Here is a 115,343-nt window from a genome sequence, read left to right on the forward strand (position 1 = left end):
GTATTCAGAAAACGGTAGTGAAAAAATCCATTATATGGTAGGTCAGAGGATCTTAGAAAAACGTCGGGAGTTAGGCTATACAGGCTTTCAGTTAGCTCAATTGTTAGGTGTCAGTCAGCAGCAGATCTCTCGCTATGAAAGAGGTAAAATTAAGATTGATTTATTTCATTTGTTTAAACTTTCATTTTTAATGAGGACACCCATTGATTGGTTTCTTGAAGATATCAGTTCTCAGCTCACTGAAAATGGTCAATTAGATGATATACAATAATGAGCATTTTAATGCTCGTTAATAGTAAATAGGTTGAAGTTGAGGTTTATGTGGTCTGCTGTAATCGAAATAGTTAAGCAACTACAGTCGAAAATTCAACCTATTTATTTTTATTTAATCATAAAAATCAATCTGTTATTAACTTAAACTTCCTCTGTAATATTTACCCTCGTGGACTTATTCTCTTCTTTTATGTGCAAAAAATATTGAAACAGTCAAATTGATGTTTTTGTGCGTTCTGACAATTTTTTAGTGAATGCAAATGCAAACTAATATCATTTGCGCTTGATTGTGTGTAATATACTTCCCATCTTTAAATCACCGAATTTTATCATCAGTATTTTTATAGACGGATGGAGAAAATCAGATGTTTGCAAAATCATTAGTTTCAGGTATTGCCTTGTTATCTGCTTTAGTATTAGTTGGTTGCGATAACGCTAAAGAAAAGACAGAAACAACTCAGGTTGCAGAACAACAAACTATCACAATTGAACATGCCCAAGGCAAAACTGAAATTCCTCGTCATCCGCAAAAAGTCATGGTGATGAACATGGAAACATTGGACATTATGGATGCACTCGGGGCACCAGTTGCCGGTGTTCCACAAACCAATGTTCATTTCCCAGATTTCCTAACCAAATATAGCGGTTCTGAGTTTGTTAATGGGGGAACATTATTTGAACCTGCCTATGAAACACTCAGTAATGCGAAACCTGACCTAATCTTAGGCGGTAGCCGTGCACGAGATGCGTATGACAAACTCAGCGGTGTAGCGCCAACTATTTCATTAGATATTGATAACAAAAACTTTATTGGTAGCTTAACTGAGCGTACTAATGAACTTGGTATGTTATTTGGTAAAGAAGATAAAGCCAAAGAACTGATTGCTAATTTCAATAATAAGATAGAGGGTATTAAAACTAAAGCACCAACAGCGGGTAAAGCGATGGTGATCTTGGTTAGCGGCGGTAAAATTTCTGCTTATGGTCCAGGTTCACGCTTTGGTTTTATCTTTGATGTGCTAGGTTTTGAACCTGCGTATGTGTTTACAGAAAATACGGGCCGCCATGGTAATATTGTGAATGCGGAATTACTGGTGAAACTAAACCCTGATTGGTTGTTTGTTATCGACCGTGATAGCGCGATTGGTAAAACAGACGCCCAACCTGCTGCTGAAGTATTAGATAACGCTTTAGTGAGAAAAACAGCAGCATGGCAAAAAGGCCAAATTACTTACCTTGACCCAACAGCGGTGTATATTTCAGGCGGAATTCAGACTTATTCTAAGTTAATGGATGACATCAATAACGCGTTAGAGAAGAGCCAAGCAAAATAACCCATGAAAACGCTTTATCTTTTTTGTGGAATTATCGCGTTATTGGTTTTAGCGGTATTAAGCTTGTTTATTGGAGCGGGTGACGTGTCACCCGTTTCGCTTTTCACCGACCCAGAGATGCAAGACATCTTTTTTATTAGCCGAATTCCTCGAACTCTCTCTTTAATTTTAGCGGGCAGTGCAATGAGTGTTGCAGGCCTCATCATGCAGTTACTCACACAAAACCGTTTTGTCGAGCCTTCTTTAGCCGGAACAACACAGTCAGCGAGCTTAGGTCTGTTGGTCGTGATGGTGTTATTTCCTGCTGCAAGTATTATGACCAAAATGGTGGTTGCTAGTGGGTTTGCGTTGATGGGGACGATGCTGTTTATGGTACTTTTACGCAGAATTATTTTAAAATCTGCATTAATTGTGCCGCTTGTCGGGATTATGCTTGGTGCAGTCATTAGTGCATTAACTATTTTTACGGCTTATTACTTTGATTTGTTGCAATCACTAGGCGCATGGATGAGCGGGGACTTCTCTAGCATTATCCAAGGTCGTTATGAATTGCTGTGGCTAGTAGGAATTCTTACGCTAATTGCTTGCTGGATTGCCGATAGTTTTACCGTTGCAGGTATGGGGCGTGAGTTTTCGATTAATGTTGGGTTAAATTATCGCAAAGTAATGACAATTGGCTTATCCATCATCGCATTAATTAGTGGTGTGGTTGTCGTCGTCGTTGGGGCTTTACCTTTCCTTGGTTTAATTATTCCAAATCTTGTCAGCTTAGTGATGGGGGATAACATTCGCAAAACTATCCCGTGGATCTGTATTGCGGGTGGGGGCTTAGTGCTACTGTGCGACATTATTGGGCGCTTAATTCGCTACCCATTTGAAATCCCCGCGAGTGTGATTTTAGGTGTTGTGGGTGCGGTGATTTTCTTATATTTATTGTTGAAGCAGCAACGTTATGCAAAAAGTTAACTCATCAATGGCATTACCCAAAAAAGGGATAACACCATTGCAAAGAATATGGATATTACTGGCATTGTCGCTGTTATCTATCATTCTTTATATGACGGTAAATCTCGGCAGTAATCTTGCTTATATTTTACCGCACCGTGGGTATATTGTTCTAACCATGGTTGTGGTTGCTTTTGCCGCAGGGGTTTCGACGGTTCTGTTCCAAACCGTTGCAAACAATAAGATACTTACGCCCTCTATCATGGGGTTAGAGGCCTTATTTGTTTTATTACAAACCATTTTTATCTTTTATACAGATAGCTTTCCTGCCTCTTGGCTACTGAATATCGGTAAGTTTTTATTAGAGTCAACATTATTAGTGTTGTTCTCCGTCCTGCTTTATCGCTGGTTATTCGTGTCTGTTAAAATGAATATCAACCTAGTTTTAATGGTGGGTATTATCTTAGGGACTTTATTCCGTAGCGTGGCTACCTTGCTACAACGTTTGATGGACCCTAATGAATTCTCTATTTTACAGAGTCGTATGTTTGCAACCTTTACTAAAGGGACGCCGGAGCTGATTTTATTCACATTACTGATTACAGTCGTGGTGGGTATCTTACTATGGCGGATGCGCTATTGTTTTGATGTTATTGCATTAGGGCAAGCTAATGCGGTGAACCTTGGTATTAATTATCGTCAGCAAGTAACGGTTATTTTATTGCTAATCTCAATATTAGTTGCAGTTTCGACCGCACTGGTTGGGCCCCTGACCTTTTTAGGGTTAATGGTAGCAAACTTAGCTTACTTGGTGAGTGGTAGCAGCCAACATCGTTATTTACTTCCTGTTTCGTTTTTACTTGGGGTAATAGCGCTGATTGGTGGGCAATTAATCCTAGAGTATGGCCTTAATATGGCAGGGACATTATCGGTTGTTATCGAGTTTGTCGGTGGGATATTCTTTATTTATATGGTGTTAAGAAGGTTTTAGTATGATTGAAATTAGTCAGATATCGAAAAGTTATCAGGGTACTAAAGTCTTAGATGACGTGACAACATCAATTAAAAATAGCGGCATTACCTCAATTATCGGCCCTAATGGCGCGGGTAAATCAACACTATTATCGATTATTGGGCGCTTATTGGTGCCAGACGATGGTGGCTATGTCAAAGTCAATGAGTTAGACGTATCGACAACGCCAAGTGATCAGCTAGCTAAATGTTTGTCAGTACTGCGCCAAGAAAATCAATTTGCCAGTCGGTTAACTGTTGAAGAGTTAGTTGGCTTTGGGCGCTATCCTTACACTAAAGGTCGTTTAAATATTGAGGATAAAAAGAAAATTGATGAGTCACTCTCTTTTCTTAATTTATCGAATTTACGCCATCGTTATTTAGATGAGTTATCGGGGGGCCAGCGCCAACGGGCTTATGTGGCAATGGTTTTATGTCAGGATACTGAATATGTTTTACTTGATGAGCCTTTAAATAACCTCGATATGAAACATGCGGTAATTATGATGAAGTTGCTGCGCAAAGCGGCTGATGAGCTGGGGAAAACTATTATTTTAGTTATCCACGATATTAACTTCGCTTCGGTATATTCTGACTATATTGTTGCCTTAAGAGACGGAAAACTGTCTTATCATGGTAAACCTGAGGATATTATGAAATCAGATATTATTGAGGATATTTTTGATACCCCAGTGGATATAAAGCGAGTTGATGATCAGTTCATTGCGCTGTACTACTAAATATTCGTCCTCATTTAGGCGGTAGTGGTTTAGCTACTCGGGTCACATACTGACCCGAGATATCGTCGCTATCCGCCTTGCTACAATCTCAATTGGTTACAATATTCGCAGTGAAAATTACTGTGGTGTGATTTCAATATCTTCATCAGTCGCTAATAAATCCAAAGACTGTAATACTTCCAAGCGTTTAATCCCATCAGCATTTACTACCAAACGCGCCAGCTCATTGTAAGTTTTCTTGTTAATGGTGACGCGGCGGCAGAGATAAATATGGTAAACCTTTTCACCAATAATAGCGGGTTCATCTTCATTAACGGTTAATTCTTCATAGCTAATATCAATGTATTTCAAAAAGTCAGAAATATTAAAGCGGGTGATATCAGCAATAGAAGACTGGTTTTTCTCAAAAACAGAATGGCGGTTATGGAGTAATACGTCCTTTCGATAATATAGAATATCTTCCATACGCTGTACATTGACCAAATTCACCCAGTGAGATTGCTGGCGCATTTCACGAATATCTGGCGATAGCATGTTTTCGCTGATAAACCGAAAGGATTCCTTACATACCCCAACAGGGGCTTTAACGCCTTCGCGATAAATACGTAATTGCCTGTCAGGTATCCATTTTTGGAAGAGCCGGTACAATTGCTCCCTACCGATTTCTTTTAGCCTATCTTTAAAAATATAACCGATGACCATAGCCAAAAATAAGTTTGCACTTAATGCACCGTATTTGCCCTGCCAAAGAAAGGCAATTAGCGTGGCAAAAATCATCGAAATAGCCGCAGCAATACCATAAATAGAATGCAACAGTAGCGGTAAACCGCGCTTATGGCGGATTTCTAAGTAGAGATAGCGATTAATATATTTTTTTAATAGGTTGCGTCGGTAGGTAACCAATTCAGCATCTGTTTCGTCACTGGGAAAGCAATCAGGGTAGTGCTTCTTCAAGTAACGCATTTCTTGATACCAAAAATGGTGTATTTCTTCACGTATCGGTATTTGTTTATCAGCCAATAAACCACGTAAGTAATTGATGGTGTAATAAGTCATAAACTCATCGCAATAGGAAAATGCATTGGAGTGAATGGCTTCTTCTATATGAGCTGCAAGCGGTAACAAGGCACGGTAAGCGTTTAGGCATTTCCCAATATCAGCAACTAGCTCGGTTAGATATTCGGGAGTTTGTCGCTGCGGGTTTTTGCTGACCATTTTGATATTGAGACGCACGGTTTTCTTGATGGTGAGCGCATAGCGTTTTAGTTTATTTTCATACTCATCTAGCGATGGGGGATCCAGCGGGTCACATTGTTCTAACCAGCGCTTTAAATCGTTTAGCTCCCCGTTTTCATCTGGTGAGGCAGACAGTTTAATCGCAGGAGGGCTGAGGCGAATATAATTTTTGAGGCTACGTTGAAGGTTTGACGGTGTGTATAAGTCAGGGTTAACTTGCAATGAAGAAGGCAGAAAGAAAAATGTTTCAACTTGGTAGCGGATCTCTTTAGATTTGCGTGGAAATAAAACTTTTTGTTTTATTTCAAATTGCTTTTTCCCGTGGATCTTAAGAGACTCTCTGATCATATTGCGCCTTTATAAGTAACTTTTTATATTTTTTATTTTTCTATCAATCAGTGAAGCATAACATGGTTTGTCAAAACCCTAAAATAGCGGAAATTACGATGACAATCTGTGAAAGATAGTGAAAAAGTATGATGAAAGGAAAGGGGAAGGAACAAGAAAATATAACGAGGCATAAATAAGTTATGCCCCATTATCGTGTTGTTACTCGTTAGAATAACTTATTTTTTTGCAGCTGGACGAACTGCGGTAACTTCAATTTCAACTCTCCAAGCTGGGTTTGCTAGCTTAGCGACTTGGAAAGTAGAACGAGCTGGCAGATTAGTAATTTTCTCAGACTCATAGAACTTGTTATAACCCGCCATGAAACCAGCGAAGTCCATAGTGCCTTGAGTTTCTTCACCACCAACTAAGAATACTTGCATTTTAACAACATCATTCATTGTCAAACCCATGTCAGCTAGGTTTGCTTGAATTTGTTTTAGCACGTTGATTGTCTGTGCTTCGGTATTACCATAAGACTCTAAAACGCCTTCTTTAGCATCTGCAGAGATTTTTGAAGGGACTTTTCCGCTTAGGAAAATAAGGCTATTGCCCGCGCTGATTTCTACTGATTCAGAGATAGGAAATCCTTTCACTGGAACGCGTTTAACATCTTCAGCTGCATTTGCACTCGCTACACCTAAAATTAACGGTAGAGAAAGCAATAAAGTTTTATAGCGCATGTAAACTCCTTAACATTATCAAAGTAAAAAGGATCTGTTAGTGTTATTTAAAACTAAATTTAAGTTTAGCTTAATTCCATTGACTCGCAGATCCCAGTAAAAAAAAGCGTATTCTCGGTTATTAATTAAAACGAGAAAGTTTATACGGCGTTGGGTCGATAAATGGTGTTTCGCCCATTAATAGTTCTGCCGTTAATCGACCAGATGCTGGGCTTTCAGTCATACCCCAACCTGTTGCGGTGTTGATGACCAGACCTGGGTACTGTTCGATTGTTGAAATAATTGGAATTTCATCATCCGTTGGTGCCACCGTACCACCCCAACGTTCAACCACTTTAGATTCTTTAAATACTGGGAATTCTTTTCTCAGTCTTTCTAGGACGCCATCTAAGTGATCATTGTTTGGTGTATTGGTCGCGGTACGGAATTCTTCAAATGGTGTTTTCTCATCTAAATTCCAAGACGTTGCCATCATGAACGAGTTAAATAAGTCTTTACCGATAGAGAATTCTAATGGTAATTCACCACCTTGCAACAGGTGCATAAATTTAGGACCTAACAGGAAGCTGTCTTTAACGATAGAGCTGGTAAAGATACGTGGTGCAACGGCATAGGTGCCATCAGCTTGTTCACGGAAGTGAATACCATTAGGTAAGTGGACGTTGCCTTTCGGTGCGCCCGGAACGCCGGTAATGCGTTGTTGTGACAGGTAAACGTTCAGCGTTGGAACGTCGATACCTAAGTTGCCCATAAATAGACGAGACCAAATACCACCAGTTAGAACTACACGAGAGGTTTTGATTGCGCCTTTTTCAGTGACAACATCAGAAATTTTGCCGCCTGCGGTTTCAATACCGCGTACTGCGCAGTTGGTATAGATGCGAATACCAATTGATTTAGCGTAGTTAGCCATGGTTGGGGTGACAACCTCAGGGTCTAGACTACCTGAGTCTTCTTCAAACCCACCAATTTTCCATGGTGTTTGAGCGTCGACTAGACGATTAGCTAACTCAGTACCTTCGATCATTCGGGTACGTAATGGCGTATCAAAACCTGGGTTTTCAGAAGCAGATTTAATCCATGCTCTTGAAATTTCTAAATCTTCTTCGCTTGAAGGAACTTCAACACGGCCTTGAACACGGTAGCTGGTATCAGCACCAATTTTTTCGTTCATACCGAGCCATTGAATTTTCCCATAGTGGTGTAAAGGGAAAATTGCTGGAGAGGTTTTGTAACTGATAATTTGGCTGTATGCGCGGCCTGATTGCTCACCACCGACAACACCTTTTTCACAGATAACAACATTAAGACCTTTTTCCGCAAGGTTTATTGCCGTCATGATCCCTTGAAGACCAGCACCGATAATAACTGCATCAGCAGATTCCGGTAGTTTGCCTTCGGTACCTGCAACCGCAGGTACTCGTGATTTAGTCGATTCGAAACGACCTTCACGATTGATCATAGGAACAACCGCAGCACCCCCTGCTAGAACCCCAGCAGCACCAACCCCTAATAATAGCTTTCTTCTCGAGATTTTCATCTATAACCTCAATAACAATCTTGTTTTTTATATAGTAAATAATTTCAAATTGAGATAATGATCTTATCATATATTTTGAAATTGTTAAGTAGGGTTAGCATTTGTTAATAATTGTCGATTAAATGAAAAGTGAAGTAAATTGATATAGTCAGTGCTGTAAAGGGTTTGTCGCGAGTAGCTCTATTTTATCTATACATCAATTCTTATTTTAAAAATGTAAATGTCATTAAAAGTGTACAGGTGTAAATATTGGTATTTTGCTTAAGTTGAATAATTAGTAATTAATTATCAGCGAGAGGTTAATTATTAATCGTAGATGAAAATGCTAAATATCATTTAAGTCCTAATAATCAAATATGATGTAAAAAAAGGCTTAGTTAAAAAGAATGAGCTATTTTTTGTTCAGTTGATTATTAATTAGTCTTTATGGTTACCTTTCAATCAATATATAGCTTTGTGGGACTGTTTTGTTTTTAAGTTTTAGTTAATTAATTGATATTTATGATTTTATTTTATGATGGGCGTGGTGAGTCTAATTTAATTTATTGTTGGTTTTTCTAAATGGAGAATAATATTTCATTTTAATAAGATAAAATTATTTTATAGATTAGACATTACCTTGTCGTATAAGTCAGATAGGCTAGTTAATAAAATATAATTCTAAATGTAGACAATAATTTATTTTAACTGGTTGATAAAAATAAACATATAATTGTACTAAATAATAATTGGCGATAATTTTGATGTCGTTGGGGGATTTATATTACGATGCAGATGTAATTAGAATATTAAATATACATTTAATTACTGGGTGTATATTATTAAGAATATTTACATTATTAGTTAATATACACCATCGTGATGTTAATTTTCAGTTTTATATTCATTCCCAGTTGGGATTTGAGCAAAGAAATTAGCATAATCCTCGGAACGAACCTGTTGAAGGACCAAATAAAGCTCAGTTAACGGGGTTTCTGACCAGTCACAGCGAATATCAATATCTGCATATTGCCGGTTATTCCATATTTTTAATGCAGCAGAGCGTATCCCACGGTAATCACCACCTTCATTCGCCCCTGCTTGCATGGCGAGTAATAGCCTGTCTGCAAGCTCAAGATGTGAGTTTTGCTGATAACTTTGGTGTATTGCTTGAAGAACCTGCTCACCGGTTAGCATATTCCCTGCTGTAGCGAAGTTTTTTTCAGACAAACTACCACACCAAGGTAAGCATTTACTTCCTGTCCAGTCTGCACTTTCCCCATATTTATCAATAATGATCAGTTGCCGTAATTCACTGTTGGTATCTTCCATCAGAAGGAAATCTAAGCTCTGTTTGGCGTGGTCACTAAGCCGTAAATGTTCAATACCTTTTAAACCTGCTATCGGGTTGGTCATGGCTTGGGTTGCGATAGCTCCCACTTGGCTTGCACCATGCAAAACAAGGGCACCGACAGCGGGCCCGCCTGTTGCTGTTGCTGCGCCAATTTTCCCTGTTTGCGGACAGTGAGCCACAATTGAAAATGTCATTTCACACCTCATAAATTAGACATCGATCAAATTTATCATTATAAATTGTTGCGTGAAACATAATTTATCATCATAAATAGGATAAAAGATAAAATAATTAACAAAATTGACACAAATCACATTTAAAAATCACATAGCAATGTCAACGCTCGGGGAGGGCCGTATGAGGATGCGTTTATGCAGGTGGATAGCCAGTTTTTGGTTTTTCTGCTTTATTTCTACACCGACATTGGCGGCAAACCATAGTGATGTACTATTGCTTGGGCAGGTTGCGGAGCCGCAATCACTCGACCCGCAAGTGGCGACTGCGGCCAATGATTCTCGGATACTCGTGAATATATACGAAGGGTTAGTTCGCAATGCCGATGGTACATTGACACTTGAACCTGCATTGGCAAAGTCATGGTCAGTCAGCGATGACGGTTTGACTTACACATTTCATTTACGTGAAAACATCAAGTTCCATGATGGTAGTGCGTTTGATGCGCAGGCAGTTAAATTTACGTTTGACCGCATGCTAGATAGCCAACATCCTTACTATCATACTGGTCCATTTCCTTTATCATTTTTTTTCTCTGCGATAGATAAAATTACCACCCCAGATAATTTAACGGTGGTATTTACCTTAAAAGAGCCATTTGCACCGTTCTTATCAAATTTAGCTACCCCCGCAGGGCTGATTGTGTCACCGGCAGCCGTCAAGCAATATGACAAGGACTTTAGTCGTCATCCAAGCGGGACAGGGCCGTTTAAATTTGACGAATGGACGGCAAACCAGCGCGTTGTGGTCTCGGCAAATGAGCAGTATTGGGATGGAAAACCACACTTAAAAAATGTGGTTTTCCGACCAATAACTGACGCCAATACACGGGTAGCAGAAATGCTATCAGGTGGGATTGACGCGATGGTTGAAGTGCCCGCGGATAACGTCCCTTTATTTATCAAGGATGAGCGTTTTAAGGTTTATGAAGCCGTAGGGCCACATGTGTGGTACGTGATGCTAAATGCATCACAACCTCCTTTTGATGATGTGCGTGTAAGGCAAGCGGTAAATTATGCGGTTAATAAGCAAAATATCGTTAAGTATATTCTCCAAGACTCAGCTGGTGTGGCTGAAGGGCCTATTCCATCTGCTTTTGACTGGGCGTTTGACCAAGAAACAGAGGCTTACCCTTATGACCCTGAAAAAGCGCGGCAATTAATTGCAGAAGCGGGAACACAAGGGCAAAAAATTGTTTTTTATGTTACGGAAGGGGGCTCAGGTATGTTAGACCCTATCCCGATGGCAACCGCAATCCAAGCAGACCTCAAAGCTGTTGGGTTATCTGTTGAAATTCAAACCTTTGAGTGGAATACCTATTTATCTAAAGTTAATTCAGGCTTACAGCAAGCCCACATGGCTGAAATGGCATGGATGACGAATGACCCTGATACCTTGCCGTTCCTAACCTTACATTCTGCATCTTGGCCCGATAAAGGCGGCTTTAATTCCGGTTATTACAGTAATCAACAACTCGATAGGTTGTTAGATAAAGCGCGAGTCACGAATGACCTTGAAGAACGCGCTCAACTGTATAAACAAGTACAAAAAATTGTTCACCGAGATGCACCTTGGCTGTTTGTTGCTAATTGGAAGCAAAATGCAGTCGCGAATGAGCATGTTAAACATTTTAAATTGCAGCCGAATTTTAATTTATTACTTAAAGATGTTCGCAAAGATTAATTAACGTGAATATTTTCAGTTGGTTAATAGATTTTATGGGGAAAAACTATGTGGTTATACTGCTTTAAACGCCTGTTAGCGACGATACCCATACTGATTGGTCTAACATTAATTGTCTTTTTTATCATGGCAATGATCCCTGGGGAGCCAGCTCAAGCATTGCTTGGGCCTTGGGCAACACCAGAGAACGTGGCTCGAGTGAAAACTGAGCTTGGTTTAGATAAACCGTTATATCAGCAGTATTTTATTTGGATGAATAATTTGATTTCAGGGGACTTAGGGCGTTCTTTTGTGCTGAATCGTCCTGTGGTTGATGAGGTCCTTGAGCGTTTTTCTGCCACCCTAATTTTGGGGGGAAGTGCGTTATTGCTCAGCTCAGTGCTGGGGCTATTAGCTGGGATTATTTCTGCGATCCGTCAATTTAGTTGGAGTGATAGGACGATCACATTGGCGGTTTTACTCGGTATTTCAATGCCATCCTTTTGGATTGGGTTGTTGATGATCATGCTTTTTTCGGTACAGCTACAATGGTTCCCCGCATCAGGAATGTATGATATTTGGCAGGGTGGCGGCTTTCGCGACTTATTGCATCACCTTGTTTTACCCGCAATAACCCTTTCGCTAGTTGCGACAGGCGTGATAGCGCGTTTGACGCGAACAGCAATGTTAGAGGTTCTACGCCTTGATTTTATTCGTACTGCACGCGCAAAAGGGTTGAGTGAACGCAAAGTCATTTTCCGCCATGCATTTCGTATGGCATTGGTATCGGTGATCCCTGTTATTGGTATTCAGGCAGGGTTTGTGTTTGGTGGTGCGGTTTATATTGAAACGGTTTTTCAATGGCCGGGCTTAGGGGCAATGTTGGTCAAAGCGGTAGCTACCCGTGATTTATTTTTAGTGCAAGGGGGCGTGTTAATTGCTGCTGCGTCCTATGTGTTTATCAATTTGCTGGCTGATGTGGTGCAAGCAATGTTAGATCCGAGGTTGAAATCATGAGTCATAATACCGCCCCAGTTATTCAACATCGTCATCGTCAATCAATAGGTTCTTTATTGCTCGCTAATCGCCTTGCGACACTAGGGCTGTTTATTTTAACCGTTATTATGCTACTTGCCTTGCTTGCGCCTTGGTTGCCTTTGGCTAATCCAGATGAAACGGACTTAGTGAACCGCTTGCTCCCAGCTTTTTCACCGGGGCATATATTAGGCACTGACCATTTAGGGCGGGATATCTTGTCTCGATTATTGTGGGGAACTCGTGTTTCGCTGATGGTGGGTATTTCAGCGACGTTAATCGCTGCAATACTTGGAACCCTAATTGGTTTAATCGCCGGCTATGTGGGCCACCGAACTGATACCTTATTGATGCGCTGTATTGATATGTTGATGGCATTTCCATATATCCTATTAGCGTTAGCGATTGTAGCTGTACTTGGCCCCGGTTTATTAAATGCGCTATATGCTATCGCATTAGTGAATATTCCTTTTTTTGCGAGAAATATCCGTGGGTTAACGGTTGGGCTGCGAGATAGAGACTTTATTCAGGCCGCAAGGTTATCAGGTAAAAACCATTTACAGGTCTTACTGACTGAGGTTTTACCGAATGTATTGCCAATCATTGTTGTCACAATGTCGACGACCATCGGGTGGATGATTTTAGAAACCGCTGGCTTGTCATTTTTAGGATTAGGAACCCAGCCGCCGAATGCTGATTTAGGGTCGATGCTAGGTCAAGGGCGTGCTCAGATGTTTGTTGCACCACATGTTGCTCTGGTTCCTGGAATTATGATTTTCCTGATTGTGATTAGCTTTAACTTACTGGGGGATGGGGTACGTGACATCCTTGACCCTCGCCTAAAATCAGGTGCCTTACATCGTTCACAACCGATGACACAAACAGACCGTATAAATATTTCTGCCAAAACCGAGGGAAAACAGGCGATATTGGAAGTTAAAGACCTTTCTGTCGCCTTTCGTCAGGGGGGGCAATTACGGCCTACCGTTAAAGGTATTAGCTTTAATGTTGGTGCGGGGGAATGTTTGGGGTTAATTGGTGAAAGTGGTTCAGGGAAAAGTGTAACTGCATTATCTGTTATGGGGCTTTTGGCTTCGCCGCCCGCGGTGATCACCGCAGGTGGCATCTATGTTGAGCATGAAGAAATGTTGTCTTTACCTTTATCCGTTATGCAAAGACGCCGTGGTGCTAAGGTGTCATATATTTTCCAAGATCCTCTGACTACGTTACACCCCCAATTTACCGTGGGTGTACAGCTTCGTGAAGCGATCACGGCTCACCAAGCGTTATCGAGTTATGATGCCAAAATGAAAGCGATTGAACTACTTGATAGCGTCGGTATACCGGATGCAGCGGAGCGTTTTGATGCTTATCCTCATGAGTTATCCGGTGGGCAACGCCAACGAGTTGGTATTGCGATGGCATTAGCGAATGACCCTGTTTTGATTATTGCCGATGAACCGACAACCGCACTAGATGTCACCGTACAAGCGCGAATTTTAGAATTGCTCGATCAACTACGTCGTGAACGAGGGGTAGCATTGTTATTTATTACTCATGATTTTGCGGTGATTAACCAAATTTGTGACCGAGTGGCCGTTATGCAGCAGGGCGTTATCGTAGAAACCGGTAATACACAAGACGTGTTACAGCAACCTCAGCACCCTTATACACAGCGGCTGATAGCCAGTGTTCCAAAATTGGGAGAGGGCAGAGCGTTTTTGACTCAGGTTGAGCAGCTTTATGGAAATAATTCCGCACAGGAGGCCTAATGAACAAGGTTATTGACGTTAATCAACTGGTGAAAACCTTTGGTCACCCTCGCAGCTTATTTCATCCCCGAGGGAGAGAAGTTCAGGCGCTGAAAAATATTTCATTGTCATTGTACGAAGGGGAAACGTTAGCCGTCGTAGGGGAAAGCGGCTCAGGGAAAAGCACTTTAGCCCGTATTCTAGTTGGGTTAGAGAAAGAAACCTCAGGCGACATTACGGTACTCGGGCAAACTCGTGCTCAGTGGCAAAAACAGGGGGCTCGTGCTTTCGGTCAAGCTATTCAATATGTATTCCAAGACCCTGTTGCTTCTTTAAATCCACGCAAAACCATCGGTGAAACATTGTCGGTGCCTTTAAAATATTTAAAGCATATGAATCAAACACAAAGACACGGGCGGTTGGCTGAATTGCTTGAGGCTGTCCATATGCCAATGGATGCATTAGCCTGTTACCCTCACGAGTTTTCAGGGGGGCAAGCTCAGCGCTTAGCGATTGCGCGAGCGCTTGCCGCAGATGCGCGAATCTTAGTTCTTGATGAGCCTGTGAGCGCATTGGATGTGTCAGTACAAGCCCAAGTTTTGTTGTTACTCGAAGAACTAAAGCAACAGTTTTCACTGTCTTACTTATTTATTAGCCATGATCTGGCGGTGGTAGAGTCTATAGCAGATAGGGTGGCCGTACTCTATTTAGGGGATTTGCTAGAATGTCGTGATACTTGTGACTTATTTGCGGCACCAGAACACGACTACACTCGTAACTTACTGGCGAGTGCGCCGCGTATTCGCGTTGAAGCTTAGAAATATATTTAAAATCAGTTGGGGTCCTAATATGAGCACGGATAAGACAGCGGCTATCGAGCCAGTTCGCATTAAACGTACTGATGAAATTGTTAATGCGATAAAAGAAACGATTATGGCGGATAACCTGATACCGGGTGACCGCTTACCCCAAGAAAAAGAGCTAATTGAGCGTTATAGCGCGAGTAAAAGCACGGTAAGAGAAGCCTTAAAATCATTGGAAGTGCAGGGGTTAATTAAAACCAAAACGGGCCCAGGCGGGGGGGCGTTTATTGATTCAATGACCGAATCCCGTGCGATGAGCTTGTTATCAAACTATTTATTCACGCGAGATATTTCCATTAAAGATATCTATACATTGCGTAAATTATTAGAGCCAGTTGTTGCAGTGAGTGCCATTGATAATATCGATAATGCGGGAATTCAAAAACTGTATGACACCATTGCGATTTACGACCATGAGCCTGCTAATGAAGAGGAACGCTGGCAACAGCGAATGGCAGAGTTGGATTTCCATGCCGTCGTTGCCAGTTACTCTGATAATGTTCTCTTAGTGTTTATCTGCCATTTTTTACAGCGTTTACTTAAAGATTTAGCGGTTTGTAAAGACATTTACCTGAAACCCGAACCAGTAGATAGATGCCAAGGCATTGAATATCAGTATCAATTAATAGAGGCATTACGCCGTAAAGATGCCGCTAAGGTACAGGCGGTGATGGAAGAGCACATGAATTATGCCGAGCAGGCAATGTTGGCTCTACAAGCCACACTGCAAGAACGTTTTTTAAGTGAAGATAGGTAACATAATGATAGATAAAGCATATCTAACCTCAGTATTAAAGACACTTTTATGTACACCTAGCCCGGTGGGTATGACTGAGAAAGCGGTCGCACAAACGCACCAATGGTTGACTGAGTTGGGTTTTACACCGCAGTATACGCGCCGTGGAGTGTTATATATTACATTCGGTAATGATGAACCCAAACGGGCACTTGCAGCCCATTTGGATACCTTAGGGGCAATGGTTACTCAGCTCAAACCTAACGGGCGGTTAGCGTTACGTAATACGGGCACTTGGGCTGCGCGCTTTGCTGAAGGCGCTCGAGTCACCGTGTATGGTGATAATCACCAGTATCGCGGCACCATTCTACCGTTAAAAGCATCAGGTCACCGCTTTAATACCGAAGTGGATACTCAAGTGGCTGATTGGGATAACTTAGAAATTCGCCTTGATGCCCCATGTTATAGTGCGGAAGATCTACAATCTCATGGTCTGAATGTGGGGGATATGGTGGCAGTTGATGCCCAACCTGAATTTATTGACAATGGGTTTATTGTTTCTCGTCATTTAGATGACAAAGCAGGCTGTGCGGTGATGTTAGCGGCATTAAAATCGCTAGTGGACGATGGTGTGCTACCGGCTGTTTCTTGCCAATTGATGTTCACGATTTCTGAAGAGGTCGGGATTGGAGGGACTCATGGCTTTGGTGAGCAAGTTCAGGAATTATTAGCGATTGATAATTCTGTTTCAGCGCCTGATCAAACAACACGTGATGACGCATTAACATTGGCATTTCGTGATAGAACGGGGCCATTTGATTTAGCGATTACGCGCCACTTACTGCAATTATGCCAGCAATATAACATCCCTCATGTGCGCGATACATTTAAACATTACCGTTCTGATAGTGCGGCAGCTATTGATGCTGGGTGGGATATTCGGGCTGCATTAGCATGTTTTGCCTTAGATAGCTCCCATGGTTGGGAAAGAACGCATATTGATTCACTGGTTGCGTTAGCAACATTGGTACGACGTTATATTGAAAGTGATTTAGTGCCATTACCGGGGCAGTAATTTTAAAGCCATCTTCTGATAAAAAAAGAAGATGGCTTTAATCCTATGTATTACTAGCTTAGTTTGGCTTGCGATAAATATTTATCCATCTCATCTTGCGGTACCATACCGCCACCGGTCGCCCAGACAAGGTGGGTGGCATTGGCCATGACTTCTGGTGTCAGTGACTTAGACTGTAAATAGTCTGTGTTTTGGGTGACATGAACACTGCCGGTCATACCTGCTAGTGCGGAAGGCTCGAGCTTAATCGACTCCGTTTGATTAAGTAAGCTTAATAGGTTATACATCTCGGTATCATCAATCGTGTAATAACCATCAATTAAACGTTCCATTGCACGCCCCACAAACCCTGACGCGCGGCCCACTGCAAGGCCATCAGCGGCCGTGATGTTATCAATGCCGATTTCTTGTACTGAAATGGCATCATGGAGCCCTGTATGCACGCCAAGCAACATGCAAGGTGAATGTGTGGGTTCGGCAAATAAGCAATGTACCGCATCACCAAAGGCTAACTTCAAGCCAAAGGCAACGCCACCCGGGCCTCCGCCGACACCACAAGGCAGATAAACAAACAGCGGGTGTTGGTTATCAACAATAATGCCTTGCTCTACAAATTGTTTTTTCAAACGTAAACCTGCAACCGCATAGCCTAAAAATAGTGTGGTTGAGTTTTCGTCATCAATAAAGAAGCAGCGCGGGTCTTTTTCAGCTTCTTTGCGGCCTTGTTCGACCGCAATGCTATAATCCTGTTGATATTCAACAACATTTACGCCGTGAGAACGTAACTTATCTTTTTTCCACTGACGTGCATCCGCCGACATATGTACACTGACACTAAAGCCTAATTTTGCACTCATAATGCCAATAGACATGCCTAAATTGCCGGTTGAGCCAACGGCGATACTATATTGGCTAAAGAATTGTCGAAACTTATCTGAGGATAGAATTTCATAATTATCATCAATTGATAATAAACCGGCTTCTAAAGCGAGTTTTTCCGCATGGGTCAAAACTTCATAGATACCGCCTCGCGCTTTTATTGAGCCCGAAATAGGTAGGTGGCTATCTTTTTTGAGTAACATTTCCCCAGTAATTGGCGTTTTATAACGTGTTTCAAGAGCACTTTGCATATTGGGAATAGCAACCACGTCGGATTCTATGATCCCTTGTGTGGTTTGCGTTTCAGGAAACGCTTTCATTAAATATGGGGCGAAACGTGTTAAACGTGCCTCGGCGTCTTGCACATCCTCGAGGGTCAACCCCACATAGGGTAAACCCGCTTGTGTGGTGGTTGAGTTTGGGTTAAACCAAGTAACTTGCTTTAAATCGATTAAGTCCTGAACTAAAGGGGTGTCAGCAATTAACTTATCAATATTTATCTGAGTCATAATTACTCTCTTTTAAATCACAAATGAAAGTGCAAAGGTGCCTGCCAGCGCAACGAGGGATGCGATAAGTGTGGCGACACTGTAAAAACGAAATGTTTCAGCCAAGGTGGCATTACAATATTGTTTGACCAGCCAGAACAAGGAGTCCGTCACGATGGTACAGCCAATTGCGCCTGAGCCGATGGCTAATGTCATGATCTCAGGGCTGATATGCGGGTACATTGGCATTAATGGGGCAACAATTGCAGTGGCGCCCATCATGGCAACGGTCGCAGAGCCTACCGCAGCATGTAGAATGATAGCCACTAACCAAGCCAATAGGATTGGGTGCATATCAATGCCTGAAAGAACCAGCGCAAGGGAATCGCTTAACCCACTTCCTTTTAAGATGCCATTAAACGCCCCTCCCGCACCAATGATTAATAAAATATTGGCGATGGAACTAAAGCTTTCCTCCGTTTTACTGAGTAGCACGCTCATGCCCATATTACGGCGAATGCCCAGTACGTAATAAGCGACAAATGCGGCAATAAACATGGCAGTGATTGGGTTACCAATAAACTGTAAAAGGGTAAATAATTGATTGTCTTTGCTCATGTTCAAATCTGCTGCGGTTTTGATCAACATGAGAATAATTGGCAGTAAAACGGTAAATAAAGTGGCACCTAGCGAGGGTAAATCTTTTTCTTCACGGACTTCTAAGTCAGAAAAGGCTTCTGGTACCGTTTTAAAAGGTAAGCGCTCACCTAAGAACTTTAGGAATAATGGCCCGCCGACCAGTGAGGCGACTAAACCAACGGCTAAGCCCGCAACAATCACAGTGCCAATATCTGCCCCAAGTTCATTAGTGACAAATAGTGCAGCAGGGTGTGGCGGAACGATACAGTGTACGGCCATCAGCGCAGTACATAGCGGGATAGCCAGTTTTAATAAAGAGGTATTGGTTTTTTTGGCGATGGAAAATGCCAGTGGGATCAACAAAACAACCCCCACCTCAACAAATAGAGTGATACCACAGATTAAACCAATTAGTACCATGGTGACGTCTGGAGTTAACCAACGGCTTTTCTGTAGGGTGATCCCGATGCGCTCTGCTGCACCTGAAATCTCCATCATTTTCCCTAGTATGGTGCCTAGTCCAATAATAGCGGCTAAAAAACCGAGTGTACCGCCAATCCCATTTTCGATAGCATTCACCATCTCTAACGGGTTCATTTTCATTGCAATACCGACAAAAAAGCTGGCGAGTAACAGGGCTAAAAAAGGGTGAAACTTAAATTTAATAATTGAGACTATGATCAGCAAGATACTAATAACCAGAGTACCGAGCATCCACATTGTAGAGTCCATATCCTACCCCTAATCATTTTGTTGTTGTACTTCTATTGGATAATAAATATGCAAGGGTGACAAACGATGAAACCTAAGCTTTAGATGAATTCAATTAACTCAAGTGCGTGATATGGGTCATATAAAATACCAATATTAGGATTTGCATCATATAAATTCACCTTAAAGGCGCTATATTGTTGATAGCGACGAGCTGGGTCATTTCTCAAATAAGGGGGGAAGAGGTTGGTGTCATCGAATTTGAATCAATTTGAACAATCCGGTTTTATTCAATGGAATAAGCGGTTATCGAGCTATCAATTATCCCGCCTACATACCTTTGAAGCTGCGGCGCGACATAGCTCTTTTGCCCTAGCGGCGCAGGAGCTTTCCCTCACACCCAGTGCGGTAAGTCATCGTATTAATACCTTAGAGGGGGAACTGGGTTTTAAATTATTTGAGCGTTTTCATCGGCGTATTGAGTTAACTTCCGATGGTGAGCGTATTTATTGGGCGTTACGTAAAAATCTGGATGATATTAACCAAGAAATTATTGATATCAAAAACCAAGAAATTTCTGGGGAATTAACGGTTTACTCACGCCCATCGATTGCCCAGTGCTGGCTGATCCCGAAAATTGCAGATTTTGCTAATCAATACCCATCGATTCAATTAAATTTATTAACAGGGAACGATGATGTTAATTTTCGCGGCTATGGTATTGATGTGGCAATTTATTATGATGATATGACAAGGTCTAATCTCTATTGTGAAGACCTGATGTCAGAGTCGATGGTTCCAGTGTGTAGTCCGAAATATGCCCAGCAATATGATTTGCTGAATAATATTCATCAACTAAAAAACTGTACGTTACTGCATGACCGGCAAGCATGGAGCAGCAATTCCGACTATGATGAGTGGAAAGCATGGAGCGAATACTATCAGCTACCCTTGTTTCCCCACCGCCGAAACCTGTGTTTTGACCGTTCAGACTTAGCTATTGTAGCCGCAATGAACCACGCAGGTGTAGCAATGGGGCGCAAGCAGCTGGTGGAAAAGCGGATTAAAAGCCGTGAGCTCGTGATGCCTTTTGGCGATGCGCCATTAACCTGCCAACAGCGGTATTACTTTGCGATGCTTAATGATAAGCGGCACCCAAAAGCGGATATTTTTATTCAGTGGTTAAAACAGCAGGTTAGCTGAATATTGCAAGTAAAATAGCCTTTTTTCCGGTAAGATAACAGCAACAATTATTTCTTCGAGATGGGTAAACACTGGGTTATGGTTCCGAAAACACCAAAAGTTGCAACGATCAAAGATGTGGCTGCCAAAGCTCAGGCAGGGAAAACCAGCATCTCACGTTATTTGAATGGTGAATTTCATTTGCTTTCCGATAACCTTCGTCAACGTATTGAAACGGCGATTCGTGAATTAAATTATCGGCCTAATCAAATGGCGCGGAGCTTAAAACATGGTCGCACGGGGTTAATTGGTTTGATTATTGCGGATATCGGCAACCCGTTTTCTGTGGAAGTATTGAAAGGGGTTGAAGCTGAGTCCATCAAGCAAGGCTTTATGACAGTTGTCTGTAATGCGGATAATAGCATTGAGCGTGAATGCCAATTTATTCAGTTACTTAAAGGTTACCGTGTCGATGGGCTAATCATTAATTCAGCGGGTGTTAATGAACAATTCATTGATGTTCTTAAACAAACCACGTTGCCTTTTGTTTTATTAGATAGAAAAATTGATAACTTTCCCTGCGATATGGTGGGGTTAGACAATCCTGCTTCGGCTCAAATGGCTTTCAATCATTTACTTGAGCAAGGCTTTGAAGCGATTTGCTTTGTCACTGAACCCATCGTGTATAACAGCGCTCGCCAAGAACGCTTACAAACCTTTCAAGCGCTGTCACAGGATAACCCGCAAATCAAGAGTGAGTTCCATGAAGTCACGTTACCAAACCCTGAAAAATTAGCATCGATTGTTGCTGAGTTTTGTATTTCTCACCGAGGAATGCGTAAAGCCATTGTGGCAGCTAATGGGGTTTTAACTTTACAGTTAGCTTATGCGATGAATCAGCAAGGGTTGCGCTGGGGGGCAGATATCGGTTTTTTAAGTTTTGATAACCTTGAATGGGCTGCATTTGCTGGGCAGGGGGTGACGTCGGTTTCACAACCCACTGCCGAAATGGGGCATAAAGCAGTTACATGTTTACTTGAAAAACTCGAAAACCCAGAAAAAGAACCAACTCAGCATTTGTTTCATGGTGAGTTGATTATTCGAAATTCAACTACACTGTAGAAAGCTATTAGGGCTGTATGGCATTTAAATTAGCGCAGTTTTGGCTAAAATCGCCATTAAGACCTGCAATTAAATTATCGACGGCGCATTCCACCATAGCATAGCGAGTCTCATGGGTGGCAGAGCCGATATGCGGCAAGGCGACCACATTCGGTAATTTAAGTAACTTAGAGTCTACGGGTAAAGGCTCTACTTCAAAGACATCTAAACCTGCACCGCGGATCACGTGGTTTTCTAGTGCATCAATCAACGCTGCCTCATCGATAATTTTTCCTCTGGACCCATTAATCAAAAATGCACTGGGTTTCATTTTTTCGAGTTCATTTTTGCCAATTAGTTTTTCTGTTGATGGCACTAAGGGCAGCACGACACAAACAAAGTCAGACTCAGCAAGTATGGTATCTAAATCACAGCGACGAGCCTTGAGCAGGTTTTCCGCTTTAGAATGCGAATGGTTGCTGTAATAGAGAACAGACATCCCAAAACCAGCATAGGCTCGTGTTGCTACGGCATAACCAATTCGGCCCATACCTAAAATACCAATCGTTTTACCACTCACATTGCTACCGTACACATTTTCGCCAATACTTTTCGTCCACTGGCCATTTTTAACCATTTCAGCCATTTCAATAATGCGACGAGCGCTGCATAGCACTAAGGTAAAAATGGTATCTGCGGTAGTTTCGGTTAAGACATTCGGAGTGTGCATCAATGCAATTTTTCTTGCGTTCATTGCCTCCAGATCAAATTGATCGATACCCACAGAAATGGTGGAAGCTACCGTTAAATAAGGGGCGAGAGCAAGGTCGCTCGCAGTGATGGGGTAGCTGGCTCCGATAATACCGTTGGCCGTTGCAAGGGCTTGCCTAAAACTGGCGATATTGTCTGCTGTAATGCTATCAAATTGAGTGACGTTGAATTGCTGTTGTAAGCGCCCAAGTTGATCCGCAGGGATCGTTTTATACAAAATAATATTTTTTTTCATTATGTTCCCCATTATGCGTGTTTAGCGAGGGCAGTAGTGCCGTCTTGTTCTTGATTAGGTTTGACAATTAAGGTAAAGAAAACAGAAGCTAACAATGCGAGCCCCATAAACATATAGGATGCACTCGGGCTACCTGTTACACCATTTAAATAGCCTACAAACCATGACCCAAAGAACGAACCTAGTGCACCCATACTGTTGATTAATGCCATTGCACCTCCCGCAACGTTTTTGGGGAGCATCTCAGGGATGATGGCGAAGAATGGCCCATAAGGTGCATACATCGCGGCGCCGGCTATCACCAATAACATATAGGATAACCAGAAATTTGTACTACCTAACAGGTATGAACCAAGGAAACAAATAGCACCTAACAGAAGCATTGGCCAAACAAACAGTTTACGATTATGCATTTTATCCGATGCCCAAGATACCAACACCATCGCTAATGTCGCAGCAAGGTAAGGGACTGCAGAAAGCCAACCTGTCTCAACCATACCGAGATTTGATGCACCACGAATAATTGACGGTAACCACAGCACAAAGCCATATACCCCGATACTCCAGCAGAAATACTGTGCACACAGTAAAACTACATTACGTGATTTAAACGCTTCACGATAATTACGTATAGGTTTGATATTTTTCTGTTCGTCACTAAGAATTTTATCAAGGGTATCTTTTTCTTGTTGGCTTAACCAGTTTACTTGGTTAGGTTTATCACGTGCAGTTTTCCACCAGAAGAAAGCCCATAACACAGCGGGAACGCCTTCAATGATAAACATTTCGCGCCAACCAAATGCTTGAATTAGGTAGCCTGATAGTACAGACATCCATAGGACGGTCACCGGGTTACCTAAAATTAAGAAAGTATTCGCACGTGAACGCTCTGGTTGAGTGAACCAGTTACTGATGTAGATCAGCATTGCGGGCATGACTGCGGCTTCAACTACTCCTAAGCTGAAACGAATAATCACTAACATGGGAATATTGCTTACCATTCCCGTCAAGCTAGCGAATATTCCCCATAAGAAAATACAGGCAAAAACCAGTTTGCGAACGCTACGTTTTTCGGCATAGATAGCCCCAGGGATTTGGAAGAAAAAGTACCCTAAGAAAAACAACGAGCCCAACAGGGATGACATCCCTTTGGAAATACCTAAATCTGCGTTGATCCCTGCGGCAGCGGCAAAGCTATAGTTGGCTCTATCTAAGTAAGCAAGGCTGTATGTGATAAACACGATTGGCATAATGCGCCACCAACGTGACATTGCCGGAGTATTGATTGTCATAATATATTCCTTCTTAGCATGCCGCGTTGACGGTAGGTGAGGATAATAAAGCCATTTCTTGCTGTAATTGCACCTTAGTAGGCAAGCCTTCGCTATCACCAATGACTTGGATAGCCCTAGCACCAATAAAATTACCTCGTTTAATGGCTTGAGGGAGGGATTGCCCTTCTAATAATGCGCTGATCACCCCGACCGCGAAGCCATCACCTGCGCCGACGGTATCAACCACATTTTTGACAACTACTGCATCGACAACCCCTTGTTGATTAGTTGCTGTTTTATAGTAAGCCCCTTGTTCACCTGTTTTAATGATCACAGCATCGACACCATGGGCGAGATAAAAGTCAGCAATGGCTTCAGGTTTATCGAAACCAGTTAAAATCTTGCCTTCTTTTAAACCGGGTAATACCCAGTTTGCTTGGAATGCTAATTGGTTTAGCTGGGTGACCATCTGTTGTTCATTTTGCCAGAGTGAAGGGCGTAAATTTGGATCAAATGATAGGCTTTTCCCTGCATTTCGCATCCACTTTGCTGCGTATAGTGACAGTTGATAGCTGGTGGTAGAAAGCGCAGCAGCGACTCCGCTTAAATGTAAATGGCGAGCAGATAGAAAATAGTCTTCATTAAAATCAGTTAGGTCTAAATGACTTGCTGCTGACCCCTTACGGAAATATTCCACGATGGGATCGGTTCCATTTTGAGCTTTAGATTTTAACTGAAAACCAGTTGGGTAATTTGCATCAATAGTAACACATTGAGTATCCACCAATTCTTTATGTAAAGTCGATTGAATAAAGCGACCGAAGGAGTCATTACCAAGACGGCTAATCCAACCACTTTTTAAACCAAGACGAGCGAGGCCGATGGCTACGTTTAGCTCTGCTCCTGCCGCACGACGAATAAAACTTTCTACCTCGTGCAATGTCCCTGTTTGTGTTGCCACAAACATCATCATAGCTTCACCAAGGGTCACCACATCTAATTGATTTTTCATGATATTAAACCCCTTTTAATAGCGAAACATAGTGTTCAGTAATGGCACGTAAATCGTGACCTTCTAGTGGAAACTCAATGCCACGTGGTACATTATTAGGCAAAATCTGTAGCACTTCTTCCCATGAACCATCACTGTCATCAAGGGCGACCGCCACATGCTTATCAGTACGTAACTGACAGGCCTTGACGTGAATATAGGCCACTTGCTTAGTAAATATGTGGGCGGCTTTGAGAGGATCTTCGTGTTGCCAGTACCAGTTGGCCATATCGAAAGCCATCTTAATGGGGATGTTTTGTGCTGCAACACCCCTAAAAAAGCGCTCTAATGGGGCAATATGACCACCTGCTTCCGTCTGGTCATTCTCAATCACGAGTTGTGTTGTATATCGATTGATAACGTTAATGACTTCAGACAAGTCATAATTTTCAGGTGGTTCACCGAGTGACAGTTTTAAGAAACGTGCATTAAGTTGTTTGGCTTCGTCGAAATAACCTTGTAATTTGCTGATTATGATAGGTTCACGTTGCTGAAATAGGGTATCAGGAACGGAATAGACAGCGGTTAATTGCCTTGATTTCAGCTGATTGCTAATGTCAGCTAGCCTATCATTAGGCAGCAAAAGCTCTTGGCGGATCTCTACGCCATCAGCGCTAGCCCCTTGAATAATATTCAGCAAAGCTTGCTGCCCACCCAGCTGTTTTACTGCCTGTGTGCTATAGGCAGCAGTGACAACAATAATATCTTTGCTCATGATTTTCCTCTGCCTTATTTTAGGTAATGGTTTTAGTCTTTCTGAGAATAAATCATTATGGAACCGGTTCCATTTTGTTTTCTAGCAATGAAAGATAAAAATAAGAGCCACATCACTAATCAAACTCCGATGAATGCTTAATAACTGATCCCTATCACAGTTCATTATGTAAAGGATGTAACGTTTTTTAAGCTGTATCTGATGAAAATATATTGATATAACACTTTGTTTTTAAATACATTTATTTTTCACGGATAAGAAATTATAGGGAAGTATGAGATAACTGTGTGAATTCTCGTGTTTTATTATTGTTATCTGTATCCCAATTTCTTATTTATAGTCTTTCAATGAAATATTATTTCAATATATTAATATTTGAGTGAAATTTCAGTTCAATTATTAACTGATTTCACAAGCTCTGCCCTGACTACACCACAGCAACTCAAAAAATAATAAGTTATGAAGATGAGGTTCTGAACATGAAAGTAATTAAAATGACTGCACTTTATAGTGCACTTTTGTTAGCCAGCGTTTCGTTGGCTCAAGCGAATAACAGTGAAAACACAGGTGTGTATAAGAAAGCCTGTACTCCAGAATTAATACAAGGCGCAAAAACCAATGCGGACTTATGTTTTGGGGTGGAAACGGCTAGCGATATTCAGATCACCAAAAAAAATGACCCTAAATATAAAATCAAAGTGGTGATTATTGGCGAAAGTACCAATAAAAATTACATGAATACGTATGGCTACCCATTGGAAAATACGCCATTTTTATCTTCCGTGAATGGACGTTTCTTTAACAACTTTATCAGTGCAGCGTCCAATACGGTGCCCACATTAACCCGCGCTTTAGCGAAGAATGATTTAAATACCATTACAGAGCATCATGAAAAGCCTTACTACAATAATAATTCGATTGTCGATTTAGCCAATAAAGCGGGCTATGAAACTTATTATATTGGTAACAACGGTAGTTTTGGGGATGATGAGATAGGGTTTACTAACTATTTCTTAAAAGCTGACTATTTTTTACCTGTAAGAGACAATAAAACAGGGTTTGATAACCTATTTGTTCAAGAAAAATTTGTCGTTGATGATAGCGTAAATAAGCTGACCAATGATTTTAAAATGTTACCTGCATTTAAAGCTGCATTAAATAACCCTTCAGATAAAGAAAAAGTCATTTTTGTCCATATGTGGGGACCTCACCATGACGGCTGGCCAAAAGGAGCTTGCGAGCTAGTTAAAAATAACTACAACATTAATCCAGAACAATTCGATACAGGCTGGGGAAGTTTGGTGAATTGTTATGTTTCTGCCATCAAACTGAGCGATGATTTTATTGGCGATATTTATAAAACCTTGCAAGAAAATAATAAAAATGGCGAACATCCTTTCTCCATTCTTTATTTTGCCGACCATGGGCAAGGTTTGGTGAAAGCGAATAAGCAACACGTGGCTGCTCTAGAGGCGGAATATAACGGATTCATTAAAGAAGGGAACTTGTATTTGCGCCATGGCCAATTAGTCAAAGGAGCGTATCAAATTCCATTAGTGGTTATGAACTCTGATGATACTCAACGTGAGTTCCGTGATGAGACCTTGAGTGAATGGAATTTATTTGATTACTTCGCGTCTTGGTTAGGGGTTGAAACTAACCTGACATCCCCAGATAAAAGCATTGTAGCGGATACCATCACACCAGAAAAAGATATTGATGTATTTGTTTTTCCACGAGATGAATTTGTAAAATACGATAGCTTACCGCAGGACACAGTACTTTCCCCTGTAACCGTTAATACAAAAATTATTGCGGATTAACTAAACAAAAAAGACAGGGCCTAATGTCAGCACTGCCTTTTTATCGATATAAAACCTTAATTAGCGGCTCAGAGCATCCGCCACGGATTTAAAACGAGCAAATTTATCGCGTAATTGCTGATGCCCAACGGCATTGGGTTGGTAAGTTGTCATTTTCGCTGTACTGGCTGAAATGGCGACATCGAAGCCGGAATAATAACCTGTTCCAACGGCAGCACACAGCGCTGCCGCTTGGCAGCCAGACTGTTGTATGTTGACGACATCTAACGGTAAATTACTCGCATCACAGAACATTTGCATCCACAATGGGGAGTGGGTTGGGCCACCCGTAAAGCGAATGGACTCAGTGGTATTATCGAGCCCAACAATGCGGTCTTGATGCAGCAAGTGAGAGAACACAATACCTTGGTAAATCGCGTAAACAATATCTGCATCTGTATGGTGAGAACTTAAACCTAATAGGCCGCCATGCAGGTTACTATGGTAATTAGAGCCATATAGCCAAGGGAAAAATAGGATATCATTTTGCCTTGTTGCCCCTTCGGCTACGCAATGGTTAAGTACCTCATAGTCCTGTAAGCGTTGATTGAAGAAATGGCGCGTAAACCACGCGAGGTTACTGGCTGACGTTGGGCTTCCTTCATGGACAAAATAAGTACCTGGAATACAGTATTTGCTCCAAACATACGGGTAATCTGATGGGATAATTTCATCAAAAACACGGGTGGAGATTGTCCATGTCCCAGCAACTGCACTCAGTTTATCTTTTTGATTGACGCCCGAAGCCAAGGCTGCACCGACAACATCGAAGAAACCACCAAAGACAGGCGTCCCTTCTGTCAGGCCACATTCTGCTGCTGCTTTATGCGTTACAGTCCCCGCTAGTTGGGCTGAATTGATCACTGGTGCTAATTTGTCATTGACCTCGTCAATACCAAATAGTTTGCATAAGCTAGGGTCGTAACTTGATTTAGTTTGGTTAAATAACTGGCTACCTGAAATATTAGTTTCTTCACAGGCAATTTGGTCAGTAAGGCGATAGCGAATATAGTCATGTACCATTAAAACATGACCTGTACTCCGGTAGTTATCGGGTTCGTTTTCTTTTAACCAGCGTAGTAATGCGACAGGGTGAGAAGCCCAGAGCTGCTGTAAACTCAGCGGATAGGCTTTGTCTGCCGTGCCATTTTTATGCCATTCATCAACAATGGCCTGAGCGCGGGAATCCGAAGATACAATCCCATTTCTAACGGGTTTGCTGTGTTTATCGAGTAAATAGAGGCCCTTACCGTGCGAAGAAAAGCTAACGCCCGAAATTTGTGAAGCATTCAAGCGGCTATTTTTAATCGCTTCGCGGATCACGCTACAGGCTGCTTCCCATAGCACATCCATATTTCGTTCACTAAACCCTGCTTCAGGGCTCTCAGTGGGGAAAGGGTGCTCTGCAACAACAATTTCTTGGCCTTCAGGTGTGTAGACTCCCGCTTTAATAACAGTACCACCAAGGTCGACACCCATAAAAAATGCATTCATTGTGGGCTCCTTTAAGCGTTGTACCAACCAGCTTGTTGCATTTTATCTTCTATCCAATGGCGAGCCTTAATGATTTCAATCAATGGTTCTTCTGCTTTTTCTGTCCACATTTCAATCAAAAAGGTACCGCGATAATTTAAACGCTTTAATAGTTTGAATAAATTCACAAAATCGACACAACCTTCCCCAAAAGGGACATCACGGAATTGGCCTTGGCAGGTTTCTGTTACTGCGTAGGTATCTTTCAAGTGAATAGCCGTGACGTGCTCAATACCTTGTGTGAATTCCTGTTCGACATTATTCCCCCATGCGGTCAAGTTACCCACGTCAGGGTAAACAGAAAACCATGGAGAGCGAATTTTGTCAGATAGGGCTTGCCACTTAGTGATGGAATTCATAAATGGCGTATCCATGATCTCTACGGCACACATTACCTGAGCCGCTGCGGCAACTTCACTGACCCATTGCATCCCTTTTTCAAAATGGGCAATGGTCTGTGCATCTTGCTCTTCATAATAGACATCGTAACCTGCAAGTTGGATAGTCCGGATCCCAAGGTCTTGCGCTAATTTGATGGCTTTTTCCATCAAGGAATAAGCCATCATGCGAGTTGCTTCATCGTGGCTACCGAAAGGGAAACGGCGGTGACCAGATAAACACATTGTTGGAATACGCACGCCAGTTTGCTGGATGGCTTTGACAATGTCTAGGCGCTCAGCTTGGTTCCAGTCCAAGCGTGCAAGGCGTTCGTCGGTTTCATCCACTGACATTTCAACAAAATCAAATCCAGCGGCTTTAGCTAACGCTAATTTCTCTAACCAACTGCTATCTTTAGGTAATGCTTTTTCATAAATTCCAATTGGATGCTTGCGCATGGTGTTCTCCCTGAAAAATTTAACTTTGTGGTGATGTTTTATTAAGGCGCTGGTTGCGGGTCATGGCTCGTTTAGCACTCCATCTTTCTTTGAAGAATTTGAACGCCAGTGCCAAAATTAGGGTGATCCCCCAAACCGCAAGGTTAAAGTGCAGGCTGACTCCCAGTAGGCTTAAACCCGTTGCGATGACTTGTAAAACTAATAAAGCGCAGAATACACGGCTAACTTTCCCAACTCCGCCAAATGGGTTAGTCCCACCTAATACAATGGCAAGGATGGTGAGTAATAAATAAGAGTCACCATAGCCCATACGTGCAGAGTTAAAGCGTGCCATCATAATGAGGCCTGCAAGTACGCACAGAAGGCTAGAAATGGTATAGATGGCGATCATTACGCGGTCTGTACGAATACCGCTGAACCATGTGGCATTGATATTACTGCCACTCATGTAAATGTTTTTCCCTAAGCGTGTACAACCTAAAAATAGGGCTAACAATATAGCGGTGACAATAAAGATAATCATAGCAATAGGGACACCAAATACAGTGTCAGCACCAATAGCACGTACAATCGGTGGCATACCGCTGAGTGCGGCACCTTTAGTAAGGTAAACCCCAATACCACTGATAATGGTCATCGTACCAAGTGTGACTAGAATTGGGTGGGCACCGATATGGGAAATCATTAGCCCTGTGAGTGTGCCAATAATTACCGCGATGACCGTTGCACCGACTAATGCCAATAATAACCACATTAATTGCGTACCAGTTCCTGCCTCCACGGGTAGGTAATTAATAAAGACCCACGCCATAAATAAGCCCGTTAAGTTAGCGGTGCTGATAATCGCAAGGTTTAAACCACCGCTTAACATAGGGACAAACATGGCAAAAGTGAGTAAACCTAGCTCAGGTAATTGGAAGGTAATACTTAAAAAAGTATTTTGCGTAAAAAAATGCCCCGGCATAGCGATGCTGAATGCAGCTATCGCCAATAAGAAGATTGAAAGCAGTCCGATAACAGAGCCATCAATTTTAAAAAAAGCGTGTTTTTTCATGGTGATATTCCTGTTAAACAAAACCTACGTCCGTCTCTTTGCGTTTTTTGTAGTGAGTAATACAAATCGCAATGAGGATAACCATGCCGATGACGATATTGACGAAATAGTTAGAGACGCCAATCAAGTTGAGGCCATTCTTTAAGATACCGATCAGGAAAACCCCCATGAGCGTACCGATCACCGTACCGCGTCCCCCCGACAAACTTGCCCCTCCTAACACCGCCGCAGCAAGTACATCGAGTTCTCCTCCTACGAGGGCACTGGGTACCACTTCACTCATTCGGTAAGTTTGCAACATGCCACCAATGGCTGCCATAGCACCTAGATAGCCATAAGCGAACAAATAAATGACGGAAACTCGAATACCAATACGAGTCGCAGACTCTTGGCTGCCCCCAACCGCATATAACTGGCGGCCAATATGGGTTTTATTCATTAAAATCCAAGTCAGGAAGGCAATACCAAGCATCACTAAAAGAGGTAGGCCAACTTGGTAGTATTCCCCATCGACTTCGAACGGCAAGATAGTCACAGGGTCTACCCACCAATCGGGTAAATCATAAATACTATGGCCATTTGTTAACCACATCAGCATGCCAAATAACAATGATTGCATGCTGATGGTGATAATGATGGAAACCACATTGAGGGAGTAAATTAATATTGCATTGATTAAACCAAAAGCGATACCAATGACAATCGCCAATGTGATACTCAGGGCTGGGCTAGCAATAATTCCTTGTAATAACCATGTTGCTATGACGTATTGAACGACGGAAGCTACGGCCGCAAAAGAAATATCTATCCCACCAGTGACTAAGACGACAAATAACCCTAAAGCAAAGACACCTGTCACTGCATAGCTTTCACTTAGGTCGAGTAAGTTTTGAATAGTCAGAAATTGTGGGCTCATAGCAGTAAAGAAAACCACCATAATGATAATGACCCAAATTAACCAACCTTCAACTGATTGTGGTCGAAGTTTTTGCCAATTAGCCATTGATGATTTCCTCCAACTGTTGCTCATTGATGGAATCTGTCATGATTTCTTTGACGATAGTTCCTTGTTTCATATGTAAAATTCTGTCGCAGTTATAATAAGCTTCGGAGGCTTCATCGGTAATTAGAAGAATTGAAATACCCACACCAGATAAACGGTGAATTAATTTATAAATACTGTCTTTTGCACCAATATCGACACCCACAGTTGGGGAGTCTAAAATCAATACTTTTGGGCGAGTTAAAATCCATTTAGCAAGAACCACTTTTTGTTGGTTACCGCCAGATAGCGTGGAAAGGGGGTTATTGGGGTCAGTTACTTTAATATCTAAGTCAGCAATCCACTCTTGGACAATGTCTTGACATTGTTTTTCATCAATCAAATGCAATGGGGTTTTTAAACGATCAAGAATGGAAATGACCATATTATCGGCGATAGATTGCTGTAATATCGCACCTAACGTTAGGCGGTCTTCGGATACATAGCCAATACCGTGTTTAATCGCTTCGGTATTGTTCTTCAGCTTAACGGGTTTACCTTCAATACGTAACTCACCATTATCGGGGTGAGTAATACCAAATAAAGAGAGCGCTAGTTCAGTACGGCCGGAACCGAGCAAACCACATAAACCTAATACCTCACCGCGTTTTAAACTCAACGAAATATCTTGATATTGGCCTGAGCGGCTGAAGTTTTTAACTTCTAGAACCGTACGTCTATCTTCCGCATTGTTTGGGGGTTTGCGTTCATGAACGATGTCTAAACCGGTCATGAGTTCGGTAATTTTGCGGGTGGTTAAGCCTTCAGCAGGCCATGTGCCAATTTTTTGCCCATCACGGATCACCGTAATGCGGTCAGATATTTCCTTGACTTCTTCAAGTCGATGACTGACAAAAACGACGGTGATCCCTTTGTTTTTTAAGTAGTTCACTGTCGATAGTAATTGATTTACTTCGGTTCGAGTGAGGGACGCCGTTGGCTCATCCATAATTACTAGGCGAGCATCCGCGACTAAGGCACGGCAGATAGCGACTTGTTGGCGCTGAGCAATGGGTAAAAATTGAACTGGCGTATCTGGGTTAATGGAAAAAGCGAGTTCATTGAGTATTTCTAACGCTTTTTCGCGCAATTTCTTTTTTTGGAACCAACCAAAATACCCTTTGAGGTTCAGCTCAAAAGCGATATTTTCAGCCACCGTTAAGTTAGGGAATAGCGATAAGTCTTGATAGATAACCTGTACGCCTAATTCACGAGCTTTATCGGGTGTTAACCGGTGGTAACTTTTGCCATCAATCTCGATTTTACTGCCATTATCAGGAGCGTACACACCGCTGATAGTTTTGATCAGGGTACTTTTTCCACACCCATTGGTGCCTGCTAAACAGTGCACCTCACCTTTGTTTAGCGTCAAATCAATATTGCGTAATGCACGATGACCCCCAAAGCTTTTGGAAAGGTCTCGTAAGGTGATGAGTGGGTCGGATTTGTCAGCTTTTGAGGTGGTTGTCATAGGTATAATTCCTACTGCAAATAAATTGGTGTTGGCTTGTTTGTCATAGCGCAAGCTGTTGCGTTGTTGGCTACAACTCGCGCTATACAAAACAGTAAATTCAAAATGCTAATTAATATTGTATTTTTGTTTTAAATGTTATTTTGCTAGTGAAGAATTACAGGCCGACTTCAACCAATTTTTTGGTGTTTTCGATATTCAGATTGACAGGGTTATCACTTAAAATGGTATTGCCACTGACTTTAATTTCACCCATATCACCGATTGAAACGCCATCTTTAATTTCTTCACCGTTCATCATTGCAGTCGCAACTTGAACGAAGACTTGTCCTGCAACTTTAGGATTAGAAATGTAGCCACCATCAATAGCGCCTTTTTCTAGTAACTTAATGCCTTGGCCTGGGGTAAAGGTGCCGAATACACAGGTGGTATCATTTTTGCGGCGCTTATCAATAGCACGACCTGCACCGATAGGGCCTTGCGAGCCAAATGACATAATGCCTTTTAAGTCTTTGTGCTTAGATAACAGGTCATTAGCGGTACGCATTGAATCATCAACGGATTCTGCAACACCAAAACGGTCATCTACCATTTGCATTTTTGGGTAATTGGCTTTTTGATAAGCAATGGCAGCATCCGCCCACTCATTAACAAGAGGGACCGTTAAACTGCCGACGAACATGGCGTATTTACCTTCTTCACCCATACAAGCTGCCATATCTTTCATATGGTTAGCTCCCATGCTTTGGGTATCAAGTAATTCAAAGTCCCAGTCTGCGTTGGTTTGATTTGGAGATTCGTGAGTAATGACTTTAATACCAGCTTCTTGAGCGCGTTTTAATACAGGCTCAAGTACTTTTGCATCGTTAGGAACGACACCAATGACATCCACTTTTTTGGCGATTAAATCTTCGATGGCACGAACTTGTTCTGCTGGATCAGCCGTTGTAGGGCCAACTTGGAATGCGTTAACGCCCAGTTTTTTACCTTCTTCGGTGATCCCTTGTTCCATAACGTTAAACCAAGGAATACCACCGACTTTAACGACTACGCCCATCGTGAATGGCTTTTGTGCTTTTTGTGATTCGGCCATTGCGACATTGGAAAACAGTGCAACGCTCATTAAACAAGGTAAAACTAATTTTTTCATGTTCATAGTTGTATTCCTTAGTGTAGATGGATACTAAATCGAGATCTCTCATCAACATAGGGTCAATGTTATTATCTCATTTAGGTATGCCTATAATTAAGCGCTAAGGAATTATGGGTACATAATATCCCTGCACTTTTTAATACAGAAAATAAATGAATGATTATTATTTTACTTACATCACGGTTACGGACTTTTTATATTTTAATAAATTACTTATCACACTCGATAATATTTAAATTCGGGAATTGTTTTTGAAAATTAGTATCATTAAGCTTGTTAGTAATGAGTACGTTAATATCCTCAAAGGTACAAACTTGGCTAAAAGCATATTTTCCGAGTTTACTGTTGTCGGCGAGTAAAACTTTATTCTCTGAAACTTGCAACATAATATTTTTCAGCTTTGAATTTATTTCGCTACCATCACGAATACCATTTTCAATATTAAAACCTTGGCATGATAAAAATAAGGTTTTTATCTGAAAGCTACGAATAATACTTTCTGCAATAGGGCCATGAAAATCATCATGACGTTCTGAGTATTCACCACCAATCCCAATCACTCGTACACGATCACGGCAAGCCAGTGCTTGGATAATTTTGACCGAATTAGTGACAACAGTAATATCGATATCAGGTATTTGTCGTGCTAAAAACCAGCAAGTACTGCTGTTATCTAGCATAATACAGTCGCCGGGTTGGATAAACTTCAGTGCAGCCTTAGAAATTTTCATTTTCGCATCAGGGTGTTCTTCGGTTCTTTTGCGAAAGGATTCTGCACCATCGACCATTTGACTGAGTTTGACCGAAGAAGGTATTACATTGACCATTGGCATTTCTTCTTGGTCAATGGCAACGGCACCGCCGAAGCTACGAATAATTCGGTTTTCTCGCTCTAGTACTGTTAAATCACGCCGGATTGTTTCTTGGGAAACAAGACATAACTGAGCTAATTCACGCACTAACGCCGAACCATTTTGTGAAACATGAGAACAAATTAATTTATGGCGTTCGGCTTGTAACATGTTTAACTCCTATTTTTTCCACGATATTTATTCTGCCTGTGTTGCTTTTTTTTTGTCGTGATTAGATTCAAGTATTCCATTCTTGAAAAAAACAAAGCCGTTTAAAGTGATCTTGTATAGCTATATTTGAAAGCAATATGTAATCGTTACATTTTAGTTGTGATGTACGGCGCATTATTTGCAGTATCTTTCTGTGTTACTCATAAGAAACAAAAAAAAATGGGCTAACTCGGGCATATTTCCACGCCTAAATATTGACTTAATGTGACCGATTGTGACCGGTTATGACCGATTGACTGTGGTTTGTTGCGAGTTTGTAAATGTGACCGCTTTTTAAATCAGCAAAATCTGTTTACCTTAATAGGTAGAGACAGGTTATCAACACACAAAATATACCCAGAGAATAAATTTTTGTTGTTGATATTAAAGCAAATTTTATAGCTAGGGGATTATTATGTTAGAACAATTGAAGCAACAAGTCTTTGAAGCAAACCTCGCATTACCAAAACATAACCTAGTGACCTTTACTTGGGGAAATGTCAGTGGCATTGATCGCCAAGCAGGGTTAATGGTAATTAAGCCATCCGGTGTGGATTATGAAACCATGAAAGCAGAAGATATGGTGGTTGTCTCACTGGAAACGGGAAAAGTTGTTGAAGGTAATTTTCGACCATCTTCTGATACAGATACCCATCTGGCACTTTACAAGGCATTCCCTGAAATTGGCGGTATCGTGCATACTCATTCGCGTCATGCCACTATTTGGGCACAAGCGGGGCAGCCATTAAGTGCATTAGGCACCACACATGCAGATTATTTCTATGGTGAAATTCCGTGCACGCGTTTAATGACAGAAAATGAAATTGCTGGGGATTACGAAAGGGAAACGGGTAATGTCATCATTGAAACATTTAAAGAAAAAGGTATCACAGCCAAAGATGTTCCCGCAGTATTAGTTAACAGTCACGGCCCATTTGCATGGGGGACAAACCCTGATAATGCGGTGCATAATGCGGTTGTCTTAGAAGAAATCGCTTATATGAATTTATTTACTCGTCAATTACAGCCTGCTGTAGGGGCAATGCAGCAAGAACTGTTAGATAAACATTATTTACGTAAGCATGGTAAAAATGCCTATTATGGGCAAAAGTAAAGAATTAAATGTAGTGTAATTGACATAATAAATTGATTAAAAATAACAAATACTATTTCTTGATTTTTATTATAGTCAAGGAAGGAGTTATTATACAAATAACCACAAAGAAATTCAGTGTGGCTATTACTGTTATTAAAATAATACCCCTTAAAGAGATACCATCATAAAACTGTTCATTAAAGTTTAAACATAATGTTTATATACCCATATCCTAAAATAGAAAGTAGGCGGTAATTAATTATTATCTATAAGGAAATGAAATTAAGATAATAGAATAGGTTAGAAGCGCCCTTATTGTTTCCTAATAGCGAAAACAATAGGGGCAGTTTATTCTAAAGTGTGACGCCCATTTTAAAAATGGCTAATTCGCGGAAGTCATTCACTTCATTTTTGGTTTGCTCTCCATTTACGACCTTAACCACATGTTGAATAAAGTCAGCCAATAACTGATCCATGGATTTACCGGTTAATAAGGCACCTGCATTAAAATCAATCCAATGGGGTTTTTTGGCGGCCAGTTCATTATTAGTGGCAATTTTTAATGTTGGTACAAACCCACCATAAGGAGTTCCACGACCCGTAGTAAATAGCACTATATGGCAGCCTGCGGCACCTAATGCACTGGTTGCAATCGCATCGTTACCTGGAGCACTTAATAAGTTAAAGCCCGGTTTTGTTAGGCGCTCGCCGTATTTTAATACATCCATTACTTGGCTGGTTCCCGCTTTTTGAGTACAACCAAGGGATTTTTCTTCTAGCGTAGAGATACCGCCTGCTTTATTACCCGGAGAGGGGTTCTCATAGATAGGTTGATCATGAGCAATAAAATATTGTTTGAAGTCATTGATCATATTTACTGTTTTTTCGAAGGTTTGTTGGTCATGACAATGGTTCATTAAAATCTGCTCAGCACCAAACATTTCTGGCACTTCGGTTAAAACAGTCGTTCCATTATGGCTGACAAGGAAATCAGAAAAACAGCCTAATAGTGGGTTGGCGGTGATCCCTGATAACCCATCAGAGCCACCACACTCAAGGCCAAATTTCACTTCACTAAGCTTGCCTGACACACGTTTATCTTGTCTAACTAATTGATAAATTTCATTAAGGTGTTCAACGCCCGCTTCAATTTCATCTTCCAATTGTTGACATACCATAAATTTAACGCGATCAGTATCGAAATCACCTAATGTTGCTTTAAACTCAGCCACTTGGTTATTTTCACATCCCAACCCAATCACCAGAACGCCCCCTGCATTAGGGTGTTTTACCATATCTTGCAAAATAGTACGGGTGGTTAAGTGGTCATCGCCTAATTGAGAGCAGCCTAAGGTATGGTTGTAAAGATAGACCCCGTCAATATCAGTCGCTTCATTGTGCTGTTTATTGAAGCGTTCGATCATTTTTCTTGCAAGGGCATTGACGCATCCAACCGTTGGGATCACCCAAATTTCATTACGGACAGCAATGTCACCGTTATTGCGGCGATAAATTTGTACTTCAGGGTCAGGGAGAGTTGCCGCAATTAGGTTACATTCTGGGTCATATTCATAGTCATTTAATGCACTTAAATTTGTTGCAATATTATGAGTATGCACATGCTCACCAGCACTAATTGCAGTGGTTGCATGACCAATTGGGGAACCGTATTTTAAGATATTGTGATCTTTTTCAATCGGCACTAATGCGATTTTATGACCGCGGGCGACATCCTGTTTTAGGGTGACGGAGTGGTTATCAATAGTGATAGTTTCTCCTACTTGCCTATCAGTTAGCGTAACAGCGACATTGTCATTGGCATGTATTTTAATTATATCTTTTATCATGTTTAGTTCCCTGGGCTGGAAATCGGATGTAATGGGATCAACCAATCATATCAAGGTGTGATCAATCATTTTATTGACTAAATTTCAGGCATTATACTATTTGGTTTATATCTTTTAAAGGTGTTATACCAATTTAACTGTAATTTCTTTTCTTAACATTTTCTATTTCACCCAGACATGGTAAATTTCGTTATACTTAGAGCGTTTAGATGCTGGTTACACAGGGTTGTATTGCGAAAGGAGAAAATGATGAGCTCACAAGAGAGTGAACCACGCTTATATCAGCAAGTTGCCGCTTTAGTTAAAGATAGAATTGAAAATGATGCGTACCCAATAGGGACAAAACTCCCCGCAGAACGCTTACTTGCAGACGAAATGAATGTCAGCCGTACGGTGATCCGTGAAGCCATTATTATGTTAGAAGTCGAAGGTTATGTGGATGTTCGCAAAGGCTCAGGTATACATGTTATTAGTAATCGGTCTAACAACTCGGTTAATACGGACAGCGGGCTCGAGTTTAGTCGTTGTGGCCCATTTGAATTACTACAAGCAAGGCAATTGATTGAAAGCCATATTGCAGAGTTTGCCGCGACTCAAGCAACTAAAGAAGATATTTTAAAACTGGTTGATATACAAAAAAATGCACGGAAAGAAGACCGCTTTCGTGATTCAACGTGGGATTTAGCATTCCATATGCAAATTGCAGCATCGACTCATAACAGCGCCATGGTAATTATTGTTGAGCAGATGTGGAGCCAGCGCTTGCGTAACCCATACTGGTTAAAACTTCATGAGCACATTGATAATAGGTCGATTGAAAGTTGGTGTGATGAACATGACCAAATTTTACAGGCACTTGCACGCCGTGATGCAAAGGGGGCAAGGCAAGCAATGTGGCAACACTTGGAAAACACTAAAAAAATGTTGTTTAATGCCACTAGTGATGACTTCGAATTTACCATGGATCGTTACTTTTTTGCGGATAGCCCAACCGTCGATCATAACGATTAGTTATTCCTCATCATCTTCAGAGATTTGCTTTAATGCGGGAAGATTCACTAAGATAATTTTCCCGTATTTTGCATCGATCCAACCTAATTTTTCCCAAGCAACCAAGCGCTTATTGATGGTTTGTCGAGTGGTATTAATGATCGTTGCTAGGTCATCTTGTGTTAGGTATAGGCTAAGTTGGATGCCTTTCTCATGGGGTTCTCCGTACCCTTCGGCTAAGCTAAGCAGCCGTTTAGCTAACCGAGCAGAAACTGACAATAAAGCGCTGTCATTGATAATGGTAAAAGCGTTGCGAATGACCTTACACAGTAAGATATTCAATGATTGATAAAAAACAGGGTATTTCTCTAAGATTGTAGCTAAGTCTTTTGGTGAAATCGTCAACAAAATTGTTGGGCTAATCGCTTTTGCATCGTGAGTACGGGCGGATTTATCTAACATGGCAATTTCGCCAAACCAGTTCCCGGGGGAAAGATAGCGGAATACACATTCACGCCCATCGGTAGAGATGGAACTCACTTTAACGGAGCCTTGAATGACGGCGTATAGCCCTCTAGCTGGGTCGCCTTGGTAGTGAACCATTTCGCCATCGTTATAAAAACGTAGCGTTGCGCATTCCATTAATATACTAATCAAATAGTCAGGTAAGTTATTAAACCAGCTATTGGTTTGTAAAATTTCAATAATGTTTGCATGGGGCAAAACTAACTGGCTATTTTGTACTGCAATGTTCATCTGAATGCTCCCTGCATGAAATAAGCTGACTTTATCATGACATTTGGTAGGGGTATGTTCAATCCTGAACCACCGCAATATTTGATTAAACCTCTTTGTGTAATAAATGAAAGCTAATGTTGCCATTAATTAAGTAAAAACGAGCCACCGATGGTGGCCCGGGAACAAAGATTTAATCTTCGAATCGTTTTTCAATACCTAATCGTTTTAATGTCAGTATTAAAAGGCCGCCAATAAAGGCAACGAGCGCGATAAAGTACAACCCAGCTCGCGCAGATTCAAACGTCGTTTCTGCCCAGACTCTTAAGTTTGGTGCCACAAAACCGCCTAAGTTGCCCACGGAGTTAATTAAGGCAATACCGGATGCCGCAGCGGTTCCACCTAAGTAAGCCGATGGGAAACTCCAGTACAGAGGTTGCATCGCTAAGTGACCTGCTGCTGCCACACACAGTGCAATAATGGCAATGACTGGAATGCTATCGAACAAGCCGGATACTGCAATCCCCGCAGCCCCTAACATAAAGGTAATCGCAGCCACTTTACGACGCTCTTTTAGGCGTTCAGAAATGCGCGGGACATAGTAAACTGCGATAGCCGCACACAGAGGTGGAATTGCCGTCACGAAGCCGACTAATATTCCAACTTTACTGCCTAATAGCGTCCCGATTTGGGTTGGCAGGAAGAAATAAATACCGTAACCACATACTTGAACAGTGAACCAAATTAAGCATAAATAGAGAACTCGCATATCTAATAGCGCACTTAAAGCGCCTTTTGGACTATGCCCTGCTTTGGCATTTTCTTCTGTGGCTAATTTAGCGGAAAGCGCACTTTTTTCTTCTGCTGTCAGCCATTTTGCTTTTTCTGGACGGTCATCAAGGTAGAAAAATACCCAAATCCCGACGAGAGAGGCGAGTAACCCCTCGACAACAAACATTAACTGCCAGCCATATAAACCGAATGCGAATGATGAGCCTTCTAGTGCGAGTAATGAACCGGATAATGGTCCTCCAATAATAAAGGCTAATGGTGCACCAAATAAAAAATAGCCAGTGACACGGGCACGAATATTTTGTGGGAACCAGAAAGTTAAATACAGAATAACCCCTGGAAAGAAGCCCGCTTCACTCACGCCTAATAAGAAACGCAAGACAATAAAGGTAGTTTCATCGTGAGCGAACATCATTGCCGCTGAAACTAACCCCCATGTGACCATAATGCGTGATAGCCATACACGTGCACCTATACGGTACAGTAAGATATTGCTTGGTACTTCAAATAGTGCATAACCAATAAAAAAGATCCCTGCACCGAATGCATAGGCGGCGTCACTTAACCCTGTTGTTAATTGAAATTCTTGCTTTGCAAAACCGATATTTGAACGGTCTAAATACGCTAATATGAACATTAATACCACCATGGGTATTATTTTTCGTATTGCTTTGCTGGTGGCCGATGATAAATGATCAGTATTGGTGGACATGGTTCACCCCAGTTTTGTAAGGTAATGATGTTATTTATTCATTTTTATTACGTGTTTAGCCCACCGCTGAGTTATCAGCAGGGTAGAGTATAGAGCTAATGAATAAGTAACTTAAAATGAATAATTCTTGTTATTTATTTCCCTTTCTCGTGGTGTTAGTGATGAAATAGCGAAAAAGGGAATTATTATTATTTCACGTTAAATTTAGCCAATGCTTCCGGTTTTAACGTCGTACCGGCTCCCGGAGCCGTTGGGGTGGTATAAACACCATCAATGACTTCAACTGGGTCAACAAAGCAATCCAATGTCCATGGAATAAATTCCAGTAATGAACAGGCTGGATGTGCCATGACTAAGTGCAATTGTGCTTGCATCATATCGCCATGGTGCGGTGTTACTGGTAAGTTAAATGCCATACCTAAATCCGCAATTTCCCATACTGCAGTTAAACCACCACAACGGGTTGCATCTGGTTGTAGGTAATCAACCGCGCCAGCAAGGACAAATTCTTTAAATGAATCATTGTGATACAGTAATTCACCTAACGCGATTGGTGTATCCATATAAGCTGCTAGCTGCTTGTGACTTGCCACGTCATCGTGCCACAGTGGCTCTTCAAACCATTTAATGTTGAAATCATTTAAACGGTGGCCATATTGTTTGGCGATGCTGATATCCCATTTACCGTTAGCATCGACCATTAGGTCAATATCATCGCCAATTGCATGGCGAACGGCTTCGATTCTTTGTAAATCTTCACGTGGATCTGGCTTGCCAATTTTCATTTTGATCGCTTTAAAACCTTCTTCGAAGATCATTTTTTTACAATCATCAACGAGATCGTCTTGGCTACGAACCAGCCAACCGCAGTCAGTATTATAAGCGTTCACTTTATTGTGTTTTGAACCGCCAAACAGTTGCCATAGTGGCTGATCGGCAGCTTTCGCTTTGAGATCCCACAAGGCAATATCAATGGCAGAGATAGCCATTTGCATCAAGCCACCACGGCCTACCCAAATATTGGTCGAACTACGAGTGAGCTTACGATGTAAATAACGTACTTCAGTTGGGTCTTCACCCAGCAGCATGGGGCCAAAAACATCTTCAATGATGGTGGTAATTAAACGATCTGTAGTGATATCCGCATGTGTTCCTGTATGACCATAACCGATTAACCCACATTCAGTTTTGATCATGACACCCGGCATTCCCCAATGGGTAATGCTATGCGTCGAATCACCAATTAGATCATTAGTGACCGGAACGTGCATGATAAAGGTACTAATTTCTTTTATTTTCATTGTTATTCCCAGGTGTTGAAAGGTGGTTGATTGCCAATCTAACAGTGGAAAATGGAATTAACTGTCAAATGATTTACAGATCGTACCTTGAAAACGTTTTTTACTGATAAACATGAGCTAGATCTCTTTATTTTGTATGATACATCAAGGTTAAACCACCTAATTGGTATAATAACTTTTGTAAGAAATAAACACTGATTAAAATGAGTATTGGGGCTAAGCTGTAAGGGGGGGTTAGCTGCTTGATAAAGAAAGTGAGGTAACAGGGGGGCGACCTCTCAATAAAAATTTTTCATGGGGTATAGGGTTAATTCTTGAGTAGGTTTAGAATAATTAATGCAAACTTTGTTGGTAATGGATAAAAAATGTGTAAACAATTACTTGTTTTATTTTTAGTCTTATTCATAAATTCTATTTCCCCATCTTTAGCCACAGTTGTTGAGCATAATACGCAGGATTGGCGGTTAGCCGATATTCCCCCTAAACTAATCCAAACCCAAAAAACAGAAATTATTTTTTCAAGGGTCGCGGGTGAAATGCGTGCGGTGGCTGAACTTAACCATAATCATGGGTTCTATGCTTATAACTCTTCAGGGGATTATAGCGCGATGCAATTTGGTAATGATTATGCGTTTGTAAAGGCAACAGCACTTGCGAATAAACCCCCTCGTTATATTCCAGATATTGATAGGTTAAATGACTTACAAAAACCCGTTTATGATTATCTAATCACACGGCAAAAAACGCCTGTTTATCAATCAGCTGATAGCAGTGGCCGGCAAATTGCCTCTTTATGGGCAAACTTACGTTATCCGGTCGTCGCTAGAATGATAAAAACCGATAAAATAGGTACAAAGACAGCTTGGCTGACAATTCGCTTAGGTGACAGACTAGGGTATGTTCATCTGGATGATGTTGCGTTGGATAAAGGTATTCCAATCTTAACTTATCACCATATTTTACAAGATAGTGAAAATAAACTGTTTCGTGAAACATCGACAGCCACTTCGGTGGAAGCATTCAGTGAACAAATGAATTACCTCAAGCAAGCGGGTTATCAAACCCTTTCTTTGCAGGATGTGGAAGATTATTTGAATAAATCAGCTAACTTGCCCGGCAAAGCCGTGGTATTGACGTTCGATGATGGTTTGAAATCCGTATACCGTTATGCGTTACCGATTTTAAGGCAAAATCATCAGCAAGCAACTTTGTTTGTTATTTCTTCAAGGGTCAAAACTCATCCAGAAAAGTGGTCTGCAGATTCGTTACAGTTTATGAGCAAACAAGAAATAAAAGATAGCCAAGATGTATTTAATATTCAATCGCATACGCACTTTTTACATCGTTTGGATAACCATAACTCACCGATTATTTTTAGCCGTAAACAACACACGGCCATGTTGGATTTTAAACGCTCAATGAGGCTACTTAGCCATTTTGAGCCAGAGCAGCGCTATTTAGCCTACCCCTTTGGTGGCTATAACCAATCTGCAATGGATGCCGCAAAAGAAGCAGGCTTACACCTAGCTTTGACGACAATTCAAGGGAAAGTGAAGCTAGGGGATAACCCATATGCCTTAAAACGCTTGTATGCATTTCGTACCGATCCCCTCGACAAATTTTCTCAGATGGTTGGGAATAGCGAACAGAATGTGGTTAATCAAAATATTATTATCGACAGGTGATATCCCGTTTAATGCACTGAATTCCTTTTTATCGGTATTCAGTGCATATCGGCTTGTTTGCCAGTTCCCATTTCCTTTAAGAACCGCTGCTGGTAGATAAACAGTTCTTTGGCATTGATACAGTGATATTCCATTGAGAACTGCTTTGCCGTTTGTTCGATGATCTTTGCAAGGGCAGGGTAGTGGCGGTGATTCCAGTTGGGAAACAAATGATGAGTTAAGTGCAAGTTTAAACCACCTAGCCAATAGGTGAGCCAACGAGGCGTGGTATGCCAATCATAAGTGGTTGAAAATGTATGTGTATAAAACCCGTGGGGCATATTACCTTCTTGGGGTGGGGTGTAGAAGGTTGCCTTTGCCCAGTGTGTGCCGAGTATCAAAACAACAAATATGAGTGATGCAAACATTTGGCTAAGCAAATAAGTGAGCAGCAATGTACCTAAGCTGATATCACTAACAACTAAGATAGGGATAATAATAGCGATAAACAGATGGAGAAATTTTGCCAATAAAAAGGTACTAAGCCCTTTCTGCCCTTGATGGCGCATATGTGGGGCGACTCTCGTGAAGTGAAACCTATCTAACCAATCAAAAAACCAGATCAACGCCGGAAATGTCATGGCTGCAACCAAGGGCCAGTACAGATGTTGCGCCCGCATAAAAGGGTACCAGCGTTGGTATGGGGTCTGCCGTAGCACAAAATTTTCTTCAATATCTAGGTCATAGTGACGAATATTCGTGTGGGCGTGATGAAAAATAATGTGTCTAACACGCCAACACTCAGGGTCTAGGCCAAGTGGGATAGTGACCCAGAAATTAAGCCAATAGTTGGCTTTCCCATGTTTAAAAATCGCATTATGGGAGGCATCGTGGACCAAATTAATCGCCAACAACAGGGCAAAACAGATAAAGAGCGGATAAAAAGTGAAAAAAGCCCATTGCGCATTCGCGCACAAGGCTACGATGTAACTGCCGAAACAGCACAATACTAAAACTAGGCTTTTTAAATAGAAGCGTAGATCTGCAAAACGGTGATCTGAACGGTCTTTTAAATACTGCATAGCAGCATTGTTTAATGCTTTTTGAAAAGCCTGATCATGGCGATGTTGATAACCTAATGGTCTTAGTGGCTTATTAGACATTGAGCACCTGCACTGGTTTACGACCAATGCCAATGAGCATCAGCAAACTATGTAACCACAGCGCACTGGTCGAAATTATCCAAAATGGGCTTGTCCATTGCCAAATAAATAGAATACAAATAAGTAATAAGCAGGCTATAAAAAACCAGCTTATTAAGCCACTTTTACGGCCATCTGATATCCCTGATAGGGCAATAGTTCCCAGTGCTAATAAAACAAATAAAATGACTTGTTGCAGTGTTGTACCTTGATAACCGTAGCCGTATAGGTAGACATAACCAATTACTAATATAAATAGCAGAAGTGTTCCTATCACAAGAGCAAATTGGTTGGTGCGAAATAACGGTGATGGTTTTTGGGTTGTCTGCCGGCGGCGATTAATAATTTTCCAAAAAGGTAAATTGCTATCAATAAATGGGTTCTCGGATGCTGGTGCACCCTTGATACCAAAATGGTGCTCTGTTTCTGGTAGCTTGGAAAAAGTGCCAAATAGCTTATCCCAAAAAATAAAACTACCTGCAAAATTACGGTTCGAGTAGTGCCCTTCCTTTACATGATGAACTCGGTGATGCTGTGGTGTCACCATAAACTTTTCTAACCAACCAAGGCGTGGGATCAACGCGCTATGGTTAAAAAATTGGATGGTATAGTGCAAAATGGAAACAGTAATAAAGACTTCTAAAGGCACCCCGATAAGAGCCAATAACATAAAAAATGGGATTGAGGTTAGAGATGAATACCATGAATTACGTACACCTAATGATAGGTTGTAGTGTTCTCCTTGGTGATGTACTACATGTACTGCCCATAATAGGCGGTAAGTATGGTGTAAGCGATGCAGCCAGTAAAAGCCAAAGTCCCACGCTAAAATAGCAAATATCCAAATTAAAGCTGTTGGCCAGTTTTCAACAAGGTTGAATGAGTAGTGTGTAACGACAAAGCCATAACAAAAAAGCTCTAACCCTCTAAATAGCCACAACATAATATGACCAGAGTTCAGGTTAAAAACCAATTCCTGCCAACTTACCGACCCCTTTTGTGTTTTGGCGATCACTAAGCCTTCAACAATGACGACCGCTAACATAAAAATAATCGGAAAGGTTAATTCATTCATGAGCGTTTTCTCTCTAAGCCGTATTTTGCCATGTGGACAACCAACAGCGCTCCACAAGCGGTTACTGCTCCAGTGATAACATCAATAAATAAGTGGCGTTTTAGTACCAACACAGACACACAAATGGCTGCGGCCCATAAAAAGTACAACAGTGTTCGAAATTTATATTTTACCGACCATAATGCATTCAGTACGACAAGAGTCAATGAGACATGTAGAGAAGGTAATAAATTTTGAGGGCTATCAATCTTGATTAAAGCGGATAAAGCGTGAGCCGAAAATGAGGTTAAATCATAATCGTAATATTGCATTGTGGTTGGATACAGTAAATAAACAGCGCCAGAGACTAAGGCACATAATTGCATAGCAAACATTAATGACCGAGTTCGTTCTATTGGGCTGCAAAAATAGCCTAATGGGATAAACAAAAAGAAGGATAGATAAAACCAAACCGCACTAGGGGAGAACGGCACCGCGCTATCAACCGCACTTGGAGCCAGTAGATGGACATTATCTGTATTTTGACCAGTATAACTATACACAATGCCGACTGTTCCCCAGCCGATTAAACAATATAACGCCCTAATGAATAACGTTTTAGTATTCATTGCTCTTCCTTTCGAATAATCCGGCGTTTTTTAATAGAGAGAGCTTGTTGAATTGGCTCAGATGATAATTGCCAGCGTAACTGAGTGATATCGACTTGCTGACGAGTGAAATAGTTTTCGAGTTGCTGTTGGCAATCATTTAATTCAAGCTGTGTACATTCCGCTTGTAAAATTAATAACTGGCCTTGCTGGGTCAACCGAAAGTCAGCGGTAAGGGGAATGCTATTGGCAATGACTCGGGCGCAGGGGTCTGCAAAGATAGTCACCGTATTCCCTTTTTGGTCGGGGAGTTGGAGTAAGTCATCACAACGGCCTTCGATACGTTCAATCGCTAATTCAGGGGAACCGCAGGGGCAAGGTGTTTTTTTCACAACTAAAACATCATCGAGTTGATAACGGACAATCGGCTGAGTTTTCCGCGTGAAATCAGTGATAATCGGAGAGAATCGTTCATCATCGATCCAGTTAGGTTCAATATGAATAAAGGCTTCATTTAAATGTAGAGTTCCATGCGAACAAGTACAGCCTAAAAAACCTTCAGTGGCTTGGTAGACCTCACCAACACTCGGGAAGCAGTTCTGTAATTTTTGTTTATCATGTTGTTCAAGCACTTCCGCCACTGAAATGACTTTTTGTACTTTTAATTGAATTTGTTGGCGGCTAATCGCTTGGGCAATAGCGCACAGCACTTGAGCTGGGGCAACAATAATAGAAGGTTGATATCTTTCTAGTTCGATTAATTGTTGTTGAAAATCCGCGAAAAGGTCATAAAAACGCAGGGATATCCAGCGGTTATTGACGCTTTCATACAGGTTATTATTGGCTCTAAGAAATAACGCAATACGCTCACCGTTGAACAGCCCACTCGGTAACATTTTGGCTAACATACTGCCAGACCAGATATTTTGCTCCTCAGGGCTAACAACAAAAAGGCCGCGGCGACCTGATGTCCCAGAGGATAACCCAACACTATATTTCCCTACTTTAGGGGCAAAATCGCGAGATTGCTCACTTTTTTGTGCACAATCGAGTAATGTTTGGCGAGAAAGCCCTGCGGTATTCATCGTATCAAAATGACTCATCATGATGTGTTTATTCATGATGGGAAAATCATGGAGTGGTTGATGAATATACGGGGAAAAATAGCGGCTATTAGCCAATGTTTTTTGCTTGAATTGTGTTAAGCGCTTTTGCTGATAGGCTTCAAGTTGTTCACGGTTTTCAAATTTTAGACGGCGTGCTCGCCAATAGTGCCAAAGCATGGAAAAGATCACTGCAATTCACCCTCGTGACAAAGTTGGATGACAATATTTTGCTTATCAATTTCATGTAATTTATTCAGCGTTTCATAATACGCTTGCTTATCATCCATGATGATATTAGCAATCGCCATTGGCCCACGTAATTGTTTATAGTTGGTTGGTGACCACGCGGCATCCCCCGCAAGGAGCACCCAACCTGTATTCGTTAAAACGCATAAACCAATGTGACCTGCTGCATGACCAGGAAGCGGTACAATTAATAAGGTCTTTTGCTTATTTACGGCGTAACCTTCGCCTAATATTTGCAATTCATGAGGCAAAGAAACACGCTCAAACCCTTCATAAAACACAGTGCGTTGTTCAAAATCATCGGGTAATAACCCGCTGACAAAGGCATTTTTTAAGGCGGCAAAACCGGTTAAGTGACGTGTTTTTGCCCACCCATCACCAGAGCAAATAATGGGGATCTCAGGGAAGTCACGTAGCCCTGCGATATGGTCACCATGAAAGTGAGACAAAATAACGGCATTAATATCTGCGGGTTTTATTCCATCATCAGCCAGCTGATTAACTAATGCCTGTTTACTGTCGAAGTAAACTGGGGTAATGGCTCGATATAACCGCATAATTCCGTGGCGAGTATGATCATAAAAATGCGTCGCATAACCAGTATCAAATAACCAACGTTGGTTTTCATCGTTAATTAACCATGCTCTGGCAGGAAATTTACAGGATTTAAAGCTCGCACCTTTAAGGGCGACGCAACCTGGGTGTGTGCAATACCCCACTTCATACTGGTGGATGGTTAACATAAATTCTCCTGCTGTTTTAACCATTTCGCCGTTAATTTGACCCCTTGTTGCATCGTATATAAAGGGTAATAACCGAGTTCTTGTTGTGCTTTTTGGTTATCAAGTGTCATGGTGAAATAGGCGGCTCCAAGGCTATAACGCGTCAGTAAGGGTTCTTTTCCTGTTATATAGCCAATCGCTTCTAAAAGAGTTGCCAGACCATACAGTAACGGGTAAGGCGCAGAACGAATTTCACACTTTAAATTCAATTCACTAAACAATTGTTGAAGCGTTTGCTTTAGCGCTTGAGGCTGTTGATTGGTGATATTGTAGGCAGCTCCACTTTTAAGTCCATTTTTAACAGTCGCTAATTGCATACTGTGAACCACATTTCCCACATAAGTGAGGTCGAAATGGTTATTTCCCCCATTAGGTAATATCAATTTACCTTGGCGTGATTTTATTTGTGCTAATAACCTCGGTAAAAGTACACGGTCATGAGGTCCAAATAACCCCCTTGGACGTAAAATAGTGTAGCGTGTTGTTGGAAACTGGCTCACACACTGTTCGATAACGGTTTCTGCTAAATATTTTGTTCTTGCATATTGATTGGCAAAATGGGTATTAACCGTCGATTCACTAATATCTTGCTGGTGTGTGAAATTGAAATAAATTGCAGGGGTAGAAATATGAATAAAGCGCGAAACGTTAGCTTCACCAGCGGCAGTTGCTAAGGTTTGAGTCGCATGTATATTTGTTTTTTCAAAGTCTTGGCGCTTTCCCCAAGGCGAAGAAAGTGCGGCACAGTGCCATATTGCATCACAGCCGGCCATTAGTTTTTTGGCATCTTGCTGGGTTAAATCGGCCAATTCTACTGAAATAAATTTAGCACCCATTTGGCTCAGTTGTTGACCTGCTTGTTGATTACGACCACAAGCAATGACTTCAATCCCCCTTTGCAGTAAATATTCGCTAGCATTGCGTCCTAGCCCACTGGTTGCGCCGGTGACTAATATTTTCACGGGATAAGTACCATTGCACATAGTGCTAATCCTGCTGCTGTTCCGATTAACATTGCACTTTGCTTTTCATAAAACCGACCGCTAATAATCGCCTCATGTAATGCTGAGGGGATAGATGCTGCGACTTGGTTACCACGATATCGATAGATATCAATCAATTGGTCTGTTGTTACCCCGACACGTTGGCGCATATGCTCTAACGATAAATGACTAGCTTGGTGTGGAATAACTGTCTCTATTTGCTTGAGTTGTAAGCCTGATTCATGAAAAACCTGTTGCATAAAGTCTTCAATTAAAGAGGAGGCTAAGCGGAATAGTTTTTTACCTTGCATATGGAAAAGGAAATCATCCTCAGTCATACCTGAACGCGGATTACGCCTTGTACCGCCAGCTCGGATTTCACAAAAATCAATGCCAGCAGTATAAGTTGTATGGGTATAAGAAATAATACCGCTAGTTCCATCGCCTTTTTCAACGATCACACAAGCTGCACCATCCCCAAAAATCAATGATGATTCCTTGTCCTGCCAATCAATTCCCCGTGAAGCAATATCTGCAGAGACGATAGCAATTCGCTGATAAGCACTGGTTGCGAGTAAGCCCGCGGCAACTTGTAATGCGGTAATAAAACTAATACAACTGGCATTGACATCAAAGCATGCAATGCCTTCCCTTAAGTTTGATTGCTCCAGGATATGCGCTGCGGAGCAGGGTAACGCTTGAACAGGGATAGCAGAGGCATTTATTAGCATATCAATACTTTGAGGATTGATATGACTAGCGTCCAGTGTGTTTTGGATCGCCTGAGCTGCCAGCTCGGCTTGCGAATCAGTATTACTGGCATGATAGCGGTATTCAATGCCTGAATGTTTTTCAACAAACCCTATCGATTTATTGAGTTTTTCATCAAGCATTGAAGAAAAAATTTTATTCTTAGGCAGTGCTACACCAGAAGCTATGATTTTAAGTGGTGTGATTAAGCTATTACCAGACATATAAAGTAGTGCCTATCTAACAAAGATGGGGGTAATAAATATCAGAGTTCTACCATTTAATATATAGGAATTACGGAGTTATTGTTATCGGTAAACTCTTTATGAACCTCGTCAATTAGCGCGTAAATAACTGTTTGCCATGCTTTAGGTAATGACGATTGCCAAACAACGTCAATTTGCCATTGGGCTTGCTTGTGATGTTGAATAGGAATAAAGCAGATATCTTCCCGGCTAATATGCCTCGCACTGTATGGAACAAGGCTTACGCCTACTTTAGCGGCAACCAATGCAATAAGAGTCTGAATATCATTAGCTTCCTGCAATGGGGTAATTTTAACCCCCTCAGATTGCAGGTAGCGCTGAATTTGCTGATATAGACCTAAACCGCGTTGAGCCCGCAATGTGAGTAATGGATATTGCGCTAAGTAGTCATTTATTGTGCTTTTCTTCTGATGACCTTGGGCTATAGCAAGAGCGAGTACTTCCTGTTTTAATTTCTGGCTTGTAAGTGTTTTTGTAGCGGCTGTATCAAGGTGGCGAGTAAAGGCAATATGCAGTTGATGTTCTTGAAGCTGTTTTTCCATTTCATGGGAGGGCATATCATCTAGTTGAATCGCAATATTAGGTAATTTTTCACGAAGCCGTGCAACAAAAAAAGAAGCTTCCTGAAAAGTTGAAATCCCAAAGCCGACATTTAAGGACAATGGTGGTTTTTCTCCAAGAGCGATAGCTTGGTTAAGCAACTCCATTATTTGGCTAATAGCTTGTTTTGCATAAGGTAATAATGCTTGGCCCGATTCGGTGAGTACAGCACCGTGGCGACCACGCTGAAATAATATTATACCTAATTGGTTTTCTAATAATTTTATTTGCTTTGTTAAAGCCGGTTGGCTAATACAGAGGCGTGATGCGGCTTCACGATAGTTTGCCGTATCAGCGAGGGTAATAAATGCACGAAGAAGCCGAGTATCCATTATGGTTTGCTGCACACCTCTTAGTTGAAATGTATTAACTCTATAATATCCACCTTATTAATAAGATACTATAGAGTTTCCGGTCTTATGGTTTAGTGCTTTTACTTGGGTTAGGCACTGAAGGTGGTGTCTGGCAAGCAAAACGAACACGACGGATATCCGTTTCATTGCCTATTGTTTCATTGATCATTCGGTAAAGTTCTGGCCGTCTTCCCGTTAGCCAACGTCGACCACTTGATGTTGGCAGTAAGTTGAGGTCAAGATCCGCAATGATCATATCATCGTCAATGGCTAAGCTTTCGTTGATAATCCGCCCATAAGGGTCAATTATCATCGCATTTCCAGTACGAATTTCATCATCATCTAAACCTACGCCATTACTGAATAGGTAAAACACACCGTTATCATGGGCTCTAGCTGGTAGCCAGCGCATCAGCCATCCACGCCCATGTTCCCCTTGAAATGCATCAAATAATGCTTGTGGGTTATTTTGCCTATTTTCCCAAAGGTTCAGGTCGAGTGGTTTCATTCCATATGGGCTACTTGAATGAGTTCCTCCTGTTTGATGGGGAGCAAGAATAATATCAGCACCTAGCAGTGCGTTGATCCGCGGGTTTTCTATCAAATTATTATCCCAGCAAATTAAGATCCCCACTTTAACCCCCCATGGGGTATCGAATACCGTATAGCTATCTCCACTATGGATAACGGGGTGTTCAAAGGCATGTAATTTTCGATGAGCATGGTATTGCCCATCCGGCATGCAGGCAACCCAAGTATTGTAGCATTGCCCATCTAAGCCTCTTTCAATTAACCCGACACCGATGAGCATATCTAATTCTTTAGCCCGCTGGCGGATTAGGGACAATGATGGGCTATCGTGTAGTGTTTCACTGAGCGCATAAACGGCAGGATCAGCTAGTTTAGGAACATGCCAGTAACCAGTTATGCACATTTCAGGCAAAACAAGTATTTTTACTTTTTGTTTTGCGGCTTGGGTAATGAAATGGTGAATACGCTCTAGGTTATAAGCTTTGTCGCCAGGTTTATGTTGGAATTGCACTGTTGCAACGCGAAGTAATGATTGTGTTTGCATAGAATCTCCTTGGTTAAGGAGATCAAAGCAGGTTATTCGCACAAAAAATAATGAGTTATTTTCTTGTTCAATTACTATTTGTTATCGGAAGGGTGTCCTTAGTTGTTATCAAATATATATATCGATAAATAAATATTTTTAAATATATTATTTCGTATAGTATTCAAAAAAAGACTTTTCTTGGTGTTGATATCTTTATAGCGTTATTGATCTTAGTTTAACCCATTGACTAATATATTTTCTGCCAAGCTATGAATTTTATAAATAAACGATGAAAGTGATAGCTATTCTAAGTATTGACTCACTGAATTTCCCCTAAAATGCTTTGAGGAGCAGCCATATTCTGTGTTTTATGAATGGTTTTTACTGTTTAAGAGATATCTTACAAGAATAAACATCGATTTTATGCACTTTTTACCAGCTAAGGTGATAATTATTATGTTTTATTTTTGTTAAATTGTTTTTTTATAGCTCTTTTGGCAATAATATTTCTTATTTTGTTACATTTGGAAATAAATATAACCGATTGTTATTTAAAGGTTATTTTTTCAATATTAATTTATTAAATCTAAAAAATGGGGTATTTAACTATTTGATAATAGTATTACTCGCTAAATGAGAATTACACGGTTTTTATGAGTCAAAAATAGATGTTTTAACCTATTCTCTGATTTTTTATCTTTCGCACTCTTAATGGGAGTATGGAAAATTGACTATCAATTCCATTATAAAAAATGATAAAAATAAAAATACCACTGACAATGGTTTTTTTAAAATAAACTAAAACAATGTAAAAAATAAATTAATTTATAATTTTTTTATATAAAAATACTTATTAATCAATGGCTATATTATTAAATACCTAAAAATCATCTGAAACTATCAAGTAAGGTTAGTTGAGTCTCATTTTTATATATTACCATCATGGGTTGTAATATAGTCTAATTTTACTTAAATCAACGTGTTAGGATTATAAATATCATATGAATAATAAAGTGAAGTTGTATTATTTAGGTGATTTTCTTCTTAGTGATAAAGCTAAATTTAAATGAACAAATATTGATAGGTTTCACTGACTTGAATTGATTAAATTGATCGTTAGAAACAGTTTTACTTTTATATATTGAAATTTATAATTAACTCAAATTACGAGTTTTAATTAATTTGTTCTATTTTAATTTGCATTTGTAAGTACAAATTTTATTATACTAAAGGTTTTTGATCTGTTATATAGTTTAGCCGTTTAATATTTTAGGTTATCTTGGGCTATCGTTGATGACAAACGTTAATAGAATAGTAGGAAAAGAGATTAGAAAAAGAAGAAAGCACTTGGGGCTTTCTGGTTTTGAATTGGCAAATCTTGTTGGTGTTAGCCAGCAACAAATTTCACGCTATGAAAGGGGGGAATGTAACATTAATATCGAAAATTTACATGTTCTCGCTAATGCGCTGGAAACGGAGATGATTTGTTTTTTCATTGATGATGTATTTATAAATAAAGAAAATAATCATATATAAATATTAAAATTAGTCTAATTATAAATGCTAAAATAACCATCCATTAGTATGGATGTATTAAGATAAATTCACATTTCATAAAAATAATTATTTTTAATAACGGTGTATTACTATATTTATTGTATATAGTAAATGCCTGCTTTTTTATTACACTCTTAGCAAAAAAATATCAACTTAATAATTATCTTGATTATTAGGTGATTGGTACATCTGTCGTCTTTTTATAGGAAAATATAAATGAAATTAACCAAAATTGCATTAGCTACAATTATCGCATCTTCATTTGGCATTGCAAATGCAGCACCAGTAGACCAAGGTAGCGGTATTATTAACTTTACGGGTAAAGTTATCAATGCACCTTGCTCACTTCCTGGTGATGGCACAATCAATGTAGACCTCGGCCAAGTTGCAAATAAAGTATTAGAAACCGGTAATAAATTTAGCCAAAGCGTTCAGTACAATATTGCTTTAGAAAACTGTGACTTAGGTGAAGTTAAAGATTCTAACGACCAAGTTGTTTTCCCTGCGGTTAGCAAAGTTAAAGTCACTTTCACAGGTACTCCGGACACTACGGCTAAAGAATTATTAGCAAATACAGGTACTTCTAAAGGTGTTGGTGTTCGTTTAATCAACGCTGATGGTGCGACAATGAAAGTAGGTGATACAAGTGTTGAGATGCCATTAGCTGATGGTCCAAACAAACTGGCATTCAGTGCTCGTGTTGAAGCAAATGGTGACAAAGTTGAAACAGGTAGTATCATTTCTCAAGCAACTTACGCTTTAAACTACCTGTAATTTATATTTTTAATAACAGGCATGTATTTGCCTGTTATTTTTCCTTTGTTATTTGCTTTTTATTTTTTTGGCAGGGAACTCCATGTCTTTATTGCCTCATTTTAAAATGAATAAAATATTATTTTCTATTGTATTGGCATTTTCTATTTCAGAAATATCCAATGCTGTGGAATTTAATATGAATATTATTGATGCAAAGGACAGAGATAATATTGACTTGAGTCAGTTCTCAAACCCTGATTTTATTCCAGCCGGTGAATATCTGACAGATATTACGTTGAATGGCCGAAAGTTATCTGGTCAACACTTAATTAAGTTTATTGAAACGAGTAAAGATAATTCAACACTCTGCATTACACCAGAAATGGTAGATATTTTTGCACTAAAAAAGAAGGTTAAGGAAGAACTTCTGCAAAATAATAATGGCCAGTGTGTTGAACTATCTAAAAATTTAGATATTACATATCGCTTCGACAAGGCGAATCAAAATATCTTATTTTCTATTCCTCAAGCTTGGTTAGAGTATGACGACCCTTATTGGGTTCCACCATCTCAATGGGAGAATGGCATTACAGGGGCTTTTCTTGACTATAACCTATTTGCGAATTATTCCTCTCCTAAAAATAATAGTGAAACATTTAGTGCCAGTAGTAATGGTACCACTGGTATCAATTTAGGTGCTTGGCGTTTTCGTGCAGACTATCAATATCAATATAATCGTTCTCAAGGGAAAACAAACGAACGTTTCGATTGGACCCAACTTTATGCTTTTCGTGCATTACCAGAAATGGGTGCGAAAGTATTGTTAGGGGAGTCTTATTTAAAAACAAACCTATTTGATAGTTTCCGTTTTATTGGTGCTTCTGTTTTCAGTGATAATCGCATGTTACCGCCTTCTTTGCGTGGGTATGCGCCACAGGTAACAGGGATTGCAAAAACAAATGCAATGGTGATTGTTTCACAAAATGGGCGAGTGATTAAGCAAGCAAGGGTAGCTCCAGGGCCATTTAATATCCAAGATATTACAGAAGCTGTACAAGGCACCTTAGATGTGACTATCGAGGAAGAGGATGGGTCAAAAACGACGTATCAAGTGACTGCGGCATCATTGCCGTTTTTAACTCGCCAAGGGCAATTTCTGTATAAATTTACGGTGGGTCAGTCCGATTCATTTGGCCGCTCGCAGAAAGTCGACCCGCGGTTTATTGCGGGTGAGATATCCTATGGATTATTTGGAAATACCTCTCTTTTTGGGGGCTTAATAGCGACTATTGATAATACTAATTACCAAGCTGTAAACCTTGGTATTGGGCAAAATATGAATATGTTTGGTGCGATCTCACTGGATATTACTCGCACACACGCAAACTTAGATAATTTTGGTTCTTATTCAGGTAATAGCTACCGTTTAAATTATTCTAAGCGCTTTGAGTCTACGAATTCCCAAGTGACATTCGCTGGCTATAAGTTCTCTGAAAAAGAATTTTTAACTATGCCGCAATATATTGATGCAGCTAATGGAGCGCTGGACTTTAGACGCGATAAAAACGTGTATACGGCATCTTTTAATCAATATATCAGCCCATTAGATTTAACTATTTATTTTAATGCATCACATCATCAATTTTGGAATAGTGAATCTACAACTAACTTTGGGATGAGTTTCAGTAAATTGTTTAGTGTTGGGCAGATTAAAAATATTTCTGGGACATTGTCACTTAATAAAATTAAATATGAAACGACAGATGATAACCAAATTTATTTATCATTTTCTATCCCATTAGAAGGCGGTAGCTCCATCAGTTATGACGCGCAATATGCTGATAATGACCACAGTTTTGGGCAGTCTGTTGCGTACTATAGCGAGAATGTGAATAACAACTATTGGAGTATGCGTGTTGGCGGTTCTCAACATGAACTTGGACGCGCAGAGCCAAATATTAGCGGTAGCTATCAGCATTCATCTCCTTACGGCGTATTAAACGTCAACGCGACGGAAAATATTAATTCTTATCGTGCATTTGGTGGTAGTTGGTATGGTTCGATGACAGCCACGAAATACGGTGCAGCAATGCACCGCAATGGAACCAATAATGAGCCACGAGTCATGATTGATAGTGACAATGTTGCTGGTATTTCTATTAATAATGGCGAGTCAGTGACAAACCGTTTCGGGATTGGAGTGGCGACAAGTTTGAACAGTTTCTCCAATTCAGATGTATATATTGATATGAATACATTACCAGATGATGTTGATGTTAATGACAATATCATTGGTAAAACATTAACCGAAGGTTCGATTGGTTATCAAAAAATAAAAGCAAATCAAGGGAAACGTATTTTAGCGGTTATTCGCTTGAGTAATGGTAATTATCCACCATTAGGGACGAGTGTTATTGAAGTGAATACCGGTAGGGAAGTAGGCATCATCGCAGATAGTGGGGTGACTTATTTGACCGGTGTTAACCCAGAAGAAAACTACTTTGTTAAATGGGCCAGTGGCGCGAATCAGTGTCGTTTAAATTTACCTAATATTGCCGAAAAAAATCAGGGGAAAGTCCTGATCCCTTGCCAATAAAGGAATGATGTATGAGTAAAAAGTATGTAGTAGCTTTAGGGCTTTCACTCGTTTTTGTCGGTATGCAATTTGCGTCCGCAGCAATCAATATTGACCGTACCCGAATTATTTTTCCGGGCAAAGATAAGTCGATTAGTTTGGTTATTAATAATCAAAGTAAAACAATGCCATATTTAGCTCAGTCTTGGATGGAAGATGAAAAAGGGAATAAGGTTTCAGAACCTTTTACGGTACTCCCTCCTATGCAACGGGTTGAACCAAATGCGAAAAACCAAATTAAAATCATCAAAACAGAAGGCGTTGATTTACTTCCCCAAGATAGAGAATCGCTATTTTATTTAAATGTACGTGAAATTCCGCCTGTCGCTGATAAAGAAAATATCGTGCAAATTGCGATTCAAAGCCGTTTGAAAATGTTTTATCGCCCACCTCAGATTGAAAATAATAGCGATAAGGTTTGGGCAAAAGAATTGAAATATATTCATAAAGGTAATCAATTACTCATTGAAAACCCAACAAAATATTATGTGACATTAGGTTATTTAAGTAACAACAATAGAAATAATTTCCCCGGTTTTGAAAGTGTTATGGTGGCACCTCTTTCGAAAGAACGTGTTGTCGTACCGAGCGAAGGGTTTACTCAATTGTACACAGGGTACATGGATGATTACGGCGGTATGAAGATGTTGACTTACCGATGTGTTGCTTCGACATGCCAATTGTCAAAAGAGAGCCAATAGGATTTTAGAAATGAGAAATTGTTACTTTTCAATATGTTTTTTCATGTTGTCTTTGGTTGGAAATCATTCTTACGCAGACAGTAGCATGATGAGAGGAGACCTTAATTTTACAGGGAATGTTATTTCATTACCTTGCAAAATCTCATTTTCCTCTATTGATCAAAATATTGAACTTGGCCCAATTTCTCTGAACTATTTTAATGAGATCGGGGATCGAAGCCCTAAGCATGAGATCAAATTAAAATTTGATGATTGTATTTTTCCCAAACGCGACTGTGATGATAGAGACCCTGTTGTTCAGCTTATGTTTATTTCAGAGCCAACTAGCAGTACAGACCGTAATTTATTTGGTGGCAAAACCATTCTAAATGGTTATGGGATTCGATTAATGGATAAAGATGGCAATATTGTCCCCAATGGTAAATACCGCAGTTATCCAATTTATTTTGATGATAACCAACAAATTACGATTTATTCCATGCTAGAGAGTTATCTACCAAGAAATGAATTAACAGTGGGTAATATTAAAACGCAAATTACCTTAAATATTACTTACATATAAGGTGTATAAATCATGATACACAAGTTTATTCAAAAATATGGTTTTTATATTTTATTTCTATTTGTTTTTATTAGCCCAAAAACCTTCGCATTAGATTGTGTGGAAAAGGGGACAGGAGATGTCGAAAAACCGGCAGTCCCTGTAGGTCAATTGGCTATTCCTGCTGATACAATTGCAGGCTCTATTATTTGGCAGTCCGACCCTTTAACTGTGACCGTTTATTGTGACAATGTACTTGGTAATGCTGTTGACGTTGTACATATGTATTTTAATCCGAAATCTCAAAAACTTGGGACGGGGTTATTACTAGGCGCGAATTACCAAGGCCAACAATTAGAACAAAATGAGCAGCGTGTCAACTTAGGGACTCGTCCTATTCGCCGTGGAGAGAGTGTCACGGTAACAGTGACTTTTACACTATATATCAAAGTGACGGGTATTATTCCTCCTTCAGGTAACTACACAGGGGATAACCAATTTACGGTTTTCCAGTTTGATGGAAGTGGTGGGATAAATCATACCAATGGTGCAAAAAACTTGAAGTATTCTATTATTGGGTTACGTGGTATTCGCTTCCTCAAGTGTGGGGCTGATATAAAAGTGTACCCTGAATCACAGCAGATTGATTTTGGCCAGATGATGATCACTGAGCTGAACCAAGGTAAAGAGTTTAAAAAAAGTTTTCAAGTTCAAGCTGTGAAAAGAGGCTGCCTCGATAATTTTTCCATGAATATTAATTTTGAAACCACCGATCCGTTAAATGGTGAATATGCGATTGATTTAAAAAACGGAACCAATCTAACGATTATGGATGATAAAAGTAACCGTATAAAATTTAACTACTTTCAATTTTTTGGGAGCTTGCCTCAAGGAAGTACATCTGTAACTCGTGACTACAGTGCGTCGATTAAAAAAGTTAGCTCAGTGAAAACAGGGGCATTTAACGCCTCAACTATTGTTCGTATTAACTACTATTAATTTGCATATATGTGAAAAGAGCAGGCTTTGAACCTGCTCTTTTTCTATGGTGCACAAAGAGACAAACTAACGAAAGTGAATGTAATTCATTACTTAGTATAGAGAGTCTTATTTAACACATTTACGGCAGCTTTTATCTTGAACTTGCTCAAAGAAATTATTTCCTTTGTCATCCACAAGAATAAAGGCTGGCAACCCTTCAACTTCCATTTTCCAAATCGCTTCCATTCCTAATTCTGGATACTCAAGGCAATTTAAACTTTTCACATATTCTTGAGCGAGGATCGCAGCTGAGCCCCCGATACTGCCTAAATAGAAACCGCCATGTTTTTTACACGCATCAGTCACTAATTGAGTCCGATTACCTTTTGCAAGCATCAACATGCTACCACCATGGGACTGAAACAAATCTACATAAGGGTCCATGCGGTTGCCTGTTGTTGGGCCTAAAGAACCGGAGACCATGTCTTCTGGTTTTTTCGCTGGCCCTGCGTAGTACACCATATGGTCTTTAAAGTATTGCGGTAACTCTTCGCCGTTATCTAAACGTTCTTTAAGCTTGGTATGAGCAATATCACGAGCAATAATGAGTGGACCACTGAGGGAAACTCGAGTCGATACAGGGTGTTTACTTAGCTCGGCCAAAATATCTTTCATTGGACGGTTAAGGTCGATATGAACCACTTTCCCTTCTGTTTGGTTACGCATCGATTCAGGGATATATTGGGCTGGATTATGTTCCATTTTTTCAAGCCACAAACCGTCTTTAGTGATCTTAGCCTTGATATTACGGTCAGCAGAGCATGAAATGGCTAACCCGATTGGGCAAGAGGCTCCGTGGCGTGGTAAGCGAATAACACGGACATCATGAGCAAAATATTTACCGCCAAATTGTGCACCAAAGCCAAGGTGACGTGAGGCTTCTAATAACTCATTTTCTAACTCAATATCACGGAAAGCACGGCCGTACTCATTACCTGTTGTCGGTAAGTTATCGTAGTATTTAGCAGAAGCCAATTTGGCTGTTTTCAGCGTAGTTTCAGCAGAAGTACCGCCAATAACGAATGCGATATGATATGGAGGGCAAGCGGTTGTCCCCAAATTACGCATTTTATCAATTAAGAAGTCTTTTAATTTAGCAGGAGTTAGCGTTGCTTTGGTTTCTTGATAAAGGGCTGACTTATTAGCAGAGCCGCCGCCTTTGTTGACGAACAGGAAATGGTATTCATCACCTGTAGTCGCAAAAATATCAAATTGTGCAGGTAGGTTCGTGCCTGTGTTGACTTCATTGAACATATCAAGTGGGGCATTTTGAGAAAAACGTAGGTTTTCATGTTGGAATACGTTATAAATCCCTCGAGAGAGGTATTCTTCGTCATCGCAGCCCGTCCAAACTTGCTGGCCTTTTTTACCAACAACAGCAACTGTTCCGGTATCTTGGCAGTTTGGTAAAATGCCTTTTGCAGAGATATCAGCGTTACGCAGCAATTGTAGTGCTACGTATTTATCATTTTCACTGGCTTCTGGGTCATGCAATATAGCTGCAACTTGCTTTTGGTGAGCAGCCCTTAGAAAAAATTGTGATTCATAAATTGCGCGTTCAGCAAGAAGTGTTAGTGCTTCAGGCTCTATTTTTAAAATTTGTTTACCCGCGAATTGCTCGACAGAAACATATTTATCAGAAACTTGGGTATATTCAGTTTTATCCTCAGATAAAGGATATGGTTCTTGATAAAAAAACTCTTTATTAGCCATTTTGATCACTCACATATTAATTTCAGTGGAATATCCAAAAAATCACCCGTAGGCTTATGTTTATTCTTAATTAATTCAATTTGAAAGACACAAAGTAAAATTTATAGGTGTAATAATAAAACTAAGCTTACAAAACAAGTTACTAAAGGTTACAATTTAAGCTGATATTATATCAATTTGGCCCTTATATTCAAAGGGATGCATGAGATTATATGACGCGGATTAAATTTATAGGGATAAAAGTCATTGATTAATAAAAGTTAGATTCAAATCACATAATATTATTAATAACTAAGGTTTTAACCATTTGTTATAGATGTTATCGATTATTGACTATTTAAGTGCTTAATCATGATAAATAGCTATGGCTACATTTTTTCAATTAAAACGATTCAGTTAATCCAATGCTTATTTTCATTTTATTTTTTGCAGGAATATGTGATTTAAAATCATACGGTATTTATAATCCAAGGGTTTTAAATAAATGAAAATGATTATTTACATAATTAAGTTCTATTTCCTATTAGATATTTTAAGCATATGAAAAGCATTGAATTTAACTTAAGTTTAGTGTGTGAATATACTAAGAAAATCTATAGATATCGATAAATTGATAGCATATACCTCTATGTTGCTTATTTTTATCAGAAATCTGATTTATTTATTGATAATTCATAATGAAAGGCAAACGAAATGGCGAAAATGGCTTTCAATTTACAAAAACTGTGTTTATCATGCAGGGCTTATGAACTATAAAATGGCGCTACTGGTTTTGGGCTTTGCTGGGGAAGGATGAAGAGTATATCTCCGACAAGCTTATACAGTCTTTAACGGTGGCGGTTCTATCTGCATTATTCCTAGGGATAGAGTGTATAATAAATGACTGAGACAACCTCTCTGACACCACTCGTCGAATTAAAATCTTTGAATAAAGGTTTTGATGGCAAACAAATTATTTCTGAACTTGACTTAACTATTCAAAATGGTGAGTTTTTAACCATTCTTGGGCCTTCAGGTTGCGGCAAAACGACGGTTTTACGTCTTATTGCTGGGCTAGAAGACGTCGATGATGGGAAAATTATTCTTGATGGTCAAGATATTACGGATATTCCCGCAGAGCAGCGCTTTGTGAATACCGTATTCCAAAGCTATGCTTTATTTCCTCATATGACCGTGTTTGAAAACGTAGCCTTTGGTTTACGCATGCAGAAAACACCTGCGGCTGAAATTCAAAAGCGCGTTGACCAAGCCTTGCGTATGGTTCAATTGGAAGATTTTGCTGAGCGTAGACCCAACCAACTGTCTGGTGGTCAACAACAGCGCGTGGCAATTGCTCGTGCCGTTGTTAATCGGCCGAAAGTCTTGCTGCTGGATGAATCATTGTCCGCGCTAGATTATAAACTACGCAAACAAATGCAAAATGAGCTAAAAGCCCTTCAGCGGAAATTGGGGATCACGTTTATTTTTGTTACCCATGATCAAGAAGAAGCTTTAGCGATGTCTGATCGGATCATCGTTATGCGTGAAGGGAAGATTGAGCAAGATGGTACGCCTCGTGAAATTTATGAGGAGCCCAAAAACTTATTTGTTGCTCAATTTATTGGCGAAATTAACATTTTCGATGCAAAAGTCTTGTATCGCCTTGATGACAAACGCATTCGTGCCAACGTCGAAGGCCATGAATGTGATATTTTCACCGAACTTTCTGTCGAGGAAGGGCAGCATGTTAATGTGTTATTACGCCCAGAAGACCTACGAGTTGAAGAAGTGAATGATGCCGATAATTACCCAGGGCTGATTGGCTACGTGCGTGAGCGTAACTACAAAGGCATGACGTTAGACTCAGTGGTTGAGATGGAAGATGGCAAAATTATCATGGTAAGCGAATTCTTCAATGAAGATGACCCTGATGTTGACCACTCCCTTAACCAAAAAGTTGCTGTGACTTGGGTCGAAAGCTGGGAGGTAGTTCTGGATGATCATTCGTAAACATAAAATTTTGCAGAATGTCATCATCACCGGTGTCGTTGCTTGGTTAGTCCTATTTGTCTTTTTGCCAAATGTCATGATTATTGGCACCAGTTTTTTGACACGTAGTGATACTAATTTAGTTGACCTCGTTTTCACATGGGATAACTACATTCGCTTATCTGACCCAATGTATGCAGAAGTGATGCTTCATTCGCTTAATATGGCGCTGATTGCGACCTTCTTCTGCTTAGTCATTGGGTACCCGTTTGCTTTTATATTGGCTAAGTTACCAAAGCGTATCCAACCCCTGATGCTATTTTTGTTGATTGTACCTTTTTGGACTAACTCACTAATCCGTATCTATGGTTTGAAAGTTTTTCTTAGTACCAAAGGGTACTTGAATGACTTTTTACTTTGGGTTGGCATTGTTGATAAACCTTTGAGAATTATGTACACGCCAGAAGCGGTAATATTGGGGCTTATCTATATATTACTGCCGTTTATGGTAATGCCGCTTTATTCAAGTATCGAAAAACTGGATAAATCATATTTAGAAGCGGCAAGGGATCTTGGCGCGAATAAATTCCAGCGGTTTGTAAAAATTATCATTCCATTAACGATGCCTGGGATTATTGCGGGCTGTCTATTAGTTCTGCTGCCTGCAATGGGGTTATTTTATGTTGCAGATTTAATGGGCGGAGCAAAAAACCTGTTAATTGGTAATGTGATTAAGAGCCAGTTCTTGAATATTCGTGATTGGCCATTCGGGGCAGCAACCAGCATTTTCCTAACTGTGATGATGGGGTTATTGCTGTATGTGTATTATCGAGCGGCTAAGCTTCTGAATAAAAAGGCATATGAAGAATGATCGGACGTACTTTGCGTGGTGGCTTTATGGCCATCATTTACGCTTATCTTTATATTCCAATTATTATTTTGATTATTAACTCTTTCAATGAATCTCGTTTTGGTATTCAGTGGCAAGGGTTTTCAACAAAATGGTATGAATTACTCAGTAATAATGACAGCTTATTGGAAGCAGCAGGGCATTCGTTGACAATGGCTATCTTGTCAGCAACTTTTGCCACAGTTATTGGCACATTAACGGCGGTTGCTTTGTTTCGCTACCGTTTTAGAGGAAAGCCTTTTGTGGGGGGAATGCTGTTTGTGGTGATGATGTCCCCCGATATCGTGATGGCCATTTCCTTATTAGTGCTATTTATGATACTAGGTGTTTCACTGGGCTTTTGGTCATTGCTGTTTTCTCACATTACTTTCTGCCTGCCGTTTGTGGTTGTTACCGTATACGCAAGGCTCAAAGACTTTGATGTGAAGATGCTCGAAGCGGCACGTGACCTCGGTGCGGGTGAATTTACTATCTTACGTAAAATCATACTGCCTTTAGCATTACCTGCCGTTGTTGCTGGGTGGTTACTGAGTTTCACATTATCGATGGATGATGTGGTGGTTTCGTCATTTGTTACGGGGCCGAGTTATGAAATTTTGCCATTAAAAATTTATTCGATGGTGAAAGTGGGTGTTTCTCCTGAAGTGAATGCATTGGCAACCGTGTTGCTGATAATGTCCCTATTGCTTGTCTGTTTAAGTCAGTGGGTGATGCGGGATAAATACTCAAAAAAAGCCAAGTAATAAGTTAAACGATGGTGCTGTGTTTTGTTGTATTGCAGCATTTTTTTTAATGCCATTAGGCGAGAGGGTGGGCTCCAATTGAGTCCATAAGATACATACCCTAAATAATTCAAGTTATTGCTTGAGATATGCGGGGGTAAAAACACGTTGTTGAGGGAAGCTCAGTCATGAAAAAATGGTCCTATCTACTGGCGGCAGGCTTAATGGCTGCAAGTATTGGCACGGCAACCGCCGCTGACGATAATAAAGACGTACTGTATTTCTATAACTGGACAGAATATGTTCCCCCCGGTTTATTAGAGCAATTTACCAAAGAAACGGGTATCAAGGTAATTTACTCCACCTATGAATCAAACGAAAGTATGTATACCAAATTAAAGACCTATAAAGAAGGTGCTTATGATTTGGTTGTACCATCTACTTACTTTATCGCCAAAATGAGCAAAGAAGGGATGCTGCAAAAGATCGATCAAAGTAAATTAAGTAATTTCAAAAACCTAGATCCAAATTTAATTCATAAAGAATTCGATCCAAATAACGATTATTCCGTGCCTTATATTTGGGGCGCTACGGGGATCGGGATTAACGGTGAAGCGGTTGATCCAGGCTCGGTGACTTCGTGGGCTGATTTTTGGAAACCTGAGTATAAAAATAGCCTACTAATGATGGATGATGCGCGCGAAGTATTCCAAGTCGCGTTGACTAAACTGGGCTATTCAGGGAACACGACCGACCCGAAACAAATTGAAGAAGCTTATAAAGAGCTACAAAAACTTCGTCCGAATATTTTAGCCTTTAACTCTGACAACCCAGCGACACCATTTATCGAAGGTGAAGTGGATGTGGGTATGTTATGGAATGGCTCTGCATTTGTGGCAAGGCAAGCAGGTCTACCTATTGAGGTCGTATGGCCAAAAGAGGGTGGGATTTTCTGGATGGATAGCTTAGCCATCCCAGCCAATGCAAAAAACGTTGAAGGTGCCCATAAGCTAATTAATTTCTTACTGCGCCCTGAAATTGCGGCACAAGTTGCTGAATCTATTGGTTACCCAACACCAAATTTAGAAGCTAAGAAAATGTTACCTGCGGAAATTGCTAACGACCCATCCCTTTACCCAAGTGAAGAGGTGCTGAAAAAAGGCGAGTGGCAAAGCGATGTCGGGAATACCAATATTCTGTATGAAGAGTATTTTCAAAAGCTAAAAGCAGGCCGTTAATAATCTGATTATTAGGTTTATTTTATGTAAAGGGCACTGGTTGAGTGCCCTTTTTTATGGGCGGCATATTGCCAACCCACTTATTTACTCACAATATTATGTGCCACAAACTTTGCAAAGGTATCGGCCCAAGGTTGTAAGAAATCTTTGCTTTTTGGTGAGATATTTCCCTGCTCATCCACCATGCCGTCATACCATTTCAAGTAACATTCGGGTTGGTTCATGGTAGGCATATTTAAGAATGCAAGGCTATTGCGTAGGTGCTGTTGGGCTATTGCGGTACTGATATTACCAATAGAAACACCTAAAATGCCTGCTGGAATGCCATCCCATGAATTATCACCCCAAGGGCGGGAACCTTGGTCAATGGCATTTTTCAACACGCCAGGGATTGAGCGGTTATATTCTGGGGTAGCAAAAATAATTCCGTCACAAGCTTTAATCTGCGATTTAAAATTTGCGACCACAGTTGGCACACTTTGGTCTGCATCTTGGTTGTAGAGAGGTAAGTCACCGATGTTGATAAACTTAAAGGTAAAGTTTGCTGGGAACAACTTGGTAATGGCCTTAGCCACGGTTAAGTTGTAAGAATCTGCACGTAAGCTACCAACAATAACACCAATACTATATTGATTTGACATGATAAAACCTCTTCTATCGACAGTTGATCATTAATACTTCATATGATTTGTATTTTGTCAGAACGTTGTTTCTTTTATTAAACATCATAATATGAACAGGTGCAAAATCTAAGTTAAATTAAAACGACAGAATAAGTGAAACAAATATCAAAAAAAATTGAATTTTTAAATTAATTATAGTGATATGAATTATTACGATGGGATATTGTGAGTCCTCTTCCAGTATTTCTATTTACCCACTGACAAATCATAGTTACTTGATTTTAGTCAAAATGAAACATACCGACTGGTCGGTATCATTCGTTTCATGAATAAAACGGCACAGCATAGAAAAAAAGATCCCGCCAAACTCCAAGTTGAGTTACTCAAAGCGGCTCGCATTATTGCTGGTAGAGAAGGGATTTCTTCGTTATCTCTTAATGCTGTGGCAAGAGAAGCGGGTGTCAGTAAAGGCGGGTTGATGCACCACTTCCCAAGCAAACAGGAACTCATCCATGCGTTGTTTCTCCAATTATTGGGAATTATGGATGAGCGAATTCATTTGATTATCGAGAATGATCCGAATCCGTATGGGCGTTTCTCTCGTGCATATTTGCACTATATTGGTGAACTTAAAGAATCGGATGAAAGTTTTCAACTTGCTTTGCTGTCTTTAGCTATGCCAACAGAGCCGGTATTACGTCAATGTTGGCGAGATTGGGTGTTAGGCCATTTAGCAAATGGGGATGAATTTGATAATAGTTATTTAGGGGCATTAGTCAGGTATGCCGCTGATGGGTTATGGCTTTCGTCATTGACTGAAGGGGAAACATTATTACAACAAGAACGCGCTGCTATTGTAAGTCGGTTGACACAAATATCATTTGAAAAACTACCTGAGGAGTAACGGTAATACCAGCAGTGTAATTTTATTAATATAATAAGCACATGAGGCGATAGTGAAATATAAAATCAATGCCTTCATTATATATGATGCAGTTGATGGCACTTTATCTTTGAAAGAAGGTGAGGTGGACACGCAATTGTCTATCACTGCTAATGCATTATTATTTTATTTTATACAACATAATGGTGTTTTATCCCGAGACGATATATTGAAATCTGTATGGGATGATAATGGCTTAGTGTCATCGAACAGTAATTTAAATCAATACTTAAGTATTTTAAGAAAAGCATTCCGTCAATATGGTATTGAAAATATTATCGTTACTGTTGGTAGAGGCTTATTAGAATTCAATTCTGAAGTCTCCTTAGAATTAATTGATGATATTAAAATCAACCCTCTTGAGTTAATTAGTAATCTTAATGAAATTGATGGCGCAGAGGTCGTTTTATCTTCTGTTGCGAATTCAGCCCCACATCCCCTTGAAGAACCACAAGTTATTACTTCATTAACCCCAGAAAAAAAAGAAATTTGTTGGTATTTAGCTAGTGCAGCCTTATTGCTTTGCTCAATTTTATTAGCCGTGATGGCTTATCTATCCAAGCAACCATCATCACCAATTAGTATGACGGTGTTGGAACACAATAATTGCGATGTCTTGTCAAATGAGAAAATGATTAATGGCACTGTTGCCCTCAACTATATACAAAATTTTGACAAGGTAAGAAATAACTTGAAACTAGACTGCATAGAAAAGGAGCGATTTGTTTTTTTCTATGGTGATAAGTTACAAACGAATGGATTAGGGCGAGTTTTTCTGGCCCATTGTGCTGTGAATGAAGATAACCCATTTAGTTATTGTGATAATTACTTCTACTATTCATGGAATCCATCATGAAGATTTCAGGCAAGGTATTATGCTTACTGAGTGGTTTACTATTTATCATAGTAGCGGTTTATACTCAGTCAGTGTTATTTTCAAATCAACAAGATGGTTTGATGGTCTGTTCGACTAAAGGCATTATGCGCTTTGAAAATATGATAGATGAAAATGTTAATGGCAACATTCATTTCAATTTTGGTTCTAATGGCAAGGGCTCGATTGTTGTGGAAGGTTATACAGACTCCAAAGCAGGGTGGCTATATTTACAACGTTACGTAAAATTTAGTTATACTACCCAACGAGTATCCCCAACAGAAAGGCATTATAATATCAGCCAATGGGAATCACGAGCATCTTCTATTGATGAATCCCCCGATGTTATTTTCGATTACTTTATGCGAGAGATGTCAGATAGCCATGACGGTTTATTTCTTAATGCCCAAAAGCTCAATGACAAAGCATTATTGTTAAGCTCAATAAATTCCCCGCTTTATATCTGCACACTTAAACCTGGCAGTAAATTTGATTAATGGTCTGAAAATAGCTTAAAGAAAAGGGCGCTATGGGCTCTTTTCTTTCGGTATTTTATGCGTATAGAGATGCTCCCCCGTGTTTTATCCAATAGCTCATTGGAGCTTTACTTAGTTTAAACTAATTATGCCTATGCAGGGTTCCTCATAGTGGTTTCGTGAATGAGATTAGCCAAGTTGGTATTGAAGTTGGCAGTTGCCCAATCGCTATCTCACAAATAAATACTTAGCTAAGCTTATAAGCAAGTGAGCCCTTCCACAGTTATCACTCCCTAAATTACCCCGCCTTATCAGCTCAATAATATCTTGTTAACAATTCCTTTGATTAATCGTAAATCAACTTTTAGCCCTTTTTTCATCTCCAGATAGAAACGTGAATTTTTGGTTTTTTTAGTGAGATTACATAAAAAATTAAATAAATCACACTAATTTTTAGAGTAAAACACTAAGTATTAATCATTCATGGATTTATATTTTGTTTTGTTTTTTAGGCTCTATAGTGAGTTTGAAGCCAAAGGCTGCGTTCAATAAATCACCGCGCAGACACCCTTGGCGCAAATGATTACCCCGATATTTCAAAGGACATGTACTCGGACACATCAATTTGAATTATCAGCGGTAAAGAAAAACAAAGAAGGTTTCTCGGAGGAAATAACAATGGGTGATGCATTAGGTCTTATTGAAACTAAAGGTTTGGTGGCTTGCATCGAAGCAGCGGATGCCATGTGCAAAGCGGCGAATGTTGAGCTAATTGGTTATGAAAATGTCGGTTCCGGTTTGGTAACTGCAATGGTTAAAGGGGATGTAGGCGCGGTTAAAGCGGCTGTCGATTCCGGTGTTGAGTCTGCTCAGCGTGTTGGGGAAGTTGTGACCTCTTTGGTGATTGCGCGTCCACACAATGACATCAACAAAATTGTTATTAAACATAAAGCATAACTTTTTCCGGAGGAAAAAACATGGGTGACGCATTAGGTCTTATTGAAACTCAAGGGTTAGTGGCCTGTATTGAAGCCGCAGACTCGATGTGCAAAGCCGCAAACGTTGTGCTGATTGGTTATGAAAATGTTGGGTCAGGGTTAGTTACCGCCATGGTCAAAGGCGATGTAGGTGCAGTGAAAGCTGCAGTGGATTCAGGTGTTGAATCCGCCTCTCGCGTTGGCACCGTCGTGACATCTTTGGTTATCGCGCGTCCTCATAGCGATATTCAAAAAATCGTCGCCCAGTATAAAGTCACGGAATAAAAAAGGAAATCACTTATGAAAGAAGCACTTGGTCTAATTGAAACCAAAGGTTTAGTGGCTTGTATTGAAGCGGCTGATGCGATGTGCAAAGCGGCGAATGTCGAGCTAATCGGTTATGAAAATGTTGGTTCAGGGCTCGTGACAGCAATGGTTAAAGGTGATGTGGGTGCCGTTAATGCTGCTGTTGAATCCGGTGTTGAGGCTGCAAAACGTATCGGAACAGTGGTGACTTCACGCGTTATCGCAAGACCACACAACGATATTGGCAAAATTGCGCAGCAACACAAAGCGTAATTATTGGCTAATAAATCAATAAAACAACAAGTTAATGAGTTAATTTTGACTCCGATACGGGGGAAGACATGGTTGCATTAGACAAAGATCTGCAATCCAGACAGCTAGCAAGAGAGCTAGTTCGAAACGCGAAACAAGCGCAGAAAGAATTCGCGACATTTTCGCAGGAAAAAATCGACAGTATTGTTAAACACATTGCTATTGAGTCTGCACTTCATGCAGAAGAGTTGGCAAAAATGGCCAATGAAGAGACAGGGTTTGGGAAGTGGCAAGATAAAGTCCTGAAGAATACCTTCGCTTCAATGCGTGTTTATGAGCACATCAAAGATCTAAAAACCGTTGGCATCATTAATGATGACAAAGTCAACAAAGTTATGGATGTGGGGGTACCTCTTGGTGTTATCACAGCGTTAGTACCTTCTACTAATCCGACATCAACCATCATCTACAAAACGTTGATTGCCTTGAAGGCTGGTAACGCAATCGTCTTCTCCCCTCATCCAAATGCTAAAGCATGCAGTTTCCGTACGTTAGAAATAGTCAAAAAAGCCGCACTAGAAGCGGGCGCACCAGCAGGTATCGTTGATGCAGTCACTATGTTGACTCTTGAAGCAACGAAAGAACTGATGCACAGCAAAGACGTTTCATTAATTTTGGCAACGGGTGGTGAAGGCATGGTGCGTGCAGCCTATGCATCAGGCACACCAACCATTAGTGGCGGCCCGGGTAATGGCCCTGCATTTATTGAACGTAGTGCTAATATCAAGCAAGCAGTCAGTGACATTATCACCAGTAAAACTTTCGATAATGGTGTGATCTGCGCATCCGAACAATCCATTATTGTTGAGCGTTGTATCTATAACGAAGTCCATCGTGAACTCCTTGCCCAAGGTGCTTACTTCATGAACGAAGAAGAAGCGAAGCGTATGGCATCCATGTTGCTTAGAGCGAACGGCACTATCAACCCTGAAGTGGTAGGTAAAGATGCGATTACTTTAAGCCAACGAGCAGGTTTCGCTGTCCCTGCGAATACCCGTGTATTAATTGCATTACAAGATACCGTTTCCCCTAAAAATCCGTACTCCCGTGAAAAATTGTGCCCAATTTTAGGGATGTATATCGAAGAAGACTGGCAATCAGCTTGTCATCGTGTGGTTGACTTACTGACCAACGAGGGCTTAGGCCATACCTTGGTTATTCACACTCAAAACGAAGATGTTATTCGCCAGTTCTCTCTCGAAAAACCCGTTAACCGCATTTTAATTAACACACCAGCGGCGCTTGGTGGTATCGGGGCAACCACCAATATTACGCCTGCATTGACGTTGGGGTGTGGCGCAGTGGGTGGTGGTTCTAGCTCAGATAATGTAGGGCCAATGAATCTACTGAATATCCGCAAAGTGGGTTATGGCGTACGTTCAATTGAAGATTTAAGGCAACCCACTCAGCCTTGTACAACTGCACAACCTGCGGTATCAGCAACGGTAACTCAACCGCAAGTCAGTATTTTTGATGATAACCGCTTCCGTAACCCTGTTGCGGCGACAACGTCACCCGTAGCTGTCCATCCAACAGGTGATGACCGATTTGGCGGTGCGGTGGCAACGGCTGCGATTACTGAGGCTGTCGTTTCTCACGGTGATATCAGTGAAGAAAATGTTGAGCAGATCATCAAGGCCGTTCTCGGACGCCTAAATAAGTAACTCATTGGAATAAGGCGGTATAAACCATGATCCTTGCAAAGGTAGTCGGGCATGTTGTTGCAACGCAGAAATGCCAAGAACTTAGCGGCAGTAACTTACTGATGGTAACAAAGCTAGGGGATGACCTTGAACCGTTGAAAAACAAAACGTATGTGGCAGTCGACAGTGTTGGTGCTGGTATCAATGACATTGTTTTAGCTGAAGCTTACTTCGCTTTGAATAAAGACAATTACAAAGCCATGTCAGTGGTTGCCATTGTGGAAAAGGTTTATACCAAGGAGTAAAAACAGCATGAACCAGTTTTTGATTAAACCTAAAGTCCAATTCGGTGCTAACGCATTGGATTTTATCTCACAAATGAGTGCTCACCATGCATTTATCGTCACTGACAAAGCGATGGTGAAGTTTGGCTTAGCTGATGAAGTCACTCGCAGGCTAACCCAAAGTGGCATCACCTTTTCGATTTACGATGATGTTGTGCCAGATCCAGACATTTCAGCCATCGTTAACGGCATGAAAATAATGGATAGGCAATACCCAGATGTGGTGATTGCACTCGGTGGTGGGTCGGTGATTGATGCTGCGAAAGCTGTTATTTACTCCCTTTGGCACACGAAAAAAGACCCCAATCGAGTTAAACCGCAGTTTATCGCTATTCCAACCACCAGTGGAACAGGCTCTGAAGTGACATCATTTTCCGTGATCAAGTCTCAGTCTGAAAAACTGGTTTTGGTTGATGAGTTTATGTTGCCAGATGTAGCTATTTTAGACCCCGCACTAGTGAAATCTGTGCCAGCTTCTATTACTGCGGATACAGGAATGGATGTGCTGTGCCATGCATTGGAAGCGTATGTTTCGCGTACCGCTTCTGATTTTTCCGATGCATTGGCAGAAAAAGCCGTGCAATTAGTCTTTGGTCATTTAATTGATTGCTACCGTGAAGGAAGCAATTTAGTGGCTCGCGAAAAAATGCACAACGCGTCATGTATTGCAGGAATGGCTTTCACTAATGCCTCCCTTGGGATAACGCACAGTTTGGCTCATGCATTAGGTGGTGTGTTCCATATCCCACATGGCCGCGCCAACGCTCTGTTAATGGCACAAGTGGTTGCTTTCAATGCAGATTTAGAAGGCCGTTGTGACACTGAGGCAGCGAAACGCTACGCCAATCTTGCGAAAAATTTAGATTTACCCGCGTCATCAATACGTGAAGGCGTTGAAAGCCTGATGGTGGCGATCAACGTATTGAAAGATGAAATGAACCTGCCAAAAGGCATTCAAGCAACAGGTATCAATGAATTCGATTTTAACGCCCGTTTAGGGGAAATGGTTGGGCAAGCACTGCGCGATAGTTGCACGCCGACCAATCCACGGGATGTGAGCAAGGTGCAACTGGAAGCGCTGTATAGACAGTCTTTTTAACAGTTAACGCTTTATGTGATGAACAACAAACTAGAAAGAACATCAGGATAGGCTAACATGAATAAATATGCTTTGACCCCACGCGTAAAAATGCTGGCTGAACGCTTAAGTGCCCGCAACAGTTCAATTATTACTGAACGAGCTAATATTTTAGAAGCATTGGGTAACCAATTATCCGGTGCGCCGCAGGCGATTAAACCTGCTCAACGTTTTTATGAGTTTATCCGCCATTTTCCAGCCTTTATCGGGCAAGACGAGTTGATTATTGGTAGCCAATCATCAACCCCACGTGGTGCTATTTTCCATACTGAAAATGAAATTAATAGCCACAGTATTTATACCTTTTTAGCAGGCGACAGTAACGTCGATGCGCCAGATTACTTAGCAGTATTAAACGTAGGCTTTTTAGCTATCAAAGCGCAGCTAGAAAATAAAGTGAGAAATATTGGTAGCGCAGTGAGCCGCAATAGCATTGATGAGGCAAATAATTGCCGCTCTGCGATTTATGCGTGTGATGCAGCAATCCACTTTGCGCAATCTTTAGCGACGAAAGCTGAAAGCATGGCAGCAATCGAATCGAACCAATATCGCCGTGCGGAGCTGCAAGAAAGCGCAGCAATTTTGCGCAATGTGCCTGCTAAACCTGCGCAAACCTTCAAGGAAGCTTGCCAAGCCTTTTATTTATTACAGCTGATCTTGCACTTAGAAAATGGCAGCTATGCGGTTAATCCAATGGGATTTGATAAAGCCGTTTATCCATTCTACCAACGCGATATTGAACAAGGCCGTTTAACTCAGGCGCAAGCTTATGAAATTGTAGAAAGTTTATGGCTGAAACTGGCTGAGCTTTCTGAAGTTCGCTCAACCAAGCAAGTTGATGGCTACCCAATGTTCGATGCATTAAAAGACGGTATCTATCTGAATGATCCTCGTGTTTGCATTAACGAGTTGTCTGGCATGATGTTATCCGCTAATGAAAATATCAGTGCTATCAATAATGGGTTAAAAGTCCGTTTATATTGCGGTAAAAACAGTGTTCAGCCGCAATACGCAGCGCCAAATGCGAATTATATTGCTCCAACAGCACAAGCGGAAACTGAATTCAAAGTTATGGAAGGTTTAACGCCCCGCTTACAACGCTTGCGCAATCGCTACTTAGAAGCGCGTCCAAGTGTATCTATCTACCGCGCACTCGCCTTCACTGAAGTTGTCAAAAATAACCCAGGTTTACCGCCAATTTTATTGCGTGCGAAAGCGTTCCGTCGAGCTTGTGAAACGGCACCAATCCTAATTCAACCCGAAGAGCTGATTGTGGGTCATCCATGTGGTAAAGCCCGTGCGGGTGCATTCTCACCGGATATCGCATGGCGTTGGGTAGTCGAAGAACTCGATACCATGAGCACGCGTCCACAAGACCCATTTGTTATCTCAGAAGAAGACAAAAAAGTGATCCGCGAGGAAATTGCCCCGTTCTGGGAAGGGCGCTCTCTGGATGAAATTTGTGAAGCACAATATCGTGAAGCGGGGGTATGGGAATTCAGTGGTGAAACATTTGTCAGTGACTTGTCTTATCACCAAATCAACGGTGGTGGTGATACCTGCCCAGGCTATGACGTTTTATTATTCACCAAAGGAATGAATGGCATTAAAGCGGATGCTCAGGCGAAATTAGCTGAGTTGAGCATGGAAAACCCAGATGACATTGACCGCATTTATTTCTATAAAGCGTCAATTGAAACCTGTGAAGGGGTTGTTGCTTATTCACATCGTATTGCTGCACATGCGCGTGAATTAGCCGTACTTGAATCAGACCAAAAACGCCGTGAAGAATTACTGACTATCGCGCAGGTGAATGAAAATGTACCTGCTAATCCGCCGGTGACATTACAAGAAGCATTACAAAGCATTTGGACGGTTGAGTCATTATTTGAAATTGAAGAAAACCAAACCGGTCTTTCTTTAGGGCGTCTCGACCAATATTGCTTACCAATGTATGAAAACGACATCAAAACAGGCCGTTTAACTGAAGACCAAGCATTAGAGATGATGCAGGCATTTATCATCAAGTGTGCTGAGTTAATGTGGATGTCGAGTGAGCTAGGTGCGAAATACTTCGCAGGTTATCAGCCATTTATCAACTTAACTGTTGGTGGACAAAAACGTTCTGGTGGTGATGCTTGTAACGATTTGACCTATTTAATAATGGATGCGGTTCGCTTTGTGAAAGTGTATCAGCCATCTCTGGCATGCCGTATTCATAACCAATCACCACAGAAATACATGGAAAAAATCGTTGATGTGGTGAAAGCCGGTATGGGCTTTCCAGCCTGTCACTTCGATGATTCCCACATCAAAATGATGCTACGTAAAGGCTTTGATTTTGAAGATGCGCGTGACTACTGCTTAATGGGGTGTGTAGAGCCACAAAAATCAGGCCGTATTTATCAATGGACATCAACAGGTTATACCCAGTGGCCAATTGCGATTGAATTTGTGCTAAACCGTGGTCGCATGGTGTTATTTGATAGCTATCAAGGCTTAGATACGGGTGACTTACGTGAGCTGAAAACTTTCGAAGACTTTGATAATGCAGTAAAAGCACAGATTGGCCACATTGTTCGTTTATCGGCTATCGGGACTGTTATCAGCCAGCGTGTACATCGCGATGTAGCTCCAAAACCCTTGATGTCTTTACTGGTAGAAGGTTGTATGGAAAAAGGGAAGGACGTTGCAGCTGGCGGGGCGATGATCAACCACGGCCCAGGGCTGATTTTCTCAGGCCTTGCCACCTATGTTGACTCCATTGTTGCTATTCGTAAATTGGTTTATGAAGAGGGCCGCTACACGCTTGAGCAAATCCGCGATGGCTTACTCGCAAACTTTGAAGGCTATGACGAATTACGTCGTGACTGCTTAAATGCGCCTAAGTTTGGTAACGATGATGACTATGTTGACCAATATGCGCTGGATATCACCGAGTGGACAGAGCGTGAGTGCCGTAAATATGACATGTTGTATTCAACATTGAGTCACGGAACCTTATCCATTTCCAACAATACCCCAATTGGTGAATTGACCGCAGCAAGTGCTAACGGCCGTTTAGCGTGGATGCCACTCTCGGATGGTATCAGCCCAACACAAGGTGCGGACAAACAAGGCCCTACTGCCATCATCAAATCAATCAGCAAGATGAATGTTGAGACGATGAACATCGGTATGGTGCATAACTTTAAGTTCTTAAAAGGCTTATTGGATACACCGGAAGGGCGTCATGGCTTAATCACGTTACTGAGAACCGCCTCTATTTTAGGTAACGGGCAAATGCAGTTTAGTTATGTAGATAACGAAATGCTGAAAAAAGCACAGCAAGAGCCTGAAAAATACCGAGATTTAATCGTTCGTGTTGCAGGTTACAGCGCATATTTCGTTGAGCTTTGTAAAGAGGTTCAAGATGAGATTATCAGCCGTACTGTAATTGAGAAGTTCTAAACCAGCGTTGGCAGGTATGGCTTCATACCTGCCATTTCATAATAACAATAATAAATTTGAACTGATTTTAGAGGTGTAATGATGAGCGCGGCAGAGATTAAAGGTCGGATATTTAATATCCAAAAATACTCAATTTATGATGGCGATGGCATTCGAACGCTGATTTTCTTAAAAGGGTGCAATATTCGCTGCCCATGGTGTGCTAATCCAGAAGGACTAAGTAGCCAGTTTCAAGTGATGTTTTCTCACGACAAATGTGTGAATTGTGGGAAATGTGTCGATGTTTGCCCTACCGGTATCCATTACAAAACCATTAATGAACAAGGTGAACAGATTCACCGTGTCAATCGCAGTATTGACTGTATTGGTTGTCGTAAATGCGAAGAAGTGTGTATTGGCGGTGCGTTAGACATTATGGGCAAAGATGTCACGGTAGCCGAAATGATGGAAATCATTATGCAAGATTATGATTTTTATATCTCTTCCGGTGGTGGTGTAACAATCGGTGGTGGCGAAATGAGCCTACAAACCGACTTTGCTGTTGCCCTACTGCGTGAGTGTAAAAAAATGATGATCAACACCGCCGTAGAAACACAAGGAACAACCTCATTAGCCAACTATGAAAAGCTAGCTGAAGTTGTCGACCTATTTTTGTATGACATTAAACATATCGATACGGTACAGCATAAAAACTTATTCGGTATTGGGAATGAAAATGTTCGCCGTAATCTTGAAAGGTTGGTGGAACTTGGCGCTAACATCGTCGTTCGTATGCCGTTAGTCCGTGGATACAACGATTCATTTGATGCCATTACTGGTGCGATTAATTATGCGATGGAATTATCCAAACGCGGCAATGTAAAGCGCATCGATATTTTACCTTATCACCAGTTGGGTCGTGGCAAATACGACAAGTTAGAGATGATTTACCCGGTTAAACAAGACCCAACCTATAGTGCTGAAGAGTTAGATCAACTTGAAGCATTCTTTAAGCAATTCGATTTCGATATTCGACTGGTTCGTCACTAAGTCACAAAGTAGGAGAGACAGATGAAAAGTTTAGGTGTGATTGAAACTCGGGGGCTGACATCCGCCATACAAGCCGCAGATGCAGCATGTAAAGCCGCTAGTGTAGAAATTATAGGTTATCGGAAAATAGGTTCTGGGTTGGTATCAGTTTGTTTTCAAGGTGAAATTAGTGCAGTTCGCACTGCGGTTGATCATGGCATTGACGTGATAGCGAATAGCCAACTGCTTGTCGGCTCATTAGTGATTGCTCGCCCAGAAGAAAGTGTGACGGCTAAATTGTTAACGGTGAAAAGTAAAAAGGGTGAATTAGAAAAAAGCATTGAAAAGACAGAAAAAGGACAAAGTTCATCAGAAAGTGAAACGGTTGAAGCAAAACCTCAACATACTGCGCCTGAAGTAAAAGAGGATACCAGTGTAAAAGAGACCAAAAATGACCTACGCAAAGGTAAAAAATCATGATTAATGAGCAGTTGATGGGCAAAATTTTATCCCGTCTTTCAACCAATAGCTTTGCTCAAGGAATACAACCGAACATTGCAATTCCTGTCGGTATTTCAAATCGTCATGTTCACCTGTCACAGCAAGATGTTGAAGCGTTGTTTGGTCAAGGATATCAACTGACACCATTCAAAGATTTAAAGCAGCCAGGGCAATTTGCAGCCAAGGAATGTGTCATGGTGGTTGGGCCAAAAGGGTCGATAAGCAAAGTGAGAGTCTTAGGGCCTGTTCGTCCAAAAACGCAACTTGAAGTGTCCAAAGCGGATTGTTTTGCACTGGGTATTAAAGCGCCAGTGAGAGAGTCAGGAGATTTAACGGGCTCAGGTAACGCTTTATTGATCGGCCCTGCTGGGCACGTCAACCTTGAGTCGCAAGTTATTTGTGCTCAGCGTCATATTCATATGAGTGTGATGGATGCGAGGTCACTCAATGTGGTGAATGGGCAAAAGGTAAATATCCGTACTGAGGGTGAGCGTAGCTTAGTATTTGATGAGGTTATCGTGAGAGTGGATGAGCGGTTTTCTCTTGAATTTCATATTGATACAGATGAAGCGAATGCTGCGGGTTTACGTAATAACGATAGCGTATTTATTGCGGGTTAAGGAACGGTGGCAAAATGAACGAAAAACTGATCGAGCAAATTGTGCAACAAGTTTTACGTCAGTTAAAACGACAAGTTTTGGTTGTGTTATCACCGGTTGAGGGCTATCAGCAAGCTATTTACCAAAGGTTAGCGCAGCTAGATTCTGTTTGTTTTTCCTTTTATGCCACCGCATCAATGCTTCAGTCTTCGAATATGGAGAAATGGGCTGAGCTAGGACATGTTATAGACAAAAATACGTTATCAATAAATAAGTTAAGCCACTATAGCTGCCTATTTTTACCTTTTATTGATGCAAAAGTTGTCGGTGAAATTGCCAGTGGTTTATTTGTTAGTGAGGAAAGTGAATTAACTTTACACGCACTATCACAAAATATTCCTATATTGGCATTGAAATACCATTGCTGCCCAGAAAGTGAATTAAGCCATATCTTAGGTTTAAATAAAAATGAAAATTATAATCATCTTATTAAAGAAAATATCAGTAAAGCAATTAACTTAGGTATTCAGTTTTTTCCATTAAATGAAATTGAAAAAAAGTTACTAACTCATGATATTTCTAAATATTTAAAACCTGAAATAACTAATGAAACTCCAAGTCGCTATATTACTTTAAAAGAAGTAATGAATAACCCTAGGGGGTATTGCGCGAATGAAAATAAATTAACAGATTCTGCAATTGATTATTTAAAATCATTGAAATAATAAAATAAATTTAGCGTATTAAAAATCATCTTAATTTTCTATTTATTGTAGGAGTATTATCTATGTCCCCTAAAGCAAAATCATGGCTTTGGATGTTGGCGGTTATTATTTCTGAAACATCAGCAACATCAACGCTAAAAATGTTTGATAATAGTGAAGGAATGACAAAGTCGTTATTATTGGCATTAATCGTCGTACTGTATGTTATTTGTTATTATTCACTTTCTCGCGCTGTTAAATATATTCCGGTGGGTTTAGCTTACGCAACATGGTCAGGAACAGGGATATTAATGGTTTCTACTCTTGGCATGTTATTTTATGGTCAGCATCCAGATACAGCCGCAATGATAGGTATGGCTGTAATAGCAAGTGGTATTGTAATTATGAATCTATTTTCCAAAATGGGTTCTGATGAAGAAGCCGAAGAGCCTAAAGCTGAAGCTTCATTATTATCAGCAAAAAATAAAGCAGCTCACTAATTTAAATTTAAGGGGAATATTATGTTTACTGGATTTTTATGGTTAGCGCTTTCTATTGGCTCAGAAATAACAGGCACATCCATGATTAAAAAGACCAACAGCTTTAGTAAGTTGGGGCCTTCAGTATTAGTCATTATTGCATATTGCTTATGCTATTTTGCATTGACTCGCGCAATGGGGTATATCCCTGTCGGAGTCGCTTACTCATTATGGTGTGGGTTTGGGATTGTCGGTGTAACGTTAGTTTCTATGGTGTTATATAAACAAAAGCCTGATTTTCCTGCTGTCTTTGCGATGGGGTTAATTATCTCTGGCGGGATAATTATGAATACATTCTCCACTATGTAATTAATACATTAGTTTAATTGCTACTCTCAGAACTTTATTATTATTTTGCTCATTACGTTGCCTTCATTTTAGTGTGAGGGCTTTTTTTTAAGTAACCGAAGCTATTGATGCTTCTACAACATAAAATGATTGCCTAGCGATAAAAAGCTAAATCCGTTCTGTGTTACTTTACAGAAGATAAGTGAATTAATTCAGGAATAGATTTATGCAAATTATTGAGTGGGATGATTTTACTCGGGTAGAAATGCGAGTCGGTACGATTATTCGTGCCGAAGTGAATAGTAAAGCTAAAAAGCCAGCTTACGTAATGGACGTGGATTTAGGCGAGTTGGGAATTAAACGTTCCAGCGCACAAATTACCGTCAACTATACACCAGAAGATTTGATTGGTAAGCAGGTGCTATGTGTCTGTAATTTTGAGGTGAAACGGATAGCAGGGATCAAATCCGAGGTATTAATCACGGGGGCACCGGATGAAACAGGGGCGATTGTTCTTGCAGAATTTAACCTGCCTCTACCGAATGGTGCGCTTTTAGCATAATGCTCGTCATTCTTTGTGTTATCGCGTTGTTGGCTTCGCTCACTCGCCCTAGTCACATACTTTTGTATGCCCCTAGGGGCTCGTTTGCTTGCCGCCTAGCATAGTCGGCGCCATCGCTGCCATTTATCAGTAAAAAGGTTATACTACTATCATCTGTATCAGTAGGAGTGTGACCTTTTGCTATTGCCTGAACTTCATTTTCGCCAATATTCAGACGAAGTCATTTCTCATCAACATGATGGGCAGTGGCAAGTCGTTTTGTCGTTATCTGGGCAAATGGAAATCAATATGCATCGCCAACATTTTTTACTTAATGCAGGCAATGGGGTAGTGATCCCGCCAAGTGTTAATCACGCTTTTAGTGGGCAAGTCGGCAATCAAAATTATGTATTAGAAATGCCCGCTACAGCTCAGTGGGCATTGAGTGAGAAAATGACGCAGTTCACTTTGACTCCTGCCGCTGTCGGTCTTTTGAATTGGTTGCAAAGTTTCCCGCAAGCACCTGAACATAATTTTACGGTTGCCCGCTTATTATTGGCTCAACTAAAGCCTGAAAATAAATGGATTGATGAAGTTTCTCAGTGGGTTGAACTACGCTTACATCACCCTATTAGCTGTGAAGATATGGCGACAGCTTTTTGTATGTCGATAAGTACGCTCCAACGCAAAATAAAGGCTGAAACACAATTAACGGCGATGCAGTTTTTATTACATAAACGGATGGAAGCTGCGGGGAGCTTATTGCTAACAAATATTCCGATAGAACAAATCGCATTAACAGTCGGCTATGATTCACATTCCGCATTTAGTCATGCATTTCGTAAATTTTATGGTAAAACGCCGAATGAATATCGTATACAGAAATTTCACTTACGGTAGGTTACGACTCAGCGGCTTAGGTTAACTATTTAGAAATCGAATTATCACAACACGATGATAAAAATTAGCTACTTTTAAGCCGCCATTTTATTTTTCTGCCGCTATACCATGCGTATCCCTTCGAATGGGTTCCAACCATCTAGCCCTTTAGTTTCTTTAATATAGTAAGCATAGTTAGCAACCATCGCCCACATCACTGAAATACCTACCGATAACCCAGTATAAGCACCATTAGGGATAGTTCCACCCACCATAAAATCAATAATATTTAAGACAAGGCCTATCGCTATAGAAATACCAAGCATCACCAGACCTTTCTTCCAAAGCCCTAATATTAGGAAGTAAATAATACCGAAGAAAAAAGCAAAAAAATTCATGTTAATTAAAAGGCGCTCGCCAAAGGACGCTGCTTTTAATGCAGTTTTAAATTCAGGTGTACTCGGTGAGCCATACTTTTCAAAAAAGTCGAAACGTTTTTGCCATTTATTAGAGTATTGTTTTTGTTCCATTTCCCATTCCTTGTTGATATATAATATAAAATAGGGATTGATAATACTTATATGTTTATATAAAAACAGTGGGAAATAGTCTTAATATGACTATTGCAGAGCTTTCTTAATACAGTATGCAAAAGCTATAAATAGAAAAGATATTAAGAAGATAAAAGGTTAGTGGCTATTTACTAATCTATTTACGTAAAGTTACTTTGTTTCTGAATTATTGGTTATTTTCTCAGAAATAGAGTTTGAGTAATTACCATGCAAGAAGTCAGTATTTACATTGGCTTGTCTAAGTTTTAATTCAAGTAAAGCAAGTTGTTTGCTAATGCTTGAATAATTGGGGTCATCGGTTGAAAGACTTTGCAACATATTACTTAATGTCAGAGCATCTTTTCTTTGCTGTAATTCTGGGGGTAAATACCCCGAATTTTTCAAGAGCCGATACCCAGCCTTAAGCTCTGGTGGAACCAAACTATCATCTTCAAGCTGCAACGGCTGACCTTCTCCCTTTAAACTCGATAGTTCACCTTTGTTTAACGCTTCTTGAATATGGCGTTCAGCCCAAAGATCGATAACTGACATAATAGTGACCCCGAAAATTGATTTTATACCATTATAGCCTTTCATATTCGCTGAATGAAGGCTGGTATATTATGCTTCATTGGTGTTGTTATTACGAATAATCAATAAGGTTTTATCGAGTATTTATAAATGGAGGTTTAACTATTTATATAAAATAAAACTGCTAAAAATTGATATATATTTAGTGATAAATGATGAAAAATGGTTATTAATAATGTGTAAATTGTTATGTTGAGCACATTTATAGAAATTAATTTACGAGGCTTTCTTTGGTGTTATATCTCTAGTTTAATTAAATTAATAGTTTTAATAGCTGATTAAGTGATTGCACTCCTGATTTTTATGAATCTTATGTCTAATTTGTATAAATTTTGTTGATTTGCAATTATCTATTTGTAAATAGCAAAAAAGAAAAACATTGTGTAATGTCCGTTTTTCTTGTTTATAAGGAGAAAATATGGAACAAAAAAAGCAAGAGGGAAGCCGTTTTTTGCGAACGGTAGAGTGGTTAGGTAATGCTTTACCACATCCCGTTATTTTATTTATTATTTTGATTGCCATTTTATTAGTTTCTTCAGCAATTGGTCAGTACTTTGGTGTCAGTGTGGTTGATCCTCGTCCAGAAGGCGCAAAAGGGCGCGCGGAAGATGGTATTATTCACATTGTGAGTCTATTGGATGCCGAAGGGATCCGAAAAATTATTGCCAATGTTGTCACAAACTTTACAGGGTTTGCACCATTAGGGACGGTGCTTGTCGCACTATTAGGGGTTGGGATTGCAGAACGGGCAGGCTTACTATCTGCCGCTATGCGCTTAGTTGTGACCAAAGCTCCACGAAAATTAACCACTATGGCGATTGTGTTTGCCGGGATCATGTCAAACACCGCTGCAGAGTTGGGCTATGTGGTTCTTATTCCACTGGCTGCCATTATTTTCCATTCATTAGGTCGTCACCCTTTAGCGGGTCTTGCTGCTGCATTTGCTGGGGTTTCAGGCGGCTATTCAGCAAACTTATTATTGGGTACAGTTGACCCGTTACTTTCTGGTATCACTCAGCAGGCTGCACAAATCATTGACCCAACGTATATCGTGGGTGCAGAAGCAAACTGGTACTTTATGTTTGCCAGTACGTTTTTAATTACTATTTTAGGTTATTTAATCACTGAAAAAATTGTTGAGCCGCAACTCGGTCCCTATACCGGTGGTGCGGTTGATGAGGATGAAAATAGCCTCTATGCTTCGGCAAATGTCACCCCACTAGAGAAAAAAGCATTATTTTGGGCCTCTGTGACTTTTTGGGGATTGGCGGCGATTCTGGCGTTAATGGTAGTACCAGAAAACGGAATATTACGTAACCAAGATACTGGGTTAGTTAGTAACTCTCCTTTCTTGAAAGGAATTGTGGTCTTTATTTTTGTTTTCTTCGCGGTTCCAGGGATTGTGTACGGCTATATTGCCAAAACCATGCGCTCAGATAAGGATATTGTTGACGCAATGGCAGGGGCAATGAGTACACTTGGTTTATACCTTGTTATTATTTTCTTTGCAGCACAATTCGTCGCTTTCTTTGGCTGGACAAACATTGGGCAAGTTATTGCGGTTAAAGGTGCTAACTTCTTAAATAGTATCGACCTTCACGGTGGTGTTCTATTTATTGGCTTTATTCTTATCTGTGCATTTATTAACTTAATGATTGGCTCTGCATCCGCTCAATGGGCTGTTACTGCGCCTATCTTCGTACCGATGTTGATGTTGGCGGGTTATGCGCCAGAAACTATCCAAGCGGCATATCGTATTGGGGACTCAGTCACTAATATTATCACCCCAATGATGAGCTATTTTGGGTTGATTATGGCGATTGTCGTGAAATATAAAAAGGATGCAGGTATAGGGACATTGGTTTCAATGATGTTGCCATACTCTATTATCTTTTTTATCGGATGGTCAATATTCTTCATTGTCTGGGTATTTGTATTAGGTATTCCAGTCGGACCGGGCTCTCCAATTTATTTTACTCCGGGTAGTTAGTTTTTTTATTAGGTATAACCTGTCTTAAAGAGGGTTATACCTTTTTACTTTTAAGCGATAGGCTACAATACGCGTTTGGCTTAGCCAGTGCAGTCAATTTATGGTGAGGAGGATGTGAATTTCAGCGTGTAGGTTTTTGTTTAGGAATTAATCAAGCCCTTCCCATAAATAGTCTTTCAATTTTATCTTATCGTTCAAACCAAAAATAATACCTTCATCTATCAGTGCTTGTTTATGGCGCAGATAGCACTCGCCCTTAACGGATAATTTCCCCTGACCATTAATGATACGGTGGCAAGGTAAAGTACTGCCCGCCGGAATGGTTCGAATTGCTTGGCAAACTTGGCGTACATGGGCTGGGTAACCCGCCATTTTCGCCAGCGTTCCGTAAGTCACGACCCTACCTTTAGGGATGCTTCCTATGAGGCTATAAATGATGTCTCGAAAAGATGGCGCATTGTTCATGGTTATGGTCTCAATTACGATGAGTGTTGGGTTTCAGTTGTGTGGATGTAATTTAACGGGGTGATTAATCCTATGTTAAATTTTAAACTAACAAAGCTGGTGATTAATCGAGTGTTTATTTTTTATTGTATTTCTAATTAAAAAAATAACTAATATCATTCCTTTATATTTATAACAGATGACCCATCCTAAATAAAGTAGACACTTTTCCAATCTAAAATTGGATAACGTAATGAAAACAATCAATAAACGAACTCAACGCGATTATTCCCTTGTCTTTAAATTGCAGGTTGTTGACCAAGTTGAAAAAGGCGAAATGAAGTATAAACAAGTCCAAGAGCACTATGACGTATAAGGTTGCTCTACTGTAAGCATGGTAGGTTAAATTAGTTGGGCGGTACCCTTAATACTCTTTGTAGAGGTTCAGTTATGACCCAATCTTCTGAACAACAAACGCCTGAACAACGCATTAAGGCAGTAATGGCTGGAGCTTTACGTTTTGCCTCTGCAAGATCTTTAGTTTTTAGTGAACGTTTAAGCTCACCTTTTCCGAGGGTGTCTTTAAGTTCGGCAGGTACTGCCATTCTGAGGGTGTAAACCCCGTGCCGGTTCTTAGTTGGCTGTATCATCGTACTCATGAATGTACCACCATTCTGTACCACCGCGAAGCGGATACGGTGATAAGTGAAAGATAGAATTCACTGACAAACCAATAAGTTGATGATATAGAAAGCAAAAACCCCCGCCGAAGCGAGGGTTATAAATGCGTGGTGCCGGACTCGGAATCGACTTTTTATCATAACATCGTGTATTTAAAGTAATTAATTAAATTTGGTTTAATTTGTACCCTCAATTGTACCCTCAGTCCCTAAAATAGTATTTGCCGAGCACCAAAATGATCTCTTTTTTGAGAATATGATTTCGATTTCTATTAGGAAATAATGATACACCATGATATCGAAAAGAGCAGGGATCCACATGGAGGCCTGTTTATTTGGTTTCTTACAATGATAATGAATGAGATGATTGATATCAATGAAAAATGGCCCAATTTTGATGGGCCGATAAACAAAATAGAAGGGGATCAGTGGGCAATATCGCGATAAAATACGGCATTACATTCAAAGTCGGCAAAAATTTTTGCCCTGTTTTTAGGATTGGGGGTAAACTGACCAATCGGTTTATCATTGGCGTACACTGCAAATGAGTTTGCTTTTGTTATTGCTTGCGTAAAGAGAGTCCAGGCATTACCTTCACTACGCGTTTTGGTTTCCTCCGGAATGTAATAGACTTCATCGTCAATAACAAAGGCGATATTGTTTGTATCGATAGGATGTCCATCTTGATAAAGATAAACGCCATTATCATATTCCTCATCAGCAGCAATATTACAGGCAAGAATAACACTGAGATGTTTATCATTACTGATACCGTACTCCATATAGCCTTGTGCGAAGGTTGCCGACCAATAATTGGGGATAGCGAATGCACTTAGTGAGCCGCTTATGAGAACACAGGCTAATAGTATTTTTTTCATCATCATTTAACCTCTGCGATGTTGAGAACAATATTGAAGCGCTTTGGCGGAATAACCGAGATATTGGCGTTGTTCTTCCGTTAATGATTGTGCCGTATTGATTTTTGATGCCATAAATTGGGCGAGTTTGTCTTCAGGGAATTTTTTAGTCAGAAGAGTGAAGGCGCATTCACACTCCTGTTTATTAAAGGCATTACTGTTGTTAACACATTGATGCATAAAAACCTCTTTGGGTGACTCTGAACAACTGGTTATCAGGAATAAGCTCAAAAGGAGCAGATATAAACGAAATAGGTTGCGATTTTTCATTGGATATTCAGCCATAAAAGAAAGAGTACACAGGGATTAGCCCGACAAACCAGCCAATAACTTGAGGGCCGATAGCCCAAAAGAGCTTGGCTTGTATCAGTCCTATCGCACCTTCGCGTGTTGTGATGTAATCAGGCATAATTGCGAGTCGTATAGCATTACTGATAAACATGCCCACTCCGGTGCCTAATCCCATGACAACGAAAAACTTAATCCCCGCCCAAACACCGTAGATATGACCGGTAGGGGAAATCCAATTATAAACAACGACAATTGCGCTAATGACAAAAGCAATTAGCAGGTATTTAATAAAAGAAGATGAGTTCATGTAACCACCTTTTTTAGGATGTAAAATAGCCAACATCAAAAAGGCATGTTGGCTAGGTAAGTTGAGGGTAATCTATAAGGTTGAATGCCAGAGATTAGAATCGATAAGTCAAACCAAATAGGATATCGTTGGCCTTCACTTTGATTTTTGAGGTGTTTTCCCCATCGCCCACCACTGTCGTGATGTCGGCTTTTCCGGCATCTAAATAGCGATAACTCAGACCCATATCCCAATCGTCATTGATGGCATAGTTCACCCCCGCACCGACACTCCAGGCAAAGTTATTGGCGGTATGCGTGTGAGTATCATGCAGAGAGAGCCCTGGGGTATAAGCATCAGCGCGGGTGGTTTTAAAATCCACGGCCGCATAGCCTAGCCCGACAGAGATATACGGCGTGAAATTTGAGCTATTTTTAATGTCGTAATACCCATTGACCATTAACGTATTGAGTTTGATTTGGTTTTTAATATCACGAGTTTGATGTACGCCATTACGCACACGGTCGCGGATGTTGTAGGTTGAATTCGCTTTATCACGCGCCATAAATTCCAATTCAGCCCGAACAGGGATATCAAACTGATTGGAAAAGTCATAACCCAACGCAAGTCCGCCGCCAAATACACCCGTACGATGGCTATCTCCATTTTTTGTACCATTATCACCGGCATCAGCATAGCCGCTGTAGACAAATTGCTGACCTGACATCTGCACAATGGATGCACCCATTTTCCCCGTGACATAAAGCCCCGTTTTACTGTCATCCGTGTTAGCGAATGCCGGTAATGAAATGCACCCCATTAGGGCGGGAACAATAAACGCTTTTTTCATGATTGATTTCCTTTTAATCAATATCACATTAAGTATGGTTGAATCGCGTTATATCAGTGGAAGGCATGAAAGATTTGACTCAATCACCTTAATATCACTGACATAAAGATAATTTAGCGTGAGATAGTTTAACTTAATCGATCTGTTTTACCTATCAATAATTAAAATACGATCGGTAATATCGATCATATCTATCAATAAACGGTTATCGATCGGTGTAATCGATCAACTGTTGTTTCGGTGCTTAAATAAGAAAAAGAGTTGATGAGAGAGTGAGTCAAAATGGACAGGAATAAAATGATGTTTAAAGAATGCTCTCCTTTATTAAATAGGTTGGTATGCTCGATATTATCAAGCACCAAAATACGGGATAAGTCTTTATGTTAGCGCTAACGCTTTATAAGCAACGCCGTTTACTCATGTTATAGATATGAAAACCGAACTCCGTTAAGACCCAATCGTTTGATGTATTCCATTGAATCATTCCTTTTTTCTCCAGCGAATTGAGTGTTCTTTTGTTGCAGAGTGAGCCATAATTGAGTTTCACATTACTCAAGGTTTTTAGTTGCCGTTCTGATAATTTCATCGCGTTCACCGTAAGATCCAATTATTTAACGTATACTGTGGCTATAGTTGTTCGCGTCCAGAAAAGTGCGCATGCATTTGTTCTGTCAGTACCCACAACGCTTTATTGAGCTTAATATCCCCATCAATTCCATTCACTGAACGCGTGCGAGCGCGTTTACCTTTAGCATTCCTGCCGGATAATCCTCCTTTAATTAAATTTTCTTGCAAACGTTGGTAGACGGTCCACAAATCGTCTTTCTTATCTTCAAAGCGGCGAGGTTGTAACACTTGGGCTTCAGTGATCGGTTGATGTTCTTCGCCATAACGATACATGAGAGCGGCTTGGGCGAAGATCTGTTGTGCTGGTGGCGGTAATAGTAAGGACTGCATTTGCTCACGTTTTTCAGCGATAGCATCAAACGTATCTAACACTTCGTAAGCCCCTTCAATCACTTTATCGACGACATTACCTTTATGGGGAACTCTGACCTCCCCAAAGGTATCGCCACAAACCAGCCCATTTTGACAAACATAGCGAAAAAAGCCCGGTAACATTTGATAACTACTTGAACCATCATGGCTATTAAGTAAGATGATTTCAGGCACTTGGCTACCCGTAATTTGGTCATGACGTCGGAGCCGTAACATATGCTTAGTATGATCACGACGGCTGTCATCTCGCACACGAGTTTGGCATGCAAAGAACGGATAAAAACCTTCTTTTTGCAGGCTATCCAATAAGGTAATCGTAGGAATATAAGTATACTTTTCGCTACGAGATTCATGCTTTTCTTCAGAAAACACACTGGGTACGGTGCGAAATAACTCTTCGAGAGTTAACGGGCGGTCACGGCGAATGCTATTCGCCGCACCAAAGCGGGATGCTAAGCGAGTCATAATGAATTTCCTTTAAAATGAAGTGGATAGGTAATACGAAGGCGTAAATAAGGACGTGGTTAATCGATTAGATGGAAAATGGCGGAACGTTCTGGGTGTTGCGCAGCATAATCACGCAATTGATAAAAGCGATCGACGAGGGTGTCACTTTCCGTTTGAAATGACCATAAGCTGTACATCATCAAACACACGGCAATGCCTGCGGCTTCACAACTGACGTTGGCTTCGTTACCGTTATGTGGGTTGAACAGCGTCAGTGTCTCTTGAGGTAAATCGGGATAAATAAAAGCGCCACCATTGGATAAGGTGCAATATTCCCAATACCCACCCTGATAGTCATCACAAAACTGCCCCATAGTGGTAAAGATGACCACTTCAAAGGTGCTCCAGCCTTTCACGCTTCCGAAGTAGTTGATCCAAAAATCCAGGCGTTGCTCATCAGGAACGAGTGTCATTGTAATTGCACATTCAGTTGAATTATTCATCAGTTGATACTCCAAGAAAAGAAATAAAAAAGCGCCAATCCTGTTAAGGACTGACGCTGAGAGTGATAATTAATGGGGTAATGTAAGAGGTTAAAAGAACAGGCTCCACAGGGATTTAGCGACGGATACGATACTGTTTTTAACGGTGCTAACCGTACTTCTTATCAATGGCGGCAGTGGAATGATATCGATTAAGGTCTCGATGATATCCCCGACACATTGCCCAAAATCGTTACGTGCGGCGTTCTCCACCGATTGCGTCCGGTAAGGGTTGTTCAGTTGCCTGGCTACTCCGCTACTGGCTTGCGCCGGTAACGCCTGTATGAGTTGCTCTGCTAATTCAGTGAGTTGATAGTTTTCGACCGCAGAAACTGTTATCACAGGATGATGCGGCTTAAAGGCGGTTATGACGGCGTGTTGCTTTAATTTTAAGTTATAGGTCTGCTCTGAGGATGGCTGGTGGTTGTGTTCATTCCACTGGCGACAAGGCTCTATTTTATCGGCTTGGTTCAAGACAAATAGAAATTGATTAGGTTGGTAACCGCATTTCTTCGTGAGAAAGCGATAACACTGTTCATCAGAAGACCATGCTCTGTCATCGGCCTTGAGTACCCAAATGATAAAATCGAGTTCTGGTAATAAGTTGCGATAGAGCTGGTGGTACTCTTTATCCCGCTCAAGGCTTTCCCCCACGCCGGGTAAATCTACAAAAGTGAGAGTATGGTTGTTCATCGTCATGCAGAAGCGTTGGGCTTGGCGTGTGCAGCCTGAAACATCACTCACAGGTGATAATGACGATTGGAATAGTGCGTTGATAAGACTGGATTTTCCCGCTCCCGTTTTACCCATCAAACCGATGATGGGAGAGTAGTTGATTAGGTGACTGAGTTGGTTGAAAAAAGAGGTTTGGAATGAAGTCGGTAGAGTCGATAGGAGGGTTTTAAAGTGAGCGTTCTGATGCATATTACTCCTTGAAATAAAAGAAAATGATAGCTATTCAAGGAGATAATATATATCTGAGATTTTTTGTAATACTGAGTTGCCCTTATTGAGTCTCATTACGCTGAAAATGATGATGAGCCAGATAGTGATTGGACTCAAAATGTTGTAAAACATAACGCCCAAGATCATCCTAATGCGTTTTTTACTAAAATTACTAAAGCTGTGTTAGGGCTATATAGTGAAGATGAACTATCAGAAGATACACGCTCTAATTTCTGGGAGCATGTGGCGTTTTACAACTACGTACAGGGCATTGTTGGGGAGTCAGGACGAATTAGGCCAACGAATGAAATGTGGGAAGAAGCAGAAAAGCTGTTTTTAGCCGTTATAGAATCATTGAAGCCCGATGTAGTTATAGTATTAGGCTCTATGTTAGGTGAATAGGTTCCTGCGTTAAATGATAATGTTAAAGTAGCCTATTTGTATCACCCATCAAGTGGTTATTTTAATTATGAAGGCGCAATACCAACCATTAAGAAAGTAATGGACGATGCTAAACGAGAAAGCAATTCTTAACGTTTTTCTAATGCCAAAACCTTAAGAAATCCTAAGATCATTACCGGTGAGATGTTAACAATTGTAAACGTTTTGATACTAACATTTGCTAACGTATTTCAGTCAATAACTCCTCACGAAACCTCACGCTTTTGAAACTGTAATTACTAGCCAAAACTAGCCTTGCTACTACAGAAAACTACAGGTTGAACTTAGTTATTGCGTGAAACCTAATATGAATTAAAATGATTAGGTCGATATTTATTATGGTGTATTTGACCCTATATTTACAGGCGTTTTTTATCACGTATTTCATTATGGGCTCGACGCCGGAGGCACTCTCGCGGAGAACGATAACCCAGTGCACTTTGAGGATGCCATTCATTGTAATGCTCGAAGGCTGCCGCAAGATTCTTTACTGCCGTTAATCCATTAGGTTTTGGCATTAATATTAAAGCCCAACGAGGTTTTACATTAAGAACCTATCCCAAAAGGAATTGTCAGATAATACATAATGATAATTTCTGAGGGCGAAGCATAGTGGGCAACAAGTGGCAAATCAGTGATGGACTCTGGGAGAAAATGGCTCCTCTCATACCGGAGCATAGAACTCAACACCCGCTGGGTACGCACCGCAAGCGGGTTGATAATCGCGCTGCAATGAACGCCATTTTCTTCGTACTCAGGACGGGTTGTCAGTGGAATGCGCTGAATGCCACCGGTATATGCTCGTCAACCTCTGCTCATCGCCGATTTCAGGAGTGGCGGGATGCTGGAGTATTTGAACGCTTCTGGCAAAACGGGTTGCTTGCTCGCGAACAGTTGGACACTATTGACTGGTCGTGGCTGTCGATGGATGGTTGTATGACCAAATCACCGCTGGCAGGCTCAAAAAAACAGGCAGGAACCCTATAGACCGGGGAAAACGGGGCGTAAAGCGCAGTCTGATGACTGACGGGAACGGGCTTCCGCTTGCACTGGTTGTCGCCGGAGCAAATACGCACGACATAAAGCTGGTTGCGGATACGCTCGATGCCCTCCAGACGGGCAGACCGGGCAAGAGGCTCCGGTTGTGCATGGACAAAGGGTATGAAGCGGAATGGTTGGGAGCGTATCTGAAAAGTCGTCGCTATGAACCTCATATCCAGTCACGGAAGGATGAATCAGAAGCCATCAAAAACACGGATTTTAAGGCCCATCGCTGGGTTGTAGAGAGAACACACAGTTGGATGAATCGCTACCGTCGTGTCCTGACTCGTTGGGAGAAGAAGGTCGAGAATTATGAGGCGATGCTGCATTTTGCCTGTGGTATCATTGTCTGGAATAAAATCCTTTTGGGATAGGTTCTAAGCATGAAATAAATGGTAATTTGATAGGAATTTTAGAAGGAGCCAACTTATATAATTGTATGGGCTGTCTCGATTACTTATGTAAACACTTAAGGTCCTATGGCGAAGATCTATCTAATATCATTTCTTTCGTATCTATATCGGTAAAAGGGATTGAAAAACTAGAATTAGTGCGTGGTGCATTACTAATTGCAAAAGAAAGACTCTCAGAAAAAGATCATCTAAAAAAGATAAGTAAAAATTTACTATCTCTAGCTAATTTCTATGTAACACTTGCTACGCGTAGCAAGTGTTACTAATCGCTAATCAATAATTTTTCATGATAGTGTAGGATATCTGTACCCAATTGCGATGACACTTCTGATAGTGCTTTAACTTGATAAAATTGTTTTTTGAACATATCGAACCTCCAACATAATAGTATGAAGGTTCATAACCCCATCATCGGTGAATTAGATACAATAATTCAGATCTATTGATACACAGGTATTTGAGATAACAATGCTATTCAACTCCCTATAGCGTTGAAGCATTACTAATTGATTACTATTAATACCGCTGACCTTTGTAAACTAACTATTCACTCGACTTCTGCTCGGCGCTCTATAAACTTCGGGCTCACCATCGTCTTTTAGGTCTATTTCGTATGAGCAGATCGCTGAATAACATCGATGGAGATCACTTTACTATGCCAACTCCGTGCTATATCTCCATCGAAGGTAAAACCCAGGGCAACATCACCGCCGGTGCATTTACGGCTGAGTCTGTCGGTAACATCTATGTACAGGGTCACGAAGATGAAATGCTGGTTCAGCAGTTTGACCATGTGGTGGCGGTTCCGCTGCTGTACAACGCCCTGGCTGCCGGTGAAATGCAACCGAAAGTGCAGCTGAAATGGTACCGCACCACAGTTGAAGGTAAGCAGGAGCATTTCTTCACCACCGCGCTGGAAGATGCTACTATCGTCAACATAGACTGCAAAATGCCGCACTGAAGGGGTTTAGCTCGTCCTTAGTGGGCTCCACAACACCAGATTTCGGCTTCATTAGCTCTTCAGACTCGGCTGGCTCCGGAATGGCCTGATACCAAAACCAGCCTTCCTGACCACGCTGATAGAATGGTCCATCACTGGCATGGGCGGGCAGGATGAATAGAAAGAAAATAATGATTGGGATGGTCACCCATAGGATGAACCAAGGTAACAAGGGGGTTCTCATTGTCAGCTCCCGAAAATTTCATAGAGCTAACATGCTAAAGATCCCAGTAAGTGCGATTGGCCAGATAGATGAAGGAATTGTGTGTGTTTCTGACTAGCTTTTGTGAACAGAAAAATGGCTGCAACCTTGAAATTTGTTCGAAACAAAGTTGATATTGGTTTGCTGTCTTTGATACCCAACTTTAATAACAGATACTGAAATTAACATCATCTTAAATAGAACCCATCATACGGGAGACTCGCAGTTTGGACACTTTATGTTAATTGAAGACATAGGCATCAAAGACAAATAAGTCCAATACTCGCCATTCTTAATTAATCGTGTATTGCATGCACCACAGTGGGTATACACGGTAAAGTGTGTACACTCATTGCACCGATACCAACGCTTTTGATTATTTGAACTCATTGATTTCGTTACATCAACTACTTTTTCAGACCCGCAAGAAACACAAAAATTCACCGCATGAGTATCATCCGATGCTCCTCGAAAAGGTGTATTGTCTTCAATGCCGTACTGTAGAAACATCCCTAGCATACGTTGGATTTCATCAAGATAGCGTTGCGACTTCATTGGGTTAGCACATACTGCACCATAGTTTGTAGCTTGACGTTGATGGTATGCTGGCTCCCAATCAAACATGGATAGTTCGCCCAAATAACTGTCTTTCGCCCATTCTTGTGGAGATACGACTTTCTCAACCGCATCTAACACGGGGTGCAGAACAAACACACTGTTTTCTACGGTTGGGCTAAAATTTGATTTACAGCTAATATATTGAAACTGAAAAACAATATATTTTTTGTTAGCGAGTTATATGAGAAAACCAGTGTTTTCATTATGACCCGTCTTGAGTAGCCCAAATGGGGAAAATTATTCATCGATACTACTTATTCATCGATACTACAATGGTAACCCCATGTCACAGTATTTAACTCATCATTATTGTATTATTGGAATACGTAATTAATTTTATTATTTTAAATATTAATTTTTCAGTTTATTCTGCTATCTCCTAATAATTTTAATATATTTCCAAAATGAAACAATTCATGCTTCTTGTCTAGCATATTTATTTTCTTAAGTAATAAAAATAAACCATTATCTTTCCTTTGGTTAAATACAATCGAATAAAGAGTATATTAGCCATGAATCAGTTATATCTACATTTGATTATCGTTAATTGATTTATTATTTTTTTATTATAATTTACCTTTGACTTTTGTGTTTTTTACTCTATTTTATAATTAAATGTTTATTACTATTTCTATATCTTCTTTTTTAGAACATATTTAAAACTCTAATTTTTTCCAGCAATGATTATTTATTAAAAATAAACCTAGTCATTTTAGGAGTTATCATGGAATACAAGCTTAATAAGAATATCCCTATAGGAACTAATGCTACTGGATTACGAGAAGAATTCGATAGTATGGGAAAAGTAAATGTTCCCGCAGATCGCTATTGGGGTGCCCAAACACAACGCTCATTACAACATTTTAATATCGGTAATGATCTCATGCCAAAAGAGGTTTACCACGCCTACGGCTATGTAAAGAAAGCTTGTGCGTTAGTTAACTTTGCTGCTGGCAGATTACCCGATTGGAAAAAAGATGCCATTGTTATGGCTGCTGATGAAACTATCAGTGGTCAGCTTGATGACCATTATCCTCTCTATGTATGGCAAACTGGCTCTGGTACGCAATCAAATATGAATGTCAATGAGGTACTTTCTAATCGAGCAATCCAATTATTAGGCGGTACATTAGGGACTCAATCGCCTATAGGCCCTAATGATGATGTGAATATGGGGCAATCGTCAAATGACTCATTCCCAACTGCAATGCATATCGCTGCAATTTTTGCGATTGATGAACAGTTAATTCCAAGCATTGAAAGTTTAATTCAAGTTATTGAAAAAAAAGCTGACTCATGGATGACCGTGGTTAAAATTGGTCGCACACACTTAGAAGATGCAGTTCCCCTCACCGTTGGCCAAGAGTGGCATGGATGGGCAGGTCAGCTCAAAGACGCGTTGGAAGACATTAAACGCAGTAAATTAGACCTGTATAAACTTGCGATAGGTGGTACCGCGGTAGGTACGGGTTTAAACGCACCAAAAGGCTTTTCAAAAGATGTTGCTGAAAAAATTGCAGAATTAACACAAAAACCATTTGTTACAGCACCAAATAAATTTACTGCTCAAGGCTCTTTAGATGCATTAGTACGTGCTCATGCGGCTATTCGAGGACTTGCGGTTGCATTGATTAAAATCGCCAATGACATGCGTTGGCTAGCCTCCGGTCCTCGTTGTGGCTTCAGCGAATTGATTTTACCGGCAAATGAACCAGGTTCTTCAATCATGCCAGGTAAGGTGAATCCAACACAGTGTGAAGCGATTGTCATGATTGGTATTCAAGTGATGGGAAATGACTCTGCAATATCTATTTCTGGTAGCCAAGGTAATTTTGAATTAAATGCAATGCGCCCTGTAATTATTAATAATTTATTACACTCGATTCGCATCATCTCTGATGGCTGTCATAAATTCAGAGAGTATTCTGTTGAAGGCACTGAATTAAATAACACCAAAATTACTGAGTACGTCAATAATAGCGTAATGCTAGTCACTGCTCTCTCTCCAATTATCGGATATCAAAATGCAGCTCATATCGCAGAAAATGCGATTGCAAAAAACATCACATTAAAAGAATCAGCTATTTCTTCAGGAAAAATAAGCGAAGAGGACTTCAACAAATACGTCAATCCTATTGATATGACAGGTAATGGTTTATCTGGTGCTTAATTTATTTTTAAATAATCCAATTATGAGGTTTTTATATGTATAACCGCCAAGCTGAAATCGTTGTTGAGAATAACATTCGTAAAATAAAAACTACAGCAAGAGGATATCAAGTATTACGAGATCCATCCTTAAATAAAGGAACCGCGTTTACTGAAGAAGAAAGAAAAGCACTGGACTTAAACGGTATTCTTCCTCCTGTTATTACAGAAGATATGGAAGTGCAATTAGACCGTTCTTATCGCGCTTATCGCGAATGTCGTACAGACCTCGATAAACACATCTATATGTGGCGACTTCACGACAATAATGTCACATTATTCTACGCTTTATTACAGCGCCATATGTTAGAAATGTTACCTGTCGTATATGACCCTGTTGTCGGAGAAGCCATTGAAAAATATAGCGAAGTGATAACACGCCCAAGGGGGTTATTCTTAAGCATCAATGAGCCCGAATTAATTGAAGAGAAATTACGTGCATTTGGTGCAGAAGGCAATGACATTCGACTGATTGTCACAACCGATGCAGAAGAAATTTTAGGTATTGGTGACTGGGGATCAAACGGTATCGATATTTCTGTTGGTAAATTAGCAGTATACACCGCTGCTGCCGGTGTTGATCCACACAGCGTCATTCCTGTTGTTCTGGATGTTGGTACAAACAATGAAAAACTATTAAACGACCCTTCATACGTTGGTAATAGACATGAACGTATTCAAGGCAAAGTATATGACGATTTTGTTGATGCCTACGTTAAAGCCGCAAGAAAACTTTTCCCAAATGCCGTCTTACACTGGGAAGATTTCGGTTCAACCAATGCACGCAGCATACTCGATAAATACCGTGCACAATTTGCCACTTTCAACGATGATGTACAAGGTACAGGAGCGATCGTACTTGCAGGTCTATTAAACGCCGTTAAATTGAGCAAAACATCGTGGACTGAGCAACGTGTTGTTGTATTTGGTGCAGGAACAGCAGGTTGTGGGATCGCTGACCAGATCCGTGACCAAATGATCCGCAGCGGACTTACGCGTGAAGAAGCAATTTCACGTATTTGGCTCGTTGATCTGCCTGGTCTGCTAACATCAGACATGACAGATGACTTACTGTACTTCCAAAAAGACTACGTTAAAGATATCCAAAGCGTAAGCAACTACCCAAGAAAAGTTGTTGATGTTTCTGTGGAAGCACAAACACGCTGGCCTGCCATGGCGAACATTCTGGCCAAAAGCAATAAATCTAAAGGGATCATTGACCTTGCCTCTGTCATTGAGCAAGTAAAACCCACCATCTTAATTGGTACATCTACCCAACCAGGCGCATTTACCGAAAGCATCGTGCGTAACATGGCAAGTAATGTTGAACATCCAATTATTTTCCCTTTATCGAATCCAACATTATTACACGAAGCAACACCACAACATTTAATCGAATGGACTGATGGTCGCGTATTTGTTGCAACAGGCGCCCCCTTTGATGATGTCATTTATAAAGATGTTTGCTACAAGATTGGTCAAGCAAACAACGCAGCATTATATCCAGGGCTAGGCTTTGGAGCCATTGTATCGCAAGCTGAAAAAATTACTGACGAAATGATTTTCTCTGCAGTACAAGCGGTCGCAAGTCAAGCAACTCTAGGAGCGCAAGGCGCATCATTATTGCCATCTAACGAAGATTTGCGTATTACATCCAGTATCGTGGCATTAGAAGTGATGAGAATGGCAAAATCGCAAGGCGTGGCAAAAGTGGACCCAACACTTTCAGAAGTGGAAGTTGTTAGAACTGCTGCATGGTGGCCAGTATACTTACCGGTAGAAGCTATTTAATTATTTAAATAATCATATTGATACCCTAAATAATTTAATATGTTATTAGTTTCCTCATTGTCACTTAAAGAACATTGAGTACTGTTTATAAATAAAACCTGACATCTTTAATCAGATGTCGGGTTTCTTTCATTTTACTAAGGTTATTGATAATGAAGTTATTTTCACACCTTGAACCACACACTCATCCACTTTTCTTTCTGTTGCTAACGTTTATTGGTGGTTTTGTAGACTCAAGCTCATTTGTTATTTTTGGTGTATTTACCGGACATCTCACGGGAAACAGCGTACTGAGCATGATTTACATCTCTCAAATGAATTGGAATATGCTCTTCATCTCAATTGTTTCTATATGTGGTGTTTTCTTAGGTACATTATCAGGTAGCTATATTCGAACAAAAACTGCTTCACTTTTAGCCTATTCATTAATTATTAGCTTTGAATTTATCTTATTTGCAATCGTTTTTTCACTCTACTTTTTTCTACCTGCTTTCTATTCCATGAATATCGCCGTCTTTTTGATCAGCCTATCAATGGGGTTACAAAATGGTTTCTTCAATAAAGTTGGTAGTGTCAGCATTCATTCTACCTATATCACAGGTATGACAACCTCTTGGATTGGAACGATAATAAAAAGAAATGAAAATGGGGATATCCAAAGAATAACCCTATTTCTCTTTATTATCTCATTCATTATCGGTGCACTAGCGGGAGGCTTTTTGTCAGTAAATTACCATTTTTTAGGCTTTTCAAGCGTCATAGCGCTATTATTAATCGCTCTAATTTATAGTTTACTAATAAATAAAAAACGCAGCTTGTAAAATCCCTCCCCTTCTAAAGGCATCTTTAAATCAGAACCTTTATGTAGGGGCTATGTTTTTATGCACAAGATTATTTTTTAATATATATCAATTGATTAAGCCATAAAATAAATAATACTAATCCGAAGTTGGGGGGACAGTCTTTGACAAAAAATAAAGTAAAGTGGATTTAGCTGAGTCTATTATTCTGAAAAATTGCTCAGAAAATTTCCGATTTTACGCATACATAGCCACTATTAATGTGCTAAAAGGAATGAATAAAAATAATTCAACGTTGATAGATAAATAGTGCCCACTCTCAATTCATTGGATCACATCAACAGCGCGGCGCAGATGCAGCGCTACCCCACGAAATAAAAAAGTATTCATATTCTTTGTCGCCATTGGCTTTTAGATACAAAAAAGCCACTTCGTTAAAAGTGGCTTAATGCGCTGATTTAACAGCTAAAATTTGGTGGCCCCTACTGGACTTGAACCAGTGACCAATCGATTATGAGTCATGCATAATACTTGTTCTCACATTTCTTAAATTGTTCTCAATCTGTTTTTTTATTATTAAAATTCATACTGTTAAAATAAAAAGCCGTTCTCATTCGTTTATTTTAATACCTAATTGTTCAAACGCTACCTGACCCATTACCTGACCTGATATAATAATCAGGTCTCTTACTTTGTTGGTGATAATCAAATGAATTTAACCGAAACAGCCATTCGTGCTTTAAAGCCTAAAACCTCAGCCTACTATTCTTGGCACCAAAGTTCACAGAGAGGTACTGGGCGCATTGGTATCAAAGTACAACCCTCTGGGAAAAAAGTATTCTACTTTCGCTATTATGTAAACAAAGGCAAAAAAGAAAAGTTTATCCAAATTGGCCTATGGCCTGAAATGAAGCTAGCGACTGCAAATGAAATTGCTAAAACATATAGTTTATGGCTCAGCGAGGGTAAAGATCCAACCAATGAATTAGATATCCTTAAAAAGGAAGAACAGCAATTAGCCCAATTTAATAATAGCCAAGGTTCTTTTGAGCAATTGATACATGGCTATGTTAATAAAATGAAACAAGATAATAAACGTACATGGCAAGATGTCTTAAAAAGGCTGGAAAAAGAATGCTATGAGCAGATCCCTAGAGGCACAAAGGCAAAGGATGTAACACCAATCCAAATTAAAAACCTGTTAAGTACTATTATCCAACGTGGGGCGGTTGTACATTCAAATCGGATACGTTCATATTTAATGGCTGCTTTTAACTTTGGGATTAAGGCTGATAACGACCCTATGAATGCAAATAATGGTATCACATTTGGATTAGAGTCAAATCCTGTTTCAATGATACCTAAACAATCAGCTGCCGAAAAAGTCGGTAATACATGGTTAAACTGGGAAGAACTATCATTTATCATGAATTCAATAGCTGAAACCTCTGGTGTTGGTATCCTCATGCAACACTTAATTAGGCTATGTATATTTACAGGCGGACAGCGACCTTATGAACTCATTGCAAGTCAGTGGGGTAATATTGACTGGAAAACTAAAACACTACTTATTACATCTGATATTTCCAAAAATAAGCGCGAGCACCTTATTCCTCTCACAGATTCCGCACTATCAGAGCTTGAAGCTATCCAAAAACTCACCTCTCACCTCAATAGTAACTATATTTTTCCGTTATCTAAAGATGGAAAAAGACCAACAAGAACAGATAGCCTAGCACAAGCAATTGGCTACTTTAGGAAATACCATCCAGATTTTAAACACTTCACAGCAAGAGACCTTCGCAGAACCTGTAAGACCTTAATGGGAGAGATTGGTATAAGCAAAGAAATCCGTGATAGAATTCAAAATCATGCTTTAAATGACGTCAGTTCTAAGCATTATGATAGATATGATTATCTAAACGAAAAACGCGTAGCCTTGACTAAATGGGAAGAAAAACTAAATCTTTTTGGTAATATAAGTGAGTAGCCATGAATAATCTTAATAAATTTAAATGTTTAAAAGATATAGAGCTAGAAACGGGTATTTCAGCTGATGAAGTATTAGCGAACTGGCGAAAGTATAATATTAATTTATATGTTAACTTTGATAATGAAGTAGGTTATTTAAAATGTCGTTCACCTTTAGAACCTGAAATTGATGGAAAATATTGCTCTCCAAGTTTTCCACCTGAAGTTAGTGGTATTGAAGATATTAGAAAGTTTAAATATGATAATACAACGATTGAAGATGTTCCAAACAGCAACATCATAAAAGGTCAGGCATCTGGATTCTGGGTTATTTTGCCTCCTATAAATAATGATTGCCCCACATTTCTTTTAAATCGCTACATGGGATTGGGTCACCACTGTACAGAGTATCATCAAGTTTGCCAAGTTTTTGCTATAAAAGATGAGCAGGATTTATCTGAACAAACAGATTTAATGAATATAAAAAATAGAATAGATAGAAGAAACTTTGATTTTGAACTAGAAAATAGATTGAAGGTAAATAAATATAATTTGTTTGTAAACTTATGTGCAGTTGAATTATTATATGGAATAAATCCTACTGTAAAAAAAGTGGGAGTGTCAAATCCCCCTAGTAGCCCTAAAGAAACAGAAAAAACAGATAAAACAGAAAAAACAGAAAAAACAGATAAAACAGATAAAACAGATAAAACAGATAAAACAGATAAAACAGATAAAACAGATAAAACAGATAAAACAGATAAAACAGAAAAAACAGAAAAAATAAAATTGGAAAGTAAAAGCCTTGACAAGAACGAAATCACAATGAAGTTCATTGGTTATTTACTAAAGAAACATTATTTAAATCAAGAGAATGCTGATTATGAATCAATAGCCACAACATTATCAAACGAATACTACGAATTAAAAAATAAAGAATATCATATACAACAAGAATCTATTAAGCGTTGGTTTGATAATCAAATGTTTAAACGAAGATCACAACTAGCATATATAGTTTTATATACTATAATTTGTAAGCATTATACCGATGATATATGTCAAAAAAAAATAATTGAAAATATCCCCCAAGAGCTAAGATCAAAACTAAAAATCAATGAAGTCATTATCATGTATTGGATGAAAAATTTAAAACGCTACAAATTAATTTAATTAACAGTTCCCAGTTTCTTCACGACTGGGAGCTGTATAAATCAATTTACAGAGGATTAAATTAAAGGGGCTGTCCTAGATAAGGTTTAAATTTTACCTTTAACTATCTATTTTAGCATAGTTAATTGTTGTTTTGCACTAGGTGTGTTAAATCGCCATTCACACTCTTTTAAATACAGCTCAAAATGAGCCTTCGGAATACCGTTAAATTTACGCATGTGACGCTTCGCTTGGTTCCAAAAATTCTCTATGCCATTGATGTGATTTTGCCGGTCTTTTTTGTCGACAAACTGGGTGCTGTGATTGATCCTGTAATGCTTAAAATCGCTCACATCCAGTACGTCATAACTGGCAAAATTATCTGTGTAGACGATGCTGTCAGGGTAAATTTTTGACTCAATTATTGGCAGTAATGTCCTCGATTTAGCATCGGGTATGACCTTGGTATAAACCTTGCCACCACGCTTGAGAAGCCCGAAAACAGGCACTTTTCCAGCTGCCCCTCTACCGCGCTGACCTTTACGACGCCCCCCAAAATAACTTTCGTCCAATTCAATCTCGCCATCAAACCAAGTGTGCTTATCAACGTGCTCAGCTATCAGCACTCTGAGGCGATGGAAATAGTAAGCGGCTGTGTTTCTGTGGACACCAACTAACTCTGCGGCAATTCGTACCGAAGTACCTTCAATAAATAGCTTAAATAGCAGTTTCTGTTTGCACAGACTAGCCCTACTTTTTCTTATAGAACGGTCCTTATAACCTTAGCTATTTAGCACAGCCCCAATCATAAAATATTTATTCATAAACGATGCCCTAACGAGATAGTTTCATAGTATCCAAAGTTTTATTTTACTTCAGCCTATACTCAAACAAAAATCCACACTTTAAATGAGTGATATTATCAAGATAAAAACTAACTCTGTGAGACTAGGATTATCTTATTTTTTAACATAACCAATAATAACTCCTTTTAAATCAATGAGTTTAAATACTTTATTAATAATTCTATATTATCTTGCTAATAAAAGCTTAGTACCATTTCCTTAGGTATTTCTATCTGTAATGATTAATCCACTTTTAGCAAATACTAAGGAATCACTATGAATACAAATACCCCAAACTCAACGTTACGTATGGAGCTTCTTAAACGTTATGGAGAACCTCGTGATCGCCTAGTTCGTGAAAAAGAGCGAAAAATAATCACATCGATATCCCGCACAACCGCATGGAAACTAGAACGGGAAGGTAAATTCCCTAAACGTAAGCAGCTAGGCCCTAAATCCTGTGCCTGGTTGTTAAGTGATTTACTGATATGGATTAATGAAAAGTAAGGCTCCTATTAGTCATAACTGTATTAATTAAATAAAGACTAAATTGAATAAATAAATTTATCAAGTATTTTTTGATTAATTATTTATCAGGGTAACTTTATCTTTTTTTTACCATTCTGATTATTGCTATTTCTGCTATTAATAGCAGGAGTAGCAGTTAACTTAATTAGTTTTAAATAGAGAAATTTAAATATGAATAAAAATACATTCCCCATTGATGCTCTACCGAACATTATCAAAGATGCCATTAATGAAGTTCACAAAAATACCCAAGCGCCCATTCCTTTAATTGCTGTATCTGCTTTAGGAGTTATGTCTTTAGCTTGTCAGAACCAAATCAACGTTTTGAGATATAATAATGATAGTATGCCTGTCTCTCTTTTTTTTCTAACTTTAGCTGAATCAGGGGAAAGGAAAAGTACCGTCGATAAACTATTCATGAAACCCATTTATCAAATGGAGGCTGAACTTAATCAAAAATATCAAACTGAAATGAGTGCTTATCGCCATGATAAAAAGTTATTTGACCTCAAGAAAAAGTCATTATCTAAACTCATTACTACCGCATACCAAAAAGGTAATGACCTATCTGATTTTGAGGCACAATTTAAAGTTTTGTCTAATTCTGAGCCCAAAGAGCCCATTCTATATAAATTTTGTTTTAATGATGCGACACCACAAGCAATTAAAGATCACCTCAGCAAAGGCTCTAATTCCATAGGCTTGATGTCAGATGAAGCAGGAGTTGTTTTCGAGGGGAGAGCTCTGAATGAGCTCGGCTTCATTAATAAGATGTGGGATGGGAGCCCATTTTCTGTCTCTCGTAAGAGTGAAGAAGATCAATATATTAAAGATGCAAGAATGACATTATCCTTAATGGTTCAACCTACTATATTCAAAGAATTTATACAAAAAAAGGGAGATAAAGCTAAAGATATTGGCTTTTTTGCCCGATGTTTGATTAGCCAACCAGCATCAACCCAAGGTTATAGAATAATTACAGATACAACATCATACTCTGAATATTTAACTAAATTTCATCATCGCTTAACAGAAATATTATCATTAACAACAATACAAAATCGCAATAGAATTAATATAAGATATAACCTATCCCTTTCTGACGAAGCAAAAGCTCACTGGATTGATACTTATAATGATATAGAGAAAAATTTGATGGAATCAGGCACACTTTATCACCATAAGGAGTTTGGCTCTAAAATGGCTGAGCATTGGCTCCGCTTAGCAGCGATAATACATTATTTTTCATATGATAAAAAATTAATCTCATTAGATAGCTTACAATCTGCGGGAAAACTAGTTCACTGGTTTTATCTTGAACAACTAAAGTTATTTCCAGCTAATGATGAAATCTCCGTAGCTAATCGAGATGCCGATACTCTATCTGTATGGCTAAATAATTTTTTTGATAAAAATAATATAAAAGAAATTAATAAGAACTACATTCGACAATATGGCCCTAACAGTTTAAGGGACTCAAAAAGATTGGATAAATCACTTTTTATATTAGCATCTAGACTTGAATTCTTTTCAAAGAAAAAAAATAAAACAACGTATATTTACCGATTTGATTTAAATGATTTATTACAGGTTAAAGATGGACCTTCTGAGTACATTCCCATGATGGAGGCAATAGGCAGTCAAAATTATTTAAACCAAGATTTTACAGTGAAACGTTAGGTATCATTGCATAGAATTACATTTAAATCCTTATTTTTTCTAGTTATACACATTAACTCCAGAGTGGTTATTTATTAACCAACTGTGATATAAAGGGGGCTGAGTGATATTATTGATGTTGGATAGGTAATATACTTCTAATCTATTACTGATCTATTTAATCTAATATCCCATATATAGATCTATTAATTAACTGGTATATATCTACTAGCCATATAATCCTATTAGTGAATATCACTATAAATACATATTCATCATTAGGTCTGTAATCGAATTAACCATTAACGCAAACTGGGTATAGGTAACCCTCATTACCTATACCCTACCCTTTAAATTAATCACTGAGCCATTATCCATGGCTCTAAGGTAAACTTATGTCTAATGATAACGATTCCATTTATAACCCTGATTATATAAGAATCATAGAAAAGACCTTAACCCGTTCCTTAACTGACTATACACGTATTATGGCATTACGTGTAGACTTACGGTTTCCTGTCATAGATAACCACGGGGATATGCCAACCTGCTTTATTAACCTAGATAAAGTGATGTCTCGTTTCATTGATTCATTAAACGCTAAGCTTAAACATTATCAATACAGTAAAAGGCGAAAAGGTCAACGTACTTACCTTAACCGATTGCGTTACGTATGGGTAAAAGAACAATCCAGTTCTGAGCTCCCTCACTACCACTGTGTATTAATCTTCAATAAAGACGCCTACTATCACCTAGGAGACTATAACTTAGATGAACCGAGTCTAAGGACGATGATCACGTCCGCGTGGTACAGTGCGTTACAGCTCCAATTAGACCCTATCTCAGACCCGACTGGCGCATTAGTACACTATCCTAATAACGGTAAGTATTGCTTAAATCAGAATTCAATGACGTTTGAAGCGGATCGAGCGGTATTAATGGAACGGTTACATTACTTAGCCAAAGAGCACACTAAAATCTATCGTGCTAGTTCCCGGAGCATAGGTTATAGCCTTTCATAATTGTTACATGGGTGATAACCGTACTGTAGTTCACTACTCAGAAAACTATCGGTACTGTTTAAACAAAGAAGCATCATCCTTTACTGATGATTATAATGTGGTTCCAGGACAATTAAATTACCTAGCCAAAGAATACTCTAAACACTACAGTTCGAATTACCGTACGATAGGCTATAGTCAGTACTAGATGCGACTTAGGCAGGTAGTGGGCGCTACCTGCCTTTTAAAAGGGTTCCACTGATAGCCGCAATCCTCGTCTGTTAGGGACTAGTCTGATACGGGCTAATATCATGGAACAAAACGCCGAAGGCCGCTGCAACACGCCACCTTGGTTCAAGCTCTTTTATCTCAACAGGTGTGCCACTGAAAGCCTCTGTCCTCACGGACAGGGGCTTTTTTGCTTTTAAATCAACCTAAAAGTCAGCCTCTTATAGCCTAAAGTCTTTGAGTGACTAGATTATATATCATGTAAGCTACTGATAGATTTCCAGTTTTCTGCTCCTAGGTCTGCATATTGTACTTTTCCTCTTACTCGACCTAACCAGTACCAACCTAGCTTCTCAACGGATTTATACCATGGCACTTTAAAGCCAGCATCACTGACAATGAGCGGTGTGGTGTTACTCGGTAGAATGCTCGCAAGGTCGGCTAGAAATTGGTCATGAGCTTTCTTTGAACATTGCTCTGAAAGCGGGAACGCTTTCTCATAAAGAGTAACAGAACGACCGTGTAGTGCGACTGAAGTTCGCAATACCATAAGCCGTTTTTGCTCACGAATATCAGACCAGTCAACAAGTACAATGGGCATCGTATTGCCCGAACAGATAAAGCTAGCATGCCAACGGTATACAGCGAGTCGCTCTTTGTGGAGGTGACGATTACCTAACAATCGGTCGATTCGTTTGATGTTATGTTTTGTTCTCGCTTTGGGTGGCAGGTTACGGCCAAGTTTGGTAAGAGTGAGAGTTTTACAGTCAAGTAAGGCGTGGCAAGCCAACGTTAAGCTGTTGAGTCGTTTTAAGTGTAATTCGGGGCAGAATTGGTAAAGAGAGTCGTGTAAAATATCGAGTTCGCACATCTTGTTGTCTGATTATTGATTTTTGGCGAAACCATTTGATCATATGACAAGATGTGTATCTACCTTAACTTAATGATTTTGATAAAAATCATTAGGGGATTCATCAGCACTTAGTGTGGCTTTTTTTACGTAAAAATAAATTAGCACAATAGGTGCCTTAAATTAATGATTAATCATTCAATGGTAACAACTAAGTGAAAATAATAAATGTAGTTTCTTTATTTCTTATATCCATAATATCTATAACTACCTGGGCTAACTCGGATAATGAACCAATATCTTTAAAAAAGATAGCCCAAAAAAATACTCTCAGTGATCTAAACTCTGCACCATTCGGATTTAGATGGGGTGATGATTTAGATGAGGTTAAAAGCAAACTAGCAGAGCCATATGAAATAATTAATGATCCCAAAAGATGCCCATTCGTAGTCGTAAAAGCCAATAACTTAGATGAAACAATAAAAAATACTGGAGAATATGAACTGCTGATTATGCCCAAATATAATAGATTTACTTTCAATGGGTTACTTGCTATCAGCTATAAAAGTCAACCGGCCAATGTGAAGGACTATCATAATCTTCTTGGTAAAATTATTAATAGTTTAAAAAGAAATTATGGTGTGCTAAAGCAGGCGAGAAGTATGAATGGAATGGAACGTTATTACTCTTTTGAAGGTGATAATTTTGTGATTAGCCTTACAGGGGAGCAATATAAAGATTCTTTTTATATTGATTTAGAGTACGCTTTTATTGGCTATGAATATAATCAAGATACAGAGCTTGGTTATTCCATCGCAATGGAAGAGTGTAAAAAGCAAAGAAGCCAGCATTAAAATTTTCTGCTTTTAGATATTCACCAAAAAGCTTGGCAAATTCTTTTTTATCTTGTTCTTTTTCAATATGTTCTGGGGTTGGAAAGCGTTCTTTCAACTCTTTTACGATATCGATAAAACCTCGACGCACTTGACCTGTAACAATATCGTTAAAGCCTTCCATATACTCCTTATAGCTCTTCTCCAGTACAACATTTTTGGTATTTTTGTCTCCAAACAAGGTGATGGCATCAATGGTTGCCTGCTCTGAGTCCCGGAAGGTAACAATATTGCCAAAGGTTTAATTTGCATCATTTAATTACTGTAGTTAAGTGTTGCAACGTTCTTCATAAGTGGCAGAATAAGTAAATTATTCAAAGTGTGGAGAACAAGGCCAATGATTGAAGGAGTCAGCTCCTCGACATTAGTGACCTTATCGGATTTGGTGACCATTCAAGCGGGCTACCCGTTTCGGGGGGCCATACGCGATATTCCTAGTGGTTCAGTGAAAGCGGTACAAGCTAAAGATATCTCTGAACTTGGCGAGTTAATCTACAGCGATTTAATCGTCACCGATCTAACAGGTAAACGTGAACCTGATTGGCTCAAAAAAGGCGATATTTTGTTTAGTGCCAAAGGGGCAAAGCATATTGCCAGCTATGTTGATGGCGACTTAGAAAACACGACCTGCGCACCTAATCTGTTTCTTTTACACCTTAAATCGAAATGGCAAGGTTTAGTGAACACTCAATTTTTAACCTGGCAGCTAAATCAAACCCCTGCACAGCAGTATTTTAAACGCAGTGCCGAAGGCAGTTTTCAAATTAGCATTCGTAAGCCAGTGCTGGCAGCAACACCGATTGCCTTACCCAGTATCGAAACCCAGAACACCATTGCCAAGCTTTATGCCGCCAGCATTAAAGAAAATGCCCTACTGCATAAGCTAATTAATAACCGTCAGCAGCAGTTAAATGCGATTGCAACTGACTTAATGAATTCATCTAACAATTAAGAGCTAGGATTTATGCCACATACCTTAATCAACCAATCCGAAATCAACAAAGCGGTATGGAATGCCTGTGATACCTTCCGAGGTACAGTCGATCCATCCATATACAAAGACTTTATTCTTACCATGCTGTTCTTAAAGTACATCTCCGATGTGCACCAAGATAAAGTCGAAGAGCTAAAAGCCGAATACGGTGATATTCCTGAACTGATCGCCGAAATGCTCGAAAGCCAGTCGTTTAAGATTCCAGCAGGCAGCTCATTCTGGGATTTGTATGAAGCACGTTTTGAAGCAGGTAATGGAACCCGCATTGATACCGCACTCCACGCGATTGAAGAAGCGAATACTAAACTCAAAGGCGTTTTCCAAGACATTAGCTTTAACACCGATAAACTCGGTGATGAAAAGCAGAAAAACGATATTCTGCGCCACTTACTAGAAGACTTCGGTAAGCCAACCCTTAGCCTACGCCCAAGCCGTGTTGGTTCTCTGGATGTGATTGGTAACGCTTACGAATACCTGATCAAACACTTTGCAGCGGGTAGCGGTAAATCGGCAGGCGAATTCTATACCCCTGCGGAAGTGTCCGATCTGCTATCGATTATCCTTGCACCGCAAGAAGGCGATACCATTTGTGACCCTGCCTGTGGTTCTGGCTCGCTATTGATGAAGTGTGGCAAGCAAGTACAGAAGAACTTTGGTGGTTCGAAGAAATATGCCCTTTATGGTCAGGAAGCGATTGGATCAACTTGGTCACTGGCGAAAATGAACATGTTCCTGCACGGCGAAGATAACCACCGCATTGAATGGGGCGACACCATTCGTAACCCGAAACTTCAGGATACCAACGGTGGCTTGCTACACTTTGATGTGGTGACCGCCAACCCGCCATTTAGCTTAGATAAATGGGGCCATGAAGATGCCGAAAACGATCACTTTGGCCGCTTCCGCCGTGGTGTGCCGCCAAAAACCAAAGGCGACTATGCGTTTATCTCGCATATGATTGAAACCTTGAAGCCACAAACTGGGCGTATGGGTGTGGTGGTGCCGCATGGGGTGTTATTCCGCGCTTCATCAGAAGGCAAAATTCGCCAACAACTGATTGAAGAAAACTTGCTCGATGCGGTGATTGGCCTGCCAGAAAAACTCTTCTTTGGCACAGGCATTCCTGCGGCCATTCTGATTTTTAAAAAGCATAAAGACGATAAAAACGTGCTGTTTATCGATGCCTCGCGTGAGTTTAAATCGGGCAAAAATCAGAACGTGCTGACCGAAGAAAACATCCAGAAGATTGTCGATACCTACAAAGCGCGTGAAAGCGTGGATAAATATGCTTACCTAGCGACGTTAGAAGAAATTGCTGAAAACGACTTTAACCTTAATATTCCGCGTTATGTTGATACCTTTGAGGAAGAAGAAGAGATCGACTTGATGGCAGTTCGCAGTGAACGTTTGGCGTTGCAAAATGAACTGGCTGATCTGGAAGCGGAAATGGCAGGCTACTTGGAGGAGTTGGGTTATGGTGCCTAAGGGATGGGATATTCGACCCCTATTTGAAATTTCAAAAATTACATCAGGTGGTACACCAAGCCGAGAAAAACCTGAGTATTGGGAAAATGGAATGATTCCTTGGGTACGAACTACCGAGGTTCAAAACTGTATTTTAAATTTAGAGGATGTGCAGGAGTATATCAGTGAACTAGGCCTAAAAAATTCTTCGGCAAAGATTGTACCAGCAGGCACGGTATTACTTGCGATGATTGGGCAAGGGAAAACAAGAGGTCAGGTTGCTCTTTTAACGTTTGAAGCGACAACTAATCAGAACTGTGCCGCAATTATTTTCAATGATGATCAAGAACCAGCTTTTTACTTTAATTTTCTTTTGAGTCAATACGAAAAAATCAGAGGAATGAGTAACTCAGCAGGCCAGAGTAACTTGAGTGGTGCACTAGTAAAATTAATTACAGTCCCCGTACCCCCACTACCAGAACAACGCAAAATCGCCAAAATCCTCTCCACTTGGGATAAAGCGATTGCAACCACCGAAAAGCTCATTGCAACCAGCCAGCAGCAGAAAAAAGCCCTGATGCAGCAGTTGTTGACGGGTAAGAAACGGTTGGTTAATCCTGAAACTGGGAAGGTGTTTGAAGGGGAGTGGGAGCACCAGAGATTAGCATCACTTTGCACAATAAAAACCGGCAAGAAGGATGTAAACGAAGGTAATCCAGAAGGGAATTACCCTTTTTTCACCTGTGCGAGTGAGCCGACCAAAAGTGATAACTACTCCTATGACTGCGAAGCGCTTTTGATCGCTGGTAATGGGATGCTTGGAAAAACTCATTATTTCAACGGCAAATTTGAGGCTTACCAGAGAACATATATTCTTTCGGAATTTATTGGGATTGATGTCCCTTTTCTTCATCAGTATATCCTCTATTGGCTGATGCGAGATATAGATCGAGAAAAGCAACATGGCGCGATGCCGTATATTAAGCTCGGCCTCCTTCAGAATTTCAAAGTGCTTTTACCATCTATCGCAGAACAACAAAAAATCGCTGCCATACTTTCCTGTGCCGATCAGGAAATCACCGCTTTGCAACAAAAGCTCGATGCCTTAAAACAAGAGAAAAAGGCACTGATGCAGCAGTTGTTGACGGGTAAGCGCAGAGTCAAAGTGGATGAAAACGTCGCCGCATAATAATTAGCAAATACCGCCCGAATAACGGGCGGTCAAATAATAAATAAAGGCTAGGCATGGATACAAACGCATTGGAACGAATGCAGCAACTGTTAGCGGAGTTTAAAAAACTAGAGCCAGTTGAAGTTGCAGAGCCCACCATTTTTAGTATTGGGAGTAAGGGGTATTACGAAAATCCCACTACCGATATTTTGGCATTCTTTTGTGACAGCAACGGTCAACATCAACTCGGTGATACTGCACTAAGGGCACTACTGACTTGTTTACCTAAAGACTATCGTTCTCTAGATTGCGCATTAACCGAAGTGCCCGAGCGAGAAGTCAAAACTCAAGCAGGCAAACGTATTGATTTACTGCTAGAAAGTGCTGATTGGGTGATGGTGTTAGAGAATAAAATCTACCATCAGCAAAATAATCCGTTTGATGACTATGAACGTTTTGTTCGAGAAGAGCAAAATCAAACCCGCTTTGCAGGTAAACAGGTTATTTTTGTAGTGCTTTCTCCAACAGGTGAAGCGTTACCAAGTGGCTGGCATGGCATCAGCTATCCCTCGT

107 protein-coding genes, 1 tRNA gene and 6 pseudogenes (2 of these 114 cut by a window edge) are annotated in these 115,343 nt (G+C 40.2%); 64 read left to right on the forward strand and 50 right to left on the reverse strand.

Annotation, left to right across the window (positions count from 1 at the left end; all coding sequences use genetic code 11):
• The 5 genes from ACIPUA_RS19045 to ACIPUA_RS19065 all read left to right on the forward strand — a co-directional run.
• Positions 1-271, forward strand: the 3' portion of a protein-coding gene (locus ACIPUA_RS19045) for a helix-turn-helix domain-containing protein (protein WP_042845554.1). Its footprint begins 2 nt before the window's first position; the window shows 271 of its 273 coding nt (coding positions 3-273); only part of the start codon is in view: it crosses the left edge, with 1 base visible at position 1; it ends in the stop codon at positions 269-271.
• A gap of 367 nt (positions 272-638) precedes the next feature.
• Entirely contained in the window at positions 639-1,607 is a 969-nt protein-coding gene (locus ACIPUA_RS19050) for a siderophore ABC transporter substrate-binding protein (protein ID WP_042845553.1), read from the forward strand.
• 3 nt (positions 1,608-1,610) lie between these two features.
• Positions 1,611-2,573 carry an ABC transporter permease gene (locus ACIPUA_RS19055; RefSeq protein ID WP_042845551.1) on the forward strand — a complete coding sequence of 321 codons (963 nt, stop codon included), beginning with the start codon at positions 1,611-1,613 and terminating at the stop codon, positions 2,571-2,573.
• A complete protein-coding gene (locus ACIPUA_RS19060; RefSeq protein ID WP_449060010.1) occupies positions 2,560-3,543 on the forward strand; it encodes an iron chelate uptake ABC transporter family permease subunit in 984 nt (327 codons plus the stop codon). Before ACIPUA_RS19055 ends, ACIPUA_RS19060 begins: the two co-directional genes overlap by 14 nt.
• Position 3,544: 1 nt before the next feature.
• Positions 3,545-4,303, forward strand: coding sequence for an iron ABC transporter ATP-binding protein (locus tag ACIPUA_RS19065; RefSeq protein ID WP_042845548.1), 759 nt, complete (start codon positions 3,545-3,547; stop codon positions 4,301-4,303).
• 117 nt (positions 4,304-4,420) lie between these two features.
• On the opposite strand, the gene ACIPUA_RS19070 is transcribed toward ACIPUA_RS19065, so the two are convergent.
• The 4 genes from ACIPUA_RS19070 to ACIPUA_RS19085 form a co-directional block, all read right to left on the reverse strand.
• On the reverse strand, positions 4,421-5,887 hold the full coding sequence (locus tag ACIPUA_RS19070) for a hypothetical protein (RefSeq protein ID WP_272572336.1): 1,467 nt from the start codon (positions 5,885-5,887) through the stop codon (positions 4,421-4,423).
• Positions 5,888-6,105: 218 nt separating this feature from the next.
• Entirely contained in the window at positions 6,106-6,609 is a 504-nt protein-coding gene (locus ACIPUA_RS19075; RefSeq protein ID WP_042845544.1) for a RidA family protein, read from the reverse strand.
• A 121-nt stretch (positions 6,610-6,730) separates the two neighbouring features.
• Positions 6,731-8,149, reverse strand: a complete 1,419-nt coding sequence (locus tag ACIPUA_RS19080) for an NAD(P)/FAD-dependent oxidoreductase (RefSeq protein WP_042845542.1) — start codon at positions 8,147-8,149, stop codon at positions 6,731-6,733.
• 864 nt (positions 8,150-9,013) lie between these two features.
• Complete coding sequence (locus ACIPUA_RS19085) at positions 9,014-9,676, reverse strand: DUF1028 domain-containing protein (RefSeq protein ID WP_042845541.1); 663 nt, start codon at positions 9,674-9,676, stop codon at positions 9,014-9,016.
• 163 nt (positions 9,677-9,839) lie between these two features.
• Here ACIPUA_RS19085 and ACIPUA_RS19090 point away from each other — a divergent pair, with 163 nt between their 5' ends.
• The 6 genes from ACIPUA_RS19090 to ACIPUA_RS19115 are packed head-to-tail and all read left to right on the forward strand — an operon-like array spanning position 9,840 to position 16,838.
• Positions 9,840-11,399, forward strand: a complete 1,560-nt coding sequence (locus ACIPUA_RS19090) for an ABC transporter substrate-binding protein (protein ID WP_449060011.1) — start codon at positions 9,840-9,842, stop codon at positions 11,397-11,399.
• Between the two features lie 48 nt (positions 11,400-11,447).
• On the forward strand, positions 11,448-12,395 hold the full coding sequence (locus tag ACIPUA_RS19095; protein WP_042845538.1) for an ABC transporter permease: 948 nt from the start codon (positions 11,448-11,450) through the stop codon (positions 12,393-12,395).
• The gene (locus ACIPUA_RS19100; protein WP_449060012.1) at positions 12,392-14,185 is read left to right on the forward strand and encodes an ABC transporter permease subunit; all 1,794 of its coding nucleotides are present in this window, start codon (positions 12,392-12,394) and stop codon (positions 14,183-14,185) included. The genes ACIPUA_RS19095 and ACIPUA_RS19100 overlap by 4 nt, the downstream gene beginning before the upstream one ends.
• Positions 14,185-14,982: an ABC transporter ATP-binding protein gene (locus ACIPUA_RS19105; protein WP_042845534.1), complete on the forward strand. Its 798-nt coding sequence runs from the start codon at positions 14,185-14,187 to the stop codon at positions 14,980-14,982. Before ACIPUA_RS19100 ends, ACIPUA_RS19105 begins: the two co-directional genes overlap by 1 nt.
• A gap of 31 nt (positions 14,983-15,013) precedes the next feature.
• Entirely contained in the window at positions 15,014-15,784 is a 771-nt protein-coding gene (locus ACIPUA_RS19110) for a FadR/GntR family transcriptional regulator (protein ID WP_042845532.1), read from the forward strand.
• 4 nt (positions 15,785-15,788) lie between these two features.
• The gene (locus ACIPUA_RS19115; protein WP_048605980.1) at positions 15,789-16,838 is read left to right on the forward strand and encodes an osmoprotectant NAGGN system M42 family peptidase; all 1,050 of its coding nucleotides are present in this window, start codon (positions 15,789-15,791) and stop codon (positions 16,836-16,838) included.
• Positions 16,839-16,891: 53 nt separating this feature from the next.
• On the opposite strand, the gene ACIPUA_RS19120 is transcribed toward ACIPUA_RS19115, so the two are convergent.
• Both ACIPUA_RS19120 and dsdX read right to left on the reverse strand, forming a co-directional pair.
• Complete coding sequence (locus tag ACIPUA_RS19120) at positions 16,892-18,226, reverse strand: D-serine ammonia-lyase (RefSeq protein ID WP_449060013.1); 1,335 nt, start codon at positions 18,224-18,226, stop codon at positions 16,892-16,894.
• Positions 18,227-18,238: 12 nt separating this feature from the next.
• Positions 18,239-19,576 carry a D-serine transporter DsdX gene (dsdX, locus tag ACIPUA_RS19125; RefSeq protein ID WP_042845526.1) on the reverse strand — a complete coding sequence of 446 codons (1,338 nt, stop codon included), beginning with the start codon at positions 19,574-19,576 and terminating at the stop codon, positions 18,239-18,241.
• 228 nt (positions 19,577-19,804) lie between these two features.
• On the opposite strand from dsdX, the gene dsdC reads away from it, so the two are divergent.
• Both dsdC and ACIPUA_RS19135 read left to right on the forward strand, forming a co-directional pair.
• Entirely contained in the window at positions 19,805-20,758 is a 954-nt protein-coding gene (gene dsdC, locus ACIPUA_RS19130; RefSeq protein WP_449060014.1) for a DNA-binding transcriptional regulator DsdC, read from the forward strand.
• A 78-nt stretch (positions 20,759-20,836) separates the two neighbouring features.
• Positions 20,837-21,859 (forward strand): LacI family DNA-binding transcriptional regulator, encoded by a 1,023-nt coding sequence (locus ACIPUA_RS19135; RefSeq protein ID WP_042845923.1) that lies wholly within the window; start codon positions 20,837-20,839, stop codon positions 21,857-21,859.
• 7 nt (positions 21,860-21,866) lie between these two features.
• Here the strand turns inward: ACIPUA_RS19135 and ACIPUA_RS19140 are convergent, their stop codons facing one another.
• Genes ACIPUA_RS19140 through ACIPUA_RS19155 form a run of 4 tightly spaced genes read right to left on the reverse strand, consistent with a single transcriptional unit; the run spans position 21,867 to position 25,884 of the window.
• The gene (locus ACIPUA_RS19140) at positions 21,867-22,844 is read right to left on the reverse strand and encodes an NAD(P)-dependent oxidoreductase (protein ID WP_042845525.1); all 978 of its coding nucleotides are present in this window, start codon (positions 22,842-22,844) and stop codon (positions 21,867-21,869) included.
• Positions 22,845-22,855: 11 nt separating this feature from the next.
• Positions 22,856-24,136: an MFS transporter gene (locus ACIPUA_RS19145; RefSeq protein ID WP_042845524.1), complete on the reverse strand. Its 1,281-nt coding sequence runs from the start codon at positions 24,134-24,136 to the stop codon at positions 22,856-22,858.
• 13 nt (positions 24,137-24,149) lie between these two features.
• Positions 24,150-25,130 (reverse strand): sugar kinase, encoded by a 981-nt coding sequence (locus ACIPUA_RS19150; protein WP_071548637.1) that lies wholly within the window; start codon positions 25,128-25,130, stop codon positions 24,150-24,152.
• Between the two features lie 4 nt (positions 25,131-25,134).
• Positions 25,135-25,884, reverse strand: a complete 750-nt coding sequence (locus ACIPUA_RS19155) for a sugar phosphate isomerase/epimerase family protein (RefSeq protein ID WP_071548636.1) — start codon at positions 25,882-25,884, stop codon at positions 25,135-25,137.
• A gap of 479 nt (positions 25,885-26,363) precedes the next feature.
• On the opposite strand from ACIPUA_RS19155, the gene ACIPUA_RS19160 reads away from it, so the two are divergent.
• On the forward strand, positions 26,364-27,707 hold the full coding sequence (locus ACIPUA_RS19160; RefSeq protein ID WP_048605993.1) for a phosphoethanolamine transferase: 1,344 nt from the start codon (positions 26,364-26,366) through the stop codon (positions 27,705-27,707).
• A gap of 60 nt (positions 27,708-27,767) precedes the next feature.
• Here the strand turns inward: ACIPUA_RS19160 and ACIPUA_RS19165 are convergent, their stop codons facing one another.
• From ACIPUA_RS19165 to ACIPUA_RS19195, 7 genes are all read right to left on the reverse strand, one after another.
• Positions 27,768-29,240 carry an FGGY-family carbohydrate kinase gene (locus ACIPUA_RS19165; protein WP_449060015.1) on the reverse strand — a complete coding sequence of 491 codons (1,473 nt, stop codon included), beginning with the start codon at positions 29,238-29,240 and terminating at the stop codon, positions 27,768-27,770.
• A gap of 11 nt (positions 29,241-29,251) precedes the next feature.
• The gene (locus tag ACIPUA_RS19170; RefSeq protein ID WP_042845516.1) at positions 29,252-30,115 is read right to left on the reverse strand and encodes an L-ribulose-5-phosphate 3-epimerase; all 864 of its coding nucleotides are present in this window, start codon (positions 30,113-30,115) and stop codon (positions 29,252-29,254) included.
• Between the two features lie 19 nt (positions 30,116-30,134).
• Positions 30,135-31,169 (reverse strand): ABC transporter permease, encoded by a 1,035-nt coding sequence (locus ACIPUA_RS19175; RefSeq protein WP_042845514.1) that lies wholly within the window; start codon positions 31,167-31,169, stop codon positions 30,135-30,137.
• Between the two features lie 13 nt (positions 31,170-31,182).
• Positions 31,183-32,172 (reverse strand): ABC transporter permease, encoded by a 990-nt coding sequence (locus ACIPUA_RS19180; RefSeq protein ID WP_048605995.1) that lies wholly within the window; start codon positions 32,170-32,172, stop codon positions 31,183-31,185.
• On the reverse strand, positions 32,165-33,682 hold the full coding sequence (locus ACIPUA_RS19185; RefSeq protein ID WP_042845511.1) for a sugar ABC transporter ATP-binding protein: 1,518 nt from the start codon (positions 33,680-33,682) through the stop codon (positions 32,165-32,167). The genes ACIPUA_RS19180 and ACIPUA_RS19185 overlap by 8 nt, the downstream gene beginning before the upstream one ends.
• A gap of 157 nt (positions 33,683-33,839) precedes the next feature.
• Positions 33,840-34,832 (reverse strand): substrate-binding domain-containing protein, encoded by a 993-nt coding sequence (locus ACIPUA_RS19190; protein WP_042845921.1) that lies wholly within the window; start codon positions 34,830-34,832, stop codon positions 33,840-33,842.
• Positions 34,833-35,044: 212 nt separating this feature from the next.
• Positions 35,045-35,857 carry a DeoR/GlpR family DNA-binding transcription regulator gene (locus ACIPUA_RS19195; protein WP_042845509.1) on the reverse strand — a complete coding sequence of 271 codons (813 nt, stop codon included), beginning with the start codon at positions 35,855-35,857 and terminating at the stop codon, positions 35,045-35,047.
• Between the two features lie 454 nt (positions 35,858-36,311).
• On the opposite strand from ACIPUA_RS19195, the gene araD reads away from it, so the two are divergent.
• Positions 36,312-37,010 carry an L-ribulose-5-phosphate 4-epimerase gene (araD, locus tag ACIPUA_RS19200; protein ID WP_042845508.1) on the forward strand — a complete coding sequence of 233 codons (699 nt, stop codon included), beginning with the start codon at positions 36,312-36,314 and terminating at the stop codon, positions 37,008-37,010.
• Positions 37,011-37,345: 335 nt separating this feature from the next.
• On the opposite strand, the gene ACIPUA_RS19205 is transcribed toward araD, so the two are convergent.
• Positions 37,346-38,839, reverse strand: a complete 1,494-nt coding sequence (locus ACIPUA_RS19205) for a UxaA family hydrolase (protein WP_449060016.1) — start codon at positions 38,837-38,839, stop codon at positions 37,346-37,348.
• Positions 38,840-39,088: 249 nt separating this feature from the next.
• On the opposite strand from ACIPUA_RS19205, the gene exuR reads away from it, so the two are divergent.
• Positions 39,089-39,850, forward strand: coding sequence for a transcriptional regulator ExuR (gene exuR, locus ACIPUA_RS19210; RefSeq protein ID WP_042845504.1), 762 nt, complete (start codon positions 39,089-39,091; stop codon positions 39,848-39,850).
• On the opposite strand, the gene ACIPUA_RS19215 is transcribed toward exuR, so the two are convergent.
• From ACIPUA_RS19215 to ACIPUA_RS19225, 3 genes are all read right to left on the reverse strand, one after another.
• Positions 39,851-40,585 (reverse strand): Crp/Fnr family transcriptional regulator, encoded by a 735-nt coding sequence (locus tag ACIPUA_RS19215; protein WP_048605997.1) that lies wholly within the window; start codon positions 40,583-40,585, stop codon positions 39,851-39,853.
• 172 nt (positions 40,586-40,757) lie between these two features.
• Positions 40,758-42,068, reverse strand: coding sequence for an MFS transporter (locus ACIPUA_RS19220; RefSeq protein ID WP_042845500.1), 1,311 nt, complete (start codon positions 42,066-42,068; stop codon positions 40,758-40,760).
• A 188-nt stretch (positions 42,069-42,256) separates the two neighbouring features.
• Entirely contained in the window at positions 42,257-43,369 is a 1,113-nt protein-coding gene (locus ACIPUA_RS19225; protein ID WP_449060017.1) for a mandelate racemase/muconate lactonizing enzyme family protein, read from the reverse strand.
• 365 nt (positions 43,370-43,734) lie between these two features.
• Here ACIPUA_RS19225 and ACIPUA_RS19230 point away from each other — a divergent pair, with 365 nt between their 5' ends.
• Positions 43,735-45,054, forward strand: coding sequence for a polysaccharide deacetylase family protein (locus tag ACIPUA_RS19230; protein ID WP_042845498.1), 1,320 nt, complete (start codon positions 43,735-43,737; stop codon positions 45,052-45,054).
• Between the two features lie 38 nt (positions 45,055-45,092).
• Here the strand turns inward: ACIPUA_RS19230 and ACIPUA_RS19235 are convergent, their stop codons facing one another.
• From ACIPUA_RS19235 to ACIPUA_RS19275, 9 genes are all read right to left on the reverse strand, one after another.
• Complete coding sequence (locus ACIPUA_RS19235) at positions 45,093-46,196, reverse strand: fatty acid desaturase family protein (protein WP_449060018.1); 1,104 nt, start codon at positions 46,194-46,196, stop codon at positions 45,093-45,095.
• Positions 46,189-47,310 (reverse strand): sterol desaturase family protein, encoded by a 1,122-nt coding sequence (locus tag ACIPUA_RS19240; RefSeq protein WP_210831807.1) that lies wholly within the window; start codon positions 47,308-47,310, stop codon positions 46,189-46,191. The genes ACIPUA_RS19235 and ACIPUA_RS19240 overlap by 8 nt, the downstream gene beginning before the upstream one ends.
• Positions 47,307-47,918 (reverse strand): phosphatase PAP2 family protein, encoded by a 612-nt coding sequence (locus ACIPUA_RS19245; protein ID WP_048606004.1) that lies wholly within the window; start codon positions 47,916-47,918, stop codon positions 47,307-47,309. The genes ACIPUA_RS19240 and ACIPUA_RS19245 overlap by 4 nt, the downstream gene beginning before the upstream one ends.
• Positions 47,915-49,180, reverse strand: coding sequence for a F390 synthetase-related protein (locus tag ACIPUA_RS19250; RefSeq protein ID WP_131680218.1), 1,266 nt, complete (start codon positions 49,178-49,180; stop codon positions 47,915-47,917). Before ACIPUA_RS19250 ends, ACIPUA_RS19245 begins: the two co-directional genes overlap by 4 nt.
• A gap of 8 nt (positions 49,181-49,188) precedes the next feature.
• The gene (locus ACIPUA_RS19255) at positions 49,189-49,992 is read right to left on the reverse strand and encodes an MBL fold metallo-hydrolase (protein ID WP_042845493.1); all 804 of its coding nucleotides are present in this window, start codon (positions 49,990-49,992) and stop codon (positions 49,189-49,191) included.
• Entirely contained in the window at positions 49,986-50,993 is a 1,008-nt protein-coding gene (locus ACIPUA_RS19260) for an NAD-dependent epimerase/dehydratase family protein (RefSeq protein WP_129466669.1), read from the reverse strand. The genes ACIPUA_RS19255 and ACIPUA_RS19260 overlap by 7 nt, the downstream gene beginning before the upstream one ends.
• Positions 50,990-51,988, reverse strand: a complete 999-nt coding sequence (locus ACIPUA_RS19265; protein ID WP_042845492.1) for a 3-oxoacyl-[acyl-carrier-protein] synthase III C-terminal domain-containing protein — start codon at positions 51,986-51,988, stop codon at positions 50,990-50,992. Before ACIPUA_RS19265 ends, ACIPUA_RS19260 begins: the two co-directional genes overlap by 4 nt.
• A gap of 56 nt (positions 51,989-52,044) precedes the next feature.
• The gene (locus ACIPUA_RS19270) at positions 52,045-52,962 is read right to left on the reverse strand and encodes a LysR family transcriptional regulator (protein ID WP_042845491.1); all 918 of its coding nucleotides are present in this window, start codon (positions 52,960-52,962) and stop codon (positions 52,045-52,047) included.
• Positions 52,963-53,047: 85 nt separating this feature from the next.
• Entirely contained in the window at positions 53,048-54,058 is a 1,011-nt protein-coding gene (locus tag ACIPUA_RS19275; RefSeq protein WP_449060019.1) for a nitrilase family protein, read from the reverse strand.
• Positions 54,059-55,333: 1,275 nt separating this feature from the next.
• On the opposite strand from ACIPUA_RS19275, the gene ACIPUA_RS19280 reads away from it, so the two are divergent.
• From ACIPUA_RS19280 to ACIPUA_RS19305, 6 genes are all read left to right on the forward strand, one after another.
• Positions 55,334-55,576, forward strand: a complete 243-nt coding sequence (locus tag ACIPUA_RS19280; protein ID WP_042845488.1) for a helix-turn-helix domain-containing protein — start codon at positions 55,334-55,336, stop codon at positions 55,574-55,576.
• A gap of 237 nt (positions 55,577-55,813) precedes the next feature.
• Positions 55,814-56,371 (forward strand): fimbrial protein, encoded by a 558-nt coding sequence (locus ACIPUA_RS19285; protein WP_042845487.1) that lies wholly within the window; start codon positions 55,814-55,816, stop codon positions 56,369-56,371.
• A gap of 82 nt (positions 56,372-56,453) precedes the next feature.
• Positions 56,454-58,949 carry a fimbria/pilus outer membrane usher protein gene (locus tag ACIPUA_RS19290; RefSeq protein ID WP_042845485.1) on the forward strand — a complete coding sequence of 832 codons (2,496 nt, stop codon included), beginning with the start codon at positions 56,454-56,456 and terminating at the stop codon, positions 58,947-58,949.
• An 11-nt stretch (positions 58,950-58,960) separates the two neighbouring features.
• On the forward strand, positions 58,961-59,689 hold the full coding sequence (locus ACIPUA_RS19295; RefSeq protein WP_449060020.1) for a fimbrial biogenesis chaperone: 729 nt from the start codon (positions 58,961-58,963) through the stop codon (positions 59,687-59,689).
• Positions 59,690-59,774: 85 nt separating this feature from the next.
• A complete protein-coding gene (locus tag ACIPUA_RS19300; protein WP_449060021.1) occupies positions 59,775-60,251 on the forward strand; it encodes a fimbrial protein in 477 nt (158 codons plus the stop codon).
• A 12-nt stretch (positions 60,252-60,263) separates the two neighbouring features.
• Positions 60,264-61,229, forward strand: coding sequence for a fimbrial protein (locus ACIPUA_RS19305; RefSeq protein ID WP_071548632.1), 966 nt, complete (start codon positions 60,264-60,266; stop codon positions 61,227-61,229).
• 108 nt (positions 61,230-61,337) lie between these two features.
• Here the strand turns inward: ACIPUA_RS19305 and ACIPUA_RS19310 are convergent, their stop codons facing one another.
• A complete protein-coding gene (locus tag ACIPUA_RS19310) occupies positions 61,338-62,984 on the reverse strand; it encodes a fumarate hydratase (RefSeq protein WP_042845480.1) in 1,647 nt (548 codons plus the stop codon).
• 879 nt (positions 62,985-63,863) lie between these two features.
• Here ACIPUA_RS19310 and potA point away from each other — a divergent pair.
• The 4 genes from potA to potD all read left to right on the forward strand — a co-directional run bounded on the left by potA (position 63,864) and on the right by potD (position 67,822).
• The gene (gene potA, locus ACIPUA_RS19315) at positions 63,864-64,973 is read left to right on the forward strand and encodes a spermidine/putrescine ABC transporter ATP-binding protein PotA (protein ID WP_042845479.1); all 1,110 of its coding nucleotides are present in this window, start codon (positions 63,864-63,866) and stop codon (positions 64,971-64,973) included.
• On the forward strand, positions 64,960-65,823 hold the full coding sequence (gene potB, locus ACIPUA_RS19320; protein ID WP_042845478.1) for a spermidine/putrescine ABC transporter permease PotB: 864 nt from the start codon (positions 64,960-64,962) through the stop codon (positions 65,821-65,823). Before potA ends, potB begins: the two co-directional genes overlap by 14 nt.
• Positions 65,820-66,605 carry a spermidine/putrescine ABC transporter permease PotC gene (gene potC / locus ACIPUA_RS19325; protein WP_042845477.1) on the forward strand — a complete coding sequence of 262 codons (786 nt, stop codon included), beginning with the start codon at positions 65,820-65,822 and terminating at the stop codon, positions 66,603-66,605. The genes potB and potC overlap by 4 nt, the downstream gene beginning before the upstream one ends.
• A gap of 167 nt (positions 66,606-66,772) precedes the next feature.
• On the forward strand, positions 66,773-67,822 hold the full coding sequence (gene potD, locus ACIPUA_RS19330; RefSeq protein WP_042845476.1) for a spermidine/putrescine ABC transporter substrate-binding protein PotD: 1,050 nt from the start codon (positions 66,773-66,775) through the stop codon (positions 67,820-67,822).
• Positions 67,823-67,902: 80 nt separating this feature from the next.
• Here potD and ACIPUA_RS19335 read toward each other — a convergent pair whose 3' ends face one another.
• Positions 67,903-68,463 (reverse strand): NADPH-dependent FMN reductase, encoded by a 561-nt coding sequence (locus ACIPUA_RS19335; protein ID WP_042845475.1) that lies wholly within the window; start codon positions 68,461-68,463, stop codon positions 67,903-67,905.
• Between the two features lie 307 nt (positions 68,464-68,770).
• Here ACIPUA_RS19335 and ACIPUA_RS19340 point away from each other — a divergent pair, with 307 nt between their 5' ends.
• The 18 genes from ACIPUA_RS19340 (at position 68,771) to ACIPUA_RS19425 (ending at position 83,988) form a co-directional block, all read left to right on the forward strand.
• Positions 68,771-69,349 carry a TetR/AcrR family transcriptional regulator gene (locus ACIPUA_RS19340; protein ID WP_449060022.1) on the forward strand — a complete coding sequence of 193 codons (579 nt, stop codon included), beginning with the start codon at positions 68,771-68,773 and terminating at the stop codon, positions 69,347-69,349.
• A 52-nt stretch (positions 69,350-69,401) separates the two neighbouring features.
• Positions 69,402-70,244, forward strand: coding sequence for a transcriptional regulator (locus tag ACIPUA_RS19345; RefSeq protein ID WP_166684972.1), 843 nt, complete (start codon positions 69,402-69,404; stop codon positions 70,242-70,244).
• Entirely contained in the window at positions 70,241-70,759 is a 519-nt protein-coding gene (locus tag ACIPUA_RS19350) for a FidL-like protein (protein WP_042845470.1), read from the forward strand. Before ACIPUA_RS19345 ends, ACIPUA_RS19350 begins: the two co-directional genes overlap by 4 nt.
• A gap of 657 nt (positions 70,760-71,416) precedes the next feature.
• Entirely contained in the window at positions 71,417-71,695 is a 279-nt protein-coding gene (locus tag ACIPUA_RS19355; RefSeq protein WP_004249182.1) for a BMC domain-containing protein, read from the forward strand.
• Positions 71,696-71,715: 20 nt separating this feature from the next.
• Positions 71,716-72,000, forward strand: coding sequence for a BMC domain-containing protein (locus ACIPUA_RS19360; protein ID WP_042845468.1), 285 nt, complete (start codon positions 71,716-71,718; stop codon positions 71,998-72,000).
• Between the two features lie 15 nt (positions 72,001-72,015).
• Positions 72,016-72,294, forward strand: coding sequence for a BMC domain-containing protein (locus ACIPUA_RS19365; protein WP_004259063.1), 279 nt, complete (start codon positions 72,016-72,018; stop codon positions 72,292-72,294).
• Positions 72,295-72,362: 68 nt separating this feature from the next.
• Positions 72,363-73,997 carry an acetaldehyde dehydrogenase (acetylating) gene (locus tag ACIPUA_RS19370; protein ID WP_449060023.1) on the forward strand — a complete coding sequence of 545 codons (1,635 nt, stop codon included), beginning with the start codon at positions 72,363-72,365 and terminating at the stop codon, positions 73,995-73,997.
• 26 nt (positions 73,998-74,023) lie between these two features.
• Positions 74,024-74,281: a EutN/CcmL family microcompartment protein gene (locus ACIPUA_RS19375; protein ID WP_004259057.1), complete on the forward strand. Its 258-nt coding sequence runs from the start codon at positions 74,024-74,026 to the stop codon at positions 74,279-74,281.
• 7 nt (positions 74,282-74,288) lie between these two features.
• Positions 74,289-75,419, forward strand: coding sequence for a 1-propanol dehydrogenase PduQ (locus ACIPUA_RS19380; RefSeq protein WP_071548630.1), 1,131 nt, complete (start codon positions 74,289-74,291; stop codon positions 75,417-75,419).
• Between the two features lie 57 nt (positions 75,420-75,476).
• Positions 75,477-78,908 carry a choline trimethylamine-lyase gene (gene cutC / locus ACIPUA_RS19385; protein WP_048606016.1) on the forward strand — a complete coding sequence of 1,144 codons (3,432 nt, stop codon included), beginning with the start codon at positions 75,477-75,479 and terminating at the stop codon, positions 78,906-78,908.
• Positions 78,909-78,986: 78 nt separating this feature from the next.
• The gene (gene cutD, locus ACIPUA_RS19390; protein WP_042845465.1) at positions 78,987-79,937 is read left to right on the forward strand and encodes a choline TMA-lyase-activating enzyme; all 951 of its coding nucleotides are present in this window, start codon (positions 78,987-78,989) and stop codon (positions 79,935-79,937) included.
• 21 nt (positions 79,938-79,958) lie between these two features.
• Complete coding sequence (locus ACIPUA_RS19395) at positions 79,959-80,396, forward strand: BMC domain-containing protein (RefSeq protein WP_042845463.1); 438 nt, start codon at positions 79,959-79,961, stop codon at positions 80,394-80,396.
• Positions 80,393-81,037: a phosphate propanoyltransferase gene (pduL, locus tag ACIPUA_RS19400; RefSeq protein WP_048606020.1), complete on the forward strand. Its 645-nt coding sequence runs from the start codon at positions 80,393-80,395 to the stop codon at positions 81,035-81,037. The genes ACIPUA_RS19395 and pduL overlap by 4 nt, the downstream gene beginning before the upstream one ends.
• Before the next feature lie 14 nt (positions 81,038-81,051).
• The gene (locus tag ACIPUA_RS19405; RefSeq protein ID WP_449060024.1) at positions 81,052-81,741 is read left to right on the forward strand and encodes a hypothetical protein; all 690 of its coding nucleotides are present in this window, start codon (positions 81,052-81,054) and stop codon (positions 81,739-81,741) included.
• A gap of 62 nt (positions 81,742-81,803) precedes the next feature.
• Complete coding sequence (locus tag ACIPUA_RS19410) at positions 81,804-82,220, forward strand: DMT family transporter (RefSeq protein ID WP_042845457.1); 417 nt, start codon at positions 81,804-81,806, stop codon at positions 82,218-82,220.
• Between the two features lie 21 nt (positions 82,221-82,241).
• Positions 82,242-82,568, forward strand: coding sequence for a DMT family transporter (locus tag ACIPUA_RS19415; RefSeq protein WP_042845455.1), 327 nt, complete (start codon positions 82,242-82,244; stop codon positions 82,566-82,568).
• Between the two features lie 205 nt (positions 82,569-82,773).
• The gene (locus tag ACIPUA_RS19420) at positions 82,774-83,109 is read left to right on the forward strand and encodes a tRNA-binding protein (protein ID WP_042845453.1); all 336 of its coding nucleotides are present in this window, start codon (positions 82,774-82,776) and stop codon (positions 83,107-83,109) included.
• A gap of 177 nt (positions 83,110-83,286) precedes the next feature.
• Positions 83,287-83,988 (forward strand): AraC family transcriptional regulator, encoded by a 702-nt coding sequence (locus ACIPUA_RS19425; RefSeq protein ID WP_042845451.1) that lies wholly within the window; start codon positions 83,287-83,289, stop codon positions 83,986-83,988.
• Positions 83,989-84,089: 101 nt separating this feature from the next.
• On the opposite strand, the gene ACIPUA_RS19430 is transcribed toward ACIPUA_RS19425, so the two are convergent.
• Entirely contained in the window at positions 84,090-84,497 is a 408-nt protein-coding gene (locus tag ACIPUA_RS19430; protein ID WP_048606024.1) for a DUF2628 domain-containing protein, read from the reverse strand.
• Positions 84,498-84,689: 192 nt separating this feature from the next.
• Positions 84,690-85,070 (reverse strand): DnaJ family domain-containing protein, encoded by a 381-nt coding sequence (locus tag ACIPUA_RS19435; RefSeq protein ID WP_042845917.1) that lies wholly within the window; start codon positions 85,068-85,070, stop codon positions 84,690-84,692.
• Positions 85,071-85,527: 457 nt separating this feature from the next.
• On the opposite strand from ACIPUA_RS19435, the gene ACIPUA_RS19440 reads away from it, so the two are divergent.
• Complete coding sequence (locus ACIPUA_RS19440) at positions 85,528-87,099, forward strand: AbgT family transporter (protein ID WP_042845449.1); 1,572 nt, start codon at positions 85,528-85,530, stop codon at positions 87,097-87,099.
• A gap of 147 nt (positions 87,100-87,246) precedes the next feature.
• On the opposite strand, the gene ACIPUA_RS19445 is transcribed toward ACIPUA_RS19440, so the two are convergent.
• Entirely contained in the window at positions 87,247-87,564 is a 318-nt protein-coding gene (locus ACIPUA_RS19445; RefSeq protein WP_042845448.1) for an MGMT family protein, read from the reverse strand.
• 232 nt (positions 87,565-87,796) lie between these two features.
• Here ACIPUA_RS19445 and ACIPUA_RS19450 point away from each other — a divergent pair, with 232 nt between their 5' ends.
• The gene (locus ACIPUA_RS19450; RefSeq protein WP_257786029.1) at positions 87,797-87,919 is read left to right on the forward strand and encodes a hypothetical protein; all 123 of its coding nucleotides are present in this window, start codon (positions 87,797-87,799) and stop codon (positions 87,917-87,919) included.
• A gap of 31 nt (positions 87,920-87,950) precedes the next feature.
• Here the strand turns inward: ACIPUA_RS19450 and ACIPUA_RS19455 are convergent, their stop codons facing one another.
• The 8 genes from ACIPUA_RS19455 to ACIPUA_RS19490 form a co-directional block, all read right to left on the reverse strand.
• Positions 87,951-88,202: a DUF6538 domain-containing protein gene (locus ACIPUA_RS19455; RefSeq protein WP_052219319.1), complete on the reverse strand. Its 252-nt coding sequence runs from the start codon at positions 88,200-88,202 to the stop codon at positions 87,951-87,953.
• A gap of 446 nt (positions 88,203-88,648) precedes the next feature.
• Positions 88,649-89,104 carry a hypothetical protein gene (locus tag ACIPUA_RS19460; RefSeq protein ID WP_449060025.1) on the reverse strand — a complete coding sequence of 152 codons (456 nt, stop codon included), beginning with the start codon at positions 89,102-89,104 and terminating at the stop codon, positions 88,649-88,651.
• 3 nt (positions 89,105-89,107) lie between these two features.
• On the reverse strand, positions 89,108-89,320 hold the full coding sequence (locus tag ACIPUA_RS19465) for a hypothetical protein (protein WP_230089002.1): 213 nt from the start codon (positions 89,318-89,320) through the stop codon (positions 89,108-89,110).
• A 97-nt stretch (positions 89,321-89,417) separates the two neighbouring features.
• Positions 89,418-89,738: a hypothetical protein gene (locus tag ACIPUA_RS19470; RefSeq protein ID WP_449060026.1), complete on the reverse strand. Its 321-nt coding sequence runs from the start codon at positions 89,736-89,738 to the stop codon at positions 89,418-89,420.
• A gap of 94 nt (positions 89,739-89,832) precedes the next feature.
• Positions 89,833-90,567 (reverse strand): outer membrane protein, encoded by a 735-nt coding sequence (locus tag ACIPUA_RS19475; protein ID WP_449060027.1) that lies wholly within the window; start codon positions 90,565-90,567, stop codon positions 89,833-89,835.
• A gap of 627 nt (positions 90,568-91,194) precedes the next feature.
• A complete protein-coding gene (locus ACIPUA_RS19480; RefSeq protein WP_154628749.1) occupies positions 91,195-92,031 on the reverse strand; it encodes a DUF932 domain-containing protein in 837 nt (278 codons plus the stop codon).
• A gap of 59 nt (positions 92,032-92,090) precedes the next feature.
• Positions 92,091-92,516 carry an antirestriction protein gene (locus tag ACIPUA_RS19485; RefSeq protein ID WP_449060028.1) on the reverse strand — a complete coding sequence of 142 codons (426 nt, stop codon included), beginning with the start codon at positions 92,514-92,516 and terminating at the stop codon, positions 92,091-92,093.
• Positions 92,517-92,606: 90 nt separating this feature from the next.
• Positions 92,607-93,479 carry a GTPase family protein gene (locus ACIPUA_RS19490; RefSeq protein ID WP_449060029.1) on the reverse strand — a complete coding sequence of 291 codons (873 nt, stop codon included), beginning with the start codon at positions 93,477-93,479 and terminating at the stop codon, positions 92,607-92,609.
• A gap of 264 nt (positions 93,480-93,743) precedes the next feature.
• Between ACIPUA_RS19490 and ACIPUA_RS19495 the strand changes: the two genes are divergently transcribed.
• The gene (locus ACIPUA_RS19495; protein ID WP_238563468.1) at positions 93,744-93,902 is read left to right on the forward strand and encodes a hypothetical protein; all 159 of its coding nucleotides are present in this window, start codon (positions 93,744-93,746) and stop codon (positions 93,900-93,902) included.
• A gap of 398 nt (positions 93,903-94,300) precedes the next feature.
• On the opposite strand, the pseudogene ACIPUA_RS19500 reads toward ACIPUA_RS19495, so the two are convergent.
• Positions 94,301-94,462, reverse strand: a pseudogene (locus tag ACIPUA_RS19500) (integrase core domain-containing protein); the annotation flags it as partial.
• Between the two features lie 133 nt (positions 94,463-94,595).
• Here ACIPUA_RS19500 and ACIPUA_RS19505 point away from each other — a divergent pair.
• A pseudogene (locus ACIPUA_RS19505) lies at positions 94,596-95,356 on the forward strand (IS5 family transposase).
• 694 nt (positions 95,357-96,050) lie between these two features.
• A pseudogene (gene tssD / locus ACIPUA_RS19510) lies at positions 96,051-96,353 on the forward strand (type VI secretion system tube protein TssD); the annotation flags it as partial.
• Here the strand turns inward: tssD and ACIPUA_RS19515 are convergent.
• Positions 96,343-96,579 (reverse strand): annotated as a pseudogene (locus tag ACIPUA_RS19515) (thioredoxin family protein); the annotation flags it as partial. The pseudogenes tssD and ACIPUA_RS19515 sit on opposite strands and share 11 nt — an antisense overlap.
• Positions 96,580-96,804: 225 nt before the next feature.
• Positions 96,805-97,311, reverse strand: coding sequence for a hypothetical protein (locus tag ACIPUA_RS19520; RefSeq protein ID WP_281111359.1), 507 nt, complete (start codon positions 97,309-97,311; stop codon positions 96,805-96,807).
• A gap of 628 nt (positions 97,312-97,939) precedes the next feature.
• Between ACIPUA_RS19520 and fumC the strand changes: the two genes are divergently transcribed.
• From fumC to ACIPUA_RS19535, 3 genes are all read left to right on the forward strand, one after another.
• Positions 97,940-99,385, forward strand: coding sequence for a class II fumarate hydratase (gene fumC / locus ACIPUA_RS19525; RefSeq protein WP_104873228.1), 1,446 nt, complete (start codon positions 97,940-97,942; stop codon positions 99,383-99,385).
• Between the two features lie 35 nt (positions 99,386-99,420).
• The gene (locus ACIPUA_RS19530) at positions 99,421-101,214 is read left to right on the forward strand and encodes an NAD-dependent malic enzyme (RefSeq protein WP_449060030.1); all 1,794 of its coding nucleotides are present in this window, start codon (positions 99,421-99,423) and stop codon (positions 101,212-101,214) included.
• Between the two features lie 152 nt (positions 101,215-101,366).
• On the forward strand, positions 101,367-102,035 hold the full coding sequence (locus ACIPUA_RS19535; RefSeq protein ID WP_281110634.1) for a YoaK family protein: 669 nt from the start codon (positions 101,367-101,369) through the stop codon (positions 102,033-102,035).
• A 452-nt stretch (positions 102,036-102,487) separates the two neighbouring features.
• Here the strand turns inward: ACIPUA_RS19535 and ACIPUA_RS19540 are convergent.
• Positions 102,488-102,620 (reverse strand) — tRNA-Met (locus ACIPUA_RS19540).
• 103 nt (positions 102,621-102,723) lie between these two features.
• Between ACIPUA_RS19540 and ACIPUA_RS19545 the strand changes: the two genes are divergently transcribed.
• A complete protein-coding gene (locus ACIPUA_RS19545; RefSeq protein WP_154611511.1) occupies positions 102,724-104,004 on the forward strand; it encodes a tyrosine-type recombinase/integrase in 1,281 nt (426 codons plus the stop codon).
• Positions 104,005-104,006: 2 nt separating this feature from the next.
• Positions 104,007-105,158: a hypothetical protein gene (locus ACIPUA_RS19550; protein WP_449060031.1), complete on the forward strand. Its 1,152-nt coding sequence runs from the start codon at positions 104,007-104,009 to the stop codon at positions 105,156-105,158.
• A gap of 107 nt (positions 105,159-105,265) precedes the next feature.
• On the opposite strand, the gene ACIPUA_RS19555 is transcribed toward ACIPUA_RS19550, so the two are convergent.
• Complete coding sequence (locus ACIPUA_RS19555) at positions 105,266-105,901, reverse strand: IS1595 family transposase (RefSeq protein ID WP_265498985.1); 636 nt, start codon at positions 105,899-105,901, stop codon at positions 105,266-105,268.
• A gap of 357 nt (positions 105,902-106,258) precedes the next feature.
• On the opposite strand from ACIPUA_RS19555, the gene ACIPUA_RS19560 reads away from it, so the two are divergent.
• From ACIPUA_RS19560 to ACIPUA_RS19575, 4 genes are all read left to right on the forward strand, one after another.
• Positions 106,259-106,489, forward strand: a complete 231-nt coding sequence (locus tag ACIPUA_RS19560; RefSeq protein WP_154611508.1) for a helix-turn-helix transcriptional regulator — start codon at positions 106,259-106,261, stop codon at positions 106,487-106,489.
• A gap of 192 nt (positions 106,490-106,681) precedes the next feature.
• On the forward strand, positions 106,682-108,190 hold the full coding sequence (locus ACIPUA_RS19565; RefSeq protein ID WP_210853294.1) for a YfjI family protein: 1,509 nt from the start codon (positions 106,682-106,684) through the stop codon (positions 108,188-108,190).
• Positions 108,191-108,564: 374 nt separating this feature from the next.
• Positions 108,565-109,191 (forward strand): inovirus Gp2 family protein, encoded by a 627-nt coding sequence (locus ACIPUA_RS19570; RefSeq protein ID WP_449060032.1) that lies wholly within the window; start codon positions 108,565-108,567, stop codon positions 109,189-109,191.
• A 7-nt stretch (positions 109,192-109,198) separates the two neighbouring features.
• On the forward strand, positions 109,199-109,378 hold the full coding sequence (locus tag ACIPUA_RS19575) for a YagK/YfjJ domain-containing protein (protein ID WP_449060033.1): 180 nt from the start codon (positions 109,199-109,201) through the stop codon (positions 109,376-109,378).
• A gap of 273 nt (positions 109,379-109,651) precedes the next feature.
• On the opposite strand, the pseudogene ACIPUA_RS19580 reads toward ACIPUA_RS19575, so the two are convergent.
• Positions 109,652-110,269: pseudogene (locus tag ACIPUA_RS19580) on the reverse strand (IS4 family transposase); the annotation flags it as partial.
• 194 nt (positions 110,270-110,463) lie between these two features.
• Here ACIPUA_RS19580 and ACIPUA_RS19585 point away from each other — a divergent pair.
• Complete coding sequence (locus ACIPUA_RS19585; RefSeq protein WP_140179321.1) at positions 110,464-111,102, forward strand: hypothetical protein; 639 nt, start codon at positions 110,464-110,466, stop codon at positions 111,100-111,102.
• Here ACIPUA_RS19585 and ACIPUA_RS19590 read toward each other — a convergent pair.
• Positions 111,071-111,382, reverse strand: a pseudogene (locus ACIPUA_RS19590) (type I restriction endonuclease subunit R, EcoR124 family); the annotation flags it as partial. The gene ACIPUA_RS19585 and the pseudogene ACIPUA_RS19590 sit on opposite strands and share 32 nt — an antisense overlap.
• Before the next feature lie 96 nt (positions 111,383-111,478).
• Here ACIPUA_RS19590 and ACIPUA_RS19595 point away from each other — a divergent pair.
• The 4 genes in view from ACIPUA_RS19595 to ACIPUA_RS19610 are tightly spaced (at most 56 nt apart) and all read left to right on the forward strand, a layout consistent with a single transcriptional unit that may run on beyond the window.
• Positions 111,479-112,093, forward strand: a complete 615-nt coding sequence (locus tag ACIPUA_RS19595; protein ID WP_433587424.1) for a restriction endonuclease subunit S — start codon at positions 111,479-111,481, stop codon at positions 112,091-112,093.
• Positions 112,094-112,105: 12 nt separating this feature from the next.
• The gene (locus ACIPUA_RS19600; protein ID WP_449060034.1) at positions 112,106-113,620 is read left to right on the forward strand and encodes a type I restriction-modification system subunit M; all 1,515 of its coding nucleotides are present in this window, start codon (positions 112,106-112,108) and stop codon (positions 113,618-113,620) included.
• Positions 113,610-114,788, forward strand: coding sequence for a restriction endonuclease subunit S (locus ACIPUA_RS19605; protein WP_449060035.1), 1,179 nt, complete (start codon positions 113,610-113,612; stop codon positions 114,786-114,788). Before ACIPUA_RS19600 ends, ACIPUA_RS19605 begins: the two co-directional genes overlap by 11 nt.
• A 56-nt stretch (positions 114,789-114,844) precedes the next feature.
• Positions 114,845-115,343, forward strand: the 5' end (the start) of a protein-coding gene (locus ACIPUA_RS19610) for a PDDEXK-like family protein (RefSeq protein WP_369515532.1). The gene runs 599 nt beyond the window's last position; 499 of the gene's 1,098 nt are visible here — the first part of the coding sequence; the start codon lies at positions 114,845-114,847; the stop codon falls past the right edge of the window.

Source organism: Providencia sp. AGC89, from assembly GCF_053543535.1.

What these genes read in the sequence shown, in the direction of transcription:
- ACIPUA_RS19050 (WP_042845553.1), top strand. Translation starts at nt 639, where the DNA reads ATGTTTGCAAAATCATTAGTTTCAGGTATTGCCTTGTTATCTGCTTTA.
- ACIPUA_RS19055 (WP_042845551.1), top strand. Translation starts at nt 1,611, where the DNA reads ATGAAAACGCTTTATCTTTTTTGTGGAATTATCGCGTTATTGGTTTTA.
- ACIPUA_RS19060 (WP_449060010.1), top strand. Translation starts at nt 2,560, where the DNA reads ATGCAAAAAGTTAACTCATCAATGGCATTACCCAAAAAAGGGATAACA.
- ACIPUA_RS19065 (WP_042845548.1), top strand. Translation starts at nt 3,545, where the DNA reads ATGATTGAAATTAGTCAGATATCGAAAAGTTATCAGGGTACTAAAGTC.
- ACIPUA_RS19070 (WP_272572336.1), bottom strand. Translation starts at nt 5,887, where the DNA reads ATGATCAGAGAGTCTCTTAAGATCCACGGGAAAAAGCAATTTGAAATA.
- ACIPUA_RS19075 (WP_042845544.1), bottom strand. Translation starts at nt 6,609, where the DNA reads ATGCGCTATAAAACTTTATTGCTTTCTCTACCGTTAATTTTAGGTGTA.
- ACIPUA_RS19080 (WP_042845542.1), bottom strand. Translation starts at nt 8,149, where the DNA reads ATGAAAATCTCGAGAAGAAAGCTATTATTAGGGGTTGGTGCTGCTGGG.
- ACIPUA_RS19085 (WP_042845541.1), bottom strand. Translation starts at nt 9,676, where the DNA reads ATGACATTTTCAATTGTGGCTCACTGTCCGCAAACAGGGAAAATTGGC.
- ACIPUA_RS19090 (WP_449060011.1), top strand. Translation starts at nt 9,840, where the DNA reads ATGAGGATGCGTTTATGCAGGTGGATAGCCAGTTTTTGGTTTTTCTGC.
- ACIPUA_RS19095 (WP_042845538.1), top strand. Translation starts at nt 11,448, where the DNA reads ATGTGGTTATACTGCTTTAAACGCCTGTTAGCGACGATACCCATACTG.
- ACIPUA_RS19100 (WP_449060012.1), top strand. Translation starts at nt 12,392, where the DNA reads ATGAGTCATAATACCGCCCCAGTTATTCAACATCGTCATCGTCAATCA.
- ACIPUA_RS19105 (WP_042845534.1), top strand. Translation starts at nt 14,185, where the DNA reads ATGAACAAGGTTATTGACGTTAATCAACTGGTGAAAACCTTTGGTCAC.
- ACIPUA_RS19110 (WP_042845532.1), top strand. Translation starts at nt 15,014, where the DNA reads ATGAGCACGGATAAGACAGCGGCTATCGAGCCAGTTCGCATTAAACGT.
- ACIPUA_RS19115 (WP_048605980.1), top strand. Translation starts at nt 15,789, where the DNA reads ATGATAGATAAAGCATATCTAACCTCAGTATTAAAGACACTTTTATGT.
- ACIPUA_RS19120 (WP_449060013.1), bottom strand. Translation starts at nt 18,226, where the DNA reads ATGACTCAGATAAATATTGATAAGTTAATTGCTGACACCCCTTTAGTT.
- dsdX (WP_042845526.1), bottom strand. Translation starts at nt 19,576, where the DNA reads ATGGACTCTACAATGTGGATGCTCGGTACTCTGGTTATTAGTATCTTG.
- ACIPUA_RS19135 (WP_042845923.1), top strand. Translation starts at nt 20,837, where the DNA reads ATGGTTCCGAAAACACCAAAAGTTGCAACGATCAAAGATGTGGCTGCC.
- ACIPUA_RS19140 (WP_042845525.1), bottom strand. Translation starts at nt 22,844, where the DNA reads ATGAAAAAAAATATTATTTTGTATAAAACGATCCCTGCGGATCAACTT.
- ACIPUA_RS19145 (WP_042845524.1), bottom strand. Translation starts at nt 24,136, where the DNA reads ATGACAATCAATACTCCGGCAATGTCACGTTGGTGGCGCATTATGCCA.
- ACIPUA_RS19150 (WP_071548637.1), bottom strand. Translation starts at nt 25,130, where the DNA reads ATGAAAAATCAATTAGATGTGGTGACCCTTGGTGAAGCTATGATGATG.
- ACIPUA_RS19155 (WP_071548636.1), bottom strand. Translation starts at nt 25,884, where the DNA reads ATGAGCAAAGATATTATTGTTGTCACTGCTGCCTATAGCACACAGGCA.
- ACIPUA_RS19160 (WP_048605993.1), top strand. Translation starts at nt 26,364, where the DNA reads ATGAAAGTAATTAAAATGACTGCACTTTATAGTGCACTTTTGTTAGCC.
- ACIPUA_RS19165 (WP_449060015.1), bottom strand. Translation starts at nt 29,240, where the DNA reads ATGAATGCATTTTTTATGGGTGTCGACCTTGGTGGTACTGTTATTAAA.
- ACIPUA_RS19170 (WP_042845516.1), bottom strand. Translation starts at nt 30,115, where the DNA reads ATGCGCAAGCATCCAATTGGAATTTATGAAAAAGCATTACCTAAAGAT.
- ACIPUA_RS19175 (WP_042845514.1), bottom strand. Translation starts at nt 31,169, where the DNA reads ATGAAAAAACACGCTTTTTTTAAAATTGATGGCTCTGTTATCGGACTG.
- ACIPUA_RS19180 (WP_048605995.1), bottom strand. Translation starts at nt 32,172, where the DNA reads ATGGCTAATTGGCAAAAACTTCGACCACAATCAGTTGAAGGTTGGTTA.
- ACIPUA_RS19185 (WP_042845511.1), bottom strand. Translation starts at nt 33,682, where the DNA reads ATGACAACCACCTCAAAAGCTGACAAATCCGACCCACTCATCACCTTA.
- ACIPUA_RS19190 (WP_042845921.1), bottom strand. Translation starts at nt 34,832, where the DNA reads ATGAAAAAATTAGTTTTACCTTGTTTAATGAGCGTTGCACTGTTTTCC.
- ACIPUA_RS19195 (WP_042845509.1), bottom strand. Translation starts at nt 35,857, where the DNA reads ATGTTACAAGCCGAACGCCATAAATTAATTTGTTCTCATGTTTCACAA.
- araD (WP_042845508.1), top strand. Translation starts at nt 36,312, where the DNA reads ATGTTAGAACAATTGAAGCAACAAGTCTTTGAAGCAAACCTCGCATTA.
- ACIPUA_RS19205 (WP_449060016.1), bottom strand. Translation starts at nt 38,839, where the DNA reads ATGATAAAAGATATAATTAAAATACATGCCAATGACAATGTCGCTGTT.
- exuR (WP_042845504.1), top strand. Translation starts at nt 39,089, where the DNA reads ATGAGCTCACAAGAGAGTGAACCACGCTTATATCAGCAAGTTGCCGCT.
- ACIPUA_RS19215 (WP_048605997.1), bottom strand. Translation starts at nt 40,585, where the DNA reads ATGAACATTGCAGTACAAAATAGCCAGTTAGTTTTGCCCCATGCAAAC.
- ACIPUA_RS19220 (WP_042845500.1), bottom strand. Translation starts at nt 42,068, where the DNA reads ATGTCCACCAATACTGATCATTTATCATCGGCCACCAGCAAAGCAATA.
- ACIPUA_RS19225 (WP_449060017.1), bottom strand. Translation starts at nt 43,369, where the DNA reads ATGAAAATAAAAGAAATTAGTACCTTTATCATGCACGTTCCGGTCACT.
- ACIPUA_RS19230 (WP_042845498.1), top strand. Translation starts at nt 43,735, where the DNA reads ATGTGTAAACAATTACTTGTTTTATTTTTAGTCTTATTCATAAATTCT.
- ACIPUA_RS19235 (WP_449060018.1), bottom strand. Translation starts at nt 46,196, where the DNA reads ATGTCTAATAAGCCACTAAGACCATTAGGTTATCAACATCGCCATGAT.
- ACIPUA_RS19240 (WP_210831807.1), bottom strand. Translation starts at nt 47,310, where the DNA reads ATGAATGAATTAACCTTTCCGATTATTTTTATGTTAGCGGTCGTCATT.
- ACIPUA_RS19245 (WP_048606004.1), bottom strand. Translation starts at nt 47,918, where the DNA reads ATGAATACTAAAACGTTATTCATTAGGGCGTTATATTGTTTAATCGGC.
- ACIPUA_RS19250 (WP_131680218.1), bottom strand. Translation starts at nt 49,180, where the DNA reads ATGCTTTGGCACTATTGGCGAGCACGCCGTCTAAAATTTGAAAACCGT.
- ACIPUA_RS19255 (WP_042845493.1), bottom strand. Translation starts at nt 49,992, where the DNA reads ATGTTAACCATCCACCAGTATGAAGTGGGGTATTGCACACACCCAGGT.
- ACIPUA_RS19265 (WP_042845492.1), bottom strand. Translation starts at nt 51,988, where the DNA reads ATGTCTGGTAATAGCTTAATCACACCACTTAAAATCATAGCTTCTGGT.
- ACIPUA_RS19270 (WP_042845491.1), bottom strand. Translation starts at nt 52,962, where the DNA reads ATGGATACTCGGCTTCTTCGTGCATTTATTACCCTCGCTGATACGGCA.
- ACIPUA_RS19275 (WP_449060019.1), bottom strand. Translation starts at nt 54,058, where the DNA reads ATGCAAACACAATCATTACTTCGCGTTGCAACAGTGCAATTCCAACAT.
- ACIPUA_RS19280 (WP_042845488.1), top strand. Translation starts at nt 55,334, where the DNA reads ATGACAAACGTTAATAGAATAGTAGGAAAAGAGATTAGAAAAAGAAGA.
- ACIPUA_RS19285 (WP_042845487.1), top strand. Translation starts at nt 55,814, where the DNA reads ATGAAATTAACCAAAATTGCATTAGCTACAATTATCGCATCTTCATTT.
- ACIPUA_RS19290 (WP_042845485.1), top strand. Translation starts at nt 56,454, where the DNA reads ATGTCTTTATTGCCTCATTTTAAAATGAATAAAATATTATTTTCTATT.
- ACIPUA_RS19295 (WP_449060020.1), top strand. Translation starts at nt 58,961, where the DNA reads ATGAGTAAAAAGTATGTAGTAGCTTTAGGGCTTTCACTCGTTTTTGTC.
- ACIPUA_RS19300 (WP_449060021.1), top strand. Translation starts at nt 59,775, where the DNA reads ATGATGAGAGGAGACCTTAATTTTACAGGGAATGTTATTTCATTACCT.
- ACIPUA_RS19305 (WP_071548632.1), top strand. Translation starts at nt 60,264, where the DNA reads ATGATACACAAGTTTATTCAAAAATATGGTTTTTATATTTTATTTCTA.
- ACIPUA_RS19310 (WP_042845480.1), bottom strand. Translation starts at nt 62,984, where the DNA reads ATGGCTAATAAAGAGTTTTTTTATCAAGAACCATATCCTTTATCTGAG.
- potA (WP_042845479.1), top strand. Translation starts at nt 63,864, where the DNA reads ATGACTGAGACAACCTCTCTGACACCACTCGTCGAATTAAAATCTTTG.
- potB (WP_042845478.1), top strand. Translation starts at nt 64,960, where the DNA reads ATGATCATTCGTAAACATAAAATTTTGCAGAATGTCATCATCACCGGT.
- potC (WP_042845477.1), top strand. Translation starts at nt 65,820, where the DNA reads ATGATCGGACGTACTTTGCGTGGTGGCTTTATGGCCATCATTTACGCT.
- potD (WP_042845476.1), top strand. Translation starts at nt 66,773, where the DNA reads ATGAAAAAATGGTCCTATCTACTGGCGGCAGGCTTAATGGCTGCAAGT.
- ACIPUA_RS19335 (WP_042845475.1), bottom strand. Translation starts at nt 68,463, where the DNA reads ATGTCAAATCAATATAGTATTGGTGTTATTGTTGGTAGCTTACGTGCA.
- ACIPUA_RS19340 (WP_449060022.1), top strand. Translation starts at nt 68,771, where the DNA reads ATGAATAAAACGGCACAGCATAGAAAAAAAGATCCCGCCAAACTCCAA.
- ACIPUA_RS19350 (WP_042845470.1), top strand. Translation starts at nt 70,241, where the DNA reads ATGAAGATTTCAGGCAAGGTATTATGCTTACTGAGTGGTTTACTATTT.
- ACIPUA_RS19355 (WP_004249182.1), top strand. Translation starts at nt 71,417, where the DNA reads ATGGGTGATGCATTAGGTCTTATTGAAACTAAAGGTTTGGTGGCTTGC.
- ACIPUA_RS19360 (WP_042845468.1), top strand. Translation starts at nt 71,716, where the DNA reads ATGGGTGACGCATTAGGTCTTATTGAAACTCAAGGGTTAGTGGCCTGT.
- ACIPUA_RS19365 (WP_004259063.1), top strand. Translation starts at nt 72,016, where the DNA reads ATGAAAGAAGCACTTGGTCTAATTGAAACCAAAGGTTTAGTGGCTTGT.
- ACIPUA_RS19370 (WP_449060023.1), top strand. Translation starts at nt 72,363, where the DNA reads ATGGTTGCATTAGACAAAGATCTGCAATCCAGACAGCTAGCAAGAGAG.
- ACIPUA_RS19375 (WP_004259057.1), top strand. Translation starts at nt 74,024, where the DNA reads ATGATCCTTGCAAAGGTAGTCGGGCATGTTGTTGCAACGCAGAAATGC.
- ACIPUA_RS19380 (WP_071548630.1), top strand. Translation starts at nt 74,289, where the DNA reads ATGAACCAGTTTTTGATTAAACCTAAAGTCCAATTCGGTGCTAACGCA.
- cutC (WP_048606016.1), top strand. Translation starts at nt 75,477, where the DNA reads ATGAATAAATATGCTTTGACCCCACGCGTAAAAATGCTGGCTGAACGC.
- cutD (WP_042845465.1), top strand. Translation starts at nt 78,987, where the DNA reads ATGATGAGCGCGGCAGAGATTAAAGGTCGGATATTTAATATCCAAAAA.
- ACIPUA_RS19395 (WP_042845463.1), top strand. Translation starts at nt 79,959, where the DNA reads ATGAAAAGTTTAGGTGTGATTGAAACTCGGGGGCTGACATCCGCCATA.
- pduL (WP_048606020.1), top strand. Translation starts at nt 80,393, where the DNA reads ATGATTAATGAGCAGTTGATGGGCAAAATTTTATCCCGTCTTTCAACC.
- ACIPUA_RS19405 (WP_449060024.1), top strand. Translation starts at nt 81,052, where the DNA reads ATGAACGAAAAACTGATCGAGCAAATTGTGCAACAAGTTTTACGTCAG.
- ACIPUA_RS19410 (WP_042845457.1), top strand. Translation starts at nt 81,804, where the DNA reads ATGTCCCCTAAAGCAAAATCATGGCTTTGGATGTTGGCGGTTATTATT.
- ACIPUA_RS19415 (WP_042845455.1), top strand. Translation starts at nt 82,242, where the DNA reads ATGTTTACTGGATTTTTATGGTTAGCGCTTTCTATTGGCTCAGAAATA.
- ACIPUA_RS19420 (WP_042845453.1), top strand. Translation starts at nt 82,774, where the DNA reads ATGCAAATTATTGAGTGGGATGATTTTACTCGGGTAGAAATGCGAGTC.
- ACIPUA_RS19430 (WP_048606024.1), bottom strand. Translation starts at nt 84,497, where the DNA reads ATGGAACAAAAACAATACTCTAATAAATGGCAAAAACGTTTCGACTTT.
- ACIPUA_RS19435 (WP_042845917.1), bottom strand. Translation starts at nt 85,070, where the DNA reads ATGTCAGTTATCGATCTTTGGGCTGAACGCCATATTCAAGAAGCGTTA.
- ACIPUA_RS19440 (WP_042845449.1), top strand. Translation starts at nt 85,528, where the DNA reads ATGGAACAAAAAAAGCAAGAGGGAAGCCGTTTTTTGCGAACGGTAGAG.
- ACIPUA_RS19445 (WP_042845448.1), bottom strand. Translation starts at nt 87,564, where the DNA reads ATGAACAATGCGCCATCTTTTCGAGACATCATTTATAGCCTCATAGGA.
- ACIPUA_RS19450 (WP_257786029.1), top strand. Translation starts at nt 87,797, where the DNA reads ATGAAAACAATCAATAAACGAACTCAACGCGATTATTCCCTTGTCTTT.
- ACIPUA_RS19455 (WP_052219319.1), bottom strand. Translation starts at nt 88,202, where the DNA reads ATGAGTACGATGATACAGCCAACTAAGAACCGGCACGGGGTTTACACC.
- ACIPUA_RS19460 (WP_449060025.1), bottom strand. Translation starts at nt 89,104, where the DNA reads ATGATGAAAAAAATACTATTAGCCTGTGTTCTCATAAGCGGCTCACTA.
- ACIPUA_RS19465 (WP_230089002.1), bottom strand. Translation starts at nt 89,320, where the DNA reads ATGCATCAATGTGTTAACAACAGTAATGCCTTTAATAAACAGGAGTGT.
- ACIPUA_RS19470 (WP_449060026.1), bottom strand. Translation starts at nt 89,738, where the DNA reads ATGAACTCATCTTCTTTTATTAAATACCTGCTAATTGCTTTTGTCATT.
- ACIPUA_RS19475 (WP_449060027.1), bottom strand. Translation starts at nt 90,567, where the DNA reads ATGAAAAAAGCGTTTATTGTTCCCGCCCTAATGGGGTGCATTTCATTA.
- ACIPUA_RS19480 (WP_154628749.1), bottom strand. Translation starts at nt 92,031, where the DNA reads ATGACTCGCTTAGCATCCCGCTTTGGTGCGGCGAATAGCATTCGCCGT.
- ACIPUA_RS19485 (WP_449060028.1), bottom strand. Translation starts at nt 92,516, where the DNA reads ATGAATAATTCAACTGAATGTGCAATTACAATGACACTCGTTCCTGAT.
- ACIPUA_RS19490 (WP_449060029.1), bottom strand. Translation starts at nt 93,479, where the DNA reads ATGCATCAGAACGCTCACTTTAAAACCCTCCTATCGACTCTACCGACT.
- fumC (WP_104873228.1), top strand. Translation starts at nt 97,940, where the DNA reads ATGGAATACAAGCTTAATAAGAATATCCCTATAGGAACTAATGCTACT.
- ACIPUA_RS19530 (WP_449060030.1), top strand. Translation starts at nt 99,421, where the DNA reads ATGTATAACCGCCAAGCTGAAATCGTTGTTGAGAATAACATTCGTAAA.
- ACIPUA_RS19535 (WP_281110634.1), top strand. Translation starts at nt 101,367, where the DNA reads ATGAAGTTATTTTCACACCTTGAACCACACACTCATCCACTTTTCTTT.
- ACIPUA_RS19545 (WP_154611511.1), top strand. Translation starts at nt 102,724, where the DNA reads ATGAATTTAACCGAAACAGCCATTCGTGCTTTAAAGCCTAAAACCTCA.
- ACIPUA_RS19550 (WP_449060031.1), top strand. Translation starts at nt 104,007, where the DNA reads ATGAATAATCTTAATAAATTTAAATGTTTAAAAGATATAGAGCTAGAA.
- ACIPUA_RS19560 (WP_154611508.1), top strand. Translation starts at nt 106,259, where the DNA reads ATGAATACAAATACCCCAAACTCAACGTTACGTATGGAGCTTCTTAAA.
- ACIPUA_RS19565 (WP_210853294.1), top strand. Translation starts at nt 106,682, where the DNA reads ATGAATAAAAATACATTCCCCATTGATGCTCTACCGAACATTATCAAA.
- ACIPUA_RS19570 (WP_449060032.1), top strand. Translation starts at nt 108,565, where the DNA reads ATGTCTAATGATAACGATTCCATTTATAACCCTGATTATATAAGAATC.
- ACIPUA_RS19575 (WP_449060033.1), top strand. Translation starts at nt 109,199, where the DNA reads ATGGGTGATAACCGTACTGTAGTTCACTACTCAGAAAACTATCGGTAC.
- ACIPUA_RS19595 (WP_433587424.1), top strand. Translation starts at nt 111,479, where the DNA reads ATGATTGAAGGAGTCAGCTCCTCGACATTAGTGACCTTATCGGATTTG.
- ACIPUA_RS19600 (WP_449060034.1), top strand. Translation starts at nt 112,106, where the DNA reads ATGCCACATACCTTAATCAACCAATCCGAAATCAACAAAGCGGTATGG.
- ACIPUA_RS19605 (WP_449060035.1), top strand. Translation starts at nt 113,610, where the DNA reads ATGGTGCCTAAGGGATGGGATATTCGACCCCTATTTGAAATTTCAAAA.